This is a genomic window from Candidatus Thiosymbion oneisti (assembly GCF_004359955.1).
In the GTDB taxonomy this organism is placed as follows: Bacteria; Pseudomonadota; Gammaproteobacteria; order Chromatiales; family Chromatiaceae; genus Thiosymbion; species Thiosymbion oneisti.
In genome coordinates, this window is sequence record NZ_SMSC01000011.1 from 1 (window position 1) to 115,343 (window position 115,343).

The 115,343-nt window shown below is 59.0% G+C and carries 107 protein-coding genes and 2 pseudogenes (1 of these 109 running past the window's edge); 27 read left to right on the plus strand and 82 right to left on the minus strand.

The genetic code is table 11. The features are described 5' to 3' along the window. Window positions 1-771: 771 nt before the first annotated feature. A complete protein-coding gene (locus E1958_RS07605) occupies window positions 772-1,743 on the plus strand; it encodes a TAXI family TRAP transporter solute-binding subunit (RefSeq protein WP_207787900.1) in 972 nt (323 codons plus the stop codon). 436 nt (window positions 1,744-2,179) lie between these two features. After that, on the plus strand, window positions 2,180-4,210 hold the full coding sequence (locus E1958_RS07610; protein ID WP_133511359.1) for a TRAP transporter permease: 2,031 nt from the start codon (window positions 2,180-2,182) through the stop codon (window positions 4,208-4,210). 348 nt (window positions 4,211-4,558) lie between these two features. Here E1958_RS07610 and E1958_RS07615 read toward each other — a convergent pair whose 3' ends face one another. From E1958_RS07615 to E1958_RS07700, 18 genes and pseudogenes are all read right to left on the minus strand, one after another. Beyond that, window positions 4,559-4,948, minus strand: a complete 390-nt coding sequence (locus E1958_RS07615) for a retropepsin-like aspartic protease (protein ID WP_207787901.1) — start codon at window positions 4,946-4,948, stop codon at window positions 4,559-4,561. Continuing rightward, window positions 4,945-5,205, minus strand: a complete 261-nt coding sequence (locus tag E1958_RS07620) for a hypothetical protein (protein ID WP_133511361.1) — start codon at window positions 5,203-5,205, stop codon at window positions 4,945-4,947. Before E1958_RS07620 ends, E1958_RS07615 begins: the two co-directional genes overlap by 4 nt. Before the next feature lie 115 nt (window positions 5,206-5,320). Beyond that, a complete protein-coding gene (locus E1958_RS07625; RefSeq protein WP_341534754.1) occupies window positions 5,321-5,551 on the minus strand; it encodes a ribbon-helix-helix domain-containing protein in 231 nt (76 codons plus the stop codon). A gap of 5 nt (window positions 5,552-5,556) precedes the next feature. Continuing rightward, a complete protein-coding gene (locus tag E1958_RS07630) occupies window positions 5,557-6,138 on the minus strand; it encodes a Uma2 family endonuclease (protein ID WP_089727481.1) in 582 nt (193 codons plus the stop codon). A 145-nt stretch (window positions 6,139-6,283) separates the two neighbouring features. After that, window positions 6,284-6,454 carry an ATP-binding cassette domain-containing protein gene (locus E1958_RS21940; protein ID WP_369334490.1) on the minus strand — a complete coding sequence of 57 codons (171 nt, stop codon included), beginning with the start codon at window positions 6,452-6,454 and terminating at the stop codon, window positions 6,284-6,286. After that, window positions 6,378-6,851 (minus strand): ATP-binding cassette domain-containing protein, encoded by a 474-nt coding sequence (locus tag E1958_RS07640; protein WP_165742196.1) that lies wholly within the window; start codon window positions 6,849-6,851, stop codon window positions 6,378-6,380. The genes E1958_RS21940 and E1958_RS07640 overlap by 77 nt, the downstream gene beginning before the upstream one ends. A gap of 500 nt (window positions 6,852-7,351) precedes the next feature. Continuing rightward, entirely contained in the window at window positions 7,352-7,705 is a 354-nt protein-coding gene (gene frdD / locus E1958_RS07645) for a fumarate reductase subunit FrdD (RefSeq protein WP_133511363.1), read from the minus strand. 1 nt (window position 7,706) lies between these two features. Continuing rightward, window positions 7,707-8,093, minus strand: a complete 387-nt coding sequence (locus tag E1958_RS07650) for a succinate dehydrogenase/fumarate reductase transmembrane subunit (RefSeq protein ID WP_165742198.1) — start codon at window positions 8,091-8,093, stop codon at window positions 7,707-7,709. A 2-nt stretch (window positions 8,094-8,095) separates the two neighbouring features. Continuing rightward, complete coding sequence (locus E1958_RS07655; RefSeq protein WP_133511365.1) at window positions 8,096-8,839, minus strand: succinate dehydrogenase/fumarate reductase iron-sulfur subunit; 744 nt, start codon at window positions 8,837-8,839, stop codon at window positions 8,096-8,098. Beyond that, on the minus strand, window positions 8,836-10,596 hold the full coding sequence (frdA, locus tag E1958_RS07660; protein WP_133511366.1) for a fumarate reductase (quinol) flavoprotein subunit: 1,761 nt from the start codon (window positions 10,594-10,596) through the stop codon (window positions 8,836-8,838). Before frdA ends, E1958_RS07655 begins: the two co-directional genes overlap by 4 nt. A 731-nt stretch (window positions 10,597-11,327) precedes the next feature. Continuing rightward, on the minus strand, window positions 11,328-11,753 hold the full coding sequence (locus E1958_RS07665) for a type II toxin-antitoxin system VapC family toxin (RefSeq protein ID WP_133511367.1): 426 nt from the start codon (window positions 11,751-11,753) through the stop codon (window positions 11,328-11,330). Further along, window positions 11,750-11,956, minus strand: coding sequence for an AbrB/MazE/SpoVT family DNA-binding domain-containing protein (locus tag E1958_RS07670; protein WP_089726918.1), 207 nt, complete (start codon window positions 11,954-11,956; stop codon window positions 11,750-11,752). Before E1958_RS07670 ends, E1958_RS07665 begins: the two co-directional genes overlap by 4 nt. Before the next feature lie 101 nt (window positions 11,957-12,057). Further along, a pseudogene (locus E1958_RS07675) lies at window positions 12,058-12,273 on the minus strand (integrase core domain-containing protein); the annotation flags it as partial. Between the two features lie 364 nt (window positions 12,274-12,637). Beyond that, on the minus strand, window positions 12,638-13,744 hold the full coding sequence (locus E1958_RS07680) for a tetratricopeptide repeat protein (protein WP_133511368.1): 1,107 nt from the start codon (window positions 13,742-13,744) through the stop codon (window positions 12,638-12,640). A gap of 342 nt (window positions 13,745-14,086) precedes the next feature. Then, entirely contained in the window at window positions 14,087-17,107 is a 3,021-nt protein-coding gene (locus E1958_RS07685; RefSeq protein ID WP_133511369.1) for a caspase family protein, read from the minus strand. A gap of 950 nt (window positions 17,108-18,057) precedes the next feature. Continuing rightward, a complete protein-coding gene (locus E1958_RS07690) occupies window positions 18,058-18,591 on the minus strand; it encodes a GNAT family N-acetyltransferase (RefSeq protein ID WP_133511370.1) in 534 nt (177 codons plus the stop codon). Continuing rightward, a complete protein-coding gene (locus E1958_RS07695) occupies window positions 18,581-18,859 on the minus strand; it encodes a type II toxin-antitoxin system TacA family antitoxin (protein WP_133511371.1) in 279 nt (92 codons plus the stop codon). Before E1958_RS07695 ends, E1958_RS07690 begins: the two co-directional genes overlap by 11 nt. Window positions 18,860-18,940: 81 nt before the next feature. Then, window positions 18,941-20,113 carry an ATP-binding protein gene (locus tag E1958_RS07700; RefSeq protein WP_133511372.1) on the minus strand — a complete coding sequence of 391 codons (1,173 nt, stop codon included), beginning with the start codon at window positions 20,111-20,113 and terminating at the stop codon, window positions 18,941-18,943. A 512-nt stretch (window positions 20,114-20,625) separates the two neighbouring features. Between E1958_RS07700 and E1958_RS07705 the strand changes: the two genes are divergently transcribed. The 3 genes from E1958_RS07705 to E1958_RS07710 all read left to right on the plus strand — a co-directional run bounded on the left by E1958_RS07705 (window position 20,626) and on the right by E1958_RS07710 (window position 22,284). Then, window positions 20,626-21,237, plus strand: a complete 612-nt coding sequence (locus tag E1958_RS07705) for a 2OG-Fe(II) oxygenase family protein (RefSeq protein ID WP_133511373.1) — start codon at window positions 20,626-20,628, stop codon at window positions 21,235-21,237. Window positions 21,238-21,665: 428 nt separating this feature from the next. Then, a complete protein-coding gene (locus E1958_RS21630) occupies window positions 21,666-21,791 on the plus strand; it encodes a hypothetical protein (RefSeq protein WP_279381401.1) in 126 nt (41 codons plus the stop codon). Window positions 21,792-21,870: 79 nt separating this feature from the next. After that, the gene (locus tag E1958_RS07710) at window positions 21,871-22,284 is read left to right on the plus strand and encodes a DNA-binding transcriptional response regulator (RefSeq protein WP_133511374.1); all 414 of its coding nucleotides are present in this window, start codon (window positions 21,871-21,873) and stop codon (window positions 22,282-22,284) included. 13 nt (window positions 22,285-22,297) lie between these two features. Here the strand turns inward: E1958_RS07710 and mepA are convergent, their stop codons facing one another. The 6 genes from mepA to E1958_RS07740 form a co-directional block, all read right to left on the minus strand. Next, entirely contained in the window at window positions 22,298-23,104 is an 807-nt protein-coding gene (gene mepA / locus E1958_RS07715) for a penicillin-insensitive murein endopeptidase (protein ID WP_243725247.1), read from the minus strand. Window positions 23,105-23,421: 317 nt separating this feature from the next. After that, window positions 23,422-25,161 carry a PHA/PHB synthase family protein gene (locus E1958_RS07720; protein WP_133511375.1) on the minus strand — a complete coding sequence of 580 codons (1,740 nt, stop codon included), beginning with the start codon at window positions 25,159-25,161 and terminating at the stop codon, window positions 23,422-23,424. Between the two features lie 239 nt (window positions 25,162-25,400). Beyond that, window positions 25,401-26,009: a hypothetical protein gene (locus tag E1958_RS07725; protein ID WP_133511376.1), complete on the minus strand. Its 609-nt coding sequence runs from the start codon at window positions 26,007-26,009 to the stop codon at window positions 25,401-25,403. Between the two features lie 141 nt (window positions 26,010-26,150). Next, window positions 26,151-26,489 carry a septal ring lytic transglycosylase RlpA family protein gene (locus tag E1958_RS07730; protein ID WP_243448441.1) on the minus strand — a complete coding sequence of 113 codons (339 nt, stop codon included), beginning with the start codon at window positions 26,487-26,489 and terminating at the stop codon, window positions 26,151-26,153. Window positions 26,490-26,822: 333 nt separating this feature from the next. After that, entirely contained in the window at window positions 26,823-27,449 is a 627-nt protein-coding gene (locus tag E1958_RS07735) for a Crp/Fnr family transcriptional regulator (protein ID WP_133511378.1), read from the minus strand. 474 nt (window positions 27,450-27,923) lie between these two features. Beyond that, entirely contained in the window at window positions 27,924-29,699 is a 1,776-nt protein-coding gene (locus E1958_RS07740) for an FAD-dependent oxidoreductase (protein ID WP_133511379.1), read from the minus strand. Window positions 29,700-29,915: 216 nt separating this feature from the next. Between E1958_RS07740 and E1958_RS07745 the strand changes: the two genes are divergently transcribed. Next, a complete protein-coding gene (locus E1958_RS07745; RefSeq protein WP_133511380.1) occupies window positions 29,916-31,106 on the plus strand; it encodes a DNA methyltransferase in 1,191 nt (396 codons plus the stop codon). Here E1958_RS07745 and E1958_RS07750 read toward each other — a convergent pair. The 6 genes from E1958_RS07750 to E1958_RS07775 all read right to left on the minus strand — a co-directional run bounded on the left by E1958_RS07750 (window position 31,069) and on the right by E1958_RS07775 (window position 35,159). After that, entirely contained in the window at window positions 31,069-31,671 is a 603-nt protein-coding gene (locus E1958_RS07750) for a hypothetical protein (protein ID WP_089725227.1), read from the minus strand. The two genes, E1958_RS07745 and E1958_RS07750, sit on opposite strands and share 38 nt — an antisense overlap. Before the next feature lie 229 nt (window positions 31,672-31,900). Further along, window positions 31,901-33,073, minus strand: a complete 1,173-nt coding sequence (locus E1958_RS07755; RefSeq protein ID WP_133511381.1) for an NADH-quinone oxidoreductase subunit D — start codon at window positions 33,071-33,073, stop codon at window positions 31,901-31,903. Beyond that, the gene (locus E1958_RS07760; RefSeq protein WP_133511382.1) at window positions 33,070-33,606 is read right to left on the minus strand and encodes an NADH-quinone oxidoreductase subunit C; all 537 of its coding nucleotides are present in this window, start codon (window positions 33,604-33,606) and stop codon (window positions 33,070-33,072) included. Before E1958_RS07760 ends, E1958_RS07755 begins: the two co-directional genes overlap by 4 nt. An 8-nt stretch (window positions 33,607-33,614) precedes the next feature. Further along, window positions 33,615-34,247, minus strand: a complete 633-nt coding sequence (gene nuoB, locus E1958_RS07765) for an NADH-quinone oxidoreductase subunit NuoB (RefSeq protein WP_207787789.1) — start codon at window positions 34,245-34,247, stop codon at window positions 33,615-33,617. A gap of 346 nt (window positions 34,248-34,593) precedes the next feature. After that, the gene (locus tag E1958_RS21220) at window positions 34,594-34,959 is read right to left on the minus strand and encodes a type II toxin-antitoxin system HicA family toxin (protein ID WP_133511383.1); all 366 of its coding nucleotides are present in this window, start codon (window positions 34,957-34,959) and stop codon (window positions 34,594-34,596) included. After that, on the minus strand, window positions 34,956-35,159 hold the full coding sequence (locus E1958_RS07775) for a type II toxin-antitoxin system HicB family antitoxin (RefSeq protein WP_133511461.1): 204 nt from the start codon (window positions 35,157-35,159) through the stop codon (window positions 34,956-34,958). The genes E1958_RS21220 and E1958_RS07775 overlap by 4 nt, the downstream gene beginning before the upstream one ends. Between E1958_RS07775 and E1958_RS07780 the strand changes: the two are divergent. Beyond that, a pseudogene (locus E1958_RS07780) lies at window positions 35,158-35,373 on the plus strand (BrnT family toxin); the annotation flags it as partial. The gene E1958_RS07775 and the pseudogene E1958_RS07780 sit on opposite strands and share 2 nt — an antisense overlap. Next, window positions 35,345-35,617 carry a BrnA antitoxin family protein gene (locus E1958_RS07785; protein WP_133511384.1) on the plus strand — a complete coding sequence of 91 codons (273 nt, stop codon included), beginning with the start codon at window positions 35,345-35,347 and terminating at the stop codon, window positions 35,615-35,617. The pseudogene E1958_RS07780 and the gene E1958_RS07785, both read left to right, overlap by 29 nt. 138 nt (window positions 35,618-35,755) lie before the next feature. Here E1958_RS07785 and E1958_RS07790 read toward each other — a convergent pair whose 3' ends face one another. The 3 genes from E1958_RS07790 to E1958_RS07800 all read right to left on the minus strand — a co-directional run bounded on the left by E1958_RS07790 (window position 35,756) and on the right by E1958_RS07800 (window position 37,254). Beyond that, window positions 35,756-35,977 carry a DUF2442 domain-containing protein gene (locus E1958_RS07790; RefSeq protein ID WP_133511463.1) on the minus strand — a complete coding sequence of 74 codons (222 nt, stop codon included), beginning with the start codon at window positions 35,975-35,977 and terminating at the stop codon, window positions 35,756-35,758. A gap of 143 nt (window positions 35,978-36,120) precedes the next feature. Continuing rightward, window positions 36,121-36,855, minus strand: a complete 735-nt coding sequence (locus E1958_RS07795; RefSeq protein WP_133511385.1) for an IS1 family transposase — start codon at window positions 36,853-36,855, stop codon at window positions 36,121-36,123. A 123-nt stretch (window positions 36,856-36,978) separates the two neighbouring features. Next, window positions 36,979-37,254: an antitoxin gene (locus tag E1958_RS07800; RefSeq protein WP_133511386.1), complete on the minus strand. Its 276-nt coding sequence runs from the start codon at window positions 37,252-37,254 to the stop codon at window positions 36,979-36,981. Between the two features lie 336 nt (window positions 37,255-37,590). Here E1958_RS07800 and E1958_RS07805 point away from each other — a divergent pair, with 336 nt between their 5' ends. Continuing rightward, window positions 37,591-37,806, plus strand: coding sequence for a hypothetical protein (locus E1958_RS07805; protein ID WP_133511387.1), 216 nt, complete (start codon window positions 37,591-37,593; stop codon window positions 37,804-37,806). A 74-nt stretch (window positions 37,807-37,880) separates the two neighbouring features. Here the strand turns inward: E1958_RS07805 and E1958_RS07810 are convergent, their stop codons facing one another. The 21 genes from E1958_RS07810 to E1958_RS07915 form a co-directional block, all read right to left on the minus strand. After that, window positions 37,881-38,183 carry a hypothetical protein gene (locus E1958_RS07810; RefSeq protein ID WP_133511388.1) on the minus strand — a complete coding sequence of 101 codons (303 nt, stop codon included), beginning with the start codon at window positions 38,181-38,183 and terminating at the stop codon, window positions 37,881-37,883. Between the two features lie 854 nt (window positions 38,184-39,037). Next, window positions 39,038-39,313 carry an antitoxin gene (locus E1958_RS07820; RefSeq protein ID WP_133511390.1) on the minus strand — a complete coding sequence of 92 codons (276 nt, stop codon included), beginning with the start codon at window positions 39,311-39,313 and terminating at the stop codon, window positions 39,038-39,040. Next, window positions 39,310-39,675, minus strand: coding sequence for a hypothetical protein (locus E1958_RS21225; protein WP_243448542.1), 366 nt, complete (start codon window positions 39,673-39,675; stop codon window positions 39,310-39,312). The genes E1958_RS07820 and E1958_RS21225 overlap by 4 nt, the downstream gene beginning before the upstream one ends. 297 nt (window positions 39,676-39,972) lie before the next feature. Continuing rightward, window positions 39,973-40,146: a type II toxin-antitoxin system HicA family toxin gene (locus E1958_RS21945; protein WP_133511391.1), complete on the minus strand. Its 174-nt coding sequence runs from the start codon at window positions 40,144-40,146 to the stop codon at window positions 39,973-39,975. Beyond that, a complete protein-coding gene (locus E1958_RS07835; protein ID WP_133511392.1) occupies window positions 40,143-40,340 on the minus strand; it encodes a type II toxin-antitoxin system HicB family antitoxin in 198 nt (65 codons plus the stop codon). Before E1958_RS07835 ends, E1958_RS21945 begins: the two co-directional genes overlap by 4 nt. 3 nt (window positions 40,341-40,343) lie before the next feature. Continuing rightward, the gene (locus E1958_RS21950) at window positions 40,344-41,132 is read right to left on the minus strand and encodes a DUF2442 domain-containing protein (RefSeq protein ID WP_424945071.1); all 789 of its coding nucleotides are present in this window, start codon (window positions 41,130-41,132) and stop codon (window positions 40,344-40,346) included. A gap of 202 nt (window positions 41,133-41,334) precedes the next feature. Beyond that, a complete protein-coding gene (locus E1958_RS07845) occupies window positions 41,335-42,258 on the minus strand; it encodes a respiratory chain complex I subunit 1 family protein (RefSeq protein WP_089725210.1) in 924 nt (307 codons plus the stop codon). Window positions 42,259-42,556: 298 nt separating this feature from the next. Further along, a complete protein-coding gene (locus E1958_RS07850) occupies window positions 42,557-45,688 on the minus strand; it encodes a proton-conducting transporter transmembrane domain-containing protein (protein WP_133511393.1) in 3,132 nt (1,043 codons plus the stop codon). 5 nt (window positions 45,689-45,693) lie between these two features. Further along, entirely contained in the window at window positions 45,694-46,077 is a 384-nt protein-coding gene (locus tag E1958_RS07855; RefSeq protein ID WP_089725206.1) for a sodium:proton antiporter, read from the minus strand. 178 nt (window positions 46,078-46,255) lie between these two features. After that, entirely contained in the window at window positions 46,256-46,477 is a 222-nt protein-coding gene (locus E1958_RS07860; protein WP_133511394.1) for a hypothetical protein, read from the minus strand. Window positions 46,478-46,603: 126 nt separating this feature from the next. Continuing rightward, complete coding sequence (locus E1958_RS07865; RefSeq protein ID WP_133511395.1) at window positions 46,604-46,966, minus strand: hypothetical protein; 363 nt, start codon at window positions 46,964-46,966, stop codon at window positions 46,604-46,606. A gap of 163 nt (window positions 46,967-47,129) precedes the next feature. Further along, complete coding sequence (locus E1958_RS07870) at window positions 47,130-47,336, minus strand: hypothetical protein (RefSeq protein WP_133511396.1); 207 nt, start codon at window positions 47,334-47,336, stop codon at window positions 47,130-47,132. Continuing rightward, window positions 47,333-47,776 (minus strand): type II toxin-antitoxin system VapC family toxin, encoded by a 444-nt coding sequence (locus tag E1958_RS07875; protein ID WP_133511397.1) that lies wholly within the window; start codon window positions 47,774-47,776, stop codon window positions 47,333-47,335. The genes E1958_RS07870 and E1958_RS07875 overlap by 4 nt, the downstream gene beginning before the upstream one ends. Before the next feature lie 781 nt (window positions 47,777-48,557). After that, on the minus strand, window positions 48,558-48,962 hold the full coding sequence (locus tag E1958_RS07880) for a clan AA aspartic protease (RefSeq protein ID WP_133511398.1): 405 nt from the start codon (window positions 48,960-48,962) through the stop codon (window positions 48,558-48,560). 167 nt (window positions 48,963-49,129) lie between these two features. After that, complete coding sequence (locus tag E1958_RS07885) at window positions 49,130-49,816, minus strand: Na(+)/H(+) antiporter subunit B (RefSeq protein WP_133511399.1); 687 nt, start codon at window positions 49,814-49,816, stop codon at window positions 49,130-49,132. Next, a complete protein-coding gene (locus tag E1958_RS07890) occupies window positions 49,813-50,061 on the minus strand; it encodes a hydrogenase subunit MbhD domain-containing protein (RefSeq protein WP_176722312.1) in 249 nt (82 codons plus the stop codon). Before E1958_RS07890 ends, E1958_RS07885 begins: the two co-directional genes overlap by 4 nt. Then, the gene (mnhG, locus tag E1958_RS07895) at window positions 50,058-50,390 is read right to left on the minus strand and encodes a monovalent cation/H(+) antiporter subunit G (RefSeq protein WP_089725141.1); all 333 of its coding nucleotides are present in this window, start codon (window positions 50,388-50,390) and stop codon (window positions 50,058-50,060) included. The genes E1958_RS07890 and mnhG overlap by 4 nt, the downstream gene beginning before the upstream one ends. A gap of 3 nt (window positions 50,391-50,393) precedes the next feature. Then, window positions 50,394-50,654 (minus strand): MrpF/PhaF family protein, encoded by a 261-nt coding sequence (locus tag E1958_RS07900; RefSeq protein WP_133511400.1) that lies wholly within the window; start codon window positions 50,652-50,654, stop codon window positions 50,394-50,396. Window positions 50,655-50,661: 7 nt separating this feature from the next. Further along, complete coding sequence (locus E1958_RS07905; protein WP_133511401.1) at window positions 50,662-51,183, minus strand: Na+/H+ antiporter subunit E; 522 nt, start codon at window positions 51,181-51,183, stop codon at window positions 50,662-50,664. A 354-nt stretch (window positions 51,184-51,537) separates the two neighbouring features. Next, a complete protein-coding gene (pssA, locus tag E1958_RS07910) occupies window positions 51,538-52,326 on the minus strand; it encodes a CDP-diacylglycerol--serine O-phosphatidyltransferase (RefSeq protein WP_089725134.1) in 789 nt (262 codons plus the stop codon). A 272-nt stretch (window positions 52,327-52,598) separates the two neighbouring features. Beyond that, window positions 52,599-53,177, minus strand: coding sequence for a hypothetical protein (locus E1958_RS07915; RefSeq protein ID WP_133511402.1), 579 nt, complete (start codon window positions 53,175-53,177; stop codon window positions 52,599-52,601). A gap of 564 nt (window positions 53,178-53,741) precedes the next feature. Here E1958_RS07915 and E1958_RS07920 point away from each other — a divergent pair. Then, window positions 53,742-53,930, plus strand: coding sequence for a hypothetical protein (locus tag E1958_RS07920; protein ID WP_133511403.1), 189 nt, complete (start codon window positions 53,742-53,744; stop codon window positions 53,928-53,930). A gap of 654 nt (window positions 53,931-54,584) precedes the next feature. Here the strand turns inward: E1958_RS07920 and E1958_RS07925 are convergent. From E1958_RS07925 to E1958_RS07945, 5 genes are all read right to left on the minus strand, one after another. After that, a complete protein-coding gene (locus tag E1958_RS07925; protein ID WP_165741869.1) occupies window positions 54,585-57,647 on the minus strand; it encodes a caspase family protein in 3,063 nt (1,020 codons plus the stop codon). 758 nt (window positions 57,648-58,405) lie between these two features. After that, a complete protein-coding gene (locus E1958_RS07930) occupies window positions 58,406-59,041 on the minus strand; it encodes a YbhB/YbcL family Raf kinase inhibitor-like protein (protein ID WP_133511405.1) in 636 nt (211 codons plus the stop codon). A gap of 385 nt (window positions 59,042-59,426) precedes the next feature. Continuing rightward, entirely contained in the window at window positions 59,427-60,581 is a 1,155-nt protein-coding gene (locus E1958_RS07935; protein WP_133511406.1) for an iron-containing alcohol dehydrogenase, read from the minus strand. Window positions 60,582-60,591: 10 nt separating this feature from the next. Beyond that, on the minus strand, window positions 60,592-60,912 hold the full coding sequence (locus tag E1958_RS07940) for a putative quinol monooxygenase (RefSeq protein ID WP_089727503.1): 321 nt from the start codon (window positions 60,910-60,912) through the stop codon (window positions 60,592-60,594). A 396-nt stretch (window positions 60,913-61,308) separates the two neighbouring features. Next, window positions 61,309-62,463, minus strand: a complete 1,155-nt coding sequence (locus tag E1958_RS07945; protein ID WP_133511407.1) for a cation:proton antiporter domain-containing protein — start codon at window positions 62,461-62,463, stop codon at window positions 61,309-61,311. A gap of 289 nt (window positions 62,464-62,752) precedes the next feature. Between E1958_RS07945 and phaR the strand changes: the two genes are divergently transcribed. The 4 genes from phaR (at window position 62,753) to recJ (ending at window position 66,606) form a co-directional block, all read left to right on the plus strand. Continuing rightward, window positions 62,753-63,217, plus strand: a complete 465-nt coding sequence (gene phaR, locus E1958_RS07950; RefSeq protein ID WP_133511408.1) for a polyhydroxyalkanoate synthesis repressor PhaR — start codon at window positions 62,753-62,755, stop codon at window positions 63,215-63,217. Between the two features lie 256 nt (window positions 63,218-63,473). Beyond that, window positions 63,474-63,746, plus strand: coding sequence for a type II toxin-antitoxin system Phd/YefM family antitoxin (locus E1958_RS07955; RefSeq protein ID WP_089727498.1), 273 nt, complete (start codon window positions 63,474-63,476; stop codon window positions 63,744-63,746). Between the two features lie 363 nt (window positions 63,747-64,109). Then, window positions 64,110-64,688: a DUF2726 domain-containing protein gene (locus E1958_RS07965; protein ID WP_133511410.1), complete on the plus strand. Its 579-nt coding sequence runs from the start codon at window positions 64,110-64,112 to the stop codon at window positions 64,686-64,688. A gap of 175 nt (window positions 64,689-64,863) precedes the next feature. Then, a complete protein-coding gene (gene recJ / locus E1958_RS07970; protein ID WP_133511411.1) occupies window positions 64,864-66,606 on the plus strand; it encodes a single-stranded-DNA-specific exonuclease RecJ in 1,743 nt (580 codons plus the stop codon). Window positions 66,607-66,989: 383 nt separating this feature from the next. Here recJ and E1958_RS07975 read toward each other — a convergent pair whose 3' ends face one another. The 3 genes from E1958_RS07975 to E1958_RS07985 form a co-directional block, all read right to left on the minus strand. Then, window positions 66,990-68,078 (minus strand): TIGR03032 family protein, encoded by a 1,089-nt coding sequence (locus E1958_RS07975; protein WP_133511412.1) that lies wholly within the window; start codon window positions 68,076-68,078, stop codon window positions 66,990-66,992. 664 nt (window positions 68,079-68,742) lie between these two features. Continuing rightward, window positions 68,743-68,979 carry a hypothetical protein gene (locus E1958_RS07980; protein ID WP_133511413.1) on the minus strand — a complete coding sequence of 79 codons (237 nt, stop codon included), beginning with the start codon at window positions 68,977-68,979 and terminating at the stop codon, window positions 68,743-68,745. Between the two features lie 145 nt (window positions 68,980-69,124). After that, window positions 69,125-72,130 carry a right-handed parallel beta-helix repeat-containing protein gene (locus tag E1958_RS07985; RefSeq protein ID WP_133511414.1) on the minus strand — a complete coding sequence of 1,002 codons (3,006 nt, stop codon included), beginning with the start codon at window positions 72,128-72,130 and terminating at the stop codon, window positions 69,125-69,127. A gap of 763 nt (window positions 72,131-72,893) precedes the next feature. Between E1958_RS07985 and ppk1 the strand changes: the two genes are divergently transcribed. Then, a complete protein-coding gene (gene ppk1, locus E1958_RS07990; RefSeq protein ID WP_133511415.1) occupies window positions 72,894-75,131 on the plus strand; it encodes a polyphosphate kinase 1 in 2,238 nt (745 codons plus the stop codon). Between the two features lie 304 nt (window positions 75,132-75,435). On the opposite strand, the gene yoaA is transcribed toward ppk1, so the two are convergent. Then, on the minus strand, window positions 75,436-77,361 hold the full coding sequence (gene yoaA / locus E1958_RS07995; protein ID WP_207787893.1) for a DNA repair helicase YoaA: 1,926 nt from the start codon (window positions 77,359-77,361) through the stop codon (window positions 75,436-75,438). Here yoaA and E1958_RS08000 point away from each other — a divergent pair. Next, complete coding sequence (locus E1958_RS08000) at window positions 77,360-77,647, plus strand: hypothetical protein (RefSeq protein WP_133511416.1); 288 nt, start codon at window positions 77,360-77,362, stop codon at window positions 77,645-77,647. The two genes, yoaA and E1958_RS08000, sit on opposite strands and share 2 nt — an antisense overlap. Window positions 77,648-77,688: 41 nt before the next feature. On the opposite strand, the gene E1958_RS08005 is transcribed toward E1958_RS08000, so the two are convergent. Both E1958_RS08005 and mrcB read right to left on the minus strand, forming a co-directional pair. Next, window positions 77,689-78,402: a tetratricopeptide repeat protein gene (locus tag E1958_RS08005; protein ID WP_133511417.1), complete on the minus strand. Its 714-nt coding sequence runs from the start codon at window positions 78,400-78,402 to the stop codon at window positions 77,689-77,691. 794 nt (window positions 78,403-79,196) lie between these two features. Further along, entirely contained in the window at window positions 79,197-81,632 is a 2,436-nt protein-coding gene (gene mrcB / locus E1958_RS08010) for a penicillin-binding protein 1B (RefSeq protein ID WP_133511418.1), read from the minus strand. Between the two features lie 504 nt (window positions 81,633-82,136). On the opposite strand from mrcB, the gene E1958_RS08015 reads away from it, so the two are divergent. After that, window positions 82,137-82,718 (plus strand): hypothetical protein, encoded by a 582-nt coding sequence (locus E1958_RS08015; protein WP_133511419.1) that lies wholly within the window; start codon window positions 82,137-82,139, stop codon window positions 82,716-82,718. A 250-nt stretch (window positions 82,719-82,968) separates the two neighbouring features. On the opposite strand, the gene E1958_RS08020 is transcribed toward E1958_RS08015, so the two are convergent. Continuing rightward, entirely contained in the window at window positions 82,969-83,829 is an 861-nt protein-coding gene (locus E1958_RS08020; RefSeq protein ID WP_133511420.1) for a hypothetical protein, read from the minus strand. Window positions 83,830-84,242: 413 nt separating this feature from the next. On the opposite strand from E1958_RS08020, the gene glyA reads away from it, so the two are divergent. After that, window positions 84,243-85,502, plus strand: coding sequence for a serine hydroxymethyltransferase (gene glyA / locus E1958_RS08025; RefSeq protein WP_133511421.1), 1,260 nt, complete (start codon window positions 84,243-84,245; stop codon window positions 85,500-85,502). Between the two features lie 435 nt (window positions 85,503-85,937). On the opposite strand, the gene E1958_RS08030 is transcribed toward glyA, so the two are convergent. Further along, window positions 85,938-86,147, minus strand: coding sequence for a hypothetical protein (locus tag E1958_RS08030; RefSeq protein ID WP_133511422.1), 210 nt, complete (start codon window positions 86,145-86,147; stop codon window positions 85,938-85,940). A gap of 69 nt (window positions 86,148-86,216) precedes the next feature. Between E1958_RS08030 and nrdR the strand changes: the two genes are divergently transcribed. The 3 genes from nrdR (at window position 86,217) to E1958_RS08045 (ending at window position 89,627) form a co-directional block, all read left to right on the plus strand. Beyond that, on the plus strand, window positions 86,217-86,729 hold the full coding sequence (gene nrdR / locus E1958_RS08035) for a transcriptional regulator NrdR (protein ID WP_089729446.1): 513 nt from the start codon (window positions 86,217-86,219) through the stop codon (window positions 86,727-86,729). A 29-nt stretch (window positions 86,730-86,758) separates the two neighbouring features. Further along, window positions 86,759-87,868 (plus strand): bifunctional diaminohydroxyphosphoribosylaminopyrimidine deaminase/5-amino-6-(5-phosphoribosylamino)uracil reductase RibD, encoded by a 1,110-nt coding sequence (gene ribD / locus E1958_RS08040; protein ID WP_133511466.1) that lies wholly within the window; start codon window positions 86,759-86,761, stop codon window positions 87,866-87,868. 844 nt (window positions 87,869-88,712) lie between these two features. Continuing rightward, a complete protein-coding gene (locus E1958_RS08045; protein WP_133511423.1) occupies window positions 88,713-89,627 on the plus strand; it encodes a glycosyltransferase family 2 protein in 915 nt (304 codons plus the stop codon). A gap of 120 nt (window positions 89,628-89,747) precedes the next feature. Here the strand turns inward: E1958_RS08045 and E1958_RS08050 are convergent, their stop codons facing one another. Beyond that, window positions 89,748-90,023, minus strand: a complete 276-nt coding sequence (locus E1958_RS08050) for a hypothetical protein (RefSeq protein ID WP_133511424.1) — start codon at window positions 90,021-90,023, stop codon at window positions 89,748-89,750. A 174-nt stretch (window positions 90,024-90,197) separates the two neighbouring features. On the opposite strand from E1958_RS08050, the gene metG reads away from it, so the two are divergent. From metG to E1958_RS08070, 4 genes are all read left to right on the plus strand, one after another. Further along, window positions 90,198-92,270: a methionine--tRNA ligase gene (gene metG, locus E1958_RS08055; RefSeq protein WP_341534730.1), complete on the plus strand. Its 2,073-nt coding sequence runs from the start codon at window positions 90,198-90,200 to the stop codon at window positions 92,268-92,270. A 49-nt stretch (window positions 92,271-92,319) separates the two neighbouring features. Beyond that, complete coding sequence (locus E1958_RS08060) at window positions 92,320-92,547, plus strand: hypothetical protein (RefSeq protein ID WP_133511426.1); 228 nt, start codon at window positions 92,320-92,322, stop codon at window positions 92,545-92,547. Between the two features lie 494 nt (window positions 92,548-93,041). After that, window positions 93,042-94,022, plus strand: a complete 981-nt coding sequence (locus E1958_RS08065) for a hypothetical protein (protein ID WP_133511427.1) — start codon at window positions 93,042-93,044, stop codon at window positions 94,020-94,022. Then, window positions 94,019-96,466 carry a tetratricopeptide repeat protein gene (locus E1958_RS08070; protein ID WP_165741685.1) on the plus strand — a complete coding sequence of 816 codons (2,448 nt, stop codon included), beginning with the start codon at window positions 94,019-94,021 and terminating at the stop codon, window positions 96,464-96,466. The genes E1958_RS08065 and E1958_RS08070 overlap by 4 nt, the downstream gene beginning before the upstream one ends. A 346-nt stretch (window positions 96,467-96,812) precedes the next feature. Here E1958_RS08070 and E1958_RS08075 read toward each other — a convergent pair whose 3' ends face one another. Continuing rightward, window positions 96,813-97,955: a 2'-deoxycytidine 5'-triphosphate deaminase gene (locus tag E1958_RS08075; RefSeq protein ID WP_133511429.1), complete on the minus strand. Its 1,143-nt coding sequence runs from the start codon at window positions 97,953-97,955 to the stop codon at window positions 96,813-96,815. A gap of 294 nt (window positions 97,956-98,249) precedes the next feature. Here E1958_RS08075 and E1958_RS08080 point away from each other — a divergent pair, with 294 nt between their 5' ends. Then, a complete protein-coding gene (locus tag E1958_RS08080; protein WP_133511430.1) occupies window positions 98,250-98,471 on the plus strand; it encodes a hypothetical protein in 222 nt (73 codons plus the stop codon). A gap of 246 nt (window positions 98,472-98,717) precedes the next feature. Here E1958_RS08080 and E1958_RS08085 read toward each other — a convergent pair whose 3' ends face one another. From E1958_RS08085 to E1958_RS08125, 9 genes are all read right to left on the minus strand, one after another. Further along, complete coding sequence (locus E1958_RS08085) at window positions 98,718-99,434, minus strand: class I SAM-dependent methyltransferase (protein ID WP_133511431.1); 717 nt, start codon at window positions 99,432-99,434, stop codon at window positions 98,718-98,720. Between the two features lie 223 nt (window positions 99,435-99,657). Next, window positions 99,658-100,533 (minus strand): prepilin peptidase, encoded by an 876-nt coding sequence (locus E1958_RS08090; RefSeq protein ID WP_133511432.1) that lies wholly within the window; start codon window positions 100,531-100,533, stop codon window positions 99,658-99,660. Window positions 100,534-100,621: 88 nt separating this feature from the next. Beyond that, window positions 100,622-102,679, minus strand: coding sequence for a PhoX family protein (locus E1958_RS08095; protein ID WP_133511433.1), 2,058 nt, complete (start codon window positions 102,677-102,679; stop codon window positions 100,622-100,624). 626 nt (window positions 102,680-103,305) lie between these two features. Further along, a complete protein-coding gene (locus E1958_RS21955) occupies window positions 103,306-103,836 on the minus strand; it encodes a group II intron maturase-specific domain-containing protein (protein ID WP_133511434.1) in 531 nt (176 codons plus the stop codon). A 30-nt stretch (window positions 103,837-103,866) separates the two neighbouring features. Further along, a complete protein-coding gene (locus E1958_RS08105) occupies window positions 103,867-104,589 on the minus strand; it encodes a PaeR7I family type II restriction endonuclease (protein ID WP_133511435.1) in 723 nt (240 codons plus the stop codon). After that, window positions 104,586-105,569, minus strand: a complete 984-nt coding sequence (locus tag E1958_RS08110) for a DNA-methyltransferase (RefSeq protein ID WP_133511436.1) — start codon at window positions 105,567-105,569, stop codon at window positions 104,586-104,588. The genes E1958_RS08105 and E1958_RS08110 overlap by 4 nt, the downstream gene beginning before the upstream one ends. Before the next feature lie 254 nt (window positions 105,570-105,823). Continuing rightward, window positions 105,824-107,611: a BatD family protein gene (locus E1958_RS08115; protein ID WP_133511437.1), complete on the minus strand. Its 1,788-nt coding sequence runs from the start codon at window positions 107,609-107,611 to the stop codon at window positions 105,824-105,826. A 122-nt stretch (window positions 107,612-107,733) separates the two neighbouring features. Then, window positions 107,734-108,972 carry a type II secretion system F family protein gene (locus tag E1958_RS08120; protein ID WP_133511438.1) on the minus strand — a complete coding sequence of 413 codons (1,239 nt, stop codon included), beginning with the start codon at window positions 108,970-108,972 and terminating at the stop codon, window positions 107,734-107,736. Between the two features lie 346 nt (window positions 108,973-109,318). After that, entirely contained in the window at window positions 109,319-109,888 is a 570-nt protein-coding gene (locus E1958_RS08125; RefSeq protein ID WP_133511439.1) for a hypothetical protein, read from the minus strand. Between the two features lie 555 nt (window positions 109,889-110,443). Here E1958_RS08125 and E1958_RS21960 point away from each other — a divergent pair. Further along, window positions 110,444-110,623 (plus strand): type II toxin-antitoxin system PemK/MazF family toxin, encoded by a 180-nt coding sequence (locus E1958_RS21960; protein ID WP_207787647.1) that lies wholly within the window; start codon window positions 110,444-110,446, stop codon window positions 110,621-110,623. Between the two features lie 340 nt (window positions 110,624-110,963). On the opposite strand, the gene pilB is transcribed toward E1958_RS21960, so the two are convergent. The 4 genes from pilB to pheT form a co-directional block, all read right to left on the minus strand. After that, window positions 110,964-112,676, minus strand: coding sequence for a type IV-A pilus assembly ATPase PilB (gene pilB / locus E1958_RS08135; RefSeq protein ID WP_133511440.1), 1,713 nt, complete (start codon window positions 112,674-112,676; stop codon window positions 110,964-110,966). Between the two features lie 116 nt (window positions 112,677-112,792). Continuing rightward, window positions 112,793-113,152 (minus strand): MerR family transcriptional regulator, encoded by a 360-nt coding sequence (locus E1958_RS08140; protein ID WP_133511441.1) that lies wholly within the window; start codon window positions 113,150-113,152, stop codon window positions 112,793-112,795. Beyond that, a complete protein-coding gene (gene ihfA, locus E1958_RS08145; RefSeq protein ID WP_089725531.1) occupies window positions 113,133-113,432 on the minus strand; it encodes an integration host factor subunit alpha in 300 nt (99 codons plus the stop codon). Before ihfA ends, E1958_RS08140 begins: the two co-directional genes overlap by 20 nt. Window positions 113,433-113,436: 4 nt before the next feature. Further along, on the minus strand, window positions 113,437-115,343 hold the 3' portion of the coding sequence (gene pheT / locus E1958_RS08150; protein WP_133511442.1) for a phenylalanine--tRNA ligase subunit beta. 472 nt of this gene lie beyond the right edge of the window; the window shows 1,907 of its 2,379 coding nt (coding positions 473-2,379); its start codon lies beyond the right edge, outside the window — the gene reads right to left on this strand; the stop codon is at window positions 113,437-113,439.

The following is a 115,343-nucleotide window of genomic DNA, read 5'->3' on the forward strand; positions in this document are numbered from 1 at the left end:
TCTTTCCCTTAAACTGGTACTTACCTGAACCGGCCTCGCTCCCCACGCTTCGTTGCCTCCACGTGACAGGCCGCAGCTACATGGCTATCAGCAATTTACAGGGCAGTCACCTTTCAGACTGCTAGACTGACCAGGCTTCACCTGGCGCACCAGAGAGCACAGAGAAAGGCTCCGGCCAATTCTCTGCGTTCTCTGTGTTCTCTGTGGTTTAAACTTCACGGACTGGCAGTGACGCCACCGTTTTTGCGACACCCTCCGGAGAAGGCAGGTCGGAACGGCCTCTTGCCGGCAAATCCTGGCCGGCAGGATGCCGGCGTTCCCAGCGCTGCGGCGGGATGCGCCGCGCTTTCGCGCTCTTCCCACGTTCCGGAGACTGTGAAAGTATTCGTCTTTCCCGAAAACGGTGGGGTAAAACTACCCTATTTCACGCTAAATTCTGTCTCATGTGGGGCGATGAGAAATATTTTAGGTCAAAATAAGGACAATTGTGTTGTCCTATCCCTATAGCTCCGAAAATTCAGTAATACTTTCACAGTCTCTCCAGCGTGGGAACGCCGTCTTATCCGCTCCAGCGGACTCAGCTCCTCTGTGCTGACAGGCGTTGGCTGTCAGCCTAGCTAGGCCGCTTAGTCGACGCCGGAGCGTCAAGATCCCCCCTCCGTCGGGACCAGTTTGCTCCCACGCCGGAGCCTGGGGAGCCAGCCGAAATCGATACTTTAAATTTCTAGACCGTCTCTAAATCGCCAACATCACCCACCCCAGGAGCGCCGCATGAAGCCGAGCCCGAGAATGATCCTTACCGCAAGTGCCGTCCTGTTGGTCTGCATGCTCGCCGTCCCCGCTGTCGGCTTGGCCGCTGAACGGATCGTGTTCGGCGGCGGCCCTGCAGGCGGCACCTTCCAGATATTCGCAAGCGCCCTCCAGACTTATGGACCCGTCAAGGAATCCGCAGACTACCGGATCAAGGCCCAGTCCTCCGCCGGGTCGGTGGAGAATCTGCGCAAGGTCGACCAAGGCAAGATGCAGTTCGGCGTCATTCATGCCGGGCACCTGCATCTCGGGCGCGCAGGCAGATTGAAGAAGGATGGGAAAAAGTACGAAAAGGTGCTGGCGGTAGCTTACCTCTACGGATCGGTCGCCCAGCTGGTCGTGCGCAAGGACTCCGGAATAACCCGCGTGCAGGACTTGGAAGGAAAGAAGGTCGGCGTCGGCAACGCAGGCTCGGGCGCCTTCGCCAACTGCGAGCTCTTCTTCACCCACTTGGGTGTCTGGGACAAGATCGAGCGCAACGCCATGGGCTATAACGATGCTGCCAATGCCTTCGGTAACAAGCAGCTCGACGCCTTCTGGTTGTTTACCGGTTTTCCCTCGGGCGCCGTGATGATGGCCGCCCAGACCAATGCTATCGCCCTGGTCGATCTGGACCAGGACGCGGCCAAGAGCGGCTTCTACGAGCAGTATCCCAACTTCACCCGGGTCGAGATCCCGGCGGGAATCTACAAAGGCGTTGACAAGGCTGTTCCTTCCTTCCAGGACTCGGCCCTGTGGGTCGCCAATGCGAAGGTCCCGGATGAGATCGTTTACGATCTGTTGTCCAAGCTCTATACGGACGAGGGACTCGCCTATCTGGTCGGTCAGAAAAAGACCTTCAAGGAAATGAGTCTGGAGACCGGCATCAAGGGCATCGTCACCCCCCTGCATCCGGGTGCCGAGAAGTTCTGGAAGGAGCAGGGATTGCTCTGAATCCTGTCTATCCGCAGATTGCGCAGAGTGGCGCAGCTGCTTGAGATGCTTTCTCTCGTTCCCACGCAGCACGTGGGAACGCGGAAGCTCCGCGCCGCGGAGGAGGGTGTCGCAAAAGTCGTTTCGAACCACAAAGAACATGGAGAAAGGCATCGGCCGATTCTCTGCATTCTCTGTGTTCTCTGTGGTTTAAACTTCACGAACTGGCAGTGACGCCACCGTTTTTGCGATACCCTCCGGAGAAGGCGGGTCGGAACAGCCTCTTGCCGGCAAATCCTGGCCGGCAGGATGCCGGCGTTCCCAGCGCTGCGGCGGGATGCGCCGCGCTTTCCCACCCGACTTGAGTCCGCAACCATTACGATACCCTCTCGCCGGGAAAGGGACTTTTGTGACACCCTCCTGAGGGTAACGGCCTGACCCGCTCGGGAGACGATCCTTGTTCGAGCAGCTTACCCGCATAGAACAGCGCCTGTTCGACCTACTGGCGCTTGGCCTGGTCCTTTTCTACGCCTACTCGGCGGTCTTTGAGCCGGCGCCGACCCAGTTCCACCGCGGTATCTATGTCCTGGTTACCTACGTCCTGGTCTGCATGATCTACCGGACACCGGGGCGGTTTGGCCGGGTCGTCGATTATCTGTTGATCGTCGCCTCCATCGTCTGTATCGGCTACTGGATCGCAAACTTCGAGGCCATCAACTATCGTGCCGGCGCGGAGACGGCGCTCGACAAGGCCATCGCCATGCTAGGGGTGCTGATCGGGGTCGAGCTCGCGCGCCGGGTCGTCGGCAACATCTTCGTCGTCATCGGCGCCGTCATGCTCCTCTACGGCGTCTACGGGGCCTACGCCCCGGAGCTGATCTCCCATGCCGGCGACACCTTCCCCGAGCTGTGCACCAGCATCTTCTACAAGAGCGACGGCGTGTTCGGGATCATGGCCAATGTGCTGGCGACCTACATTATTCTGTTCGTGATCTTCGGGGCCTTTCTCGAAGCGAGCGGCGCCCAACGCTTTTTCATCGACTTTCCGCTGGCGGCGGTGGGCCACCGGATCGGGGGACCGGCCAAGGTGTCTGTCATCGCCAGCGGGCTGTTCGGTTCCATCTCGGGTAGTGCCATCGCCAACACCGTATCCACCGGTGCCTTCACCATCCCCATGATGAAGCAGGCGGGCTTTCGTCCCCATGTGGCGGGCGGAATCGAGCCGGCCGCCTCTATCGGCGGCATGTTCATGCCCCCCATCATGGGGGCGGGGGGCTTCATCATGGCGGAGTTCACCGGTGTCCCCTACGCCCAGATCATGCTAGTGGCCGTCTTTCCGGCGCTCATGTACTTCTTCAGCGTCTATGTGATGGTCCATTACGAGGCCAAGCGATTCGGCATCCGCGGTGAGAAATCCGAGCGAGATGCCACGGAAATCTTCACGCAGGAGTGGATCTACATCACGCCCCTGGCGGTCATCACCGTCTTCATGCTCAGCGGTTACTCGCCCGGCTATTCCGCCGTTCTGGGGCTCGCTACCTGCATCCTGGTCAGCCATAAGCTGAGAGAGACCAAGCTCGATCCGTCCCTGGCCTATAGCATGCTCTTCGTGCTCGCCGTCGGTTGGTTGGTGGCCGGCCTGAGCTGGGCGCTGGGGCCCGCAGTCGCTGCGGCCTTCAAGGCCGCGCTCGGGGCGCCCGCACAATGGCTTTCCGCCGCCTTATCCCCGCTGCTCAGCGCCGGGGCGGTAGCCGAGCTGCAAGCGGCACTCACAGGGAATCTGCCGCTCATCTACGGCCTGATCCTCGCCGCCGTTCTGCTCTACCGGCGACACGCTCGAGGGGCGGACATCAGGTCGGAAATGCGAAGATTCGTGATCGCCTCGCGCCACGGCACCCTGTCCAGCCTCAAGATCGGCGCCACGGTGGGTGTGATCGGCATCATCATCGGCGTGCTCACCTACAGCGGCCTGGTGCTCACCTTCGCCGACATCGTCATCGAGCTGGCCGACGGCAGGCTGTGGCTGACCATCCTGCTGGTGGCCCTGGCCTCCCTAATCTTAGGGATGGGGGTACCCGTAACCGCGGCCTACCTGATCACGGCCGTGGTCGCGGTGCCGGCACTGACCGAGCTGGGCGTCCATCCCCTCGCGGCCCACATGATCGTCTATTGGTTGTCCCAGGACTCGAACATCACACCGCCTGTCTGCATCGCGGCCTTCGCAGGTGCCACCATCGCCAAGGCCAACATGTGGAAGACCGCCTTCACCGCGTTCAAATTCGCCAAATTTCTCTACCTCGGCCCGTTCCTCTTCGGGTACGTACCGGCCTTCTCCCTGAACGGCAGCACCCTGGACATCGTCATTGCCTTTGCGCTGATCATCACCGGCACCTGGGCCTACTCCTGGCTACTCAGCGGTATCTGGCTGACCTGGTTCGATCGGAAGGGTAGTGGTTCGATAACCGTCGGCTACCGCAAGGACAACTGATCCGTCCTATGGTAATGTCGGTATCTCAGGTCCCGGATAATTACGTGGAATTTGTAACTATTCAGGACCCCCTCATTCGTATAAAAAACAAAGAGTTATGATTTTTTGGGTGTGATAATAGCCGGAAAATACAGCATTTTTGTGCCTTTCTGAGCGATGAAAAACTGGTCCCGAAAACAGCCAAACCTATTCAAAAAATGTGTCTACAATTTGGCGGAACTTAACACGTAGACAAGTGCGGGGACGCCTGCCTGTGCCAGCACGGCAGACGGGCGGGCGCAGGCAACGAACCGCATCTCTTGGATAGCACCGTACTCAACATCCCTACCTCTCGTTGGGCACGGGCTGCTATCCTGTTACGCCGCAGGAAACCTCGAACTTGCGCAGATCAATGATCAGTCCGATCTGCTGCATGAAATCCATTCCCAGGATACCCTCGATCCGAAAGCCATAGCTCATGGCACCGACCTCGACAGGAACGTCGTGCACACGGCAGTCTCCCAACGCAACCCAGGGCAAGCGTTTGCAGTAGACAAACTCACTGCCGCCCACGCCAACGATGCGATGGATCGGGTCCTCGGGTTCCAGCTTGATTCCAAGTGTGCCGAGGCGATCCGCCGATAGCACGGTGCTCGCCGAGCCGGTATCGAGAAGGACCGGTTTGAGCATCAGTGAAGAGTGCTCCCAACCGATTTCAATGGTGACGAACGGTAGTCCGCCATCAAGCCGTAGCTTCACGCGCCGATTCGGAACCCGAGCCATCGGCGCTCTTCGACTTCTATCTCCTCGCGTGAGGTGTGCAACACATACAGCTCTCTGTCCGGACACTGCCGGTGCATCCGTGTGTAGTCGCGCATCGCCACTACGGAGTCCTTATAGGTATCGAGCACGACCAGGTCGTCGAGAATGCGCTGATCCGCCTCGGTGTGCGCCTGGGCGGCTTCGACCAGAAGCCATCGATTGGGATGATTCAGACGGACTTCCTGCCATTTCATGATCCGTGGACAATCCCGCTGATCGCTTTTTGTTCAGAACCTTCCGCCAGGTAATAGTCGACGATCTCTTCGACGTCTTGAACCGCTCGGTCACGGGGAATGACGAGCTTTGTGATCACCCTTGGGCGCCTTGGCGAGCCCGGCTACGTAAAGCATCGAAATAGGCCTTGTCGGCCGGAACTGCGGGGTCGGAGCCGGCGCCATCGAGGAGCAAGGTGCGCAGCCGTTGTCGATCCTGATCCCGGCGGATGAGCTCGCGCACATATTCGCTGCCGGTGGCGAAACCTCGCTCGGCAACCTGTTCGTCTACATGGGCCTTGAGTGCGTCGGGGAGGGAAATGTTCATCGTGCTCATACGAGAACCGGTCGCAACGGTGCCCAAAGACCCTTCAAATCAAGGCTCATAGCCTCGAACGGTGGTACGGCAACCTGATCAGCATCGGCAAAGCGGCCGATCTCGATCCAGGCACCGGCATCGAGTCGGTAGGCCTCCAGCGTGCGTTTAACCGGATCGATCAGCCATGCATACTGCACTTTGTAGTGGGCATACAGCGGCATCTTGACCTCGCGATCCCTGCTCGCTGTGGATGGAGACAAGATCTCGCAGATCCAGTCGGGAACCACCTCGAAGCGTTGATCTTCCGGCAGATAGGGCATCCGCTTACGTCGCCAGCCGGCCAGATCCGGCACAGTCACCTCCACATCCCGCACGAAGTGGACCTCCGGCTCGACAAAGATCCACCAACCTCCCGGACCATCAATGCCATCGTCATAGCTACGTCCGATTGAGCGATCAACACGAGAGGCGACGCGGCCATGTGGACCGGATGGGCGCGGTTGAGTATGTAGCTGCCCATTCAGGATCTCCCCGGTCAGACCTGCGGGCAGAGCTTCCAGGGACTCATAGAGAGCGGGTTGAAGGGCTGGTTGCATTCGTTTCTCTCCTGCCCTGGTAGTGGTTAAATTTAAATGCGACCTAATGCTTTGAACTCCACCGTTTTGCCATCCCTGGCCCTGGATTCCGGCAGTCCCTGCCGGAATGACGAGGGAGGGGTTGGCAGACTTCAGCATTTAGAATTTATCCACTACCCTTTGCCATATTCTCATTCATGCTTGAAAAGCACTCATCAATAATAACGATGCCAGGCTTGATAACCAATGCGCGAGCAAGATTAACTAACTGCCGCTGCCCTCCAGATAATATTGACAAGGGTTTTTCTGCGAAGTCGCCCAATCCCCACTTTTCCAAATAGACATTTTTTTCTTCGATTGAGAAGCGGTCGCGTTTCGTCCAACTTAGAGGAAAAAATATTGTCTGATGCTGTATGCTCTTCTAGAAAGAAAGGCAATTGGCTAGCGAACCCTATAGTTGTAGGCATTATATTGCGTTGTATTTCACGATCTGTGTAACTCGTGTTATTAAATGAATGTTTAGCAGAGAACCGGAACCCTGGCTCAATACTCCAATCATTAATAAACCTTGGGAACAGACTTTTAAATATCGTTGTTTTTCCCATGCCAGATTCACCGACCAATGCAACAGCACATGACTCATTGCCAATCGAAAAAGAAATATCCTCAATATGCAAAGTATGTTCACGGTTTAAAACAACCAACTCTTGCAATTGAAATATAAATTGATTCACTTTCCCATCCAAACGTGTTTGGTCGTATCAAAGGCTAACATTGAGTAGCAGGAAATGTTCCGTATTTAACACGGAAAGTTTCCGTATATCCACATTTCCGCCCTCTCTCGATTCTTTTCAGGTGTAGGATGCGGTGAGCGCGGTTGGTCGTTCAGGATGGCACTACCGGCGGGCGCGAACCGCATCAATGGTGTGGTAAGCACCTGTCTGCGTGCAGGGACCTGTCTGCTGACAGGCAAGCAGTGAACCGCATCGATGAGAGCGTGGGGAACAAGAACCACGAAAGGGCACGAATTCACATGAATGAGGGTTCGTGTCTTTTCGTGCCTTTCGTGGTTTTCCGATTTCCGTACAAAAAACTCACGCCTCGTAACCATTCAGCCCCCCTCTGGATTCCGGTTTGATTCGGACATAACCCCTTGATTTCTCGTTTTCGGGATCAGGATCGTAGAGGGGGGCTGAACGGTTACCACGCCTCGTGGTCTTAAGGCGAAGCCTCGCTAGATCTGCAGCAGGTAATAGGCAGTCAGAAGGGTACCCACCAAGGCGATGCCGTATCCCACGACCGCCACCAGGCCATCTGCCCGCAGTCCCAGGCCATGCAGACCCACGCGCAGCCGGTGAGCCGCGTGCCACAAGGCCAGGCTGACCGTACCGAATGCCGCCAGCTTACCGAACCAGTTCGCCAGCAGTCCTTGCATCTGTTCGAACTTCATGATCTCCGGTACGCCATCCGGCGGACTTCCGTGGGCGGCGATGAGGGTAATCAACGCCAGCACGGGAAACACAAAAGCGGTCAGGGTGCCGCCAGCGGCGAACAGGCTCCAAAACAGGGCCTTATTGACTTTAGCCATCTTAAAACACCCCCGCGAAATACAGGACGACCAGAGAGAATAGGACCCAGATGACGTAATGCGCCCCGGCGATCACGCCGCCGGGTACGAACTCTTCTCCTTTTTGGATCGGCATGGCTTTAGGTGTCACCTTGAACCAGGCGATGGCGTGATAAAAGATGACGATGGTGGTTACCCACAGGAGCACCAGCATCCCAGGGCTCGTCAAGCACTCGAGAAAGAACTGGTAGTACGCCTTGTCACCGCTCGCTACGGCACCGATTCCCCATAACAGGAGCAGTGCATAGAGGCCGATGAAGACGCTGGTCAGCTCATTGATCATATGGATCGTGTAGTTGCGATCCTTGAGGTACCAGGTGGTTTTGGAAACGGGTCTCACATAGGCCATGATCATTTATCCCCCATACCGATGAGCTCCTTGTACCACTGGACGGTGGTGGCGATCTTGAGCTGCTGGAGCGCACTTGCCGGATCCACGTGTTTGGGACAGGCGATGGAACAGGTGTCGGTAAAGGAGCAATCCCACACCCCTTCCGGCTTGGAGAGCTCCTTGTGGCGCTCGGCGAGCCCCTGATCACGGGAGTCCGTATTGTATCTGTGGGCCAGGGCCAGGGCCGCGGGACCCATGAACTCCGGGGTCAGCGCATACTCGGGACAGGCCGCATAGCAGCACAGGCAATTGATGCAGAGGGTGAACTGCTTGAACTTCTTGAGCTCGGCCGGCGACTGCTTGTATTCACCCGCTTCGATGGGCTGCTCTTCCTTGCGGATAATGTAGGGCTTGACCCGCTTGAGCTTCTCCATGAAGTCGTCCTGGACGACGACCAGATCCCGTTCGATCGGGAAGTTCGCCAGCGGCTCGATGCGGACCTTCTTATTCGCGTAATCCTTTACGGATACCTTGCAGGCGAGTTTGGGTTGACCATCGATCATCATGCCGCAGCTCCCGCACACGGCCATGTGACAGGACCACCGGTAGCTGAGCGTGGTGTCTACCTCGTCCTTGACGTGATTGATGGCATCCAGAACCATCCACTCTTCCTGGCACGCCACCTGATAGGTCTGAAAGTGCGGCTCCTGATCCTGCTCAGGATCGTAGCGGAGTATCTCGAGTTCCAGCTGTACCGCGCTCATTTGGCCCCTCCCGAATAATCCCGAACGCCCGGCTTGGATTTGGTGATGACCACATCGTGATAATCGATACGGGGTGCTTCATCACCCTGGTAATAGGCCAGCGTGTGTTTCAGGTACTGCTCGTCGTCCCGTGCCTCGTAATCCAACCGCTGATGCGAGCCGCGGGATTCCTTGCGGGCCAAGGCGCCTTCCGCTACTGTCTGGGCCAATGCGAGCATGTTTTCCAGCTCCAGGGCCTGGAACAGATCGGTGTTGAAGACATTGCTCTTGTCATGCAGCTCGATACCCGCGTAGCGTTTGCGCAGATCGGCGATGGTGTTGCAGGTCTTCTGCAGGGTTTCCTCGGTACGATAGATACCCGCACCTTCTTCCAAGGATTTCGTCATCTCGGAGCGCAGCCCGGCGATGGATTCGGCACCGCCGCTTCTTTGGACGAGCTCCCTCACCTTGGTCTGTACCTTGTCCGCCTGCTCCTGGAGCTCCGATTCGTTCGCTTCGGAGTTCCGGTTGCGGGCAAATTCGACTGCGTTCGTTGCCGCCCGTTTTCCGAACACCAGGAGCTCGGTGAGCGAGTTGGAGCCCAACCGATTGGCGCCGTTGAGGCTGGCGCAGGCGCATTCACCGACGGCGAACAGCCCGGGGACCGGGGTCTCGGCGTCGATGTTGGTGTGGATCCCACCCATCATATAGTGCACCACCGGACGGATAGGCACCGGCTCTTTTACCGGATCGACGCCGGCGTAGGTGATGGAGAGATCGCGCACCAGGGGCAACCGCTCGTCGATATGCTTCTCGCCCAGATGCGTCATATCCAGGTGGGTGCTGTCGCCCCAGGGGGTGGGTATGGTGTTACCTTTCTGCTGCTCATGCCAGAACGCCTGACTCAAGCGGTCGCGCGGCCCCAGCTCCATGGTCTTCAGCACCGGCTCGCCCAGCGGCGTCTCCGGTCCCATCCCATAGTCCTGCAGATAACGGTAGCCGTCTTTGTTGCGCAGCACGCCGCCTTCGCCCCGACACCCCTCGGTGAGCAGGATACCCGTCGCCAGCAGGCCGGTGGGATGGTACTGGACAAACTCCATATCCTTGGTCGGTACGCCGGCGCGATAGGCCATGGCCGTTCCATCCCCGGTCTTAATCGCCCCGTTGGTGCTGAAGGGGAACATCCGGCCGGCCCCGCCCGAACATAGAACCACCGCCTTGGCCTGGAACCGGAACAGGCGGCCGCTCTTCATCTCCATAGCGACGACGCCCTGGCAGCGGCCATCTGCCATTAGCAGATCGATCGAGAAGAACTCGTCAAAGCGCTCGATGCTCGGATACTTGAGCGAGGTCTGAAACAGGGTGTGGAGGATATGGAAGCCGCTCTTGTCGGCCGCGAACCAGGTCCGCTTGATCTTCATGCCGCCGAAGGGCCGTACCCCAACGGACCCGTTCGGCTCCCGACTCCAGGGACAGCCCCAGTGCTCGAGTTGCAACAGCTCTTTGGGGGCCTCGTTGACGAAGTACTCGACCACGTCCTGGTCGGTCAACCAGTCGCCGCCGCCCACGGTATCGTTGAAATGCAGGTCGAGGCTGTCGTCCGACTTGATGACCCCGGCCGCCCCGCCTTCAGCCGCACAAGTGTGGCTGCGCATGGGGTACACCTTCGAGATCAAGGCCACCTTGAGATCCGGGTTGCTCTCGGCGACGGCGATGGCCGTGCGGAGACCGGCCCCTCCCGCCCCCACGATTGCAATGTCTGTCTTTATCAGCTCCACACGCTTCCCCCTCTTTTTTTACAGTTCTTAGTGCGTGCGACCATCATACTGCTGCGAAGGGCACGCAGTGATGCCATGGATACTGCGGCACGGGGTGGTATGTTACACGCCTGCCTATCAAACGAAAATATCGAAACGTCGGATAACGGTGAAGGACTCGGTATGTATACTGCCACACGGCACAATCTACGCATTTCACTCCCTCTCCCTTCGAGGGTGCCGCAAAAACGGTGGCGTCAGCTGCCAGTCTGTGAAGTTTAAACCACAGAGAACGCAGAGAATCGGCCGCTTCCTTTCTCCGTGTTCTCTGCGTTCTCTGTGGTTCGAAATGACTTTTGCGACACCCTCCCTTCGGGAGGGAGCCTGCTCCGAGCGCAGCGAGGGGGCTTGGGGTGAGGGGGAAATTTAAAAGCTCGGATTGTACCGTGTGGCGGTATACCTGACGCCGGGCAAAGAGCTGAGATTGACGGTGATCCACTCCGTTGGCTGGCCGCCCGGGTGGAGCACCACCCCGAACACCTGCGGCTCTCTGCTCTCTGATCGGGGCTCGGGAAGAAGACCCACACGGAACCATCGTCCGCGGCATCGACCACCACTCCTGCGCCGAGCTCGGGATGTACGACCCGCCGGCCAGGTCGATAATGGACCGTCGTCGTCGAATGCCACCCGGCAGCGGGTCGAGCCCGTGCATCGCATCCCTGTCTATCGCATCAAGTAACACCCGATTGATCCTACTCCTTACTTCCGGTGACGTAGCATCGCCTCGGTTCGTTGTTATGTGTGTTTTTTCTGGAAAAGTATTTAACGCCTTCCAGTGACTCAAAATCCGCATCCTGTGTCCAGATCAAAGCATTATATGTTTTTGCAGTTGCGTAAATTATGCTATCCGCTAACGGCAGCTTATATTCTATTCCATAGTGAGCTGAATTGACGGCCAATGTACTATCTAATGGTACAATCTTGCCTTGTTCCATATGAGCTATACACTCCAACGCCATATCTTCACCGCGTTGGCGTAGGATACACTTGAAAACCTCGGTGATAGTAATGCTTGGAACTATTAGTTTATGGATGTCTTCAATGGGGTGTGAAAACACTGCCGCATTATCATCACCCGCAAAATAGGACAACCACCCGGAGGAATCAACGACATTCATATGCGATCATCATCTCGCTGCACTTCGGTGTCAATTCCCTTCAGAAGGCCCCTCATTTTCTCCATTGGCTTGATAGGAATCATCTCTATACGGTTACGATAGGTTAGCATTTGCATTTTCTGCCCGGACACTATTCCCATTGAGTCCCTGATATTTTTTGGGATAACTACTTGAAATTTAGGGGAAACTGTCACTGCTCTCATGTTCACTCCTAATCGATGCATGATTGATATTACACTAGCGGCATCGATGCATCATGTCAAACACACGGGCACCTTGAAAAAAGCTGGCTGGGTTAACTATATGCCTTTTGGGGAATATGTTGATTGTAGACTTGAACGTAGCGTTGGAGGGTATCGGCCAGGTGCTCGGCAGAGTCGAAACGGGTGGTAGCCAAGACGTCAGTGATGCGGCCGTTGAAGTGTTCGATCATGCCATTGGTTTGGGGCGTTCTGGGCTTGATCAGGCGATGTTCGATGCAGTTGGCGGTGCAAACGAGATCGAACGGGTGGGCACCAGTCCACGGATGGAGACAAATCCGTGTCGATCCGTGGTTCGAGATAGCCAGGATTAGGCTGTCTAAAAACTAACCTATTGATTTTCTACTGGCATTGATTTTCGGCTGGCTCCCCAGGCTCCAGCGTGGGAGCAGACCTGGTCCCGACGGAGGAGGGATCTGACGCTCCAGCGTCGATTAAGCGCCCCGGTAGGCTAACAACCAACGCCTATCCGCACAGAGGAGCTGAGTCCGCTGGAGCGGACAAGCCGGCGTTCCCACCTGTCTGCGTGCAGGGACGCACAGGCAGGCGCTGGAGCGTGGGAACGAGCGTGAAATTTACAGATTTTGTGCCTTAAAATCAGTATCTTAATTTTTAGACATCCTCTCAGGGCACCGGCGGACCGAGCAGATTCCGGTAAGCGGCGATCCGATCCCTCCACTCCGGTCGCGCCCTCTCCAGGCGACTTAGATCCTGCTCGATGGTCGCCCATACCCGGCCGTCCGGATCGGCGAGGGCCCGGGCCTCATCGACGGCGCGCCGGGCCCCCGCCCGATCCCCGGTCAACCAGCGGGTGAGGGCCACCGCCAGCAGGGCATACCGGCGCTTGGTATCCGAGGCATCCATGGTCAAGGGTCCTTGGGGGTGAGCAAAGACCCACTGGGCGGCATTGTCCCCCTCCTGGAATACACCGGGTTGCGAAAGGTGCCGATACAACTGCCCGTGGTAGGAACGGGCCAGATCCAGCCGCCCCGCAAGACGGGCGGCATTGCCCCCATCCAGGCGTGCCAGGAGCAGACGGGGCGCGACCGCCAGCAGATCTTCGTAGCGCGCAAGGGCGGCTTGGTAGTCGCCCTGATCCAGGAGCACACCGGCCAGATTGGTAATATATTGTCGCTGGTCGGGGGCCAGCTTGACAGCCCGCTCATAGTGTTCCCGCGCCGCCGCTAAGTCTCCTGCGTCATGTTCCAATACCCCGAGTGCGAACCAGGCCTGGGCCACCTCAGGATCGAGCTCCAGGGCGCGTTCGTAGTGGGATCGCGCCCGTTTGGTGGCTCCCCTGGCCGCGGCCAACCGACCCAGCATGACCTGGAGCTGGGCATCGTCCGGGTGATTCCCGGCCATGGCCCGCAGCGCCGTTCCTGCGGCCTCGGCGTCGAAATCCGGGCCCATAGCGGCGAATATCCGGGCCTTGTCCCGTCCGAAATTTGCGGCGGCATTGTCCGAGTCCCGCTCCAGGGCGGCCTCGTAGGCAGCTAGGGCAAGCCCGTAGCGGCCGGTGCCCAGATAGGCATCCCCCTGACTCAGGAGAGTGGTGATCGGACCATTGGACGGCCGCCACCAATCGGACTGCCACAACCAATAGCCCAGAGCACCGAACAGCAAGAGCACTGCCCCGACAATTGTTGTACCAATTTTATTGCCGATCCCCTCGGCAATTCCTGAAACGATCTTTGCCAAAGCCTGGCGAATCCAGGGTGACCATTTACGCATAATCCGATTCTCCCGAATTCTCTGGCTCTCACGCTCCGGTCAAGTTGCTGGGTTTCGTTCCTCAACCCAGCCTACGGGCTAGGATCCCTTGAGTGACCGGCAGCTTTACAAATGAGTCAAGTTTGTGCATTGCACGAAAAACTCACACTTCGTCAGGTTTCATTAACATTCTTTTTGCCGCAAATAAACGCCAATGAACGCAAATCGAATCGATTCCGAATTTGCGTTTTTTGCGTTCATTTGCGGCTAAAAATTGGTGTCCATTCGCGGTTCTTATCCACGGCGACTCACGCCTCGTCGGTCTGAGGCAAAACCTCGCTAGAAATGATGAACCGGACTCGCTCATGGCTCGGAACCGCGCCGCCGCAGGCCGATGGGGAAGGACTGGCCCCGGAGGTCGCGCATGGGGTGCTGCTCGTAGCGCCAGACCCGGTGGCTGACGCGCGGGACCTCTTCCTCCAGATAATCCGCCAGCTCGCTGATCTCGATGGTACGGTTGTCGTTGCCGAGTCGGTCGGCCCGGCCCCGCAGTCCCTCTAGCAGCACATGGGTAAAGACCCCGTGCCCGTCCAACCCCTCCAGGGCGAACTTCCGCTCCGTGGTGCTGGCCAGCATGGCGCGGCCGGTCTTGTCCATCAGGCGGTCGATAGCGGCCCGGTGCTCCAGGGCCGCACCGCCGCGGTAGAGGGCAGCCAGGCGTAGGCCATCCCCGAGCAAGGCGCCGGCGTGGCAGGAATCGATCACGATCAGGCTCTTGCGGGCTTGGACCTGGGCCAGCAGGTCACGCAGCCGGTCCTCGTGCAGGCTGCCCGCCCGCAGGGCCTTGCGGTTGGTATACCGGAGGTCCCAGGGGATAAAGTGGTAACGCCCGTCCTGGACCAGGCCGTGACCGGCCAGAAAGAGCACGAACACATCCTCGGGTCCGGCCTTTGCGGCCACGGCCCCAAAGGCCTGGGTGATGCCGGTCAGGGTTGCCTGTTGGTTCACCAGGGGCCGGACATCCACCGCTCGGAAGAGCCCGCGGCCCGCCGCCTTCAGGGCAGCCGCGAAGGCCGCTGCGTCATCGTCCCCATACTCCAGGGACAGGGCCTGGTCCTGGTAGGGCCCGATACCTACCGCCAGGCCATGGAGAGCGGGTTGGCGGCGGGCCGCGCCGGTAGCTTGGACCTCCCACACCAGCCAGGGGGAGGCCAGACGGCCCGAGCGGTCGAAGGCCCTCGCCTCGACCCGGTGCCGGCCCGGCTCCAGGGTAAAGGGCCGGGACTCCTCCCGACGGTTGGGCAGGCCCAGTCCGAAGCGGCCCCGCTCATCGCCTTGGCCGATCAGGACCCCATCGACCCGATACTGGATACGGCCGACACCGCTGCCCCGGTCTTGCAGCCGGAAGCGGGCCGTAAAATCAGGCCCCGCCACCCGGACTCGGGCCGGACCCAGGCGCTCCAGGCGTGGTGCCTGGGCCCCCGCGAGCAGCTGTTCCAAGTCCCCGCTCTCCTTCAGGGCCGCCTGAGCGAGCTGAGGATACCCAGGGTCCAGGGCCTGGGCCACCAGATCCGGGCGGCGAAAGAGCTCCCCGATCTGGCCGGCATTCAGCAGCTCCCCGGCCCGGTCGGCGCCCCGGTTACGGTGCCAGCCCACGAGCCGCTCGCCGCCCCCGGCGCTGTGGAAGAAGCCCTCCGGGGTCCAGAGCACCCAGGGGACGGTCGCCGCCTTCCCGCCGCGCTTCCGGGCCCCAATCGCCGCGCCATCCAGGAACAGGGCCAGCCGTTCCCGGCCCCGGTTCGCTACCTCGAACCAGCGCAGGCTGCCGTCGCCAAAGGCCGCCACCGCCCAGCGCCCGTCGCCACTGAGCTTGACCATCATGGCCTCCGAAGGGGCCGGGACCTGCCAGATCAGATTGCCGTTGCCTTTGTAGAGACGCAGAGACCAACTCGTACCCAGCAGAAAACGCCCACCGCCCTTGGCGATATCCAGGCTCCGACTCGTCTCGAACGGTTCCAGTATCAGGGGGTTGCCATTGAGCTTGGGCTCGGTCTTGTTGTACCAATCGGTGATGGACAGGCCGGATGCCCGGATACGGGGGGGCGCCAGCCGGCGTTGGGGCCGGTCAGGGTCCAGCTCCAGCCGGCGCTGGGCCAGATCTAAACGTAGGACATGCGTCTCCCATTTCTGGTTGGTCCCCAAGACGTCGAAATCGACCTCGGCCAGGGTACCGTCGTCTGACAGGCGCAGGACATGACCCCGGCGGCGAAAATCCGCAATGGTCGGTCCCTGTCCCCGAATCCCTTTGCCCGCGGCATCCAGCAGGCCCCAGGCCGGGTCCCCGGCGCCGAAGACCAGCCGGCCACCGGCCAGGGAAACCAAATCCATGACGGTATTCTTGGCAATAGGGCGTATCCGGGCCGATCCACGGCCCGCCTTCGACCAGCTCACCAAGGAAGGGTTATGGTGGTCTCGGTAACGCCCGGCGGCGAAGAGGGTGCGGCCATTCCGGGACCAGGCGACTGTTGACAGACTGCCCTTGTCCATGTCCGAGGTATCCGGGCTATAGCGCAGGGATAGGTCCGTGCCGGAGAGGACATTTACCGCCGTGCTGTCGTCGAAACCCACGGCGATCCGGTTGCCGTCCGGCGTAAACGCCACGCCAAAGGGCTGCTCCCTGCCCGGGGCCTTTTTCCTGGCAATGAGTCGCAGCTGGGGATCATAGAGCCGGATGAATCCGTCATCACAGCTGGTGACCAAGCGCCCCCGGCCATCGAAATCGACCCAGTAGCTGGCTGCGCCATAATCCGGATCCCGCCCAATCTCGACCCAGCTATCGGTGCGATAGACCCGGATGCCTTCGCCTCCTCCCAAGGCCGCCGCCAGCCGGGTGCCATCCGGGGAGAAATCGAGATGGTGAATCACATTGGGCAGACCGCTGATGCGTCGTACCAAGGCCCCGGTCGCCCGGTCGAAGAGGTAGATGTTGTGAGACCCGGTACCGGCCTTAGTCCAACCACCGACGGCCACCAGCCCACCGTCCGGCGACAGCGCCGCCGCGTAGAGCTTGCCTTCGTCGCCTTGCCCGATGGGTGGGCGCAGGACCCGCTGGAGCGCGCCGCTCTTCAGGTCCCAGATCCGGGCGGTCTTGTCGTGGGAGGCGGTCACCAGCCAGCGCCCCGCTGCGTCTACGCCGATGCGAGTGATGGGCGCCGTGTGCTGCCCGGCCTCAATGCGCGGGAAGAGCGCAGTGTGCGACATTGCCCCAATGCGGGAAAAGGGCCGAGTGGGCGGATCGGTGGTCGGGGTGTGGGCGGTACAAGCGGCAAGCAAGGTAACGGCCAGGAGCAGCAAGGCGGGTGGGAAAAAACGGTCGCGGGACATGGGCAGCGGCCTTCGGGATTCGGATCTTGGCCCTATCTTAACCCGGTTGGTCGGATTAGAAACTGTCTAAGAACTAACTCTAGTAATGCCTGGTTGGCTCCCTCGCCCCCTGGGGGGAGAGGGGGGATCAATGGCTTTCTCTCGTTCCCACGCGCCGCGTGGGAACGCGGAAGCTCCGCGCCGCGGAGTGTCTCGGAGCAGACCGCTGGGATGTTGCGGCCATCTAGCCTGTGAAAACCATTGGTTAGTACAGATAACAACCGGAAAGAGAACCACGGATGAACACGGATCGACACGGATGGAGACCAATCCGTGTCGATCCGTGGTTCGAGATAGCGAGGATCACGCTCGTTCCCACGCTCCAGCGTGAGAACGGCATCTTGTCCGCTCCAGCGGACGCAACTCCTCGGTGCTGATCGGCGTTGGCGGTTAGCCGACCGCGGCGCTTAATCGACGCTGGAGCGTCAGATCCCTCCTCCGTCGGGACCAGGTCTGCTCCCACGCTGGAGCGTGGGAGCCAGCCGATAATCAATGGGTTAGCCCGTAGAATGGGCAAAGCAAGCGTCCATCAAGCGGGCTCTAAGGGATCAGACATGCCGCGGCGGTTTCCGCACCGCGGCGGCGGGTTAGGATGCACCCAGCGCAGCGTGCCCATCGATCCTTCTGTTGGGCACGGCGCGCTATGGACCCTGGGCTCGAGCGCCGGCTCGGCAGCGCGCCTTGGCCCAACCGACCCGATTCGCTTCCATGCCCAGCGATTGTTTCTGCTGTGTTTATCTTTCGGTTGCCCTGCGGCAGATCGGCCGTTCCCTACAAAAATTAAGGTGAAATGAGATGCTAGTACGGATGCGCCTAAAGACCGGAAATCCCAATCGCGCTCGTTCCCACGCGCCGACGGAAGCTGGCAGCTGAGTTGCTGGGTTTCGTTCCTCAACCCAGCCTACGGACTCCTATGGATGGGCAGGCCGGTGAGATATGTGGGCTGAACGCTCGGCGAACAGGCGTAAGGGCATGAACAAGGTATTGCTCTCTTCCTGTAAGACGGCAAAACCATGGTGACGGTAAAAGGCGATGGCTTGTTCATCTTTAGCATCGACCACGAGTGCAAAAACGGCAATCTCTGCGCTCAAGACGCGCGCTGCTGCATTTGCCAGCAAAGCCCCACCGAGCCCCTGCCCCTGGTATGCGGTATCCACCGCAAGGCGGCCAACACGCGCGGCGGGAACGGACGGATAACGGGGCAAGCGCCGAACCGTTTCGTCCGGCAGATCACTCAATAGGATCTGGCAGGCGGACAGCGTATAGAAACCGGCGATGCGCGTGCCTTCCTGCTCGCGTGCAATAAAACAGGTTGTCAACCGCCGCCGGATGTCTTGCGAGACCTGCGAGCGAAAATAGCGGTCAAGCGGCTCGCTACCACAAGAAAAATCCTTGCGGTCATGGCGTTCCAGCCGTTCGATGATGAAGGGAAAATTATCCGACAAGCGGACCTACCAATTCTTCATGGTGACGGATCGCCCGCTCCATGGCAGGAGTAAGGGGCGAAGACTCACATAGGGCCGCCGCAAACTGCTCCTGATCGGCTTGCGACAACCGGATCATATCGGCTTGCTCAATCGTCTCCACGGCGGCATGCCGGGCCGCGGACACGACAAAATCAGACAGGCTGCGGCCTTGGATTGCAGCGGCACGTTTTAGCAGGGCGTGAATATCCGGCGTAAGGCGGGCCTCCAGTCTGGCATTTTTACTCATCGCGGTTCACCTTCAAGAACAACATCCTCTTTATCCCCAATAGTACGTCGAGATACCGTACACTACAAGAAAAAAGGTGCCTCACGCCTCCAGAAGGTCGGCGGCGAAGGGGTTCTCCGGTCCGATGGTCTCGACGCTCACGCCGTAGGCGTCCCGAAAGGCCCGGTTTCTGGTGCGACGCCCCGACCACTTGATCTCGAAGGCGCGCAGGCGATCCTCCTGCTTTACGACCAGATCGACTTCCGACCGGGTGCGGGAGCGCCAGAAAAAGAGCTCCGCCGGCGCGCCGAGCAGGGCATTGCGTTTGGCGATTTCCGCAATCGTCCAGTTCTCCCAGAGGGGACCGATGTCTGGCCGCAATGCCTCGGTGGCAAAGGCATTGAGGAGGGCGTTGCGGATCCCGGTGTCCCAGAAGAATATCTTGCGGCCCTTGGCGATCTCCTTGCGCGGGTTGGTGCTGAACGAGGGCAGCCGGAAGATGACGAAGGTCTGTTCCAGCAGGTCCAGGTAGCGCTCTACTGTGGGCCGTGCCATCCCCAGCTGGGTTGCCAGTTCGTTCACCGATACCTCGGAGCCGACCTGGTGGGCCAGCAGCAAGAGCAGGCGCCTGATGAGATCCGGCGTCTTGATCAGACCGGTTTGCAGGACATCTTTCCAGAGATAGTCGGCACTGAGCTCGCGCAGCAAGCGCACCGGATCAGGGGTCAGGACCACCTCGGGATAGGCGCCGAAGGCCAAGCGTTGTTGCAACGAGGCCCGCAGCTGCGGGGCAAAATGTCGGAGCAGCTGATCGCGCGGTATCTGGGAGGTTGCCCACGCCTGCGCCGCGAGGGTTTCGGAGAACAGCAAGGGGGGCAGGATCAGCTTGCGGTTGCGGCCGGTGAGACTCTCCGCCGCCTGGTCGCGCAGGTTTAGCGAAGAGGAACCGAGCAGCAGGATCTTTACCGGCAGGTGGGCATCGTGCCAACCCTTGATGATCCGAGACGCCTCGGGCAGGCGCTGGGCCTCGTCGATGACCAAAACCCGCGGGTTGCCGAGGGAGCCTAGGGCATCAAAGGGCGGCAAGGCAGCCGCGGTTTGGAAGCGTGCCTTGTCCACTTCCACGTCGAAATTGAGAAAGGTCGCACCCCGCTTCCGCACCACATGCTGGACCAGTGTTGTCTTACCGACCTGGCGGGCGCCGAGGATGATCCCGACCTTGTCGCCGGAGATGATCTCCCGGAGGGCCGTTTCCGCCGATCTTTTGAGATACATAATATGCAATTTAACCGGTCATATTGCACAGTATACTGATCAGAATCTGCCAATATTTTGGATACAACAATATATACAGTTTAACCGGTGATATTGCACACTACAACTTCCTGGGGACGGTATATGGAATAATATACCGGTGGTCCAACCCCCACGAAGAAAACGACGCATCCCGCGAATCCACACGGATCGATTCGCGGTGACTCGCGGGATTCGTCGTTTTTTGAGGGCGCCCCAGTCCTGGGAGGCTAAAATGAAGACTGCGGATAAGCGCGGGGGCGGTGGGCAGTGGCTCAGTTTGAAAAATTTATGCTTGGCCGCTCACTTTCCGGCCCATTTAACGCCACGACGCAATGGCGCCAAGACGCAAAGTTTCTTTGTTCTTTCTTTGCGTCTTGGCGTCCTTGCGTCATTGCGTTTTTTCGCAATTTCCGTTTTTTCGCGAACTGAGCCACTATCGGGCGGTGCGTTACCTGGACAATAAATAGGCAAGTCAATAGGATATCCAAGCCATGAGTATGCCGATCGAATGCGGGATCAGGCCCCTTACGAATATCCGGGAAGTCAAGGCCGGTAGCTTTATCTTCGAGCGACCGCTGGCCTTGTCGCCCGCCTTCTGTGACGAAGTAATCGAGCGCTTCGAGGCCCATCCCGAGCACCAGCACGCGGGCCGCATCGGTCAGCTCCGGATCGAGGACTCAGGAGTGAAATCAACCACGGATCTGGTGGTGAGCAACAAGGAGAACTGGAAGGATGTGGACCAGATGTTCTTCCGTTCGCTGGCGGTGGCTATGAGGGAGTTTCGGGAGACCTTTCCCTACTTCAAGGGGCCGTTCAAGGATGTCGGCTACCAGATACAGCGTTACCGGGCCGGCGATTTTTACCATTGGCACATCGACGGGGGTAGTCACGAATTCAGTCAACGGCAACTGGTTGCGCTCTGGTACCTCAACGATGTTGCAGGACCGGGCGGCGAGACCCGGTTCCTGTATCAGGACGTCAGCATCCGGCCCCGACGCGGCAAGTTGGTTTTGTTCCCCCCTTTCTGGACCCACGAGCACCAGGCGGTGGGGCTGAAGGAGGGGGTCAAGTACATCGCCACCACCTGGGTGGTATTTGCCTGAAGCCTGTGCTTCCCTGGGGTACCGCTGAGGGCTACCGAATAAGGTAGTGGTTAATATTTAAATGATTTGTCGGCTGGCTCCCCAGGCTCCAGCGTGGGAGCAGACCTGGTCCCGACGGAGGAGGGATCTGACGCTCCAGCGTCGATTAAGCGCCTCGGTAGGCTAAGAAGCTGTCTAAAAACTAACCTATTGATTTTAAGCTGGTAGGCTGGGTCGAGGGACGAGACCCAACAAATCAGGCTGGCCCATAAAAGCTGGGTTTCGTTCCTCAACCCAGCCTACCGCCTACGCTGGCCTACGACCCTTTGTTTAGACAGCCTCTAACAGCCAACGCCTATTAGCACAGAGGAGCTGAGTCCGCTGGAGCGGACACGACGGCGTTCCCACGCTGGAGCGTGGGAACGAGCGCAAGAGGTAAGGCGCAGACTGTGCGTCGTCTGTTGAGCCGGCTTGGAGTCGCGGAGGTTTCCGAGTTGCTCGGTATCCCGGTGGAAGACGTGGAACGCATGGCAGCAGCGGGGGACGACGATGAGTTGGCACGAGACCGACATTGATGCGGGTTCCGGTGAACCGCACCTACCTTTGTCCTGACCTGTGCTCCTGATGCACAGCCTGTTGAGGGGATGATCCAAAATGGAGAGCGCATCGCCTTGCCTCTTGGCCATCATGGAGCTCGGGGGCTACCCGAATTTGGCCCCGCTTTACAAGCGGCTCGGCTTCCGGACCGAAATTGTCAATTCTCAACGCAAGGCCCAGTCCTTCCTCAAGCAGCGGCTCCCCGACGTCATCGTCGCCGAATACAATTTCCAGTCGGATTTCCGGGACCGCACCAGCAATCTGGAGACGCTGATGGCCCGCCTGCAGCGCCATCCCGGCGTCAAGGTCATCGTCTTCTTTCAGGACGAGTATCGGCACAAGCTGGACAATCTGCTGTCCCGCTTCCCGGTCTTTGCGGCGATTCCCTTTCCGGTGGAGCCAGCACAGGTAGAAGCCGCCTTGCGGCGAGCACTTGAGGGGCCGGACAAGCCGAGCCAAGGTGACCTTTGAGATCCCGGTCTGCTCAGGGTTTGGAAAGCAGCACCTTGCAGGCGGTTGGTATGGGCGGTCTGGTTTTTTTCTTCTTCTTCGGCTGCTTCGACGGTGTTCTCGCCTCCTCGCTGAACCACCAGGCGAGTGACTGATCGCAGCCGTCTCCGGCAGGGAAGGGGGGTTGTTGCTTGCAGCGGGGACTGCCTTTGGGGCACCTGAGCCTGACGTGAAAGTGGGCGTCGTGCCCCCACCAGGGCCGTAGCTTGCGCAGCCAGCTGCGGTCGCCCCGCTCGGATCGGCACAGGGCGCGTTTTATGGCCGGGTTGACGAAGATACGGTCCACCCGCGGGTGATCGGCGCTTGCCTTGAGCAGAAACCGCTGATACTCATCCCAGTCCCCGCTGAGATCGAATCCCCCGGGCGTGACCATGCTGCCGGGATGGCGTCCCTCCGGGTACCGATCGTTCGCACTCCGGGCCGAGCCGGCAAGGCGGAACCAGATATCCACGTCCATGCCGTTTTGATGGCTACGGTGCATGGACGACATAAGCCCCCCGCGTGGTTGCGAAAGGTCGCCCACCATCATCAGCTCATGGGTGCGCTTGTTCAGCGCCCGGCCCAGGTCCTGCACCAGGCGGACCGTATCCGGATGACCATAATAGCGATTGCGGTGACGTCGGATGCTGACGAAGCCGGTACCTGTGGCCGGCAACGGCCGTGCCCCTGTGAGGCAGCCGTTCGCGGGGCTCCCGATGGCGGCGGTAGGTCCCGGCGTTGTCGTAGCGACCTCTGCCCAGGGGGACGCCTGCGCCATGGATACGACGACTAGCCAGACCACCAGACCGACTCCAAGGCCGATTAGCCGAGCGGAATACCTGGCATTTATATTCTGGTTTTTTCGGTGGGGGTACGACACGCTGCGCCCTTCGCGATAAAGTGTTTTAAATCGACAGATGGTAGTGGTAAATTCATAAGTGTTAAAGTAGAGCGGTTCATCTTTTTGATCCCCTCTCCCCAACCCTCTCCCGGCGGGAGAGAGGGCATAGCGGCCAGTGCTGTTGGTCATGTTAAAACTTAGATATTAACCACTACCCGACAGATAACTCAAATATAGTGCCGGAGAGCGGCACCTCATTCAGCGAGTGCGTATAAAGCTTACTCCTGTAGCACATAGGTTCCAGGCGCATCGGCCAGGACCCTATATCCATGCTCGGAGCTGCCGATGGTCGGCGACGGTATCCGGTCAGAGGACCTCTGGCGCAACCAGGCCTCCCACGCCGGCCACCAGGACCCCTCTTGGCTGGGCACGGTTTCAAGCCAGGTATCCGGATCCACATAACGGTCGTCGGCCTTGCTGGTCGCAATGCGGTAGTCACGGGCTTTGGGACCGGGAGGGTTCACGATACCCACGTTATGGCCCCCACTGGTGAGAACGAACGTGAGCTCTTCGGTATCCGTCTGCAGACGCAACTTATAGACCGATCGCCAGGGGGCAACATGGTCCGCGGTGGCCGCGACGACAAAGATGGGAATCTGGATATCGCTGATGGCGATGGGACGATCCCCGACCCGATACCGCCCCTCCCACAGGTCGTTATTCAGAAACAATCTGCGTAGCAGCTGGGAATGTTGACGGTAAGGCATACGGGTACCATCGATGTTCCATGCCATCAGATCGAATATCGGTTGCCGTTTGCCGAGCAGGTATTCCCGTACCATCTTGGACCAGATGAGATCGTGGGAACGCAATAGCTGGAAGCTGCCCGCGACCTGCCGCGGATCCAGGTATCCCTGTTCCCACATGAGGTCCTCCAGATAAGAGACCTCGCTGGGATCGATAAAGACCGCAAGCTCTCCGGGATCGCTGAAGTCCGTCAAGGTCGTCAGCAGCGTTAGGCTGGCCAAACGGCGGTCTTGATCCCGACCCATGGCCGCGGCGGCAATGGTGAGGATAATACCCCCCAAGCAGTAACCGACGGCGTGTATCCTGGTGTTCGGAACGATGCCGTTGATTACCTTCAGGGCGTCCATGATCCCTAAGTTACGGTAGTCTTCCATATCGAGATTACGATCGTCCTGGCCCGGATTCACCCAGGAAATCATGAACACCGTATGACCATGGTCCACCAGGTACTTCACCATGGAATTTTCGGGCGACAGGTCCATGATGTAATACTTCATCATCCATGCGGACAACATCAACACCGGCTCCTCATACACCTTCTCGGTGGTCGGCGCGTATTGGATGAGCTCCATCAGGTGGTTGCGAAACACAACCTTGCCGGGGGTTACCGCCAGATTCTTTCCGACCTGGAACTCCTCGGCACCGACCGGTTTTCTCCCATTCAGTGCCCGTTCCTGATCCTCCACGAAATTCATCCAACCCTGCAAGAGGTTTTTCCCGCCTTCCTTTACGGTAGTCTCCAAGACCTCCGGATTAGTGAAGACGAAATTCGAAGGCGAAAACACGTCGAGCAGCTGGCGCGTTAAGAAACACATCGTCTGCTCGTGACGTCGCGAAACGCCACGGATGTCGGTCACGGTATTGTAGAAGAGCTGTTGGTTCAGAAGAAAAGATTGGTGGATCAAATTGAAAGGCCAACGTTGCCATGCCTCATTGCGAAATCGGCGGTCCTGAGGCAATGGCTCGATGATCGGAGGCGTCTTTGGATCGAACACCGACTGTGCCGCGTAAATAGCGAGCTTGGAGGTCTTGCGCCGTACCTTCTCGAGCAGCTCCGCCTGCTTACCGGGTGAAATCATCAGGTGCGCAAACCAGTCCAGATAGGTAACCATCAGCGAGACGGGCGAAAGGCCGAAGGTGGCCTTGCCCAGCTGGGCGTGGAGCAAGCGATCCACTGCATGAGTACCGGCAACAGCGGGAGATTGCTTCATGAGCGGGCTTCTCGGTGGTAGGAAAACAGGCGGTTCACTCGGAAATATTCGGAAGTGAAAAAATTATCCATATGATGCGTCTCAGTATCCCTTTCAGCATATCCTATTTCAAGGTAAGTTCGCGGGTCGTGTTGAAAGCAGCGAGGTACCGGTGCCTACCGGGAGGGACGCAACCCGCAGCAAGCGGTGCGCCGGGTCCACGAGCGGTTGAACACCGGCGACCCGAATGCCGACAGCCCCTAAGATGTATCACCCAGCAAATGTGCGACTTCAGCGGCTTTGGCTCCCCGCTCCGGCCGCTCGTTGACCGCATCCAGCGGCGGATTGCGCTGGACCCGGACCGGTAGTACCACCAGCTCGAAGGCCGTATCTCCGGCAACGAAGGCGAACACCGGATGGGTGCAACGTAGGCCGCCCCCGTAGCGAAAGACCTTCTCGCTCTCTTGCCAGGGGATGCCCCGATCGAGCAGCCTGAACACCACATCTTCCGGATTGTCCGTGAATAGGTGCAGGCGCACGCCTTGAGTAGGGTCCCCGCTTCCGGCAAGCACGGGGCCCACGAGCCTGGGCGCAAAGTCGGCAAAGGCATCCATGGCCGCCAGGGCCTGCCGGCGCAGGCTTGTGAGCTCGCTCTCCCGTCTCGTGCCTTGAAACAGGCGCTGTTGTTGCAACAATGCCTCTTGGATCTCCCCGTTCCTGGGCCACAACCGCCGGTCGCCGATACCGGCCCGCTCGGCCGCTTTACGCCGCGCACGGTCAAACCCCCGTATCCCTTGATTGACCATGATACGAGCGGCCTCATAGGCCAACCTTTGGCGATGTGCGTGCGATCGCTTGCGCCCACTCATCCGATGCCCCGGAAGACGTTCGTCATCACCGCGTGACGCCGTAGGATACCACCTGCAAAACCACCTACGTCGGCACCTGGCCGGTTTCATCGATGCTAGGTTAGAGGTGGAGCGCTTCGAGTTGCTTAGAGCTATCGAATCTCAACGCCGCTTGCGCGGGAGGCTGAGCACTTCGACCTTCACCTTCGCCAAGCCGTGCTTGATGATGCCCAGGTCCTGCGCGGCCTTACGCGATAGATCGATGATGCGTCCCTTTACGAAGGGTCCCCGGTCGTTGATCCTGACGACGATACTCCGGCCGTCGCTCAGCTTGGTGACCCGGACCTTGGCACTCAGGGGCAGGGATTTGTGGGCCGCGGAGCGAGTCCATTGGTTGAAGATTTCGCCGCTTGCGGTCATCCGACCATGGAATCTGCTGCCATAGTAGGATGCAATACCTCGTTGGGTGTAGCCGGATTTGACGGCCGCGGAGGCCCACATCGGGACGGAAATCAAAATCGAAAGTACGGCCAGAAGTACGGTGGTTGTGGGGATAAGGCGTCGGTTCAACATGACGGTACTGCCCTCTAAAGTTTGAGTCAGGATTTGATCCCCTCTCCCGGAGGGAGAGGGGGTGCTAGCTTGTGGCGTGCCCAACCCACTGCTAGTGGCGATGTTTCCATTTAAACCTTAACCACTACCCCATAAAGAACCAAAATCTGCGTAATCTGCGGATTGATACGCTTTGCGCCTTAGCGGTTCGAACGCTTCCGCGGTCTCATTGAAGCGGATGAGTCGTTGGTGGGCACAGCCCACTACGGGGATTGAGAATGCTCAATACCGCCCCTGCTGATGATGGATGTAGTTGCTCATCTCCACGAACTGCATGTTCATCCGCTGGGTGATCTTATGCACCTCACGGGCAATCGCACGCATCAGCTTATAGACGGTTTGGGGATGTTCTTCCAACAGGCCCTCGAGGTCGTTCCGATTGATCTGGAGGATTTCCGAGGTATCGTCGGCCTGCAGGGTGGCACTGTGTTCCGAGTCGTCGAGAAAGCCCATTTCACCGGCCATCTCTCCCTCCCGGATACAGGCCAGGGTGACCTGGCTCCCGCCGCCGGTACTCCGGTTCACCCGCAGGCGTCCCTCGATCAGGACATAGAGGGAGTCGTCCTTTTTCCCCTGCTCGATCAGGATATCGCCCTTTTGTAACCGCATTACGGTGACGATTTCCGCCAGCCGATTACATTCCGCATCCGAGAGGTCGTTCAGGAAGGGTATCCGGCAGAAATGCTCCATGTGCTTCTTGGTCTGCCGTATCCTTTCCCTGCCCATCGCATCGAACCGGGTCCCGGGCTCGGATGTCGTTGCCGTCGGTTCCAGCGGCACTTCGCCTTTAAGCTCCTTTTCCAGATCCGCCATGGCCTTGGCCTTGATGTCTTCAAGCTGACTGCTCATCGATTTCTCCGCATTGTCTCCACTACCGCAACCTAGTACATAGTTTCAGCCTGTTTTGCCGGTACAACGCCGACAAGTGCACTAGGTTTCGCCATCTTACTGATCCCTGAAAGGGCGTGTTGACGTTTAAAAGGAGTAAACCCTGCCCTCCGGGCTTGTCTCTTAATGGTACAGGATTCACAGGATTTCCAGGATTAACAGGAGTTATAATTGATTATTCAGGAAAACAATCCACTGCTGGCTCCCACGCTCCAGCGTGGGAGCAAACTTGTCCCGACGGAGGAGGGATCTTGGCGCTCCAGCGTCGACAAGCGACCAGGTAGCTGGCCCATGTCGGCCCAGAGGGGCATGGTCCGCTGGAGCGGACAAGACGAGGTTCCCACGCTGGAGCGTGGGAACGAGCGCGGGAATCTTGTCCGATTAACGGTTGGCACTACGATGATGTCAACAGCCCCTAGTACCTGATAATCCGATTCAGCCGGATAGGAACCGATCGATTCCCATCGCGGCCTGATGACCATCCGCGATGGCGCTGATGGCATCCGCTGTATTGTTGGCGATATCGCCGCCGACGAAGAGCTTGGGGATACCGGTCTGGCGGTGCTGGTTGCAGACCACTTTACCCCGCTTGATTTCGATCCGGTCGGCGTAGTCCTGGGACAGGAATTCATAATCCCCCCCCTGGCCGATGGCCGAGATAATGGAGTCGTAGGTCTCGGTATGCATGCGGTCTTCCATCAGCACCGGCCGGGGGCGGCCGCCTTTCTCATCGGGTACCATCTCGGCCTCTCCCCACTGGATGGTGACCTGGTTCGGGGTGGGCGCATCCGTTACCTGTACCGGGATGGCCTGGGTCACAAAGCGTATCTGCTCTGTCTGGGCCTCGTGGATCTCTTCGGGATCGGCGGGCATGTCCTCGATCCGGCGGCGATAGAGTAGGGTGACCTCGGCGCCGAGCCGGCACGAGACCCGTGCTGCGTCCATGGCCACGTTGCCGCCGCCGATCACAGCGACCTGGGTCCCGACGCCCGGATCCCGGTCGTGAGTGACATCCTCCAGTACCTGGAGACCGGACAGGACCCGCGGGTGGTTTTCCCCTTCCACCCCTAATCCGTAGGGCTCGGTCAGGCCGGTGGAGAAGAAGACGGCATCATATGCTTCCATCAGCTCGGAGAATTCTGCCTCACGGCCAATCCGAGTATTGTAATGGATGGTTACACCCAGGGAGAGGATATAGTCGATGTCCTTGTCGAGCTGATCGTAGGGCAGGCGATAGCTAGGTACCCCATAGCGCAGCATGCCGCCGGCCTGTGGGTGGGCCTCGTACAGGGTGACTGCATAGCCCAGCTTGACGAGGTAGTAGGCAGCGCTCAATCCGCCGGGGCCAGTGCCGATGATGGCGACCTTGCGACCGTTCGTCGGGGTTTCGTCCCGGAGGATGCCGGCGTATTCCGCCTCGGGTATCTGGTCGCAGATGTACCGCTTGAGCCAGCGGATCGCCACCGGATCGCCCATATGTCCCACCGAACACACGTCTTCGCAGCGGTGGGTGCAGATACGCCCGCAGGTGGCGGGCATGGGGTTGGTGCGGTAGAGCAGGCGCAGGCCGGTCTCGAAGTCGCCGTCGCGTACCGCCTTGATGTACTCGGGGATATCCATGTGCGCCGGGCAGGTGGCGACGCAGATGCCGCAGTCTACGCAACGGTCGGCCTCCTTGCGTGCCTGCTCCGCGGAATAGCCCTTCACGACCTCGATGAAGGATTGCCGGCTCTGTTCCGGGTCGAGCATCTCCATGTCCGAGCGTTCAAGCCGCAACAGGTGATACTCCGGGTCCCTGCGGTAGCCGAGTTCCTGGTGGTCCCAGGGGTTGTCACCCGTCCCTGGGATGAACCGATACACATCGGGGTCACTGCTGACCCAGATGTATTCGTTGGTCATGCGCAGCGAGCCGGTGGTACAGATATCGACGCACAGGGCGCACCAGCAGCAGCGGCCATTGTCGACCATGGGCCGCAGGCCGCTGTCTCCGGGCTTGGGTCTTATGCCCGGTACCGGCACCATATCGATGGCCTCGTTCTGGCAAATGGTCTCGCAGGTACCGCAGCCGATGCATAGATCCAGGTCGTTGGTGTGGAACCCCCGGTAGTTGGCCGCACCGGGGCGTTCCTCGATCGGTTTTGCCGTGGTATAGGGCTTTTCGAACGCCCGCTTCCAGACATAGAAAGGGGCCATGAGGTCTTTGAGCGGCATAAGGATTAATCTCTCGTATTCGGTTGGTACCCGAAAACCGCGGTCTTCGGATACCGCTTTCAACCAGTATGAATGCTCTCAACGACCGATAACGTTTGCATTAACCGGCTGCCGAAGGAGCGCCAGCGACCGAGGCAGAGCCCGAGTTAAGCGCCTTGTTCGGCTAATTTTGTACTTGCCGTTGACAAATGACGTCTGGACGTCCAGCATACGCTCATGGTACAACAATCTACAAGAAATTCCCCCGGGCATGTTCGAGATGCCATTGTTCAGATTCTTTCTCTGACGTCTAAGCCTTTGACTGTTAAAGAAATTGAGGGCAGGATAGCTCAGATTGTCGGACCAACTCCATCGTCCTCTGTCAGATCCTACTTGAGGCTTAACACGCCTGAGATCTTTGTTCGAGAGGAGCGAGGCGTTTATCGTCTCCGAACCCATTGCACGGAAACCACGCAAGGAGTTCAACGCGCTATCACCTCTGTTCAGCAATGGCAATACCCTTTTTTTTCCGGGAAAGCTACTCTTGTACACGCTGACTGTTTTGACTGGTTGGATCAGCAGGAGCAACACAGCATTCATGCCGTGGTAACGGACCCCCCGTACGGCCTTCACGAATACACCCCTGAACAGCAAAGTAAGTTGCGCGCTGGAAAAGGTGGCGTTTGGCGAATTCCGCCGTCTTTTGATGGCAACACACGTTCCCCTCTGCCTCGGTTCACCACCTTGACACAAGGACAGCTCGAGCAACTTAGATCATTTTTCTTTGTATGGGCCAAATTGTTGCTCCCTAAATTAGTTCCCGGCGCTCATGTAATAGTAGCATCCAACCCCCTTGTATCTTATATAGTATCATCGGCATTAGCAGATGCCGGTTTGGAACGACGGGGAGAAATAGTTCGCCTCACTATGACGATGAGGGGAGGCGACCGTCCAAAAGCTGCACATGAAGAATTTAGTGAAATAAGCGTTATGCCTCGTTCTATGTGGGAACCGTGGATCGTATGTAGAAAACCACTTGATGGTCGAGTTCAGGATAATCTCAGAAAATGGAAAACAGGCGGATTTCGCCGCCCCATAAAAGATAAGCCATTTGGAGATGTGATTGCTTCTGCGCCCACCAGAAAGAGCGAAAAGTCTCTTGCTCCTCATCCAAATTTGAAACCTCAAGCATTTATGCGACAAATCGTTCATGCGTCTTTACCCCTTGGTGAAGGCGTCGTTCTCGACCCATTTGTTGGCGCTGGCTCAACCCTAGCTGCCGCTGAGGCGGTTGGCTATAAAAGCATCGGGATAGAAAAAGACATTGATTTCTTCAAACTAGCTTGCACATCCATTCCGAAACTTACGGCGTTCAAGACTAACGGTAACTCTAAAGCCTGTATATCCAGCTATCCCGAAGCTTCTTGATGCCATCCTTGTGTAACGTAGCTGTTCTCGTTCCGAGCTCACCTCTTGGGTTTTTTCGGAAATCATCGATAGTAACTTTTCCGAGATACACCTCGGTGAATGTCATTGGCGATCTATTAATAGCGGGCTCCGAGTCCGTATCAATTTTGTAAACGAAAACACACATCCATTGTTCCCGTGCTCCATGTGTATCGACAGCACCCCCTGCTTTTCTCGTCGTCTTTATTTCAACGCCTTCTTCTCCGGCCTTGACGGAATTGTCAGCATAAACGCCTTGCACTATTAGATCGGGATGCCCATTGAAATAGCCGTTTTCTGTTAATACACGGGAATGCTTGGCAAGACTTGCCGTCAGCATATCAGAAAGCAATCCTGACATAATTGCAGGACGCAGCATATCATCTAAGCGCTGCAACCCTTTCGCAGTGAGATGAGAGTTCACATCATAGAAGAAATCGTATACATCCTGCATCGCCATTTGAAAATCCTGCATGCGCAGTTCATATGGCGGCTTTGCATTTTTATTGAATTTTGATGTTTCTACCGCGTTTCGAGTAAGCGCCATATTCAGTTCTTTTCGTTAGTCTGATTTTAGAACTCATCAACCCCCACTTTTTTGCCGAACATCGAGTTCGCAGGATCATCAGAGGAGGTTTATCCGCAAATCAACGCAAATAGATCAAAAACCACCGATAATGGCGGGCCAATTTCAACCATTTGCGTTCATTTGCGGCAAAAAATAATTCTCATGTTATCGGTACTTCGGTACCTGTCAGGTACCGGTGTACAAGCTGCTACCGCTCGATCTCGGGTGGATAGGTGTGCAGTGAAACCATCAGCCCTGCGATGTCGGCGATATCGGTGCCGATCGCCATCTTCTCCATCACCGGAAAGGCGTGGGTATAGCTGGGGCCGCGGATGCAGATCCGGCGCGGGTAGAGCGAACCGTCGGAGACGATGTAGTAGCCCTTTTCGCCGCGGGTACACTCGGCCTTGACATAGGTCTCACCGGGCGGGATCTTCCAATGCAGGACATTCGGCAGGGGTTCGTGGAAGGGGCCGTCCCGCGGCATGCGTTCCAGGATCTGGCGGATCAGGTCGATGCACTGGTGCATCTCCCGGTATCTCACCAGCGTCCGTTCATAGACATCCGAAGCGGTGCCCGTGATTATCTCGAAATCCAGTCGGTCGTAGACGAGATAGGGGTAATCCTTGCGCACATCCCGCTTGATCCCGCAGGCCCGCTGATTGGGACCCGTGATGCCGTAGCGGTCGATCATCTCCCGGTCGATGATGCCTAAGCCGACGGTCCTGGCCTTGAACACGCTGTTATGAAGCAGGATCAGCTTGATTTCTTTGAGGAGCTTCTCGACCCGCTTCAAAACGGCCTCCAGCCGTTCCTCGAAGCCATCGGGGAGTCCGGACCGCACCCCTCCGGGGAGCATGTACATATGGTAGATGCGCCCGCCGGTCATCTCCTCGAACAGATCCAGCAGATAGTCCCGGTGGGTCACTGTCCATTGGCCGATGGTGCCGTTGCCGAACGCCCCCGCCTGGCCGCCCAGCCAGGCGAGAAAGCTGGCCAGGCGCATCATCTCCAGGTTCAGGGTGCGGATCCACTGGGCCCGTTCCGGCGGCTCGATCCCCGCCAGCTCCTCCAGCCCCGCGGCATACAGATATTCGTTGAACGCCGGCTCGGGCACCGCGATCCGGCACACCACCGGAAAGTTCTGGATCCAGGTCCGGCGTTCCATGAGCTTCTCGAAGCCCCGGTGCAGATAGCCCACATGGGTCTTACACTCCACCACCTCGTCGCCGCATAGGGTGAGCTCCAGGGACATGTTGCCGGTGATGCCGGGGTGCTGGGGGCCATGCCAGAGCTTGACGTATTTCTCGGAGTCCAGGTCGACAACGGGTTTGCCGTCCACCAGCTCCGGGTACCTGGAACGGTCGGGCGCGGACATCATTTCTCCCCCTCGTCCGGGTAGAGCTGGGCTTGCATATGGGCGCGCGGATCGGTCTTTTCCCGGCCTACGCGCGGGAAGAAGGTCTTCTCGGCGTAGGCTCGGGTATCGAACTCCCGGCGCATGGGTGGAATCTCGTCCCAGCCCTCCAGGAGAAAGTCCTCATCGACGCCCGGGCTGCCGGGGAAATCGATCCCGAACATCTCCTTGAGCTCCCGTTGATAGAGCGCGGCCTGCTCCCAGAGCGGATGGATCGAGGTCATCACCGGCTCCGCTCGGGACAGATCCACATACACCCCCAGGGTGTCCTTGGTCGCATAGTTATGCAGCATATAGATAAGCCGGAAGATGCCATCTTCGATGTAATCCACCGCGGTAAAAAACACCAGATGGGAGAATCCCTCGTGATCCCGCAGATGGCGGATCAACATCTCCGCATAGTCCTTCGGGATATGCAGGAAGGCGAGATCGGTCCGCCGTTGCTTGAAATCGGTCACGGCGAACAGGGCCTCGAGGCGTTCAAAGAGCTGCTTCATAACGGCGATTACCAATTGTAATCCGGCATGTTCCAATCCTTGATGATCTTCTTCTGGTTCGCCTTGTACCAATCGAAATTCTCCGCATACTTGTTGGCGCCTTCGCACTTACCGGCCTTGATCAGCTCCTTGAGCTTGACAAAGCCGGCCAACAGGGCCTCGGGCCGCGGCATACAGCCGGAGATATAGAGATCCACCGGGATATAGTAATCGATGCGGTTGATGGTGTTATAGCTGTCCCAGTACATACCCCCGTTCACGGTGCAGCTCCCCAGGGCCACCACGAACTTCGGGTTCTGCATCTGCTCGTAGCTGACGACGATGCGCTTGAGGGTCTTCACCGAGGCATAGCCCCCGATGATAAACACACAAGACTGGCGCGGGGTAGGGGAGGTCATGACCCCGAAGCGATAGGCATCATAACGGGCCGTCATCAGGGGCCGCAGCTCGACCGCCCCGCAGCCGGTCCCGAACGCCTGCACCGACAGCGAATTGGCCCGCGCCCAATTGCGGATCTTCTCCATCGCCTCGAACTGGGGCGCCACCGGAACCGGCCGCGTCTTGCAGTAGTACTCGGTGTCCGGATAGGTCAAGCCGTTGTTAGGCAATTCTTGGTCATTCATGGAATCTTTGTTCTTCATACTTAACCAACCTGGATATCCAAAGGACGGATGATGAATTTCAATCTTTACTCCGTATTCCCGAGAGCTCGTAGCCTGCGTAGGCCGTATTTTTTCTCACACAAAGCCACGAAGCCACGAAGCCACGAAGCCACGAAGCCACGAAGCCACGAAGCCACGAAGCCACGAAGCCACGAAGACACGAAGACACGAAGAATGACGCGATATTTCCATCGAGCACCCGCTAGACACCCGCTTTCGTCTCAGGTCTGGCCCGCCGTAGGATGTGGTGAGTAACACGAACCGCATCGATACGGTTCGCTACGCTCACCACATTCTACGCGAATTGTCCGAGTACATTCCCTTGTTAGGCATACATGAGTCTACCTTTTGGTTCGGGAATCGCTCGTCCAATATCTTTCGCTGTATCTATCCATTCTTGAATGATTACCTGTGCATTAGAGACTGCTTCTTGATATGTCTTACCATCTGCCATGCATCCCGGAAGCTCCGGTACTTCCGCCACAAAGGAATTATCTTCCTTACTCCAGTATGTGATTATTAGGTGCCGTTGTAATCCAACCTTCAACGGGTTATTACCGTGAACCGGAACAGAAACACGAACCTTATTACCTGGTTTGGCAAAAATATAATGACTTCCAGTTACTCGTTTTAGTTCCCAGTTATTGTCTTCAAGAAGCCGGCAAAATCTCTTCCCGCTGACAACTTTCAAACGGCTATCTCCATTATAGTATCCTTATCCGATAAACTGATATCCTGGAAATCTACCGACAGACACCCCTCAACAGCATCATAAATATTGAGCAACAACTCATCGAAGGAGTCACCTTGAGTTACGCATCCAGGTATGGATGGCACTTCGGCCCAATAGCCGCCTTCCTGCGCGTCATGTATTACCACTTTCAGTTTCATATTCTTCAACGAACCCTTACTCTTGCTACCGGACCCGAAGCATAGTCAACGAGAACCACGTTACCATGCCCTTGGCACGACCGGTGCGGGTAGATTGCTTCACATCACCTTTACCTTGCGTGCCTCTGGAACTCTGATCCGCGTGATTTCGGCCCGTGACATGCACCGCAAGGAGAAAACCCATTATGAGCAAGCCCAAACTAGTACCACTTGAATTCGACACTGAAGCCGAAGAGCGGTCCTTCTGGGAGATCCATGATTCCAGTGATTATGTAGACTGGAAGCAGGCCACGCCGGTTTCATTCCCCAATCTGAAGCCCTCGACCAAAACCATTTCATTGCGTCTCCCGGAAACACTACTGGAACGTATAAAGATCGAGGCCAATAAGCAGGACATGCCCTACCAATCCCTGATTAAGGCCTGGCTCTTCGAAGATGTTGTAAGACACCGGACTTGATTTCATCTGGCTCCCATACGTTTTGAATCCGCAGATTTCGCAGATTAACGCAGATTAACGCAGATTGCACAGTCGAAGAATACAGGTATCTGCGAAAATCTGCGTAATCTGCGGATAAAAGATGCGGATTTTCAATTCTCAGTTGGACCTCCGATTCAGCCACTTTCTAAAAGAGGCCTGGCTTTCACCGGATGATTTACCGGCCAACAGACCTTCTACGCTGATATCCTCATCGATGTCTTCCCAGTGAATTCCCTGCCCATTTCCAATCAATCTCCGGTTTATCCTTTCTTCCGCCGTGGCATGAACAAGACGAGGAAACCATTCGACCGGAACGGAGATTGTTCTGCCATCCGTCAGATCGACACCCTAGGGTATCGTCAGTAACTGAAACATTTTCGGCACTCGGTGCATCAATTTGAACTGCCAAAACCGATTCGTTGGGGTTCGCAAGCTCACCCCAATCTACGGGGGTGGTGGCTAATTGTTAAATGATGGCATAGTCAACTGGCTGGCAAGAGATCCGTATTATAGCGGTGCAGGAAGAGCTTTAAACAGAGCTCATGCATAATGATGCATTTGGAGAAAGAGAGCGTTTTACGCACGAAGCGTGCTAAATGCTGCCGTAAGGTATTATTCCAGCGCTCAACATGAGCCGTCTCCCCTGTTTCTTTGCCGACAGGGTGATGCTGCTCATCCGGAATAACGGCTTGATACGCTTCCCAATAGTCGGTGAAAACCAGGGCTTTTTTATAAGCAGATGGTATGCGATCCCAGAGGATTCGGCAGGTGTCTTTACTACGGTCACCACAAGCATAAGCAATGACTTCTCGGGTCTCTCTGCTCAATGCGATCCAGACCCATACTTTGTTGCCCTTGATGAAGACAAAGGACCAAAGCTCATCCAGTTCCAACACTGGCGTCTGCGCTGGATCAACGGGTGCCAGCGTTGTTTCAAGGGGCGGAAGTTGCTCCGCTTTTTCTTTTAACCAAGCACGCAATGTTTGGCGACAGATCCCATGACTCCTTTCGATCCCACGCATGCTTGATCGTTCTTGATAAGCTTTTATAATGAGGTCTTTCGCTTCCTCTGTATAACACACTTGGGGTTCAAGCACACCATAGGCCCCACAGGTTTTACAATGATATTGCTGATTACCGCACGCATTCCTACCATTTTTGACCAGTTCTTTACTGTGACATTTGTGGCAGGTATGTACTTTCGTTTCAACAATCATAACTGAAAACTCCTTGGTTAAATTTACAAATCGATCACTATACTATATCATTTAATAATTAGCCACTACCTCTACGGGTTGTAGGAAACGGCCAGCCTTTCCGGCGTCGGCTGAAACGCCGTGTTAGCTACCCTTTTCATGTAACTGGCCTTCAACATACTTGTGAAGGATGCTTGCAATTAACACTTGGTAAGGAATCCCTTCAGCAAGGGCTTTGCTCTGTAGACCACGAAGATCCTTCGAGGCGAGCCGAATATTGATCCGGGTATTCTCCGTGAACATAGCTTCCGCGTATTCCCGATGCCGTTTCCGGATATCCGCCGCATCCTTAGAACGTTTTACATTCCCCGACTCGAACGCCTCCAGAATTTCGCGTTCTTCTCGATCCAGCTTGTTCATCTATTGCCGTCTCGGGTCGAGTTATGCCGCATTTCACTTAAAATATGCAGTGCGTAGGTTAGGGTGAGGTACGAACCCCAACATTCTCGTCCCGGTAACCGATTCGTTGGGGTTCACAAGCCCACCCTAACCTATGGACTTCTTTCTCCTTCTTCTTTCGCCTGGACAATCCCGTAGTAGAATTTCTCGTCAGGCGCTATTTCGGCACAGTATCCAAGGGGATCAACAAACAAATCGCTGACTGACAACACACCCTTTTGGACGATGATGCCACGGGCCATATGCGAGCACTTAATCGGACGGAGATAAATAGTCAATCCGTGAGTAGTCATCGGGATGAGCGAGAGGACCGGCAACGAGAACCACAGATCCCCGTCTATCGTAACGATGGACTGCAGGTTCCGTTTCCACTCCACGCCGGAGAAACCGACATGGTGCCGGCAGCCCTACCGCAAGAACCGTACCATCGTGCTCGATCAGGCACGCCGCATCCCGCTCAATGAGTCTGAGCGCAGTTCCATCGATCATAAGGCTATCCATTTCCGCGTGTAACGAGCTGGCGGAAATAAGAGCAAGCGCGATAATACTTACAGAAAAACGCAAGACCTCCTGTAACGAATTAGGTGTCAGACAGACAAGTATTTTATCGACCATATCAAAACCGCTGACGCTGCAAGAATCAGGGATACTATTTTTCCTGCAACTTTATTATCCTTGATGAAAAGTATCAGTTCGATCAGGCCGATAATAATTAAAATCAATAATGAAAATACCTTCCTGTTGCCAGAAGGATCATCTGCCATGATCGAAGGATCCATTTCTTGCATCCAACTATATCTATTAGGCGGCAAAATAAATAAAACAAGCAATCCACAGACAGAAAATAAACGCGCAATAATCTTCATTGCCGCACTCATTTCTTCAATCACTTTTCATCGAATGAGCCTAGCAAATCGGTACCAAAATCTCACAATAAAATCCCCATATCTCGTATTCCTTTTTATTTGGTCGAGGGATAATTCCATACCTCGGTTATATCTCGCTCCGACTATCCGTACATTGTCCATTTTCAGATATGGCGGGTTTTCCTGCAATCCGTCATGGTCAATTATCTTTCGTAAATGAAGAGCTACAACTTCAATATTAAAAACATCCTTTTGTAGACAAGTTGCCAAATTGCGTAGTTGTGTTGACGACATATTATTGGGATCGAGACCCATGGTACGCGCAGCAGTACGAATTTGTATGCTAACAGGTCCGAAGGATGTTTTAGCAGGAGGATCTGTGACTGTAAGATTCCTGTCGATCCAGTTGGGACCACTCCAGTCGAACACTCTCACTTCAAATGCGACTCGATCAATAAAAGTGGGATCACCAGCCACCTCGATCCAGCATACGCCCGCAAGCAACTCGGGCGGAAATCTATGCCGTGCGGCCAACAATTTAATCCGAGTTTTATTATGCCTAACCCAGGCATCTTTGAACTTTTGAATGTAAGAAATACCTCCACCAAATCGTTTAGGTATAAGTTTCCATGTAAACAAGTCTATGAGACTCCATGTCGGAGAATTATTTGTCCGATCACAAGTATAAGAGGACATGTGCCCACCCGATATTACGAATCCCAACATTTAGGTTCGGGATAATTTAGCGCGTAGGCTGGGGTGAGGTACGAACCCCAACATTCTCGTCCCGGTAACAATTCGTCGGGGTTCGCAAGTTCACCCCAATCTACGGGTTGTAGGAAACGACCAGCCTTTCCGGCGTCGGCTGAAACGCCGTGTTAGCTACCCTTTTCATGTAACTGGCCTTCAACATACTTGTGAAGGATGCTTGCAATTAACACTTGGTAAGGAATCCCTTCAGCAAGGGCTTTGCTCTGTAGACCACGAAGATCCTTCGAGGCGAGCCGGATATTGATCCGGGCATCCTCCGTGAACATAGCTTCCGCGTATTCCCGATGCCGTCTCCGGATATCTGCCGCATCCTTGGAACCTTTTACATTCCCCGACTCGAACGCCTCCAGAATTTCGCGTTCTTCTCGATCCAGCTTGTTCATCTATTGCCGCCTCGGTAGGTCTTGGTAGCTTTCCGACTTGGAATAATTGTTTTCAGGAAGACTTCATCTTCCGACTCGACAAACGGGACGAGATATACATATTCCTTGATGGCAACCGCGTGAATTTGCTGACCGGAATAACGTTCCTGATTAGGATGATCGATTGTGTCGAGGATATCGCCGGACATGATGTGGAACACTACATCTTCGAAAGACACCCCCTTTGAGCTTTCAGAAGCGCGTTCTTCTCCAGACTCCACGAGATCGGCTTCATGAGCCGAGTTATGCCGCATTTCATTTAAAATCATGCGGATCATGCGGATCATGCGGATCATGCGGATCATGCGACGTTTGATCTGCATAGCGATTGGTTCGTATTCGATGTGCCGCTAAGAATCCGCTTTTTCAATTTCCCGAATTTACCCATATGGCATCCCAATATCTGGCTCCCACGCTCCAGCGTGGGAGTGGTGAACTCTGACGCTCCAGTGTCATGAAACCTTGTCCCGAGCAGAGTGAGGGATCTCGGCCGCTGGAGCGGCCTAACTGCATTCCCACGCTGGAGCGTGGGAACGAGCCAAACGAACCCCAACATTCACGTCCCGACAACCGATTCGTTGGGATTCGCAAGCTCACCCCAACCTACAGGCTTGATACGGTTAACTCAATTCTTTAATGATATATTTGGCAAGATACTCCTTGATTTCACGATGTCGTGGTATTGGTTGCGAAACTTTTGTTTCCGGATTCTGATACCAATCATGCTTTCCACCATGGCGTATGAAAACACATCCCATTTTCTCCAGTCTTGAAATCAACTCCCGTCTTTTCATGCCACGACCAACGCTGCATGATGTCTCACAGCCGGAATATGGCCCTCGGTAAGGTCCTTATAAATATCGATTAAATTCTCTTTCAATTCATCCATGGTTTCTCCTTGCGTCACATAATCAGGATATTCATCGAGATATCCCAGCCACATTTCTTCATCTTGCCAATATGTATAATCCAAAGATGTGTTACTCATCAATCATCTCCGGTTTAGCCACCTCTTAAAAGAAGTCTGACTTTCACCAGACGATTTACCGGCCAACAGACCTTCTACGCTGATATCTTCATCGATGCCTTCCCAGTGAATTCCCTGACCATTTCCAGTCAATTTCCACTTCATCCTTTCCTCCGCCGTGGCATGAACAAGACGAGGGAACCATTCGACCGGAACGGAAATTGTTCTGCCATCCGTCAGGTCGACACTCAAGATGTCATCAGTAACTGAAACGGTTTCGACAGTTGGTGCATCAATCCTTCTCTTTTTTAATTTCTTTTCAAAGGACGCGAGGCTTTTCTTTCTCCTTTTGCTATATACAGCCACAGGTAATATAAGAAGAAGACTTAGAAAAAACCATGCCCAAAATGGAAGGTCATCCGCGCCGGATAATTTAACACCAAGAGCTGCGGCAACGAGAACTATAGCCGATGCCAATGGAGCAGCCCAGTAACTGTGCCAGTCTCTCCAGTCTTCGACTACCTCTTCCCACAGCTGCTCCTCATCCGGTGCAGCAGGACTGGTTTTAATGAATCTGCCTGCCCTCTTGACTGAAAAGTCCTCACCTAGGATATATAAATCTAAGACGAAGGAAATCAAGGGAACAAGATATAACAGAGGTGTCGCCCCAAGCTTGCCGTGGATAGATATAGTACCTACACCTAATAAAGCTACTACGAATGCAAGCTTAGCTTTTACAAATGTTTCCCTTCGTTTCTGACTATCGGCAATTTCACTGCGTAGATGTTGTAGAAAATCTGCATTTGTTCTCACAATTATTCCTATTACCGATAGTGGAAAGTGCGTAGGTTGGGGTGAGGTACGAACCCCAACCTACGGGCTTTTGCTTCAATTTAATTATCAATAATTAATTCTACTTTGTCACATTCCGGGGTAATCCACCGATTTATAAGGGGTCTGTGAAAACAACGAGATCCAGTAAAGTCGGCAAGTTAGTGAATGTGACAAAGTAGAATCATGCACCATACCAATAATCCGCCAACACCACCGCAGCAATTCCGATCAATGTCGGCCAGCGCAGGAAGAAGCGGATCGACTGATCGATACGGTATCTCGGAAATGCGGCCCCGACGAAGATGGGCACCATGTAGATGGCCCAGGTCTTGATCATGAGCTCGATCAGGTTGGTTGCGCCGCCGAAGAAGAGGTCCATGAACAAGACCAGCTTGGCGGCGGCGAAGACGGCCCGATTGAGCTGCATCAGGCTGATGAAATCGCTCTGGAATTCGGTCCTGGGTCCGATGGGGATCTCCTGGGGGGAGCCGACCACGTCGAAGGGCGAATAGCCAGTGGAGCCGAGGAGCGACAGCATGGCCGCGGTGACCGCCAGCGGGTTGGTAAACAGGGTCCAGTTGGCGACGCCGCCCTGCTGGGCCTCTACCATGTCGTAGACGGAGAGGGTGTCGTATTGGATCGCCAGGGCGATGACCGCCAGGGCGAAGGGCACCTCGAAGGCGGCGAATTGGGCCAGCCCGCGGCCGATGCCGATGGCGCTGTAGGGGTGTCCGCCTTCGCTGGCGCCGAGGGCCATCCCCAGGGCGCCGAACAGGATGAAATAGATGACGAGGATGATGTCGCCGGCGAAATGGAAGTTGCCGAAGACCTCGCTGCCGTACAGCATGGGGATGAAGAGCAGGGTGCCGATACCACCGACGAGGCGAAATACTGGCCCCAGGTAGAACATGATGCCATGGCTGACGGCGGTGCGTTTGGCCGCATTCTTGGCGATGTCGATGAACCCCTGCCAGACCGGGATGCCGATCCGTCCCTGGACCCGGGCCAGGGTGCGGGCGATGATCCCGCTGAGCAGGATGCCGTAGACGGCGGCTACCGTAACGGAGACGACGGCGTAGCCGCCCTTGACCAACCATTCGGACATATTGCTAGCCCTCAGATCTTACCGGCCTGCACATCTCTAGTACAGCAGTGCCGAAGTGCCGATAACATCGGTTCGATTCTTTCATGGGGAATTTTTTTTGCCGCAAATAAACGCGAATGAACGCAAATCAGTCGCAATCGGTTCGCCATTACCGACGGTTCTTCACCTCATTGCATTGATTTGCGTCCATTTGCGTTCATTTGCGGCTAATTTTTCCGTGAAGCGCTCGCCCGCTCAATGTTATCGATAGTTGAAAGCATCTGTACTAGGAAATTGCCGTCCTGGTGAGATGTGAGGGCTATCCCCCTCCCATCAGAAAGGCCAGGGCGACCAGATAGAGGACGATGAACTGGGCATAGGTCTGGGCATGACCCGTGTAGACACTGCGTAGAGCGGCCGCCAGGGAATGGGTCCACTCGGCCAGGGCGTTCCAGAAACGGGTAGCCCGTGGTCGCACCAGCCAGCCCAGGCTCTTTTCGATGTAGGGATAGAAGTTGTAGGCGAAGTGCGTAGTCTCGGGCCGCTCGGGGTGCTCCGCCGCATAGACGATATTGAACTGCTTGACCCGCTGGACTCGGGTCCGCGAGAGCAGCATCCAGATCAAGGGTATCAGGAACACGGCCCCGACGATCATCATGATCAGGAAGCCGTTCCAATGACCGGTGGCGGTGGTGACCTGGTTGCCGGCCCAGTCCAAATTGGTCGCGTAATGAGGCTCGACCGCGCTCGAAATGGGCTGCACCAGATATTGCGGGAACAGGGAAAAGACCAGAATCGCCCCGGCCAATACTAGCTGCGGCAGCAGCAGCCACCAGGGGGCCTCTTTAACATCCTTATGCTTCAGCTTGGGCTGGCCGAGAAAGACCGAGTGCAGCAGCCGGAACATGTACAGACAGGCCAGGGCGCTGGAGAAGAAGGCCAGGCCCGCCTGCAGGTACCAATGCTTTTCGATCAGGCCGTTGTACAGCAGCCACTTACCGCCGAAGCCGGTCAGGGGGGGTACGCCGGACATGGCGATGATGGCGATCAGGGCACAAAAGAAGGTAATCGGCATGCGGCCGATCATCCCGCCCATGCGATACATGGCGCGGGTGCCGGTGCGGTAGATTACGCCCGCGACGGCAAGAAACAGCAGGCCCTTGTAGAGGAAGTGATTGGCGGAGAGATAGATGGCCGTCACCCAGCCCAAGTGGCTCATCATGGCAACACCGGCGACGATATAGCCCACCTGCCCCATGCTCGAATAGGCCAAGAGGCGCTTGGCGTCCTCCTGGAGCACGGCCATCAGGGCGCCGAACAGTGCCGTGAGCAGGCCCAGCCAGCACACCAGATAGGCGATGTCCAGGCCGCCCAGCGCTTGGTCACCCAACTGGATTGCGGCCACCAGGAACCCGAAGATCCCCGCCTTGCTGACGATCGAGGAGATGATAGCCGTGAAATCGTCTTCCGCCTCCGTATAGGCGCCGGGTAGCCAGACGTGGAAGCCGAGGCCGCCGGTCTTGATGACAAAGCCCAAGGCCAGCAGGGCGAAGATAGCAGGTCCGAGTGCGCCCGCCTGTTGCAGGCCCGCGAGCAGCGCCGAGCCGGAGGCGCCGTAGCCCAAGGCGAGGCCGGCCAGGATCAGATAGGCCGACCCCAGGGAGAAGAGCACGTAGCGGAAGGCCGGCCGGGCGGATTCTCTTCCCAAGGTGATGAGTAGGTAGGAGCTCAGGGTCATGAGCTCCCAGGCATAGAAGAATCCCAGGCTGGTTTGGGTCCGGAGCAAGAGCCCCAAGGCCATCAGCATGGCCGTGACCAGGGGATAGAAGCCGGGCCGCGCGCCTCCGCGGTAGAGGGTGGCAAAGACCAGCAGCAGACCACCGGGCAGAAAGATCAGCCCGAACAACCAGGCGAGCCCGGAGAGCTGAGGCAGTGTCCAAAAGGTGAAGGCGCCCAGGATCGCCAAGGCCAGCAGCCCTACGAGCCGGCCGATCAGGCGGTTGGGCAGACGATCGAGCAGGAACAGCAGACCGCCCGCGACGACCGGCAGGAAGGTGACCAGGGCCGGCTCTCCTATCCAGTCCGTCCAGTACCAACCGCTGGCGTACAGCAGGAGTGCAAAGCCAGCCGGCGGGGTCAGACCGGCCCAACTAAAGGAAGCCCGCGCGCGCTGCCGGGCATCGAGCGTGGCGCCGAGCCAGCGCAGCAGATAGACCGCCTCCAGCAGCGAGCCGAGCAGAATGACCGCCATCCAGCCGTACATGCCGTCGGCGGCGAGCTGCATGACCAGCTCCCATTTGGCCCAGAAGCCCGGGAAGGGCGGCAGACCCACCAGGGCGAAGATCAGGGTGCCGAACAGGAACAGCAGCCAAGGCCGCCCGGCCAATGCCGTCCATTCCCACCACTTCTCCTTACCCAGGATTCCCGCCAGCCAGAAGAGCCCCGCCTTGGCCAGAAAATGATTGATGAACAGGCCACCGACCACCAGGGGCACCAGTTCTTCGCGACCGCTCTGGAGTAGATAGGCGATGGCGGCCACCAAGAGGCCCAATTGAGCGATGGAGGAATAGCCCAGCAGGCGCTGCGCGTTGCGCTGCTTGAGCCCGATCAGGTTCGAGCACAGAAAGGTCACCAGCCCGACGGAGACGATCACGGACAGCTGATCGACCGGCAGCAGGGGCAGCAACTTGTATAGGGCCGCCAAGGCGCCGGTGGCGACCCCCGCCGAGAGGAGGGCGCCGATGCCGCCGGGCGCCGCCTCATAGACATCCAGGCCCCAGCCGTTGGCCGGGAATGGCTTGAGCTCGATGATGACCGCCGCGATCAGGAAGACCAGGGCCGAGATCCCCAGGGGATTATCCAGCAGCGACCGGGCGGCGATCATACCGTCGATATTCAGGGTGCCGGCCAAGTGATAGACCAGGATGGTCCCGATCAGAAAGAAGGAAGACGCCAAGCCACCCGCCATGACGTACTTGAAGCCGGCGGTCAGGGTCTTGCGGTCCCGTTCCAGCCCGATCAGCGCATAGGTCGCGATGGCGGTGATCTCGATGAACACGAACAGGTTGAACAGATCCCGGGTCATGACCATACCGTTGATGCCCATGATAATCATCAGGAACAGGATCAGGGCCTGCACATGCTCCCGGAGCCGCTGTAACAGATACCAACCGCCGAGGACGCCCACCAGATTGACCGCCAGGGAGAGAAAGGCCTCGTGCAGACCGAACCGCAGATTGATGGAGAACGGCGGCTTAAGGCCTGCGGTCAGGATCTCGACGCTGGGTGCGCCGCCCGCCAGGGCGATGAATCCCAGACCGGAGATGACCGTGATGCCCGCCAGCGTAGCCAGAAATACAAAGGCCCCCAGGTCGCGGTGCAGCCGGTGGAAGAGCGCGAGCAGAAAGGCACTGCCCAGGGACAGGATATAGATATAGAGGGGATCGACCATGGGGTTCAGCCCTTCAGCTCGCTGCAGTCGTCGATGGACAGGGAGCGGTTCTTCTTATAGATCTGGATGGCGTAGGAGAGCATCAGCGCGGTAATCCCCAGCCCGATCACGATCGCCGTCAGCACCAGGGCGGAAGGAATCGGATCCACCAGGGTCGAAGCGGCCTGAGAACGGTCGACGGCGGCATCGATGATGGGGGCCGTGCGACCGTTCAGATAACCGATGGCGACCATCACCATATGGATCCCCGTATCGGTGAGGGAAAAGCCGATGATGATCTGAATGATATTCCTCCGGGTCATCATGCCCCAGAGGCCGATCAATACCACCATAAAGCCGGAGGCCAGCACGATGGTGGGGAGGGATATGCCGTCGGGGGTTAGGGACATGCCGTTACCTATATACCTGCAAAAGGGTACTGTCATCTGGCTCCCACGCTCCGGCGTGGGAGCAAATCCCGACGCTCCAGCGTCACAATATACTGGCCGCTGGAGCGGCCTAGCTGCGTTCCCACGCTGGAGCATGGGAACGAGCACAAAAACTGAGAATGTATGTCATTTCCGGCTATCAATCCCAGGCAGAGGGTACACGGATCGGAACGGACCGCTCTGAAGCGTAGAGGTAGTCTTCACCGTCCTCATCAATGACCCTAATGTCTCCATCTGCCGCAGCATCTTCATCCGGAATGACTTTATATATCTTGTGGCGTTCCAGGGATGCGGGGTAGTCGCAGTTATCAATGCACACAACATACCCGGTTGGTTTGTCAAAATGCTCGTTCGTGGTCATTCCAGGTAACGCTTTCGTTTCATCTCTCGTTTGCCAACTCCGTGAGTCTCGTACCAATGAAGCCCAGCCCTTCGGATTCGGCCGGTTCTCAAGCGAATAAGGGCGTATCCCTTACGATACCCAAGGTCACAAATAATCTACAAAATCTTTAACTCCAATTTTGTTAAATTCTGCTTCTAATAGAATCTCACATATTTTACTTTTCTCGATTTTCACAAAAATAACATGCCTGCTTTGATCTTCTGATCTTATATATTCCATTCCTTTCCATCCTGTTGTGAATTTCGAGCATGCATTGCAAATGAAATCTGTTCTGATCCATGTGTTGTTATATTCATCTTCAATTTCCTCAAGAACATCTCCTACTCGATAAGAACTGATTCCCCTAGCTTTTTGATGTTGCCATTTTATTTGTATCTCGGTGTCTTTGCTTATCCCTCCCTTACTCGGGCACTTAAGATCAGCAAATATTGAATTAAATAAGCCCATTATTGCTTTATCCGTATTTGTCTTTTTGCTGATATCTCCAAATCACCATTCCGGTGATACAAATAGCTCGTAGCTCGTAGGCTGGGGTGAGCTTGCGAACCCCAACAGATCGTTATATCGAGCCAAAGATGTTGGGGTTCGTTCCTCACCTCAACCTACGGGCTTAGCCTTTTGTTAGGTTTTGAATTTCTCCGTAAATTTCCTCTAAACTTGGGTTGCCAAGCCATTTTTCTCTGTCATTGGTATAATCTCCCCATCCAGTTTCACCTTGTTGTAGGAAACGAATCATGCCAACAGCACCTAAGTGCGTTGTCAATGCCTCGATTCCGAGTTTTCGTATTTCATTAAGTGTTACGGCTTGAGTATTCATTGCACTACCTTTTGTAACCAAGTAAGTGGATTATCAATATTTATCTTGAGACTATGCTGGCTTGTTTCTGCTTTTTTTAATAACCTATCATCAGTGGATAGCAATACATCCGCGGCTGCTTTTTCTGCACACGCAAGATGCAAGGCATCATAAGTTTTAAACCCCATTATTTGTATTTCCGCTGATCTCGCAAGAATGAGCCGATTTACTGGAACATGTGAAGTCGAACGTGAGTTAAGGGATTTTAGTCTTTCTCTTCTTTCATCATTTGGAGTTTTATGTATTTCATAAAGAACAGCATCACTGCTTATCCATTGCCAATCATTTTCCTCGATATGTTTTAGTATCATAAGGATGGCCTCCGATTCAAGGCGAATCCTATCCTGAGTTTGATCATCAAAAGGCCGGTTCAAACAACAAACATCAAAATATATCTTCATGTATGATAAATCCGTCTGCATATTTTATTCTTGCTTTTCTCTTGCTTCTAACGCCTGGGCTCAGGTGCACGTAGCGAAACGGAGCATCCCTTGGAGCCTATTGTTATGTGCTTACTTGGTTTTGACTTTGATGTACGCATAATCTGAATTTGATGCGCTTTTAAATACCGAAACACTCCTCATGCCCTGAATTGGTTCCCACCTTAAAGCTCGTAGGCTGGGGTGAGCTTGCGAACCCCAACAGATCGTTATATCGAGCCAGAGATGTTGGGGTTCGTTCCTCACCCCAATGCCATTAAGTTAGCTGCTGGCTTGTTGTGGTAGGTCGGGTTAGGCGCACCTTCCGAGGCTGACAGGTGTCAGCGAGTCCGAACGCGCCCTAGCCCGACAACGCAGTCTATCGAACCCGCGGATGACGCCGCTGTATGCAGCCGGCTTCAATTGGATCCGCATCTTCTACGGAGCAAGCAGGTGCGCACCACCGAATGTCGGGCTAGGGCGCGTTCGAAGGTGTTTGCATCTCCCACCATCGAAAGGCGCGCCTAACCCGACCTACAAGACTTAACTTAATGGCATTGCACCCCAACCCACGGGCTAACAGGATATGTCTGAACCGCTTCGCGTTCATTCGCGGCAAAAAATAATTCCCAATGGAAGCTCAGCATCCCCATCCTCGCAGGCCGGAAGAAGCTGGGGTTCGTTCCTCACCCCAGTCTACGACACTGTACCAGTCGCCAGCTACGGACTATCGAAATCATGGAAGGAATTTTTCAAGGTCTTCTCAACATAACGGCAAAAGTGGTTTTTCGGGAGAACGTGGATTTGGAACCAATTTTTTCTGCACTGGGGATATATGCCAATCCATCTCTTCGAGAGGAACCGCGCCCAACAGCGGTTCAGCACCATGAGGGAGCTCGATTACACGGACATGGCAGGTACGGCCCTCGACTTCGATTTCGACAATTCCGAATACTCGGTATTCATGCTCCCCTCCATCAGCAGTGTAAACCCGGACCCTATCCAACTCTTCCAGTTTAAGTCGGCTTATGATCTCTATCGGAAGGGCCAACTCCGTTGCCCCGGAATCTACCAATGCGTTGCATATGACATCCTCTCCCTTTTCATCATCCGCAAGGAATCGGTTCTGCCAGTTTTTCAGTTTCACTTGTACACTGAATACCCCCATAGTTTTTCCCGTCTATGAATGTTACCCGAACCCTCTGCTGCGTTAGCCAATAGTACAGGATTAACAGGATTTTCAGGATTCACAGGATGTTAGAATTGATTATTCAGAAAACAATCCTGTTAATCTTGTCCTATTAGCGGTCGGCACGACGATTATGTCAACCGATCCTAATCCTTCATCCGTTCTAGCACCGCGCTCAGCTCGGTGCCGACCTTCAAACCGATGAAGATATAGATGATCGGCATGGCGCCGGCGCTGAGCAGCTCGCCGAAGCTGCCGAGATCGAGAAACCGGTTATCGAGAAAACCACCCGCGAGTATCAGGCCCAGGACCCCCACCACCACATAACCGAAACCGGAGAAGGACTCCAACAGGCGCACGATGCCATGATTCAAGCGGGTATCGGGATCGGCCAGCAGCAGGAGCATGATCCCGGAGGCCAGCACCGCCCCGCCCTGGAAGCCGCCGCCCGGCGTCAGATGGCCGTTGATAAAGACATAGATACCGAGCACGAAGATCAGCGGCAGGAGAAAATGAACGGCGGTCTGTACCAGTTCACTGGAGGCCCGGCGGTTTGGACCTTCCTCGGTCTCACCGACCCGCCGGCGCAGCAGCAGCCCGACCCCTGCCGCGGAGATGAAGAGCACCGCCACCTCGCCCAGGGTATCCAGGCCACGGTAGGTGACCAGCACCGCGGTCACGATATTGGCGGCCCCCAGCTCATCGGGACCCGCTGTCACATAATGCTCGGAGATGGGATTCAACCCGGTGCGGGGGGCATAATTCACCACCATGTGCAGGAAAACGGACCCCAACAGCAACAGGGAGAGCAGTATGGTGACCCGCTTGATCATTTCTCCGGCGGCTCCGTGGTCCGGCGAATGCTGTAGAGAAAGATAATGGTCGTGAGCCCGCTGCCGATGGCGGCCTCGGTCATAGCCACGTCAGGCGCGGCCAGGGCGACATAGGTAATGGCGGCGAACAAGCTGGCCATACCGGCGCTGATAGCCGCGCTGAGGGTGTTCCCCAGGTGGACGGCCAGCAGGGCGCTGACGATGATTCCGGCGCAGAGCGCCGTGCCGATCACGAGCAGGATCATGAGGTCTCCTGTTCCCCCAGCTTGTCGACTACGGTGCGATCGCTCAAAGGGACCCGGATGGCATGGGCCGCACGGGCCAGGGCATGAGCGGAGATGGGGGAAGTCAACATGACAAAGAAGGCGAGGACCAACAGTTTGCCCAGCCAACCGGGATGGGCGAGCCCGATCCCGATCAGGGCCAAGGTGGTCCCCAGGGTCGAGGCCTTGGTACCGGCCTGTAACCGATTGTAGCTGTCGGGCATGCGCAGCACGCCCAATCCACCCAGCAGCAGGAATACCGAACCGGCCAGGGTCATCAGGGCGCCGAGCATCTCTAAGAAGGCATACATGGATCAGAATCCCTTTTCGCTGTAACGGGCCACGGCCAGTACCCCCAGGAAGCTGAGCAGACCATAGACGATGGCCACATCCACATAGATGAAGCGCCCCCCGAAGTGGGCCAAGAGTACGATGATGCTGATGGCGGTGATGGTCAGCACATCGATGGCGATGATGCGATCGATCGGGGTAGGTCCCCTCACCAATCGGATAATACTGAAGAGACTCCCCAACAGGGTGAAGATTACCGCCAATGTCATCAGGGTATCGACCATCGTGAGTTCACCCTTGGCTCAACTGTATGAGATAGTGCTCGAAGCGTGCGGAGATCTCGCGCGTCGCACTCTCCACGTCTTTCCCCGTGACATCGATCCAGTGAATGAACAGGGAATCCTCGATCATATCCACTGTGAGGGTACCCGGGGTCAAGGTAATCGAATTGGCCAGGATCAACCGATAGGTGGGATGCTGCAAGCGGGTCTTTATTTCGACGATCCCCGGATTGATCCGCACCTCCGGCGCGATCACCCGCCGGGCTACATCCAGATTCGATTTGACCAGCTCGCGGGTGAAGAGCCACAAATACCCAAGCACCAGCAACGGCGTCTGTGGGGTGAATCTGGTCCCGGCGAACAGAAAGCCGTGGGCCGGGAAGATAAACACCAACAGGGTAGCGACGATGGCCCCCGCCAGCACGACCTGCCACGACAAGGAGGCATTGAGCAACACCCAGACCAACATCATGGATAGCCAGAATGCGACCAGATGTTTCTTTTCTCGGCGATCGGGGGCTGCGATATTCATCTTGGCGGTAGCTTCGGCCTGTGGGCGAGACGATGTTCCGGAATGGAATCCGGCAGTTACCGACCAACAGACGATCTTGAATCTTTCTAAGGCGATCTGTCAGGAGCTTGGAAAAACCCCATCCTTGGAATTTTTCAACACTCAGGTTGGTTGCCGGCGACCGATACTAGTCGGAAAACCGCATCAAAGTTTATAACCTACATCATTGATTCGGATTTATCTTCCCATGTCGGCCCGCTTATCTCAACTCCCTGCGACGAGTGGGGGATAGAGGGTGAAATCCAGATGCGGATCGACGAGATGGTCTCCTCCCGCTTCCTGAGGTGCCCGCTGCTTCTACCCGTCAACCCCCATTCAGGAGCCATCCTCGTCCTGCGACGGCACCCGTTGGGTACTCCGCTCCCGCCTGCGGTTGACCTTGCGTTGGCGCCGACGTACCAGCGTAATGACCGGGCCGGAGACCGCGTAACTCACAAAACCGGCAAGCAGGACCACCGGCGGATGCAGTAACACCACCGCATAGCCGAGCATCACCACGACCGCGAAGATAAAGGGGACCCGTCCGCGTAGATCGATCTCCTTGAAGCTGTGAAACCGGAAATTACTCACCATGAGCAGACCGGCGCAGGTGGTGATGAGGGCGACCAGCCAGCTCACCTCCGACCCATCGATGCCGTGATCCGCTCCGACCCAAATCCCGGCAGCGATGAGCGCCGCCCCCGAGGGACTCGGCAACCCTTGAAAGTAACGCCTGTCCGCACTACCGAGCTGGGTATTGTAGCGGGCAAGGCGCAGGGCAGCGGCGGTGGTATAGACAAAAGCGGCCAGCCAGCCGACCTTGCCGAGCCCGCTTAAGGCCCATTCGTAGGCCACCAGGGCCGGGGCGACGCCGAAGGCCACCATATCGGAGAGGCTGTCGTACTCCGCCCCGAAATCGCTTTGGGTATTGGTCAGGCGGGCGACCCGCCCATCGAGCCCGTCCAGCACCATGCTGGCGAAGATCGCCAGCGCGGCGGCCTCGAAACGCCCCTGCATGGCCACGAGCACCGCATAAAAACCCGAGAACAGGGCCGCGGTCGTGAACAGATTGGGCAGGAGATAGATGCCGCGTCGGATGCCGGGTCTGGGTTTCTGCTCGTCCATTGCGGGGGCGGTATGGCAGAGAGCTTGCTGGGGGAGCTCAGTATATCAAGTTGTCGGCCCTCGGTTGCTGGTCGCCGGTAGGATGTGGTGAGCGCGGTAGGTCTTACAGGATGGCACCACCAGGAGGCGCGAACCGCATCGATGGACGCCCGCAGCGAACCGTATCTTTAAACGGCGATGCACCGCTGATGCCTCGTACCTGTCTCCATCATTGTCGAGTTACGGCAGCACAAACATGGATCGAGCACCAGCATGGACCGATTGGGGTACGCCTAATTCGACCCACCGAGCTCGTGGAACGGCTTCCACTTAAGGGCTTCGAGCTGGTCCAGGATCTCCTGGCGCCGGGTGTCGCGGATTTCCCAGTATTTGTCCCAGATAGCGCCCGCCGCGTCTTTGATGGCCGCAATGAGCTCCGCCGGTAATCTGATGTAATCCTTTACGGATCGGGTATCGGATGTACCGCGCGCGTCGAGAATGGCATCGACATGGCGGGTGAAGGCCAAGCGTCGCTCCACGGCGCGCTCAAGTACGGCCTGGAATTGCTCGGACCCGTCGAAGGGCCTGCGCCGGATGATGTCATGGCTCATCCGGGCGATCAGGCCGTCGAACTCCGCTTTGGCCGAGGCGTAGAGGCGAATGCCCTCTGCATAGCTGTCGGCGTCCTGCCGACCAAAGTCCTTGAGCATAGTCACATAGCCCTCGGCCAGGGATTGCTCCCGCGCCAGCACGCCGAAGGCCTTGCTCGCCTCCAGATCGGTCTCCGCCCCACTGCGCCAGGGTACACTCATGAAGACGATCAGCACCAAGACAGTTGACACCGAGTAGGTGGTAGGTCGATGGCGGTTCATGTTCAATATTCTGGTAGTGGTTGAGTCTTAAGAGGCTGTCTAAAAATTAAGATACTGATTTTAGAGCATAAAATCTGAAAATTTCGCGCTCGTTCCCACGCGCCGCGTGGGAACGCGGAAGCTCCGCGCCGCGGAGTGTCTCGGGAACTCGTAGCCACTGCTGCATGGGCCTGATGTGCTTGATTTTCATGAGGATTCAGCTCAATTGAGAACGCCCCCTAAGAGACTGTCTAAAAAAGGACCATAGACCATAGGCTGGGTTGCGGCCAGGAACGGCCAAAACCCAGCAACAACCAAAGCTGGGGTTCGTTCCTCACCCCAGCCTACCGATTTATACTGCCAAACGGAACAATCTGAGTTTTTGAATTTCCCCCTCACCCCTGCTTCTCTCCCTCAAGAGGGTGTCGCAAAAACCCCGCTCCCGGTCTCTGGTTCCCACGTAGCGCCTGGGAACGAGAAAACTCAGCCTGACTGATGACCATTTGGAGCGGCAACTCGGCATTCAGGTTTTACCCGATAGCCGGAAGGGCCAACGAAATATCGGTAGTCCCGGGAGCCGACAAGATGTCGGCGATCCCAGGGGCCGACAAGATGTCGGCGGTCCCAGGGGCTGACAGGATGCCGGCGGTCCCGGGCCGGCTGGGACCGCCGTCTTTCAGACGGCTTACGGACCCCATGACCAGCTGTCGGCAACGCTCGGAGCAGACGCCCTCTGGGCCGCACCGGATAACGCCGGACAGCCGCCAGGTTTGATTCCCGTGTATACCACCGGCCTGATGCTCTCCGCGGCGCGGAGCTTCCAGGTTCCCACGTAGCGCCTGGGAACGAGAAAACACATCCCGCCGGCCAGTCGCCAGCTACCAGCCGACAACTGGTAGCTGGTCGCCCTACCGGCGGGTTGCGCGGCCCCGACGCATCGGGGCAACCGCAGCCGCGCGCGGGGCCGCTTACCCGCCCTACGTGCTTAAGTTAAGCGTCACCGACGCCGTTTGTGATTGCTTGAGCGCTGTTTTTCGTTCGCCCTCTCCCCAACCCCTCTCCCGGCGGGAGCGGGGCGAAGCTCGTAGGTTGGGCAAAGCCGGTAGGATGTGGTGAGCGCCTGCCTACCGCCCCAGGGATGGGGCAGGTAGGCAGCGAACCGCATCTTTGGACGGCGGCGTGCCCAACAAATCATTTAAATATTAACCACCACCCCCAACCTTTCTCCCCCAGGGAGCGGGGCTTTGAGGCTTGACTTAATAGCATTGCCTTGAATAGTACAGGATTTATGGGATTTCATAGGATTCACAGGATGCCTTCGTTAAATAAAAGAATCCTGTAAATCCCGGGTAATCCTGTAAATCCTGTCCATTAAACGCCCTCCCCGGCAACGCCGAATGACTTAAGAATTGCGCCCATTCGCAATCTTCATTTCCGAATCCGCACGATCTTCAGGTCTTCGACCGCTTCGGGCTTGGTGGTGACCGGCTTCTGGGCGCCCTGGGTGAGTGATTTCACCCGGTTGGAGACATAGACCTCCAACTCGGCTACGGAGACGTGGAGGTCCTCGATGAAATCGGCTTTGCCCTCGCGGATGCCCTCCAGGAGGGCCTCGGTGAAGGCGCCGTTGCCCCACTTGTCGTCTTCCTGGGAGAGCTGCTTGCCCGTGGAGGAGGAGAATACAATCACCCCGGTCTCCGCATCGGCCAGCTCGTTGGCAAAGCGATCCACATCGGCCTGGGAGTCGGCCCGTCCACCGAGTACCCGCCCGGAGAAGCAGGTATCGAGGAATAGGATCGTCTTGCCCGCGACAGCGCCGAGGAAGTCCTTGAAGTCGGTATCCTTCAGGGTAGTGCGTCTGAGCCGGCCCTGGTCCGTGTCGTGGGGCAGAAAGCGATAGTGGCCCTGGGGTCCCGTGATCCCATGCCCGGCCAGATACAGGATCGCCACATCGCGGCTGGTGGTCTGGCGTTCGAGCCAGTCCAGGCCATCGAGCACCGCCTCCCGGGTCGCCTTCCGGTCGTCCAGCAACTTCGTCTTGACGTCCCGATAGAGCCCGCGTTTCTTCTGATGCTCGATGGCCTGACGGAAATCCTGGGCGTCCTTACTGGCGAACTTGAGATTGAGCGTGTCTTCCTGGTAGTCGCTCACACCGACCGCCAGCACATAGAGAGTTGGCTTATACCAGTCTTTGCTGCCCGTCCAGTTGATGGCGAAGCTGGCGGGCTCACTGGTGCCGTGCCGGTTGCGCGCAATGATGGAGACGGTTGCCTCGCTTGGAGGGATCTCCAGGCTGAGCTGGCCGATGACCTGTTGGCGCTGATCACGGTAATTCTGATCGTGCGTCAGTATCCGGGCCGGACGTCCATCGAGGCGGGCCTCGATCCTTTCAATGGGTCCGGTCTCCGACCGGGCCTCGTAGGTAAGCGTCAGCTTGGTCTCGGTGATGGGGCTGCCGGCGGCGGGCGCCAGGATGGACACAACGGGCGGGCGAAGCCTGAGGACATCGCGGGTGACCGTCTTTTGCCCCCGGGCGGCATCGGCCTGCCGCAGGGCCTGGTCCACATCCAGGGTCTCCAGCACCCTGGCGATCACATCCGGACGGTAGAATTGTTGGCGGAAACGGGAGGCGCCGTAGAAATCGGCGGCCTGGTCCCGACCCCGGTTGACATGCCAGCCCACCAGATCCTCACCGCCGGCGGAGGCCAGATAGAAGCCCGCGGGCGTCCAGGCCACCCAGCGCTTGCCGTCCTGGTGCGGGAAGAGGGCCAGTAGCTCCGCGCCGTCCCGCAGCCGGTACCAGCGGATGGTGCCGTCGCCGAAGGCGGCTACCGCCAGCTGGCCGTTGCCTGTGATATTGACCCCCCAGGCCACACCGGGTACGGGAATCCGCCGCAGCTGCTTGCCGGTGCGGTCGAAGAGCCGGAGCCACCACTCAGTGCCCAGCAGGAAACGTTTCCCGTCCGGTGCAATGGCCAGGCTGCGTGACCGCTCGTAGTCCTGGAGCTTCAATCGCTTGCCATTCAGCTTCGGGTGATACCTATTCTTCCAGTCGCTGATGTCCAGGCCCGGTGTCTTAGTGCGCGGTGGCTTAAGCCCGAGTGCGGCGGCCTCCACTGCCTGCGCGAGCCCCGGGTCGACCTTGCCGTCCACGACGAGGCCCTGGGTACGCTGGAATGCCCGGATGGCGGCACGGGTACGGGCACCCATGACGCCATCGGCGGGGCCGGGGTCGAAGCCGAGTCCGGCCAGCCCCCGCTGTAGATCAGCCAGATCCATTGGCCGGTCGTCCAACAGGAGCAGACGGCGCTCACTCAAGGAGAACCGGGCCGGACGTTTGCCCCCTGGTTCATAGCCGAACTGGACATTGCTGCCGTCGTGGGCGACCAGGAAATTATTGAGATCGCCTCGAAAATCTGCAATCTCGGGCGGCTTAAAGATCTTCTGTTGGCCTGTGGCATCCAGCAGGCCCCAGGCGGGATCTGCGGCGCCGAAGACCAGTCCGCCGTCGCTCAGAATCCGGAGATCCATGAGCGTACTCTCAGCGGCCGGCAACTGCGTGACAGCGCCCCGACCGGCCTGGTCCCAGCGGAGGATAGGGTTGCTACCGGCCTGTTGGTACCGGCCGCCGGCGTAGAGTTGAAGCCCATCCTGGGACCAGACGACGCTGTTCAGACTGCCGTTATTGGCCTGCGAGGTATCGGGGCGGTAGAGGAGTGTCAGGTCGCTGGCCGAGAGGACATTGACCGCCGTGGAGTCGGTAAAGCCCACAGCGATGCGCTCGCCGTCCGGTGAGAAGCGGGCGAAGAAAGGTCGCTCGCCGCCGGGAGCCTTTTGCTTGGCGATGAGCCGAAAGCGCTTGTCGTACAGACGCAGATAGCCGTCATACGAAGTCGTCACCAGCCGGCTCCGGCCGTCGAAGTGGGCGGAGTAACTGGAATCCCCATAGTCGCGGTCCTGGAAGTGCTGCGCCCAGTCCTGGGTGCTATAGATCCGGACGCCGTTCTTACCGCCCAGGCTGGCGGCCAGATAGCGACCGTCCGGGGACCAATCGAGATGATGGACGACATTTGGCAGGCCCGTGAGCCGGTGTTGGAGCCGGCCGCTCTGGCGGTCGAACAGATAGATGGAGGTAGTAGTTCCATCCCATACTCCGGTCCAGCCCCCCGCGGCAATAGTCTGTCCGTCCGGAGCAATGGCGACGGCATAGACCTTGCCTTCGTCGCCCGTATCGATGGGCAGGCGCAAGGTACGCAGCAGCTCCCCAGCCGGCAACGACCAGATGCGTACCGTCTTATCACGGGAGCCGGTGACCAGGAAGCGCTCGGCCCGATCCACGGCGATGCGCTTTATGACCGCCGTGTGCATGCCGGTCTCGATACGGGGGAAAGGTATCCGCGGGATCTCGGCCGCGGCCAGGGGAAAGACCAGGGCCAGCAGCCAGAACAGGGCAGCGGCCCCCAGCGATCCAGCCAGCCACTTGCGTATCATTTTACCTCGGGATCGATGCGATAGGTTCATCTGGCTCCCAAGCTCCGGCGCAATGCCGTTAAGGGCGACCAGCTACCAGTCGCCGGCTGGTAGCTGGCGACCGGTAGCTGGTCGCCCTACCGGCGGGTTGCGCGGCCCCGAGGCATCGGGGCGACCGCAGCCGCGCGAGGGGCCGCTTACCCGCCCTACGTGCTTGGCCGCCGGAGCGGCCCGCTTGCGTTCCCACGCTGGAGCCTGGGAACGAGAGAGAGACGAATTTAGCCGCAAATCAATGCAAATGGATACAAATCAACGCAACCCGGTCAAGGACTGTCGGTGATCACGAGCCGATTGCGACCGATTCATCTGGCTTCATCTGGCTCCCACGCTCCAGCGTGGGAGCCAGATGAACAATCCGATTCACGCGGATTCGCGTGAATCGTAGTTTCTCCTATTCGTTGTTGCAGTTACCGAGCCGTCCGTGCCGGGTTTCGTTCCTCAACCCAGCCTACGGGCTCCAGCGTGGGAGCAAGCTTTGTCCCGACGGAGGAGGGATCTAATGCTCCAGCGTCATAAAGTTTTGGCCGCCGGAGCGGCCCGCCTGCGTTCCCACGCTGGAGCGTGGGAACGAGAGGCCATCCTGTTAATCCTGGAAATCCTGTTAATCCTGTACCATTAGGAGGCAAGCCCGGAGATTAGGGCTCACCCCTTATTTAAATGTCAACACGCCCTAAGACAGGCCCGAATCGGTCGGTATCACCGGGCGCCGGAACCCGCGCCTAATCTGATCGGGCGACCTTGGGATTGACGCTGTAGGTCCCGACGATGCTCACCTGATCCAGTATATGGCCCCGGATGGCGGCGAGTGTTTGGTCGCGGTCGAAGCGTCCTGCCACGGGGCAGCGCAGGAGATCCAGGGCATAGAGGGTGAAGTGATAGTGATGGACGATGGCGTCGTTCCAGGGCGGGCAGGGGCCGTCGTAGCCGTAATAGTCGCCGGCCATCTCCTCATCGCCGGCGAACCAGTCGGTGTAGCTGTTGATGCCATGCCGGATACCGTCGGGTCCTTCCGGTCCCGGCTTGCCGCGGGCGGTCACCTGGGAGCAGAACTCGCCGGCGGCAATGCCGTTGCGGTCCGGCTTCAGATCCACCAGCACCCAGTGGGTGAAATCCACCCGCGGCAGCTCCGCCGGTACCTGGCGTCCTTCCTGATTCACGTCGTCGCCGCGGCTGGGCACGTCCGGGTCGTGACAGATAAGCACCAGGGATCGGGTGCCGGGGGGGAGCTCGGACCAGGCCAGGTGCGGATTGCGATTTGCCCCCAGGCGGACATGGGCCTCCGGGTCGGGCACACAGAAGGCGAACTCGGCCGGGATGGGTTGGCCGTCGGTGATGGAGTCGGAGCTGAGCTGCATGGCGTTTTTCCTATATCAGTTATCAGTAGGGTGGGCTGTGCCCACCAATAGCTCACCCGCCTGTGATGAGGCCGTAGGTCGGGTAAGGCCAGGAATGGCCGCAACCCGACACGGTGGCCACCCGGTGTCGGGTGACGGCGCGCCGATCACCACGGCCAATGCAACTTCACGGCAGGTGCGCCTTACCCGACCTACACGGGCTCCTGGGGTTGTTGTTATACCTGATCACGGATGAATCATTGTCTTAAGATCAAGGCATTAAACCGCAAAGGCGCAAAATCCTTTTATCCGCAGATTACGCAGATTCTCGCAGATTATTTCATTTTTAATCTGTGGAAATCTGCGCAATCTGCGGATTAAAAAGCTTTGTACGCGCTTGCCCCGATTACAACGCCTGGGTCAATAGGGCCGTCAGCTCCGCTTCCGTCAGGCTGATCGGATTGCCTTGCATGCTGCTGGCGCGCCTGGCTTCGTCCACGATGGGGGCCACATGGCTTCGGGTTATGCCGTAATCGGCCAGGCCGGGTACGGCCAGCTCGTCACCGAGGGCCTGGATCCAGGCGACGCCGGCGGTGACCTCGGCGGCGGCATCGCCGGTGAGGATGGCCGCGACCTCTCGGTAGCGGGCCAGGGCCGGCGCGTCGGGGGCACGTTCCTGGAGGGCGCGCACATTGGCCTCCATCACATAGGGCAATAGGCGCGCACAGACGGCGCCGTGGGGTGCCTCGAACATACCGCCGATGGGAGCGGCAAAGCCATGGACCGCCCCCAGCTTGGCATTGGCCAGGGCCAGACCGCCGCACAGGCTGGTCAGGGCCATATCTCGGCGCGCCCCGACATCCGAACCCGTATGGAAGGCGCGCCGCAGGGAGCGTGCCGCCCGCCGCATCCCCTCGCGACAGAAGCCGTCGGTCAAGGGCGTAGCCAGATGGGAGACAAAGGGCTCTAGGCATTGGGTCAGGGCGTCCAGGCCGGTGCTGGCGGTGACCGCCGGTGGCATAGAATAGGTCAGTACCGGATCGACGAGGGCGATCGCGGGCAACATGGAGCGATGGCGCAGGCTTACCTTGACCCCTTGCTCGGGCGCCGCGAGCACGGCGTTGCGGGTGACTTCGGCGCCGGTGCCCGCGGTGGTGGGGATGGCGATGAGGGGCGCGGCCGGGTTGGCCAGGGGCCGACCGCGGCCGATGACTTCCAGGTAATCGAAGGGATCGCCGGGGTTGGCGAGCAGGGCGGCGATGGCCTTGGCCGCATCGATGGCGCTGCCGCCCCCCATGCCGATGACCAGATCGGCCTCGAAACCGCGGGCCTGCTCGGTACCTTCCAGGACCGACGCAACCGTGGGTTCGCCGCCGACGGAGCAGGTACCGACCGCTAGCTGCCGGTCCGCGAGCCGGGTCAAGAGGGGCTCGATCCGCGCCGGGGTGCTGCCGCCTACTACCAGTACCCGGCTGCCCAGCTCGGTCGCATAGGTGCCTACCTGGTCCAGGATGCCGGCACCGAACAGGATGCGGCCGGCGGTTGCGAACTCGAATGTCATGGCGATGTCCTCAGGTCCGTACCAGGTCCCAGCCCTGCTCGTCCGGGAAGCTATTCGCGTACTTCACAGCACGGCGCGGCGCGGCCATCATGGGGGCGACGGTGTCGCGCCAGGTCGCATAGTGGGCCGTCTCCTTGTGGCGTGCCGGGTCGGCGGCGGTGCGGTAGACCTCGACCAGCACGAAGCGCGTGGGGTCGTCCTGCTGTTGAATCACATCGAAGCGCGCCACCCCCGGCTCCTGCACACTGTGGCGTGCGTTCTCTATGGAGGCGGCCTTGAATGCCTCGATAGAGTCGGGCTTCACATGGACCAGGACATGAACGACAAGCATGGAGATACTCCTTGTAATATTTTGAGTTAAGAATGTACGACTGCGAAGCGGGTAACGGCGGATCCGCGATTGTAACGATATCCTTTTCTATCCGCAGATTACGCAGATTCTCGCAGATTATTTCATTTTTAAGCTGTGGAAATCTGCGTAATCTGCGGATTAAAAATTAGGCTCTTTATGGATTCCGGACTGTTCACGCTCATGGAAGGTACTACCGGACGTTTTGGAGTGCGGCGGCACCCTGATCAGGTCAGCAAACGAGAGGAAAAAACTACGAATCCGCGAATCCTCGCGGATCGATGCGCGCTGATTCGCGCGATTCGTCGTTTTCTCTACCTCATGATAAGCGGCCGGCAGCTTGCTCAAAATTATATGCACTTGCATGAGCGCTCGAGCTCAATCCCGCCGGAGATCGTCGGAGACCGCGATCGGGGTGGGGAAGCGCTTTACCACCAGGTAGGAGGAGACCACGAAGGTGAGGATGGTGGCCAGTTGGATCGTATAGGACACCCGGGCCCCGATGACGGATAGCTGCAGTGCCAGGGTGCCGATGAGCATGGAGAACTCGCTCATCTGCCCCAGGCGGTAGCCGATCTCCGTGGAACGCTGCACCGGATCCCCGATGCGGGTCAAGAGCCAATGGAAGATGATAGGCTTGAGCGCCAAGGTGGCGCCGGGGAGCAGGACGTCGGTGAGCATGCCGAGCTCGAACTGGACCCCGATGCTGAAGAAGAAGAGCACCAGGAAGAAATCCCGTAGCGGCCGCAGGTTGGCAGCGATATAGACGGCAATGGGGCTGGATGCCAGGGCTACGCCGGCGATGAAGGCCCCGATCTCGTGGGACAGACCCACGACGCCTCCCAGCTCGGCCATACCCATGCACCAGCCGATGGCGACCAGAAAGACATACTCCCGGATGGTATCGAAGCGCTTGATCAGGGGAATCAGCAGGAAGCGGGCGCACAGAGCGGCGAACAGTGCCAACGTCGGCAGCATCAGCAGCATCAGGGCGACGTCGGTCCAGGGTGCGTCGCCGGTAGCCGCTCCCCGCAGCAGTAACAGCATGGCGATGGCGATCAGGTCCTGCAGTAAGAGGATGCTGATGATGATCTCCCCCATCCGCTGGTGGTGCAGCACGGTGGTCGGCAGCAGCTTGAGCCCGATGATGGTGCTGGAGAAGCCCATGGTGCCTCCGAGCACGAGGGACTCCAGCGGCGAGAAGCCGACGGCCAGCCCCACACCTAAGCCGGCGATGGCCAGGATGAACGCGCTGCCCAGGGTCACCAGGGTGGTGCGACGCACGCTCTGCATCAGCTCCTTGGGGTTGAGGTCCAGACCGAGCAGGAACAACAAGAACATGATCCCGATGTGGGCGATATCCGAGGCGATCGCGGTATCTTCCATCAGGTCGATCCCGGAGGGACCGAACAGGACGCCCAGCGCGATATAGGCCAGCAGCAGCGATTGGCGGGCGGCCAATGCCAGGGTGGCAAGCACCGCGGCGCCGGTGAACACGAGAAAGATGGTATCGACGATGGGGTCCTGGGACATGGTGCGGTCCGAACCTCGAATCGGAGCGGGCGGTTACTTCCCAGCTTAGCAGTTTGGCGGTTACCTTGGGTCAACCACCGCCTCCCGGCTTGGGTTATACTGAACCCTCTCTGATGACCTTGGATTTTTCCAGCCGGCCGTGGGGGGCGGAGATACCCCCGGAAGCGCATGCACACGCCGGCGCTCGGGAGCCGCGGTCTGCCTGTCTGTGTGCGGGCACGCCCAGGCGAGTGCCGGGTTGTGCAATCCTTGCCAGGTCCCCTGGTGTTGCCGCTTCGACTACTGCCCTATGTCCGACGAGCGTATCATCAAGAAGTACCCGAACCGCCGGCTCTATGACACCGAGGTGAGCAAGTACATCACGGTGGCCGATGTGCGTACTTTGGTCATGAAGGGTGCTAAGTTCCGGGTGATGGATACCACCAACGAGGAAGACCTCACCCGTTCTATCCTGCTCCAGATCATGCTGGAGGAGGAGAGCGCAGGTCAGCCTCTGTTTACGGCCAATATGTTGGCTCAGATCATCCGTTTCTACGGGGGGACCCTGCACGGCCTGTTCGCCCGCTACCTGGAGCAGTCTCTGAACGTTTTCGCCAAGCAGCAGCATCAGGTCCGCGAGACCTTGGCGCAGGACCCGCTGGAGACCGTCGCTCGCATGACGCAGCGCAGCGTGGAGATGTGGGCCGATTTCCAGAAGGAGTTCCTGCGCGCCGCCGGGTTGCAGACCGACAACAAATCCGACCGGCCGGAGTAGATCGGCTACCGGGCCTCACCAAGGCACGTAGTCGCGGATTCGGTCCCTCTTTTGACCGCGGGCTACGGAATTTTTCCATACAGTGAGAAATCCTTCGATTTCCTGAGCGTCTTAAATACAAAGATCCGTGAAGTCAACTTCCGAAGGCAAGCTGAAGAAACGTTGGAGTCTATTGAAAGTAGTCAAGAAGGATTAGAAACGCAAAAAGGCTGCTATATTACCGACTATCCTATCCTACGATGCGAGGTAATGAACCATGGATACCGTCAGTATCAATGAGTTCCGCGGCAGCTTTCGCGAACACGTCGATAAAGTGATCTCTGAACATGAGCCCCTGAAAGTCACAGGCCACAAGGGCGCCGACTTCATGGTCATCGGCGCCGAGGACTGGGAACGCGAACAGGAAACGCTCTATGTGTTAGGAAACCGGTCGTTGATGGAACAGATTACCCGCTCTGCACAGACCCACGCCGCCTCCGAGGGGTACCGACCGACGCCGGAACAGATCGGTGAGATCGATCGTCTTTGAGGGAGACACCTGGGAACGCTATGAAGCCTTGCGCGCGAAGGATAGACAACTGCATCGGAACCTGTGCCGTATCCTGAAGGAGATGCAACGCACTGACCCCGCTCAGGGCATTGGAAGGCCCGCGTAGGTCGGGTCAGGCCAGGGATGGCCGCAACCCGACGAGACGGTTGCACCCGACGACCGCTACCCCACACGGCGTGGTTCACCGTCTTGCGTCGGGTGACGGCGCGCTGATCATCGCAGCCGACACGGCCACAACGGTAAACGCCGGGCCTACTCCCGCCTGTTTCACCAATCAAGCGACTCTAACTAATTGGTTTTTCAAGCATACCGTTGACAGAAATCACATTTTTCAAGGTGCCCATGATTAGAGCCGTACTGATTATAAGCGTATCGTTTTTTCTTTCTGGATGTGGAGAAGGTTATCCTCCGCAAAGCAATGGAAGGGTGGTGCAACCGTACACACCTCCACCTACTCCAAAAGAAAGATACCAACAACATGTGGCTATTGCTAGGTCAGCGCGTTATAGAAAAAAACGTTTATTGAATAAAGGAGAAGAGCGGTTATTCCGGGCACTGGTAAAGGCATCAAAAGCTAATGATTATCGAGTATTTTCTCAGGTGAGTCTCGGAGAAATACTTAATGCTGATGGCGACGCCTTTTCCGTCATCAATTCTAAACGAGTTGATTTTTGCCTGACTGATAAAAACTTTTATCCCATAGCAATGATTGAATATTATGGGTCCGGTCATGACGATGAAACATCAAAGGAACGAGATGAGGTTAAGAAAAAGGCGGCTGAAAATGCAGGCATTACTTACCATGTGGTTTATGAGCGAAATATATCTATTATGGATCAGCATATAAGGGAAAAGTTACTTCCAAAATTGGCGCTAACAAGAAATTCCAACCGACACCCTTCGTCGGCGGCTGAATTGTAGCGTTAGGCTGAAAAGGAAATGACGGGATTAAAGCCCGCGTAGCAACCCGACGAGACGGCTGCACCCGACGACCGCTACCCCACACGGCATGGTCCGCCGTCTTGCGTCGGGTGACGGCGCGCCGATCATCGCAGCTGACACGGCCACAACGGGCGCGCCTTACCCGACCTACTGAATGTCAACGAACCCTAGACCCTCTCCCGCGGTCCCTATCGTCATCAAGCGACGCCCGGAGTCGCCGGCGGGGGGAGGGCCGTTCGCCGACCTCCATCCCTTGCTGAGTCGCCTCTACCGGGCGCGTGGCGTCTGTTCCGATAGCGATTGCGACCTGTCGTTGGGTGCGCTTCACCCCTTCGAGTCCTTCCTGGATATCGAGCCGGCGGCGGATCTGCTTGCCGGCTGTATCCGGGCGGGGGGCTCCATCCTGGTCGCCGGCGATTATGACGCCGATGGGGCCACGGGCAGCGCCCTGGCGGTACGTGGCCTGCGTTTGCTGGGCGCGTCCGGCGTTGCTTACCTGGTGCCGAGCCGGTTCACGTCGGGTTACGGTTTAGGCCCGGCGGTTGTGGACACGGCGGCCTCGTTGGGCGCGGATCTGATCGTTACCGTGGACAACGGCATTTCCAGTCTGGCCGGGGTCCGACGCGCCCATGAGCTGGACATCCCCGTCATCATTACCGATCATCACCTCCCCGGCGGCGAGCTGCCGAGGGCCGCGGCAATCGTCAATCCGAATCGGCCAGGGGACGCCTTCCCCAGCAAGTCCATCGCCGGCGTCGGGGTCGTCTTTTATCTGCTCGCCGCCGTGCGGGCCCGGTTGCGGGGGCTCGATTGGTTCAGGTCCGGGCATCCTGCGCCCAATCTGGCGCAACTGCTGGATCTGGTCGCCCTGGGCACGGTGGCGGATGTGGTGGAGCTGGACCGGAATAACCGCATCCTGGTGGAGCAGGGTCTGCGGCGGATCCGCGCCGGGCGCTGTAGCCCCGGGGTGACGGCCTTGCTGAGGGTGGCGGGGTGTGACCCTGGGACGGTGACGGCCAGGGACTTGGGTTTCGCGGCAGGACCGCGGCTCAATGCCGCCGGGCGCCTGACCGAGATGTCCCTGGGGGTCGAGTGTTTGCTGACGGATGATCCGGACCGTGCCATGGCCATGGCCCGGGAGCTAGACACCCTCAATCGGCGCCGGCGGGAGATCGAGGGCGAGATGCGGGATCGGGCGGAAGAGGTACTCCGGGATCTGGTCCCGGATGCTGCCGGCCTGCCGCCTGCCCTGTGCCTGTTCGACGCGGATTGGCACCAAGGGGTGATCGGCATCCTGGCGGCCCGCATACGCGAGCGCTACCAGCGTCCGGTGATTGCCTTCGCCGCGGCCGAAGACGGCATCTTGAAGGGGTCCGCTCGCTCTATCGAGGGTCTGCACATCCGCGATCTGATCGCTGCCGCGGATCGGTGCCGACCAGGGCTGATCGAACGCTTCGGTGGTCATGCCATGGCCGCGGGACTGAGCTTGCGGATCGGGGCCTTGGATGCCTTTCGAGAAGCGATAGTCGCGGAGGCGCACCGGGAACTCGGCGATGCCCCGCCCGTGCGGGAACTCATCTCCGACGGTGAGCTGCCGGCCCGGGATCTGGGTCTGGATACCGCGGAGTGCCTGCGTAGCGCCGGTCCCTGGGGCAAAGGGTTTCCCGAGCCCTTGTTCGACGGTCGGTTCGAGGTCTTGGAGCGGCGGATCGTGGGCGAACGACACCTGAAGCTGCGGCTGCGCCCGCCGGGTGGTGATGGGATCGACGCCATCGGCTTCGGCCTGGGGGCGCTGCCGGTAAGCGTCGGCCACCAGGTCCGCCTGGCCTATCGCCTCGCCGTCAACCACTATCGCGGCGTCAGCACTCCGCAGCTGATCGTGGAACACCTGGAATAACGACAGTAAGCGAAGCCTTTACCCTTGCGCCTTTGCGCTTCAGACCGTCCCGCGGCCCGAAACGCAGCCTTAGAGACTGTCTAAGAGGCTGTCTAACCTCCCGGCGGCGAGGGAGCTTTGTGCCTGTAGAAACAATGAAGCTAGCCTTAGGTCCGCTAGGCGGACCGCCTTCTCTCGTTCCCACGCGCCGCGTGGGAACGCGGAAGCTCCGCGCCGCGGAGTGTCTCGGAAACTCGTAGCCGCTGCTGCATGGGCCTGATGTGCTTGATTTTCATGAGGATTCAGCTCAATTGAGAACGCCCCCTAAGGTCCGCTGGGCGGACCGCCTGCGTGTCGCGACCATTTCACAGATGAGAACCAGCAGTCGGACCACACCCCATAGGCTACCCGACCTGGGCCTCGGCCAGAGCCACCGGCGGCAACGCGAAGGTCGATTGGATCAGGTCATTGTCCAGACCCACCAGCTCGGGAAACCGCGCCGGGATCGTCTCCACCGCGAAGATCTCCTGGACCGCCTCCTCGAAGCGCAGCAGACCGACGGTCTGGCCGGTCTCGATGTGCACCAGCCACACCCCGCAGGCGCGGCGGTCCGTTGCGTCGGTAATGGGGATATCGGTAAAGGCATTGGTCTCCCGCAGCTGCGACAGGCCCACAAAGGCGATGGGGCCGGCGAAGCTCAGGCCACGAGTAAAGCCCGGCAGTCGCGCGACCTCGGTCTTGGCGCCCGTGGCCGGGTCCAGGGTCACCAGGGCGCCGCGACCCGATTCCAGGAGCCACAGGGTATCGCGGTACCAGCGTGGGGAGTGGGGCATAGAGAGGCCGCGGGCGATAATCGTGTCCGCCTCCAGGTCGATCAGGATGCCCCCATCCCGCTTGTTGGCACGCCAGCCCTGGGGCGTATCGGTGGCACCCAAGGCAGTCGCGTAGCGCGGTTTACCGGCCACCAGGCCCAGGCCATTGAGGTGGCAGCGGTCCTCGGGGGCATAGCCGGAGACGAAGGCCGGGCGCCACACGGGCACGAAGCTGTGCTCGTGGTCCATCACGCACAGGCAGGAGAAGGCGGTGTTGACGAAGTAGGCGCGCCCGTCGGTGCCCAGGCCCAGCTCGTGGATATCGATAGCGCCGGTGACATGGGTGTTGCGCCACACATAGGCGGCGTCGTGGCGGTCCGGCGGGTCGAGCCGGGGGCACAAGGCCGGCATGTTACGGAACTCGTCGATGGCGCATTGAGTGCCGAGCAGCAGGCGCCCCTGATCCACTGCCAGCCCCATGGGTCGGGAGAAGCCGAAAAAGTGGGTATTCAAGCCCCCGTCCGGCTCGGCCCGAGCGATCACCAGCCGGCCCGCCTGATAGGTAGAGATCGCCAGCGCGATACCCAGCCGGCGCAGGATATCCGGCAGGTTGGTGGAATGCACCGAGCGTAACGGCGAGGCCGCGGCGGGTCCGGCGGTGGGCGGGTCCGGTTGATTCATGGCAGCCTCCGGGAGTCGGTTGCCGGGCCGATGCCGGCGGTTTCCCACCGCGGACATGAGGGGAAACACGCCCAGCCCGTAGGATGCGGTGAGCGCGGCAGATCATTCAGGATAGCATCACGGGAGGGCGCGAACCGCATCGATGGTGCGGTGAGCAGTTGTCAGTTGTCAGGGGGCAGAGGCGGCCCCCGTAGGGTGGGACAGGCCAGGGACGGCCGCATCCCGCCGGGATGCCTACGGACGGGGATCATAATGGTGCGGTGAGCGCGGCAAGTCTTACAGGATGGCATCATGAGGGGGCGCGAACCGCATCAATGGACGCTTAGCCCGGCGGCGAACCGCATCTTTGGACGCTGGACATGTCCAACTGGTTTTCTCGCCGCGGCGCGGAGCTTCCGCATGAGACTCCGAGTCTATCCGCTGAGACTCCAAGTCCATCCGGTGAGGCTCCGAGTCTATCCGGTGAGGCTCGGAGTCCATCCGGTGAGACTCCGAGTCTATCCGTTGAGACTCCGAGTCTATCCGTTGAGGCTCCGAGTCTATCCGATGAGACTCCGAGTCTATCCGGTGAGGCTCCGAGTCTATCCGTTGAGACTCCGAGTCTATCCGTTGAGACTCCGAGTCTCATCGTTGAGACTTGGAGCCTCGACCGCCATGCCATTCCTCATTGCTCCTGGTGATCAGGCTGCTTCTTTCCATGCGCTTTTTTGAAGCGTTCACCCAATTGCTCGGCTACGGGCTTCAGACCCGGCATGGTCTTGGTGGCGGCCTTGACGTAGTCGTAAATCTGAGTCGCTTCCCGCATGGCCTCGCCGCCCACCGCGAGGCGCGTGTCGTCTATCTCGGAGGCGACCGATTCGGCCAGCGTACCCAGCTCGGTGAGGATAGTGAAGAGGTCCACATCTTTGGATTCGGATCGGCCACAACCAAAGCGCCGTCGCCGCGGTGCGTGGGGAACAGGGCGCCGCTGATCCCTGACAGCTGGGTTGTCAACGCGGTCACTGGGCCTCCATCCGGGGCACCGCTTAAGCCGGCGCACTCCAAAATCAGAACTGCTCGCAGGCCGCCAGCTTGGCGTCCAGGGTGTCGATGTCGTTGTTTTGAGTGCCGAGCAGGATGTCCAGGGCGATCCGGGACAGGCCATACTCGGTGGCGCCTTGGTCGTCGCCGGCATGGGCATCACGCCATTCTGTCCGGTAGGCTTCCAGCAGCTCGAGATAGAACGCCAGCCCGCCGGGCTCGGCCGTCCGATTGAACATGTTCTGATACAGGTTGTGGATCAGCTCGGCGTCACTCAGCCCGCTGAAACGCTCGGTGTATTCCTGAGAAGTGCCGAAGGCGGCGATGATGGGACTCAGATCGGTACCGCCGCCTTCCGCCTCCAGGCGCTCGCACCAGTAGCGAAAACCGCCGCACTCGGCGCAGCGCCCGTAGTAGCCGCGATAGGCGCGATGGATCCACAGCTTGGCCGAATCGCTGCATGTGATGGCGGTGGCGCGGCAACTGCCGCCGGTGGTGGTGTCGCCGGTGCTGGTGGTACCAGTCGTCGTACCAGTGGTGGTCGTGCCGGTGGTACCAGTCGTCGTCGTACCAGTCGTACCAGTGGTGGTCGTGCCGGTGCCGGTCGTGGTCGTGCCGCCGCCGGTGGTTGTCTGTTGCTTGAAGGTGGCGGTCAGGCTCTGGGCCGCCGTCAGGGTGAGGCTGCATTGGCTTGCCGTACCACAGCTCGCATCCGACCAGCCGCCGAAGGTGCTGCCTGAACTCGCCGCAGCGGTCAGGGACACCGCGGTCCCATGGTCGAGGGTGGTGATGCAGGTACCGGAGGCCGTGCCCACCGTGAGCGCGCAGTCGAGTCCGTTGCCGCTAATCGTACCCGTTCCGGTGCCGCCGCCCGTTACCGCCAACCCATACTGGGATTTCTCGAACACGGCGGTCAGGGTCTTGGCTTCCCTCAGGGTGAAGGCACACGGATTGGCCGTACCCTGACAGGTCGCATCCGTCCAACCACTGAAGCGACTCCCCGCGGTCGCCGCGGCGGTCAGGGACACCGCGGTCTCCTCGTCGGGGGTCGCGGTGCAGGTACCGGAGGTGGCGCCGGCGGTGAGCGTACAGTCGAGTCCGTTTCCGCTCACCGTTCCGTTGCCGCTACCGCCGCTCGTCACTGTCACCAGGGGAGACTGGAACTCGACGGCGCCCATATCGACACCGCTTCCGGACTGGCGTGGATAGCCCCGTTGGGCGGTAGCCAAGTCATTGGGATTGCTGCCGGCGTCGAAGGCCGGGCTGCCGGTCCGCAGGGCATGGGTTTGGACGCAGGCGGCGCTCCCCGGTGCACCGGCCTTGGTGACACAGCCGTTGTCGGCAAGTGCCGCCAGCAGGGGATCCGACCCGACAATGTTGCCATTGGCCCCATTGGTCAGGCCGCAGGCCTTGCCGGTCGCCTGGATCAGATTGTTGCTGCCGATGGCGGTGGCCGTTCCGTTCTTCGCCTCACAGTCGTTGGGGGTGCCCCCCACGGTGTTGCCGGCCAGGATACTGCCGGTCAGATCGAATGTAACGCTGTTGAACTCGCAATAAACGCCACCGCCCTTGGAGCTTGCCGTATTGCCCGAGACGGTGCTGTTGAGGAGCGTCACAGCGTCATCGCTATAAATCCCGCCGCCCCTGTTGGTTGCCGTATTGCCCGAGACAGTGCTGTTGATGAGTATCACAGACACATCGCCATAAACCCCACCGCCGTCGGTGCCTGTATTACCCGAGACGGTGCTGTCGCGGAGCGTCACAGCGTCATCGCAATAAATCCCGCCGCCTATGCCGCCTGCCGTATTGTCCGAGACGGTGCTGTTGATGAGCATCACAATTCCATCGCCAAAAACTCCACCGCCCCTGCCGCCTGCCGTATTGTCCGAGACGGTGCTGTTGGTGAGCGTGACCGTGCCGGGTTTGCTATAAACCCCGCCGGCCCAGTCGCCTGCCTTATTGCCCGAGACGGTGCTGTTGGTGAGCGTTACACCGCCCTTGCTCTGAACCCCGCCGCCCCTGTCGGCTGCCGTATTGCCCGAGACGGTGCTGTTGGTGAGCATCACAACTCCATCGCCATAAACCCCGCCGCTGTCGGCGCTTTGGCCGCCTGCCGTATTGTCCGAGACGGTGCTGTTGGTAAGTATTACAGTACCATCGCCACAAACCCCGCCGCCCTTGCCGTAATCACCGCTGGTCTCATTGCCCGAGACGGTGCTGTCGCGGAGCGTCACAGCGCCATCGCCATAAACCCCGCCGCCCCTGCCGTAATTACCGCTGGTCTCATTGCCCGAGACGGTGCTGTTGGTGAGCGTCACAGCGCCGCTGCCATAAACCCCGCCGCCCTTGCCGTAATCACCGCTTGTCTCATTGCCCGAGACGGTGCTGTTGGCGAGCGTCACAGCGCCGCTGCCATAAACCCCGCCACCGTAGGCGTAGTTGCCGCTTGTCTCATTACCCGAGACGGTGCTGTTGGTGAGCGTCAGCGTTCCCAGGGCGCAGATCGCCCCACCCCGGCCCGCGGTCTTGCTGCAATCATCCTCACTCCCCTCCGCCGTGGTCTTGGCGTTTTGGAGGGTCAGGTTCTCCAGGGTCAGCGCAGCGGTGTTGCTGGTTACCCCGAAGATACGGCCGGTGCGGTTGGCTTTATCGCCGTCGATAATCTGACCGGCCGCAGGTCCGGTGATGGTCAGGGTCTCCGTAATGTCGAGCTGGTCCCCGGTGAGGGTGATGGTGCCCAAGCCGTCGGCAAAGGTGATCTCATCGGCCCCCGCCGCGGCATTGGCATCCAGTACCGCCTGGCGCAGACTGCCGGCACCATTGTCGGCATTGGTGGTGACATTGAAGGTTGCGGCTTCCAGCCCGCCGGTCCCCAGGGCCAGGGCCACCGCCAGGGCCAGGGGAGCACGGCGGGGAGGGGTTTGGACGCAGGCAGCGTCGGAACGTCGCGGCACCCGGCGGGGGCGTGCTCGGCGGGCTGCAGGGGATAGATCATGGAGATGCTGATTCGGGGTGGTAAGCGCAGCGGTCATGACAGGTCTCCCGGAGGGAATATGAAAAACGGCACGCAGGAGATCGATCTTAATCCCTAAGTAACTGGTCCGCAACGCCTTTGGCCGATTCGCCGGGGCGCGTATTTCCCATGCTCAAACCGCGTGGCTCGTTCCCACGCTCCAGCGTGGGAATGCCGTTGTGGCCGCTCCAGCGGCCAAGGTTTCATGACGCCAGAGCGTCTGGATTTGCTCCCACGCTGGAGCGTGGGAGCCAGAGGTGGGTGTCGTAAAAGCCCCTCTCCCGGTCTCTGGTTCCCACGCAGCGCATGGGAACGAGAAAATGTCGGCGATCCCAGAGGCCGACAGAATGTCGGCGGTCCCAGGGGCCGACAAAGTGTCGTCGGTGCCGGGGACGCTGGGACCGCCGTCTTTCAGACGGCTTACGCACCCAATGACCAGCTGTCGGCAACGGTCAGAGCAGACGCCTTCCGGGCCGCACCGGATAATGCCGGACCGCCGGCAGGTTCGGTTCCCGTGTATACGCAATGGTGGACACCAGCCTGATGCTCTGTGCGGCGTGGAGCTTCCGCGTTCCCACGCAGCGCGTGGGAACGAGAGAATCCTCGCTATCTCGAACCACGGATAGACACAGATAAACACGGATTGGTCTCCATCCGTGTCGATCCGTGTTCATCCGTGGTTCTCTTTCCGGTTTACGGGGTGGTAAAACATCGCCAGGCAGGGCTTGTTAAACTGGCGGTCACTGTTCCACCGACCGACCCGATCAGCCGAAGGTCCTGCCATGCACAAGCTCCAAGCCGTTCCCGTTCCTGACACCAATCCCGAGAGGGAGGAAACCCTACCTGATCGGGCACCTCCAGAGGTCCCCAAGATCGACCTCAAAGATCCGGCGCTCTATCTCAACCGGGAGCTGACCTGGCTCGAATTCAATCGCCGGGTGTTGCACGAAGCGGCCGATCCCCGCACCCCCCTGCTGGAGCGGGTCAAGTTCCTGGCCATCGTCAGTAACAACCTGGACGAGTTCTTTATGAAGCGGATCGGCGGGCTCAAGCAGCAGATCGCTGCCGGGGTGCGCAAGACCTCGGTGGATGGGCGCACCCCCGGCCGGCAGGTCAGGGAGTGTCATGCCGTGTGCCGGGAGCTGCACGCGGAGCAGAAGCGGATCTTCGATGAGCTCTTGTCTCTGCTCGAGACCCACGAGATCCGGATCGTCAAGGTCGCGGATCTGCCGGAGGCCACCCGGAAACAACTGCGCGAGCATTTCAGCACCGAGATCTTCCCGATCCTCACGCCTTTGGCCATGGACCCGGCACATCCCTTTCCCTTCATCTCCAATCTGGCGCTCAATCTGCTGGTGACCCTGCACTTCCCCGGCGCCGGCGAGACCCATATGGCGCGGGTGAAGGTGCCGGTAGCCAAGGATATCTCTAAGCGTCTGATACCGATCAACAGCGGCCATAGCTTCGTGACTCTGAATGACCTCATGGTCAACAACCTGGACATGCTGTTCCCGGGCATGGAGATCGAGTCCTGCGAGCTGTTCCGGGTCACCCGCAACGCCATGGTGGAGCCGTCCGAAGAGGTGGCGAGCGACCTGTTGGAGATGATCGAGACGGAGCTGCGCGAGCGCCACTTCGCACCCATCGTGCGGCTGGAAGTGGAGCGGGGCATGGCCCCGGTCCGGCGCGGTATGCTGGCCGCGGAGCTGGGGCTGGACGAGACCGAGGATGTGTTCGAGACCGAAGGCATGATGGCCATGTGCGACCTCTTCGAGCTGGCCGCCTTGGATCTTCCCGAGCTGCACGACGAGCCGCATCACCCGGTCGAGCATCCGCTGCTCGCCCAGGACCGCCGCAGCATCTTCCACATCATCCGTGAGAACGGGCCCCTGTTGCTCCAACATCCTTATCAGCCCTTTGCGACCACGGTCGAGCGTTTCATCGAGACCGCAGCGGAGGACCCCAAGGTCCTGGCTATCAAGATGACCCTTTACCGGACCTCGGCCGAGGGCAAGATCCTCGACTCCCTGATTCGGGCCTCGCGCAACGGCAAGCAGGTCGCGGTGCTGGTGGAGCTCAAGGCCCGCTTCGACGAGGCCGCCAACATCCGCTGGGCGCGCCGGCTGGAGGCCGAGGGCATCCATGTCAACTATGGCGTACTGGGCTTCAAGACCCACTGCAAGCTCATCTTCGTGGTCCGCCGGGACTATGCGCGGCTACGCCGCTACTACCACGTGGGCACCGGTAATTACCACTCGGGCACCTCGAAGCTCTACACGGACTTAGGGATCCTGGGCTGCGACGAGGACCTGGGGCAGGACATCACCGAGCTCTTCAACTACATCACGGGCTACTCGCCGCCGCCCAGGTACCGCAAGGCCCTGGTCGCACCCTACCAGATGAAGCACGCCATCCTGGAGAAGATCCGGCGTGAGATTCATCACCAGGAGGCAGGACGCGATGGGTCGATCCAGATCAAGATGAATGCCCTGGAGGATAAGGACATCACCCGCGCCCTCTACGAGGCCAGCCGCGTGGGGGTGACGGTCGATCTCATCGTGCGCGATACCTGCCGTTTCCGTCCCGGGCTCCCGGGTCTCTCCGAGAAGGCTCGGGTGGTGGGTATCGTCGGACGCTTCCTGGAACATGCCCGCATCCTCTATTTCCGCAACGGTGGGGACGAGGAGTATTACATCGGCTCCGCGGACATGATGAAGCGCAACCTGGAGAGCCGGGTGGAGGTCCATGCACCGGTGGAGGATCCTGAAATGCGCCAGGAGCTGCGGCTGATCCTGGACGCGCAGCTGGCCGACCAACGCTCCGCCTGGGACATGCAGTCCGACGGTACCTATAGCCAGCGCCGGCCGACCGACGATACCGCCAAGGGCGTCCAGGAGACCCTCATCGGCGTGGCCAAGCGGCGCCTGGCGGCGGCCTCGAGACACCAGGAGAAGAAGATCCGCTCTCGCCTGCTCGGTCACTTCCAGCGCCGACTGCGCAGCAATAAGGAGCAGGGGTAGGGTCCCAATCCCCGCTCTATCGAACCACGGATAGACACGGATGAACACGGATTCGTCTCCATCTGTGTCGATCCGTGTTCATCCGTGGCTTACCTTGATGATGATCGTTATCCCTTCAGCCCATAGATTCTCTCCGCGGCGCGGAGCTTCCGCGTTCCCACGCGGCGCGTGGGAACGCGAGATTAAGCCGGCGTCCCCACGCTGGAGCGTGGGAGCGCGCGGGATTCCGATCGTGAGCTATGCGGTAGACAGCAGCATCTACGAAATCGTGATCCTGGAAGCACAAGAATTCGTCGTTTTTTGCTCAGACCTCCGCCGCGAAGAAGGCCTGCACATCTCCCAGGTCCCGAGAGCGGCGCATGGGGGGGAGGCTGGCGAGGAAGGCATGGCCGTAGGAGCGACTCAGTAAGCGGGGATCGCAAACCACCAGCACGCCGCGATCCCGAACATCCCGGATGAGGCGCCCCGCCCCTTGCTTGAGGGCGATGACCGCCTGGGGCAGCTGAAGGTCCCGAAAGGGATTGCCGCCGCGGCGCCGCAGGGCGTCGATGCGGGCGGCGAGGACCGGGTCTCCGGGCGAGGCGAAGGGCAGCTTGTCGATGATGACGCAGGACAGGGCCTCCCCGCGCACGTCGACGCCTTCCCAGAAGCTCGCGGTCCCCAGCAGTACGGCGTTGCCCAAGCGCCGGAAGCGCTCCAGCAGTTCGGCACGGGGGGCGCTGCCCTGCACCAGCAGCGGATAGGGGATGCGCGCTTCCAGCCCGGGCGCGGCCTCACGCAGGGCGCGGTGACTGGTAAAGAGCAGAAAGGCACGACCGCAGCTGTATGCGAGGATCTGTGCCGCCAGCTCCACGACCGCGGTGCCATAGGTCCCGGTGGCGGGGTCCGGCAGCCCTTTGGGTACGAACCACAGGGCTTGGCGGCCATAGTCGAAGGGGCTTTCCCAGCGTTCCGTGCGGGCATCGCCGATGCCGAGCTGGCGGGCGAAGTGATCGAAGCGCTCGCCTACGGCCAGGGTGGCGGAGGTGAAGATCCAGGTCGCCCGGTAGCGTTCCCGCTGGGACTGGAAGATGTCCGCTACCTGCAAGGGCGTTTGGTGGAGCCGAAAACCCTTGCCCTGGGTCTCGTACCAACGGATGTCTTCCGAGTCGTCGCCTTCCGCCAGGAGGGTAAGACGCCGGCCGAACTCGGCGCTGCGGGCCAGACAGCTGTCGAGTCCCTTGCCGCGCCCCTGCAGGGCCTCGAGGACGGCGTGCAGGTCGCCCATGCGGGTGCGCAGGGTATCCAGCGCCTGGAGCGAGCCCGGATCCGCCGCCAGCTCGCTCCAGGGTCCTCGCCGTGCCTCCTCGCCCAGGCTCAGGCGCAGGTCGAGGACCCCGCGGCGCAGATCGTCGGTGCGGTCGAGGAGCGCGGGGATATCACCTGCCTCGCGTCGGTACTCGAGCTCCAGGTCCCTGGTCAGATCCAGCAATTGGCGACCGCTGACCGCCAGGCCGAAGAAGTTGCTTGCCGCGTCCGGCAGCTGATGGGCCTCATCGATGATGAAGCAGTCCGCGCCGGGGAGGATCTCACCGCATCCCTCGTCCCGCAGTGAGAGGTCGGCACACAACAGATGGTGGTTGATGACCACCAAATCTGCCCCTTGGGCCCGGCGCCGGGCCTCTACCAGGTGGCAATGGCCCCAGTCCGGACAGCTCTGGCCCAGGCAGTTGTCGCTGCTGGAGGTCACCACCGGCCACACGGGGGCATCCTCGGGCAGATCGAACTCGGCCACGTCGCCGCTGCGGGTCACCGCGGCCCAATCGCGTACCTTGAGCAGCTGTCGGCGCAGCGCTACGAACCGCCGCCGGTGGTCCTGCAGGGCCACATCCAGTCGGTAGCGACACAGGTAGTTTCCCCGCCCCTTGAGCATGGCGATGCGCACGGGGACCTTCAGTACCTCGCGGACCAGGGGCAGGTCGCGGTGGAAGAGCTGGTCCTGCAGATTGCGGGTCCCGGTGGAGGCCAGGACCTTGCGCCCTGAGAGCAGGGCCGGGACCAGGTAGGCGAAGGTCTTGCCGGTGCCGGTGCCGGCCTCGCAGATGAGGGTCTCGCCGGCCTCCAGCGCGGCGGCTACCGCCTCCGCCATGGCCTGTTGCTGGGGACGGTGGCGATAGCCCGACAGGCGCTCGGAGAGCAATCCCGCGGGGCCGAGGATGTCTCGGATCTGGTCCAGGTGGCCGCCGGCCATGTCTTTAGAAGGAGAAAACGACGAAGCGCGCGAATCAATCCGCGAGGATTCGCGTGATGCGTGGTTTTTCTTGGCGGTCGGGTTAAAGCACGCCTGGATCGACTCGACCCCGGAACGCGCGCCTGACTCGACCGACCTGGCTTTCCATTTGAACCGCTTAAGACGCTGGGGAGGCAGAGAAAACGATCACCAGCAGGTTTCTGCGATCGGAGCGCAGCAGGCAAGCCGTACTACCCGCCGTTCAGTCACATACCTCGTCGAAAACGCGCTGCGTCTCTGCGGTTAATGCATCCGCGGCCCAGTCGGCAAAGAACCTTATTGATACCTTTAGCCGCCGCGGGCATTGCGCTGGGCCTCCATGGCTCTGGCCGTATCGCTGTCGGCCCGCTGGGCAGCGGCGATGATGTTCCGGTTGTCGCGCGTGAGGGCGCTCTGCTTTCCCCCGGCCAGGACATTCGAGCGTGAGGCCAGATTGCGTGCCTGGGCGTAGCGTCCCTGCTCCATGCGTACCCGCGCCAAGCGGTTCCAGACATAGGGCTCCAGGGGCTGGAGGCCCAGGGCGCGCTCCAGGTTCGCCGCGGCGCTCACGTAATTCCTCACCCGGCGCTGCCGCTCGGCCTGCTTGACCAGCTTACTCACCGCCGGCGACAGGCTCGGAGTCGGCGGCGGCGGTGGGGGGGCAGCAGCTATGGCCCGCGGGGCGGGCGTCGCGCCTTTGGACGGAACCTTTGCCGGCTGCGCCGGGGTTTCCTGTTCAGGCGTGGACTTGACCGCCGGCTCGGACCCGGGACCGGCCTTTGCCTGACGCGATTCCTGTGCCGGAACGGCGCTCTGCGGAGTGGGGGCGTCCGGTGCGGAGGCGGGCGGTCGATAGGGGTAGACCTCGGCTACCTCCTGCTTGGGGGGCTTAGGCTTCGGATGTGGAGGCTTGGGCGCCGACCGACCGGCGGTTATGATGGGGGCCGGCGGGCCGACCCGTTGCGGGGGGGCACAAGCGGCAAGGCCGGCCGCCAACAGAATGATCAGGATTATTCTATTCACTTGGTCACCATTTAAATCGTGCATGCGCTCACTGGATCCACTCCCGCTCCCGCCTCTCGAGGGTGTCGCAAAAACGGTGGCGTCAGCTGCCTGTCCGTGAAGTTTAAACCACAGAGAACACAGAGAACACAGAGAATCGGCCCGTGCCAGGGCGAGCGCGTATAAATCCTCCCGAAAACATGATCTTGTAGGTTGGGCAAGGGCCGTAAGATGTGGTGAGCGCAGCGAACCCCATCTTTGGACGGTGCGCCGTGCCCAACGAAATGTTGCTGTTGGGCACGCCGGATCGTCCCTGATCCGGCTTTGCCCAACCTACGAGCCGGCAGGATGCCGGCGCTCCCGGCTTTGCCCAATCGACACGGCTGGTAGTAACTTGTTAATCAAAAAGAAATTTATACGCGCCCGCCCTGTGGCCCGTGCCCTTCTCTGTGTTCTCTGTGGTTCGAAAGGTCTTTTGCGACACCCTCCCACCGGGAGAGAGCCTGCGCCGAGCGCAGCGAGGGGGCTTGGGGAGAGGGGGTCGAAGGGTGAGTACTGCTTGCGACATCCTCACCTCTCGCGGGTCTTGCCGAGGCGACTGATAGTATTTCGGTTTCGCTAACGACGACACGGCCTCCCGGCACATGGCCTGGATCGTGGGATACAGGGCCGCGGTCCCCCCGGCCGGCAGATCGGCTTCAGCGCAGGCCGAGGCGCCGGCTTGGCAATTACCGGGGGCGGCGGGCCGCCCCGTTGCGGGGGGGCACAGGCGGCAAGGCCGACCGCCAACAGAACGATCAGGAAACATCTGTCCATCAATCACCATGCATATACTCGTCGAATGCACCTTCGGTTTTCGTCTTCTCCTCATTCTTCTCAACGCGAGGGGCAGGGCGAGGGACAGGGGCAGGTGGGGGTCGCCTGTCTGCCGTCCTGGGGACAACGGCAGCGGACGCTAGGCCACACCCGGACTTCACTGTCGGCACACCCCGCACGGAAAAGGGCACGCTTACCCCCCGTCTGCAACGCACGTCTGCCAGCAGGCCGGTTACGGGATCGACCCGAACTTCGGTCACGCCTTCCGGCCGGAATTCGGGTAGTGGCCGGTTCTCGATGGAGGTCATGATATCACCCCAGATTCGCAACGCCCCACTGGCCCCGGTCAGCTTGGTGGGTCCATTGTCGTCCCGTCCTACCCAGACCACCAGGACCTTGTCGCCGCTGAAGCCGGCGAACCAGCTGTCGCGCTGACCATTGGTCGTACCCGTTTTGCCGGCCACCGTCAACCCTGCGGGGAGGCGTTTTCTCAGCGCCCTCGCCGTCCCCTGCCGGACTACCTGCTGCATGGCCCAGGTTGTGAGGTACACGGCGGCGGCGTCTGCCACCGGCTCGACGGCCAACGGATAGCGGCTCAGCGGTTGGCCGGCGGCATCCAATACCTCGCGGATGGCACGCAGGGGGGCATAGAAGCCGCCCGCGGCCAAGGTCTGGTAGATCTGGCTGACCTCCAGCGGGGTCAGGGATACGGAACCCAGCAGCAATGCCGGCACTGGGTCCACAGGCCGGCGCACGCCCAGGGTGTCCAGGGCCGCCACCACCTTGTCGAGACCCAGCTCCAGTCCGAGATTGACCGTCGCCAGGTTATAGGACTTGGCCAACGCCTGGTAGAGGGGCACCCGCCCGTGGGTCTTGCGGTCGTAGTTCCGGGGCTCCCAGCGCTTGCCGTCCCGGGTGCGCAGGCTTACCGGGCGGTCCGAAAGCAGGCTGACCAGGCTATAGCGTTCCGGTTCCGACAGGGCCGTGAGATAGACCACTGGCTTGATGAGCGAGCCGATGGGTCGGACTGCATCGAGGGCGCGGTTGAAACCCGCATAACCGGGATCGCGCCCGCCCACCAGGGCCAGGACCTCCCCCTGCGCGGCGGAGGTGACAACGGCGGCGGACTCCAAGGTCCCGGCCTTGAATCCACGCCCACGCTCCAACTTCGGCACCCGCTCGCGCACGGCCGCTTCAGCGACCGCCTGGACCAGGAGATCCAGGGTGGTGAAAATGCGCAGCCCCTCGGAGCGTAGATCCTGCTCCCGATAATCCCGCTGCAGTTGGTGCCGCACCAATTGGAGGTACGCGGGGTAGGCCCCCGCCGGCCGACCGCCCTTGTCGCTGACCCCCAACGGCGCCCGTTTGGCCGCCGCCGCCTTCTCGGCACTGATGACTTTCTGCTCCCGGAGCATGTCGATGACCAAGTTGCGTCGCGCCAGGGTCCGCTCCGGATAGCGCCGCGGGTGGTAGAAGGAAGGTCCCTTGATGAGGGCTACCAGCAGGGCCGTCTCGGCGATTCCCAGTTCGTCCAGGGAGCGGTTAAAGTAGAAATGACTCGCCAGGCCGAAGCCATGGATGGCCCGCTGGCCGTCCTGGCCGAGAAAGATCTCGTTGACATAGGCCTCCAGGATCTCATCCTTGCCGTAATGCAGGTCGAGGAGAACGGCCATCACGGCCTCGTTGAGCTTGCGCGTCAGGGTGCGCTCGTCGGTCAAGTAGAAGTTCTTGACCAACTGTTGGGTCAGAGTGCTGCCGCCCTCGACCACCCCGCCGGCCCGCAGATTGCGCCACATGGCGCGGGCGATGGCCCGAGGATTCACTCCCCAGTGCCGGTAGAAGTCCCGATCCTCTACCGCCAGCAAGGCGGCGACCATGAGCGGGGGTAGATCCGTGCCCCGGATCAGGACCCGGTCCTCGTTATGAGTAGGGTAAATGCTCGCGATTAGCACCGCGTCGAGGCGCACCAAGGCCGGATCGACGCCGCCAGCGGTGTCTTTGAGCCAGGCCACCTGGCCGTCCTTGATCCGGATGTCCAGGATGCGTTCGGGCTCGGGACCGTCCCAGAAACGGAAGGGCCGGGTATGCACCAGGAAGCGGTCCCCCCGGCGGGAGTAGGACCCCAGATAGTTCGGGGTCTTCACCCGACGATACCGCAGACGCTCCAGCTCACTGGTCAGTGCCTCCACACTCAGCGGTCGGCCCACATAGAGCTCAAGCGGCCGGGCGAACACCCGTGCGGGCAGCGCCCAGCGCTTGCCCTCGAACTTGGCACGGAGGGTGCCGTCCAGGTGAATGGCGTGGAGCACACCGGCGAGACCGGCAGCAAGGGTTAGCAGCAAGACCCAGCGACCCACCGAGAGCAGCAAACGCCAACCCCCGATCCCACGCCCGCCGCGCCGCACCCGGCCATCGGTTTGGTTGCGGTCGGCCATGACTCAGTGACAACCCCGAACCCGAACAATGCGACGCCGGGGCAGGTGGGATAGGGCAGAAGCGCCTTGCATGAAAATGAAGGATAGGCTCTCGACCTTGACGTACCCGCTATGGTCCCATCTACAAAGGGCGCGAACAAGGGCCTACTTGAGGCGAGTGCGTGCACCCGGGCGAGCGGACGATGGCCGATAGTGGCGTTTGTTCACGGCCCTTGCCACTCTTGGGCAGCGGAGGTCTGACCGAGCATGGGCTCGATCGCTCGAGAAGTAGTCTGCCAAGGGCGCCTCGGGCCGGTTGCCCACCGGGAAGAAATGCCGGCCGTCGGTAGAACGCCCGCGGGTAGGGAGTGCCGGAATGCAGTGCCATAGATGGCAACCACAACAGGGCTCTGAACCATTAATTACCCAAGGCCATGTTTCAGCAGAGGCTATTATTCGGTAGCCCTGTTGCTACGCCCCCCGTCCTGGCCGCTTTGGAGATAACGGATATAAAATCAACCGGCCATGGATCTACGACTGAATCCCTTCTATAAGAAATCGCTCCTGCTCGCCATCGTGCTCGGGCCGATTGTCTGGTTGGTGTTTACCGAGGACGGACAGCGCCGGACGGATTTGGCGATGCTGTATCTGTTCGGCAAGGACGAGCTCAATTTAGCCATCGAGAAATTGCATTCGGGCATGACGGAGGCGCAGTTCCGGGGGCTGTTTCCGGATTTGGAGCTGACCTGTGACGAGGGTGCCAATCCCTTCGGCGATCGGCTCTGTAGCGCCGAGCTCGGTGCCTTCAGCGCCATACCCGCACGTGCCTTCACCCTGTTTCTGCAGGGCGCTAGGCTGAGGGCGGCCAAGCTCAATTATCGCCGCGCCTACCACGAGACCCTACGGCGACAGCTCACCCGGCGTTTGGGGAAGCCGACTCGGCGTTTGCTGCCGGGTCCCGTCGACATCCAGGGGCCCCTCACCTGGGCAGTGGACGACGGTCTCTTGCTGTTGTCCCATCAGGAGCCGAAATCGGATCAGGAAGCGGCGCTGATCTGGTTATCCGAAGCGGCCGTGCAGCAACGTCTCCGAGCCGCCGATAAGTAACCCCGATGCTTACCGAAACCTACAGAGGCATAAAGCGGGGGGCGGCCAAGTGGCACGCTCCTGCCGCCGCTTTGGATTTGGCGAGGTATCCGTTCCCAGCAAAGGTATTGCGGCCAGGGGAAAGCGCCGTCGCCACGGCGCGGGTGGAACCTAAGGGCCGGATTCCCGGCAAACGCCGCTGGTATCCCCCGTGGCTGAGGTTCGATGCGGCCACGCCGCTTTGCCGGCGCACTCCGCACCCGAACCTTCGCTACGGGCTGAGCGGAGGGTTGTCGGTTCCTCCAGTTGCTGTATCCACGATCGGCACAGCTATTACAGCGATAGCGATAATAGGAATGAACCAACCCGCCGACAACCCTACCCCCCACCCGGGCAACCACGACCACCAGCTAGTGGTGGTGGCGACACCAGGTGCGGCGACAGTGGGCGCGGTATATAGATGACCAGGGCCAGTAATAGCATGCCTAGCCTGTACGCCGCCGCGGTGGGCTCTTGCAAGTGTGAGGTCGGGCACGGGATTCTGCGAAGCGACACTATGGGACCTGAAGGTGTCCTTCAATGTGCAACAGGTGCTGACATCACCGACAGTCAAGATCTCGTCATCTTCCAAGGTATGTTCGCAGCCATCATCGAATCTGATGATGGCCTTGTGCCCCTTCGGAACCGCCACCTGGTCGCCCCTCCGCAGCCTCTCACCTATCCGTCCTGTTTTGATCCGCGATCTCCGACTGATCTTAGCATCATCATCGCCGTCGATCCGCTCCAGGGTGGCACGTTTCGCACAAGGGCTGACGTCGGTGATGGTCAGGACCTCGTCATCTTTCAAGGTATAGTTACATTTATCTTTATCGTCGAACTTGATGGTGGCTTTGCTTCCTTCCATGGCCATCACGCGGGCACCTCTCTCCAGCTTTCTGCCTACCTTCCCTCTGATATAGCCTGCCCCCTGATTGACCAGGATCTTACCGACGGCTCGCGCCAGCTTGGCACTTACCGAGTTTAATGCGCACTGCGACGGGGTGGCATAGGGCTCCCCGGCACTCGCAGTACCTACCGTCATGCCAAGCAAGGCACCTAAGATACCTTTACCCAGGATCTTCAGCCTGTTCATAGTTTCCCCCGGAAAATCTCTATCAAGGGCCATCAAGGGATAGAAAACTCAGTCGTGTAGGATCAAGTATAAGAAGTAATCTAGTACTCCGCAAGAATAAATATCGTCGGATATGAGGCCAGTCGCAATTTACGGGGATCTAGCCTAAAGCCGGAACCTCAACCGGAACCTCTAAGAGACTGTCTAAAAAGGGACCGTAGGCCGTAGGCTGGGTTGCGGCCAGGATACGCCCATTTAACGCCAGGACGCAATGGCGCCAAGACGCAAAGATTCTTTGTTCTTTCTTGGCGTCCTTGCGTCATTGCGTTTTTTCGCAATTTCCGTTTTTTCGCGAACTGAGCCACTACCGAAAATCGGGGTCCATTGCGTGGAAAGCAGCTAAACTATACCAATTTGGCGGTGAGGAAGGTTCGATGTTTGACAAGACCACACAGATTGCCGGTTATGACGACGAGCTGTGGCGGGTGATCCGGGACGAGGAGCGGCGGCAGGAAGAGCACGTCGAGCTGATCGCATCCGAGAACTATGCCAGCCCCAGGGTCTTACAGGCCCAGGGTACGGTGCTCACCAACAAGTACGCCGAGGGCTATCCCGGCAGGCGTTATTACGGTGGCTGCGAACATGTGGACGTCGCCGAGCGGTTGGCCGTGGACCGTGCCAAGGCCCTGTTCGGCGCGGACTATGCCAATGTTCAGCCCCATTCCGGCTCCCAGGCCAATGCGGCGGTCTACATGGCCCTGTGCCAACCCGGAGACACCATCCTCGGCATGAGCCTGGCCCATGGCGGGCACCTCACCCACGGGGCCAAGCCCAACTTCTCGGGCCAGCTCTATGATGCGGTCCAGTACGGGCTGGATCCGGCCACCGAGGAGATCGACTATCAGGCGGTGGAGCGGCTGGCGCGGGAGCACCGCCCGCGCATGATCGTGGCCGGCTTCTCGGCCTATTCCCGGGTGGTCGACTGGGGGCGCTTTCGCGCCATCGCCGATGGGATCGGCGCCTTTCTGTGCGTGGATATGGCCCATGTGGCGGGCCTGGTGGCCGTGGGTCTGTACCCGAGCCCGGTGCGGATCGCGGACGTCACCACGACGACCACCCATAAGACCCTGCGTGGTCCCCGCGGTGGTCTGATCCTGGCCAAGTCGAATCCGGAGGTTGAGAAGCGGCTCAGTTCCCTGGTCTTTCCCGGTACCCAGGGTGGCCCTCTGATGCATGTGATCGCCGCCAAGGCCGTGGCCTTCAAGGAGGCACTGGAGCCCCAATTCAAGACCTATCAGCAGCAGGTGTTGCACAACGCCCGGACCATGGCGGAGGTCTTTATCTCCCGGGGTTACAATGTGGTATCCGGCGGCACCAGTGACCACCTGTTTCTGGTCAGCTTTATCGAGCAGGGGCTCACCGGCAAGGACGTGGAGGCCTGGCTCGGGGCGGCCAATATCACGGTGAACAAGAACGCGGTGCCCAATGATCCCCAGTCCCCGTTCGTCACCAGCGGCATCCGGGTCGGGACCCCTGCCGTGACCACCCGCGGCTTCGGGACCGGGGAGGTGCGGGAGCTGGCGGGCTGGATGTGCGATATCATCGACGCCGGGGGCGAGCAGGCCGTGGTCGACCAGGTCAAGACGAAGGCGCTGGCGCTATGCGCACGGTTTCCCGTGTACACGGGCCTGTAGGATGTAGTGAGTCTGCGGGCTAGGTGACAGCCGCTAATTAGGACAGGATTAACAGGATGAGCAGGATTGACAGGATTTTTTAAGGTATTGTTTCCATAATAAAATAGGCTCTTTATGGATTCCAGACTGCTTTGGAGTGCGCCGGCAAAGCGGCGCGGTCGAATCGAACCTCAGCAATTGGGGATACCCGTGGTGTTTACCGGGAACCTGGACGCCGGGTTACGCACGCGCCGCGGCGACGGCGCTTTCCCCTGACCGTTGTGCCTCTGCGGGATGGTGCGTTACCGAATCCAAAGCGGCGGGTCGGTACGCTAGGCCCGCCCCGGGGCTGGGTCGGGTACCGCGGATTCCGGTCGGTATCGGGGTAAGGTTGCCGCCTGCCTGGCGGCAGACAGGCCGCACTCCAAAACATCCGGTCGTGCCCTTCCATGATCGTCAGCAGTCCGGAATCCATAAAGAGCCATAAAATAATCCTGTTAATCCTGTTAATCCTGTTAATCCTGTTAATCCTGTTAATCCTGAAAATCCTGTCAATCCTGTACCATTGGCGGCTACCTCTGAATCGACACAGTGAGTGCGATGGGTTCTACAGGATGACACTACCGCAAGGCACGAACGCATCTTCTGAATGATGAATGCGCTCATCACTCATCACTCATCACTCATCACTCATCACTCATCACTCATCATTCATCATTCATCTATCGAATCGCCATGCGTTGCCCCTTCTGTGGAGCCCAGGACACCAAGGTTACCGACTCCCGGTTGGCGGGGGAGGGCGATCAGGTGCGCCGTCGTCGCCGGTGCGTCCGGTGCAAGGAGCGCTTCACCACCTACGAGCGTGCCGAGCTCGACCTCCCGCGCGTGGAAAAGCGTGACGGTTCCCGGGTCCCATTCGACGCGGGCAAGCTGCGCTCAGGCATCATGCGGGCCTTGGAGAAGCGCCCGGTCGGCACCGAGGAGATCGAGGCGGCCCTGGCCCGCATCAACCGGCGCTTGGTTACCGGCGGGGAAGGGGAGGTCTCGTCGCGCACGATCGGCGAGTTGGTCATGGACGAGCTGCGGGCGCTGGACCAGGTGGCCTATGTGCGGTTTGCCTCCGTCTACCGCAAATTCGAGGACGTGGCCGCCTTCCGCGAGGAGATCGAACGCCTGGAGCGCCAGCTCACGCCCGAGGCCAAGCGCCACCAGATGGACCTGTTGGCCGATCTGGAAAAGAAGCCTTGAGCGGAGATGCCGCTGACGACCTTGCCTGCATGGCGCGGGCGATGCGGCTCGCGCGCCTGGGGCTCTTTACCACCGATCCGAATCCCCGAGTGGGCTGTGTCCTGGTCCGCGCCGGTGAGGTCGTGGGCGAGGGCTACCACCGCCGTGCCGGTGAGCCCCATGCCGAGCGCAACGCGCTCACGGCCGCAGTCGGGCAGGCCAGGGGTGCAACCGCCTATGTCACCCTGGAGCCCTGCTGCCGTCAGGGCAAGACCCCGCCCTGCACCGAGGGCCTGTTGACGGCCGGGGTGCGGCGCGTGGTGGCCGCTATGGTCGATCCGAATCCGCTGGTGGCGGGTCGGGGACTGGAGACCCTGAAGGCCGCCGGCGTCGCCGTCCAGGTCGGTGTCCTGGCGGCCGAGGCGCGGGCCCTCAATCCCGGCTTTATCAAGCGTATGAGCCAGGGGTTGCCCTATGTGCGCTGTAAGCTGGCCGCCAGCCTGGACGGGCGCACCGCCATGGCCAGTGGGGAAAGCAAGTGGATCACGTCCGAGCCGGCGCGGCGGGACGTGCAACGGCTGCGCGCGCGCAGCTCGGCGATCCTTACCGGAATCGGTACCCTGTTGGCGGACGACCCCGCCCTGGATCTGCGCCTCGGCGCGGAGGAGCTGCCGGGGATGCGGCCCGGCGAGCAGATACGCCAACCCTTGCGGGTCCTGATCGACAGTCGCCTCCGCACCCCCGCCAACGCGCGCATGCTCGGCCTGCCGGGTACGACCTTGATCGCCTGTCCGGAGGGTCAGGCGCCGTCCGATGTCATGCGGCTGGAAGCGGCGGGGGCCCAAGTTTATGTGTGTGCCGGGCGTGGGGGGCGGGTGGACCTGGCGTCCCTGCTGCGCGACCTCGCCCGCCGAGAGATCAACGAGGTGCTGGTGGAGGCGGGGCCGACCCTGGCCGGGGCGTTCCTGGAAGCGGGGCTGGTGGATGAGCTCGTCCTCTATCTGGCGCCTCATATCATGGGTGACGCCGCCCGTGGGCTCTTCCGACTACCGGGCCTTGAACGGATGCGGGATCGTATCGAGCTCACGATTCGGGATCTGCGCATGGTCGGGCCGGATCTGCGTATCACGGCCGTTCCCGTGGAGGCCGCGCGGGGGTAATGTGGGTGCAGGTTGCGTTAAGACGCCGGCACTGGCGCCACCGCCTGTAGGATGGGCAAAGCGAGCGCCCCTCAAGATGGTTTTAAGGTTCAGTCATTCTATAGAGGTTTCCGAGCTGCGACTGCTTAATAGGATGCACAAAGCGAAGCGTGCCCATCAATGACGGGTACCTCCCGACAGGCAGGCGGCGTGCTGCCTCATTCGTGTGCATTCGTGGTTCCTGTTGCCGGTTCTTGTGCGCATCTGTACCGGGGCGTGTTGACATTCAGAAGGTCCGCACAGCGGACTCTACCCTGACCACTCGATCAGCCGTAGGGTCCGCTGTGCGGACCGCTTGCGCATTGCGGCTACCTAACAGATGAAAAACAAACGGTTAGGTTAAATGCCAACAAGACCTAGTACGTAGTTTCGCTCGATATTGCTAGTCCCCGTACTGGAGCGTGTGAACCAAGCGTGTGAGCCAGCAGGTACTATGAACTTGCAACATCGGTCGAAACTAGGTATTAGGGGGCGTTCTCACTTAACAGATTTTCTCTCATTCCCACGCGCCGCGTGGGAACGCGGAAGCTCCGCGCCGCGGAGTGTCTCGGAAATTCGTAGCCGCTGCTGCATGGGCCTGATGTGCTTGATTTTCATGAGGATTCAGCTCAATTGAGAACGCCCCCTAGTGTTTAGTTTCATCAAAATTTTCCCGTCATCTCGGCCGAAGGGAGAGCCCGTAGGTCGGGTCAGGCCAGGGCGACGGAGGTGGCTGGCATATGGCGGATGGCGCAAGCTTATCCGCCCTACGCGGGCTCCCACGCTGGAGCGTGGGAGCCAGAGAGATAGGTTCCCGAACTCGAGAATGAAGAAGATCGGTAACGGATCCCCGATGCTCGGCGTCATCATCGTCAACTACAATGCCGGCGATCTGCTTGCGGATTGCGTCCAGGCGGTGCTCGCCTCACCGATCGATTTGGAGGTATTCGTCAGTGACAACGGGTCTCGGGACGGGAGCCTGACTCGCCTTCGGAGGCACCAAGGGGGGGACCCGCGGCTGACCATCCTGAAGCACGGCTCCAATCTGGGTTTCGCGCGGGGCAATAACCTTGCCCTGGCCCACACGCGTGCGCCCTACCTGCTGATCCTGAATCCGGATTGCATCGTCGGTCCCGATTCCCTCGGGCAGCTGCTCGATTTCATGGACGCGACCCCGGATGCCGGAATGGCCGGCTGTATGATTCGTAATCCGGACGGAAGCGAGCAGCGGTCTGCCCGTCGTCGGATCCCGACGCCTCGGATCGGACTGACGCGTTTCCTCTACCTGGGGCGGTTTTTCCCGCAGCTTACTCGGAATGAGCGCCTGGACCTGATCGATGATCCTGTGCCTGAAGGGCCGGTCCCGGTAGAGGCGGTCTCCGGCGCCTTGATGCTGGTCCGCAGGTCGGCGCTCGAGGAGGTCGGCCCGCTCGACGAAGGCTATTTCCTGCACTGCGAAGATCTGGACTGGTTCATGCGTTTCCGGCGCGCGGGTTGGAAGCTCTATTTGGTGCCGAACGTGGCAGTGGTTCACCATCAGGGTAGCTGCAGCACCGGCCGGCCGATCGCGGTGGAATGGCACAAACACAAGGGCATGGTGCGCTTCTTCCGCAAATTCCAGTTGCGTGACTATCCGCTTCCCTTCGGCGTGCTCGTCGTGATCGGCATTTGGGCGCATTTCGGCCTGTTTCTTGCGGTTTATGGCCTGCGCCGTCTGGCAGGGCAGGGGCGAAAACGGTGATCTCTTCCGGGGGCGGTTGAGCTTTAACATAGACTATTTTGTTTCAGGTGGTTAGATAACCCAACTCGAATTTCCCAACGCCTGGAATCAGCCGTTCGCTAAATGGGGGCCTTGAAAAATTCAGTTTTTCAGCGCGCTTGATGAATAGTTGATGAAATACTGACGCACTGATGCCGAAAAGAGGACGTAAACGTGGGCCATTCCAGGATTGGGTTGGATCGGCACCGGAACGATCGCCGCGTCGATAATCTGCCCCTGCCTGGCCTCAAAGCCCTCAGCGGCCAGCAAGTCGTCGAAGCGATTGAACACCCGCTCCAGCAGTTCCAACGCCTTGAGGTGCTCACGAAAGCGCCACACCGGGGTGGCATCCGCAACTTCGTCCTCGATTAAGAGCACCTTTACAAGAATTTCATTATTTTTCCTGGAATCCTCAGTGTATCTGCCCCGTTTCTCATGCCGACCAGGCAAGTATTCATACGCAAAGATCTTCTGTCTGGGTACCCTTGGCGGGTGCCCATCATCAACTCATTTTTGACTTGGCATCCATTCTAATGGGAGCCTTATGGATCCATCCATCGGACCTGCCCCGCTATGAAAAACAAGCGAGACATCCTGGTTACCAGCGCCCTGCCCTACGCCAACGGTCCCATCCACGTCGGTCACCTGGTGGAATACGTTCAGACGGACATCTGGGTCCGCTTCCAGAAGATGCGCGGGCATCGCTGCTATTACGTCTGTGCCGACGACGCCCACGGCACGCCCATCATGCTGCGTGCCCGCCAGGACCGCATCGAGCCCGAGGAGCTAATCGCGCGGGTGGCGGAGGAACACAGGGCGGACTTCGCGGACTTCCGCATCGGCTTCGACAACTATCATTCGACCCACTCGCCGGAGAACCGTCACTACGCCTGCCTGGTCTATGAGCGCAACCGGGACCAGGGCCATATCGCCAGCCGCACCATCACCCAGGCCTACGACCCGGTGGAGGGGATATTTCTGCCGGACCGCTTCATCACGGGCGAGTGCCCCAAGTGCGGGACCCCCGAGCAGTATGGGGACAACTGTGAGGCCTGCGGCGCCAGCTACTCCCCGTCCGAGCTCAAGAACCCCCGCTCTGCCGTCTCCGGTGCCCAGCCGGAGGAGCGCGCGTCCGAACACTACTTCTTCCGGCTCGGGGATTTCGAGGCCCAACTCAAGCAGTGGACCCGCAGCGGCAGCCTGCAGAAGGAGGTCGCCAACAAGCTCGACGAGTGGTTCAAAGCGGGCCTCAAGGAATGGGACATCTCGCGCGACGCCCCCTACTTTGGATTCGAGATCCCGGACCACCCGGGCAAATTTTTCTATGTGTGGCTGGACGCCCCCATCGGCTACATGGCCAGCTTCCAAAACCTGTGCGATCGGACGGATGGCCTCGCCTTCGACGACTTCTGGGGCCTCGCTGCGGACGCCGAGATCTACCACTTTATCGGCAAGGACATCATCTACTTCCATGCCCTGTTCTGGCCGGCCATGCTGCACGGTGCGGGGTTCCGCACGCCGACGGCGATCTTCGCCCACGGCTTCCTCACGGTGGATGGGCAGAAGATGTCCAAATCCCGTGGCACCTTCATCAAGGCCCGCACCTACCTGGACCACCTGAATCCGGAGTACCTGCGCTACTACTTCGCCGCCAAGCTGGGTCCCGGCGTCGAGGACATCGACCTCAACCTGGAGGACTTCGCCCTGCGGGTCAACGCGGACCTGGTAGGCAAGGTGGTGAACATCGCCAGCCGCTGCGCCGGGTTTATCAGTAAGCGCTACGATGGTCGGCTATCGCCACGTCCCGCCGAGCCGGCGCTATTCGCCGAGTTCGTGCGCGCCGGCGCCTCCATCGCCGAGGCCTACGAAGGCCGGGAGTTCAGCCGTGCCGCGCGGGAGATCATGGTCCTGGCCGACCGCGCCAATCGGTATATCGACGAGCGGGCCCCCTGGGTAGTGGCCAAAGCGGCGGACCGCATGCAGGAGCTGCAAGACATCTGCTCCGTGGGGCTGAACCTGTTTCGGGTCCTGATCGGCTACTTAGCTCCCATTCTGCCCGGCACCACAGAGGCCGCGGAGGATTTCCTGCGCATACCGCCCCTGACCTGGGATGTGCTCTCCGAGCCGCTGGTAGACCACGAGATCAGCAAGTTCAAACCCCTGATGACCAGGGTCGAGCCCAAGCAGATCCGGGCCATGGTGGAGGCATCCAAAGCGGATCTTGCCGGTGCGGACACCGATGAGACCCACGCCCGCACGCCGCGCACCGAAGGGTATCTGGCCCGGGCCCCGATTGCGGATACCATCGAGTTCGACGATTTTGCCAAGATCGACCTGCGAGTCGCACGCATCGCCGCTGCGGACCATGTGGAGGGGGCCGACAAGCTGTTGCGACTCGTCCTCGATCTGGGCGGCGAGACCCGGACCATCTTGGCCGGCATCCGTGCCGCCTACGACCCCGCCGACCTGGTAGGCCGGCACACGGTCATGGTCGCTAACCTGGCCCCGCGCAAGATGCGCTTCGGAGTATCCGAAGGCATGGTCCTGGCCGCGGGACCCGGCGGCAAGGACCTCTTCATCCTGAGCCCGGACCAAGGCGCGGAACCGGGGATGAAGATCAAATAACCGGCGTTTCCCCAGTCAGCAAGGCATCCGAAGCAGCGGATCAGTCCACATGAATCAATCCGAATCGATCCCTGACCCGGCCACGCAACTCGCCGAGGCCCGCGCCCGGCGAGATAGGCTGGTGCAATCCCTACTCGCCATGAATGGGGGCAATCCCAATCTCTACGCCGCGATGGGCCGCAACGAAGGCTACGACAGCCTGCTCTGCGCCCTGCGTGGAGAACAGGCGGCCATAGAAACGCTGAGTCGGATTCAAGACTTGGATGCGAAGAAATGACGGGTTGTCGGACGCGTAGGGAGTGAGTCAGGACGAGCGCGTATAAATTGCTTACTCGACTAGTACATCGTTTCAACAAAAATAGCATGTTAAAACCACTCCCTGTCATTTCGAGCGAAGCGAGAAATCCTTGTCCCGACGAAGGAGGAATCTTGTGACTTTGTGGTTGCCTCATCGCTAAAGATCCCTCGCTACGCTCGGGACAAGGATCTCTCCCTTCGGTCGAGATGACAGAGACCAGTTTTACTATAAAATTATTGTGAAACAGGGTATTAGTGGAAGGGAGAATACTGTGACCCCGCGCCTCAAAGAGCTGGAAGACCTACTCTCAGGCTCCCACGCTCCAGCGTGGGAGCAGGTCCAGACGCTCTAGCGTCATGAAACCTTGGCCGCTGGAGCGGCCACACTTGCGTTCCCACGCTGGAGCGTGGGAACGAGCAGACTACCCACTACCCACTACCGATTTCTTATCGACTGATGGAAGCGAGCATGCCGTGACCCCACGCTTTAAGGAACTGGAAGACCTGCTCAAAGACGGCTGTGCGAGCGGCGATCTCACACGCGCGGCCTATTGCGGCAATTACCTGTTCGAGGAGCGGGTTCTTCACCGACGACAAACAAACTACGAGGAGGCGTTGCAGGGCCAGACGTCCGATTTCGATGCCTGGGACCTTTGGCACCGCGACCGGTATCTCCCGCGGGCAATCCACCGCGAGGTGCCGGAAACCTTCACCACTCTCAACGCCTCTGCCGCCCACTCGGGCGATCTCCAGGAGGACCAACGGCTGGTCAGGATCGAGAACCTCAAGTACGCCCTGCACGAGACGGGCCTGACCATCGCCGAGTTGCAGGAGATCCTGGCGGTAGCGACCAACAAGGCGCCGGCCGGCAAGTATGACGCAATCGATGCCCAGGCCGCCTTGGAAGACATCTGCGCTTCACTGAACCGCAATCCCCATTCAATCCGCCCACGCTTCGCGGGCTTCTTCCAAGATGTGGAAGACACAATCGACAAGCCGGATTGGGCCAACCAGGCCCGCGACCGCTTCGGGCTGGCGCACTTCGACCCCAAACCGGGCGAGACCATGCCCGTCGCGCTCATGAGCTATCCGGTGCGGGACCTACTCCAAGCCGCCCGCAAACAGACCGAGGCCGTGCATCCTGTGTGCGTGCCCACCGTGCTGGACCATGAATTCACGGCCTGTTTCCTGCCCGCCCCACGTCAGTTGCCCTATGGACGTACCCTGCAATTAATGGGCGACCCGGAGTGTGAGCATAAGATCGCGGAGGTCCTGCACCTGCGTTTCGCATACCGACCCGAGCACATCCATAAGGTCGGGGTGGTCACCGAGCCGGTGACGGCCCTGCGCAATCCGGGGCTCGATTCCCTGCGCGCGGACCATCTCTTTTGCCTAAAATACGAGAGTGGCCGGGACGATTTCGGCCAATTACCCACCGAATGGACCGATCCATGAATATGCCCTTGGCAACCGACCATACCCCCGCGTGGTTAGCGCGCTTTCGGGTAGAGCCCAAGGCCGCCCTCGACGCGATGCTGCGCGGCCTGGCCCGGGTCCCACCCTATGAGCGGGCGGCACCGCCGGACATCCTGGACCGCCTGTTCGGGGGCCTGCCGGCGGACGACCCGGATCTGTGCCTGCTCGACGAGACCCTGCGCGACTGGCTTGCTGCCCGCCGCATGGACATGGACCCGGAACGGCATGCGGAATACGGCCTGTCACGTTTCGTCACCGAGACCATGGGCGCCTTGTCCACCATCTGGCTACTGGATCTGCCCCGCAGTGGTGCCTGGATTCAGGACAACTTCCTGGAGCTGACCCGCCGGGTCGGGCCCCTGCGCTTGTCCGAGGCCTGGGACCTGCCGCGGGCCCTGACCCAGGCCGCCGCCCTCACCCAGACCGACCAGCGCCTACGTTTTTACTGGCTGCGCCTGTGCAAGGACGCCGCACGCCCCTCCTTGCGGGATATGATCGACCCGGCCCTGAGTGGCCTGAGCAATCTACCGGACGCCAAGGGGCATGGCGCCAGCCCCGAGCTCATCGCGGGTCTGGCCCGCTTCGGTGCGGGATTGGCATCGACACCGCGGGACCAGCGGGACTTCCTGCGCCGCTGGCGGGCGCTCAAGGCCCGCTTTCCGCGCACCGGCAAGACCTGGCGCGGGCTGTGGCAGGCGCCACTGACCAATCGGCAATATCGGGACCAGCCCTTCATTGACTGGCTGAAAGAATCGGAGCCGGCGCTGCGCGGTAAATGGACGGGAAAGCCTCCTGCTCCGCCGACGAAGCAACAACTCGATGGTCTTTTCCAACGATTAAGGCGGGGCGAGCGAGCGACCCTGTTACCGGAGATCCAGCGCGTGCTGGACGGATACGAACACCATGCCGAGGCCACCGGCGATGATTATTTCTTCGTCCGCTCCGCCTGCAACCTAGGCAAGGCGGTGCTGCCTTGGGCGCCGGGCTATGCCCTCGCCTGGGCGCGCGATGCCCTCCGCTGGTCCCCGAACGACAGCCACGCTTGGGATCTGCGCGGCAGCGCCCTGAATCGCCTCGGCCACCCCGACATCGCCCAGGCCGTCTACTGGGAGGCGGTTCGCCGCCTACCGGACAACGCCGTGGTCCGCAACCAGCTCGCTCGGCTCCTGGTGGACCAGGGACGGGAATCGGAAGCAGAGAATCTGTTCCGGGAGGCCCATACGCGCGATCCAGATGATGCAGTCGCCCCCAACGAGCTGGCCCGCCTGTTGGCCCACACCGGTCGCGAAGCCGAGGCGGAAGTCCTGTTCCGGGAAACCTATGCGCGCGATCCAGGTGATGCGGTCGCCCGCGTCGAGCTGGCCCGGCTGCTGGCCCGCACCGGCCGCCAAGGCGAGGCGGAGGCACTGCTGCGCCGGACTTTCCAAGACCTCCCGGATGATCCGATCGCTCCCTACCTCCTGGCCCAATATCTGATCGCCTGGGGCCGCCCGGAGGAGGCCGCCGCGGTGCACACCCACTACGTACAGACCTTCGGTGAGGACGAACGGAGCACCGTCCTCCGGCGTCTGCTGGATGCCGGCGCCGAGAGTGTCGCCGAGGTACGGCAACAGCTAGCCGACCACGACCCATATGCGGAACCCGATATGGAGTCCGTCGCATCGGATGCCAAGGCTACCGAATGCCAGGCAGTACGGGAAGCGGGAGACTGGGGTGCCCTGCCTCCGGAGCCCGGTATGTACCCTGTCAGGTCGGACGCCGAGATCGCCGAGTACGAGGCGGTACGGGAGAAGGAAGCACACGATGCCCTGTACCCGGAGCCCGGTACGCAATCCGTCGAGTCGGATGCTGAGACCACCAACCGCGCGGCGGCGCTGGAGGGGGAAAAGCGCGGCGCCCCGTTCCTGCGCCGCGCCGCCGGTGCCGGCCGGGCCGATCTCTTGTTTCGCATCCGGGATGCCGCAACCGCTGAACAGACCCTCGCCGAGCTACTCGCGGACGATCCGGGGGATCTCTATCCCCAGGTGGTGTGGGCCCTGCATGTGCCTGGACGCCGCACCGCGCTCGCCGGGCACTACCGTGAGGCCCTCGGCGCCCTGGCCCCTCACCTGGCGGCGGCGGGGCCGGAGACGCCTACCTCCCACTGGGAACACCTGTACGAGGCATTTCCGGAACGCCGGAGGCTGATCGACTTTACCCGCCTGATGCGCTCCGGCTACGAGGAAGCGGTAGCCACACGGCTGGGGGACTGGATCGCCGGCGAGGAAGATGACGCCGACGCCTTTCTTCGGGCCTGCCTCAAGAAGACCGTCGCGGAGGATGGGTGCATCGACCCTGCCGCGCCGGGGCTCGAGGATCTTCTCAACGCCGGCATCCTCGCTGCGGTGGACCTGGGCGACGGCATCCTCGGCCAAGCCGCTTGACGACGCCCCTGCCTTTATACCGCCTCTACCGACGGTTGATGCCTCTGTGGAGCCGCAGAGGTGTTGAGAGGCTGTCTAGAAATTAATACACTGATTTTATTGGTTTTCAGTTGGAAAACTGTAAATTTCGGTCGTTTCGTACCAAACCATCGATTCTCCTTAGGTTCCTTAAGCCCCTTATTTTTTGCCGCAAATAGACGCAAATTTAAGCAGTGATCTTCATTTGCGTTCATTCGCGTTCATTTGCGGCTGAATCCTTCGGCAAGCAGTTAAGACCAAGGTATCTTGATTTTTTAGACAGTCTCTAAGGCTATGCAGGCCGGTGAGATATGCGGGTTAATGGTACTCATGGACCTCGAACAAAATGTTTACTCAGTGTGAGCCCTTGATTGTAATATGACGATCCAAGCTCCCTGCCGTATAGGCGGTCCGGTACCTGCATCATTCTTTCGTATATCATCCTCGCTACAATTTGTCCATGTTGCAGAGAAAAGGGTACGTAGTGGGCCTTTACTTCGAGAACGGCGCGCACTCCTTGGATGTTACCATCACCGAACCCGGGATCGAAAAAACCGGCGTAATGAGCCCTGAACTCCCCAATAACCGGATCGAAGGCAATCATCTCGGCGGCGTAATCGGGTGGAATCCTGACCAACTCTTTGGAGGCAAGTATGTAGAAGTGATTTGGCTCGATTATGATTCGGCCGTCCATGGGCCTTGCTATTGATTTCCAGAATTTCTCGGTCTCGTAGTGGTTCGTCTTACTAATATCGATCACAGCGGAAGTACTTCTCGCAATGTATCCGACAGGTCCCGAATCATTGCCTAACTCAAGGTCTATTGAAAGCGTAAGCCCCTTATCGACGTTCGCGTCAATGACGGTACCGTCATTGGCATAGACCAGTCCTTGGCTTTTATGGAGGTCGCGAATACTCCTGTCCGACGGAGATGGGGAACCGACAACAAATCGTAACTGATTCAGCGTGGCTCCATGATGAACGCGGACCGAAAAGGATCGCGGAGAAATCTCTGCATACAAGGGCCCTATGTAGGCTTCCGGGACGCGATCAAACTCCACGCCATAATCCGTAATCAGCCTCGTGAAGATATCCAATCGCCCGGTACTGCTTTTCGGATTGGCTTTTCCCGATACTTTCTTAGGAAGCCTCATCCGTTCCATAAGCGGTACTATATAGACGTGGTTACGCTCGAATATTTGCGGAGACGAAAGGTCGAGCGGGACGACGTCGTCTCCTTGCCGCTCCAGGCAAGCGAGGACAGTGGATTTCGGGCCCGGCAAGAAACCAGCCCTGACGCGGTACGCCTGTGTCCCCAACCTGAGATCCAAACTCGATGGCTGGAGTTGGGCCGGTTCGATTGGCTGGTCCGATAATATGTACCGGTCAATGGCATCTTTAATCTGTTGTACCGGCATCACACCGGTAGTCGCCACCCTATCTGAAAAGAGTGTCAGGTTGGGGTTTGCCATATTGCTCCTACTGGTTCTTAGAGGCTGTCTAAAAAGACAGCCTCATGAGTTGTGGTCTTTCAGGGATGTACGACACCCAAAGCCCCTCGCCCCCTTGGGAGGGTATCGCAAAAGTCCTTTCGAACCACAGAGAACACAGAGAAAGGCACAGGCCAATTCTCTGTGTTCTCTGTGGTTAAACTTCACGGACTGATAGCTAACGCCACCGTTTTTGCGACACTCTCCTTGGGGGAAGGTGTCGTAAAAGCCCCGCTCCCGGTCTCTGGTTCCCACGCAGCGCATGGGAACGAGAAAATGTCGGCGATCCCAGGGGCCGACAACATGTCGGCGGTCCCAGGGGCCGACAAAGTCGGCGGTTGCGGGGACGCTGGGACCGCCGTCTTTCAGACGGCTTACGCACCCCATGACCAGCTGTCGGCAACGGTCAGAGCAGACGCCTTGTGGGCCGCACCGGATAACGCCGGACCGCCGGCAGGTTCGGTTCCCGTGTATACGCAATGGTGGACACCAGCCTGATGCTCTGTGCGGCGCGGAGCTTCCGCGTTCCCACGCGGCGCGTGGGAACGAGAACGAACACAGAGAAAGGTACAGGCCAATTCTCTGTGTCCTCTGTGGTTAAACTTCACGGACTGATAGCTAACGCCACCGTTTTTGCGGCACTCTCCTTGGGGGAGAGGGGTTGGAGAGAGGGTGATCTAAACAATCCCGCACTCGATCTCGATCGTTTGTAGTAACCCAGCCTACGATGTTGGGGTTCGTCCCTCACCTTAACCTACTGTGCTTTCTTGAGACATACAAAGAATACAAATCATACTTATCTTTAAAGGGTTTTTTTATATTGATGAATCCATTTTTACTCATATTTTCCATGTGAAAATCTTCATTTTCAGGCATGTCATAATTATTTATATGATTTATAATAATATCCATTTCATTACCATTAATCTGCTTCCAATTTTTGCGTAAGATACGGTATGTTCTTGTTTTATATTCAACTTGAGACTCTCCTATATTCGATTCGATATCATAAAATATGAAGACGCCAAGATCGGATAGAAGATTGGATACAAGAGAAAAGAACTTTTCCTTTTTTTCTCTATTCAAGTGATGCAATGAATATCCAGAAATTACCACATCGAAACCACCCGTCAATTTCTCAAGCTCAACGAAAAAATCACCATTGATATGCCTTGCATCCCCCTTGCAACTGCTCAAGTTTTTTTCAGAAAATCGAATCGCATCTTTAGCCGTATCTATTCCCAAATATTGAAAATTCAGGGCCTTATCGATACTGGATACCAATACATGAGAATCGCCACACCCTAAATCAAGTACGGATATATCCTTCAAATCATAAATCTCTTGCCTGACGATATCGATTATTTCTGCATGAAACATATAATTATATTTTATGACTTTTCGATATATGTTCCATTGTTCGAAGTAAGCCACATCCCCGGTGTTTTCTTTACCCTCCATATTCAAAACCTCCAATTATGAATTCGAATGTCTACGGACAACTTACCATCGGCAAAGGAAACGGGAAATCACGATATTCCGTTTCCGCACCGCAAAAGCCTACGGATGGGCTTTTGCGACATTCTCTTCGGGAGAGGGCGGGGGTGAGGGGGAAATTCAAAAGCTCGGATTGTGCCGTGTGACAGTATCTCTCGGAAGTCCTTCCGCTATCGAAGCCACGAGTTTACGCCAATCCCACCCATTGGAGGTAGGCGCGATTGATTGCATCTCCCCACATGAGGCCGATCCAGCCCGCAGCCGCTAGATAAGGACCGAAGGGGATGGGTATCCGAGGGTCCCGCCTCCGCACCAGGATCAAGGTAGTGCCCACCAAGGCCCCGACGCACGCGGAGAGCAGGATGATCTGGGGCAGGTACTGCCAACCCAACCAGGCCCCGAGCATGGCGAGCAGCTTGAAATCGCCGAATCCCATGCCCTCTTTGCCCGTCAGCAGGCGGAACAGGTGGAAGAAGCTCCACAGGCTGAGATACCCCAAAACGACCCCGAGAATAGCGGAACGGCTATCGGTAAACCAACCGCCGAGGCTCAACAGAAGGCCCAACCATAGGGTGGGCAAGGTGATGACATCAGGCAGCAATCGGGTATCCAGGTCGATGACCGCCAATACAATCAGGCACCAGGTCAGGACCAGGGCGGCAGCGCCCTCCCAGCCGATACCGAAGCGCCAGACCACCAGGACGGACAGCAGCGCCGTGCCAGCCTCTACCAGGGGACAACGCAGGCCGATCGCCCCACCACAGGATGAACAACGTCCGTGTAGGACCAGATAGCTCAAGAGCGGGATGTTCTCCAGCGCCCGTATCCGGTGGCCACAATGGCGACAGCGGGAAGGGGGATACACAAGCGATAGGCGTGGTCCTTGTGGCGCCGCTGCTTCCTTTCCGGTCAAGGCCGCGCACTCCTGACGCCAGTCATACTCCAGCATCTTGGGCAGACGGTAGATGACGACATTCAGAAAGCTGCCGACAACCAGCGAGAACAGGGCGACTAGCCCATAGAGAAGGCCTGAGTTGTGCTCAAGCAGCGTGATCCAATCCATCGGTTATCCGTAGCGACCTGCAAACATCCCGCTGTTCCGGCCTGGATCGATTGACACTATCAGGGACCTGGTACTAACAACATTCCCATCAGTTTCCAATCACGCCTCCGTCGTCTTTGGTGATTACCACCACCGAGGGGCGCGGCGGCATCTCGGGGTTGAAATCCGGCCAGCGGGTGGCCGGGTCCTCGAAAGTGGAAGCGCGCGCAAAGCCGGGAAAGTCCTTGGTGCCGTCGGTTGCGGGGTGCTGGACCGCGACGAAGAGCGTTCGGCTATCAGGGGTGAAGCGGGGGCCGCACAGCTCCGCACCCACGGGGACACGGAAGAACATCTTGCCGGTGCCGCGGCCCTCGCCGTCCGTTGCGAGCGCCCAGATGCCGTCCGCGGTGCCCGATGCCTTCTTCCAGTTGTGACCCTGATCGGTGGTGACCCAGAGCCGGCCCTGGTGATCGACGGCGCAATTGTCGGGGCAGGAGAACCAACCGTTCTCGCTGGTGGCCGGGTTCCACATGGCGGCGACGCCCTCGACAGCCGGGTTTCCGGCCTTGATCAGGATGTCCCACCGGAAGCTGTCGGCGCTATGGTCGCCGTTGGCGGGGGTAAGCTCCAGGATATGCCCCCAGATGTTATTCGCCCGTGGGTTCGCCGGATCTGCCTGATCCGGATTGCGTTTGGAATTTCTGGTGAGCATTACATAGACGCGGTTGGTGTGGGAGTTAGGCTCCACGTCCTCGGGACGGTCCATGGGCGTAGCGCCGAGCACGCTGGCTGCACGCCGGGTCTCGATCAGCACATCCGCCTGGCTATGGAAGCCGTTTTCCGGGGTCAACCCCTTTGCACCGAAGGTCAGGGGCAGCCAGGTGAGGGTCCCGTCACGGTGGAACTTGGCGACAAATAGGGTACCCTCGTCCAGCAGATCCCGGTTCGCGGCGCGGTTGTCGGGATCGACCCGACCGGCGGAGACGAACTTATAAAGGTACTCGAAGCGCTGATCGTCCCCGGAATAAAGCACCAGGCGTCCATCGCCGTTGACGATGTTCTCGGCACCTTCATGCTTGAACCGGCCTAGTGCCGTGCGCTTGACTGGCGTAGACGCCGGATCCAGCGGATCCACTTCTACGATCCAACCGAAGCGGTTGGCCTCGTTCGGCTCGGCGTTGACATCGAAACGCTTGTGGAACTTCCCCCAGGCATAGTTTCTCTTCGGTACCCCGTAGCGGGCGTAGTTGGTCTTCTCGGGATGTTTCCCGACGCATTTGCTATCGGCACTAGACTTGCCGCCGTCATTGTCGACGGGGGTTTGTAGCAGGTGGTTTTCCAGATCCCCCAGGAAATAGCCGTGAAAGTTCTCCTCGGCCATCAGGTAGGTGCCCCAGGGGGTGATGCCACCGGCACAGTTGTTGATGGTGCCGATCACCTTTTTGCCCGTGGGGTCGGCGGAGGTCCGCAGGCGCGGGTGGCCCGCGGCAGGCCCGGAAACGGCCATCGGTGTGTTCAGGGCCGTGATGCGGCGCGCATATTTGCTGTCCGGGACTACCTGCCACTTGCCCTCCTGTTTCCTGGTCTCGATGATGGAACTGCCGTGACAGGCCATCTCGATATCGACGATCTCCCTGGTGACGCAACTGCCCTCTTTGCCCAGACCGGGAAACATCACTTCCTTGTTCGTATACTCGTGGTTGATACAGAGTAGGCCGTGTTCCGAGTTGTCGGAGCCCAAGGGTAAGGGGATGTAGCCGACGAAGTCGTTGTTGTAGCCGAATTGCTTGCGCTGGGCCTCGGCGCTCTGCCCGTTGGGATCGAACGGGGGAGCGTCAGGTAAAACCGGGTCCCCCCAGCGTATCAGTATGTCCGCGCCGTAGCCGGGGGCCACGTGGTGGGTCTCGTCCACCCCGTGCTCGATCTCGGAAAAGCCAAAGCGCGCGGCGGCAGGGTTGCCCTGCTCGCCACTGCCGGCCAACAGCGCCAGAGGACTTGCGGCAAGGGCGCTCATTGCCGTTACCCCCAAGGCGCCTTTGAGGACCGCCCTGCGATTGTAACGGGCATTGATGAGGTCACCGAGGGTTGCCTCGTCGGAGCTGTTCGTTGGTATGTCCTCCGAAGCGTCGTAGGCCTCGGAGCGGCAGGAGAACCGATCATCGATCATCGTTGGACTCTCTCGTGGGCTGCTGATTCTCGGGGATGGAGGATATAGGATGCGATGAGCGTAGCGAACCGCATCTCACAACCTGGGTACCCGCAAGGGGTGCCCCTACGAAAAATCTTTACGTCCTTCGCGCCTTTGTGGCTCGAATGATTCCGCTACTGCCGGGAGCTGGCAACTGGTAGCCGGTAGCAATTTCACACCACCGCAGCCAGCTTGAATAGATGACGACATTCAGAAAGCTGCCGACCGCGAGCGAGAACAGGACGACAAACCCAAAGAGAAGGCTCGGATTGTGCCTGAGCAACCTGATCCAATCCATCGGGTATCTGTAGCGATCTGCAAACATCCCGGTTTTCGGCCTGGACTGATCGACACTATCCGGGATCTCATACCCACATTCGCGAGATTCGGGTCTTCACGGAGAAGTTCGACTACCACATGGTCAAACGCTAACGCAGATACAGGCCCATCCACCAGCAGTACCCTAGCCCGCATATTTCACCGGGGTGGCTGAGAGGCTGTCTAAAAAAGGCTGTAGGCCAGAGTCAAGAGTGGGCTGGGTTGAGGTACGAAACCCAGCGTTTATGGGCCAGCCTGGTTTGCTGGGTCTCGTCCCTCGACCCAGCCTACCGATTTAAAATCAATGGATTAGTTTTTAGACAGCCTCTCAGGTGTCGCACCAAGCGGTGCTGGAGAAACCAGTTCATGGCTCGAAAGGCGGGACGACTCTGGCCGTTGCCGAAGTAATTCGCCCATCCTCGGACCTGACCATTGACCGGCCTAATCAGCTTGGGGATCAGAATCAGACTCCGTTCCGAGTTGATTATCCCCCGCCGCTTGCCGCGCGCTCGGGCACACGCCGCCGCAAGCACCTCGGGCCGCATGATTCGGTCATACCAGGTGTAAAACCGAAGGCTCTTTATGGATTCCAGACTGGTCGAAGAGGACGACAGTCGGTAGCACGATGACCGATGACGGAACAGGTAGCCTTTTCTCAACAATAACAGCAAGTTATACGCCGCCCCTCTGGCTTGCTGAGAAGGCAAATTTGCGCAAAATATCCTAACCAGTCTGGAATCCATAAAGAGCCAAACCGAAATCGCCGCTCCGGCTTTGCTTGTCAATCGGTTACCCGACTGACAATGACAGACAGGCATAGCCCCCCACCCTCTTAATTACACGGTTTTTCATTCATGCATCTTTACAAATGCCATTGTATGCGCACTCAAAGATGTTACAAACTTCTTGAAGTTGATTTCCCTGTTCGGTTCGGAATATTTACCCCTCACTCCCCCATCCCTGTCAGACAACAGCAAACAGGTCGCATCATATAATCGTTCACGCACTAAACGCTCACAGAATAGTTCATACCGTTTTACATAGGATGCTTTTTTGAATTCTTTAAACACTTTAAAATGGGGTTCCGATACCTGTACTGAGCTTTGAGACTTACAAGTATCTTCCAATAGTATCAACCAGCCTAGCCACGGTTTTTGTGAAGGCTTGAAGGCACCTTCACGGTACGCTGTCAAAACATCGATAGCGCTCCCTAATGCTTCTTCAACACGGTTGTTGAAGTTGTTACCGAATGAAGGGCCAACATGGGATTTGAATTCAACAGTAGCCAGCAGTTCTCCATCGACAACAGCGATCAAGTCCCAATCCTTTGTTGGCCTGAAATAACCCGGCAATACTGTTTTCTTAGTGAATATTGTATAGTCCGGCAACCCGGCACGTTCAAGGATGGTTGCCAGTAATTCAATAAAACCATCAAGTTGTGCACCGCCGGTTACAGCACTCCGACCACCCGCGTCTTTAACTCCAGTAGTCGAACCTTGTTTTTTGCCCTGTTCAAGTCGTGTCCTCCAGAAATGCTCTATTGCTTTTGACAGTTGGTCAGAATAATTCATGCTGTTTCTTTACTTGTTGTCGTATTGATTTCCGCACATGAGAAGAGTGATCTCGTCGCTCTGTGGATCCGCTTCTCGGCAGACTCGAAATACTGTGGATCAAGTTCTACCCCGATACTGTTTCTTCCCCACTTCGCAGCAGCTACTACTGTTGTACCCGTGCCCATAAATGGGTCTAATACAATATCTCCTACAAAGCTGAACATTCTAATCAAACGCTCCGCTAATTCTTCCGGGTATGGCGCTGGATGGTTTCTGGTCAATGCACCTGTGATACCAAACCATATGGACTGAAACCATTGTTTATGATTTTCATCGGAAATTACGGATAATACACGGGTTGCAACCGATGGTTTCCGGTAACCTCCATGTTTACGTTCCATCAGAATATATTCAATATCGTTCTTGATAACTCCATTCGGCTCATAGGGTTTGCCAAGAAATCCGGTACCATTGCCATTTGCTTCATATTGTGCGTTCGCAATCTTATACCAGATGATGGGAGCCAGGTTGTCATAGCCAATATTACGGCAGTGTTCTTGAATAGAGGCATGAAGTGGAATAACCGTATGCCTCCCTTTATTTTTTCTTCTGGATAGGCACACATCACCAACAACACATACGACCCTGCCGCCGGGAACCAGCACTCTGTAACAATGCGCCCATACCTTATCCAGTTCTTTTAGGAAGCGTTCATAGTTTTCTATACTCCCTAGTTGATCTTCATGATCTCGATACTTTTTGAGTGTCCAATACGGGGGCGAAGTTACCACAAGATGCACTGATTCATCAGGGATAAATGATAGCCCGCGTGAATCCGCTTGGAATAGATCATGGTGTGTGGGTATTTGTTGAATTGCAAATTCAATTTTATTTAACAGGCTTTCATCCTTAGCTATGCGGGGAATATCCGTCTGGGGATTTTCCAGATCGGTCAATTCATCAGGCAGAAAGCCCGAATGGTCTTGTTTGGTGGTCATAACATACTTGTGGGTATCCTGCAGAATTAGGTAGTGGTTAAAATTTAAATGGAAACATCGCCACTAGCAGTGGGTTGGGCACGCCACAAGCTGCACTCCCTCTCTCCCCGGGAGAGAGCCCGCGCCGAGCGCAGCGAGGGGGCCGGGGAGAGGGGATCAAATCAAGCAATGGGGCATAATGAACCACTCTACGCTAACCATTTAAAAATTTACCACTACCCCTGTATTTTCTTTAAGGTAGCCTCGATGTGCGCTCAGCCGGTCTGGGGATTGAGCGCGGGCAGGCGGGCTCGGGTCAGATGGAGCCCCCTGCCGCTCGAGCTGATAAGGCCGCGCCGGCGTCCTATCTGATTGTGGAACTGCTTTTTCCAGCGCGTGAAGTCGATATCCTGGTTACCGTAGAGGGCCCCGTCGAGCTGCTGCATGAGGCGCCCGAGCTGTTGCGGATCGGCACCGGGGCGCAACGCCAGGATCTTGCCGGTAATGCCCGGCAGCGGGGTCCGGGTATCGAACTGCAAGTGCCGGCGGGTCAGGTCCTGAAAGCGCTCGGCCCAGGCCGCGGGTTCATCTTCCTGGTTGGCCGCGTGGACGCAACGGAGGAACCGGGTGGACGGCGGCAAGGAGTTGCTCAATCGCGATTGGATGCGTCCGAACAGCGGTGTGGGGTCCATGCGCTTGGTCAGCTCCGCGGTGTTGGTCGCTACGGTCGTCACCAGCCTGGTCAGACCAGTGCCGAGGCGTTCACGCAGTGCCGGGCCTCCACCTGTCCCGACGGATACCCTGGGAGCACGCCTCTGGTACCAGACGCCCCCCCAGTAGCCGAGCAGGAGAAAGACGATTCCCGCCAGTGGTAGCCAGAACCAGCTTAAGCCCCCGCCCCCGGTGGTCGCGGCCGAAGGGGATAGGCCAAAGCGGCCGGTCTCACCGTCCACCTGGAGGGTATGGATGGGTAGCCCGGCGTATTCCTTGGTGCCGGTGGTGACATTCCACCAGGGGAGACGGATCTCCGGCAGCTGTAACCTGCCGCCGGCACGGGGTACCAGGGTGAAATACTCCGTCCGTCGGCCTTCAAGGCGACGCCCATCCTGAGACAGGTGGCCTTCGTTCAGGGTCTGTTCCCGATAGACCCGGAAATCCGGGGAACGCAACAGGGACTCCAGGCTGGACAGCTGGTCACCGGTGGCCCCGACCGCGGTGAGCTCCAGGGTCAGGGTAACCGGCTTGCCCTGCTCCACCTCCTGATCGCCGTCGAGCGTAGCCTTCAGGGTCAGGTCCTGCAGCGGGAGCCAGGGACGTACCGATGCCATCGCCGGGCGTACCTGCAAGCGTGTGGTCTCCACGCTGGTGGCCTCGAAACGCCGATTGCCGGTCGGTCCGTATCCGAGGCCGTTTCCGTATAAGGTACCGGTAACCCGCAGGGGTGGGACCTCGATGGTTCCCGCACGCAACGGCGTGAGGATATAGACGAACTCGTTGACGATCTCCCGGCTACCCTGTGCACCCGTGCGCGAGTATGCCTTGGGGTCTCCGATCTTCTGCAGCAGCACGTCGTTGCTGTTCGGCAACTCCGGGGTGGCGGTGGCCAGGTTGCGATCGCTGACCACCCGCAGCTTGAGCAGGACGTTTTCCTGCACGTAAGGCTGATGGTCGCTCAGCTCCAGCTCTACCACCAGTGGCTCGGCCCGTCGCGCCGCCGGTTGGCCATAAGGCGCCTGGTACTGTCCCGGCCAACCGTACTGGTAGCCTGGTCTTTGCCCCGGCATCTGATGCGGCGGCGTCCCCGGTGGTTGGTTCGACGGCTGTCCCGGCATCCAGCGCGACGGTGCCCCTGGTGGTTGCCCGGGTGGTTGATAACCCGGCGGGATGCCGCGGGCGTTGCTCGAATCCTGGGGTCGGTACTGCCAGGATTCAGGCCCCTGCGGTGGCCGCTGATCACGACCGGACGCACCCGGAAAGGGGGCGGTGAAGGTGAAGGCCTGCACCTCGACCGTTGCTGCGAGCAGGATCAGGATCAAGAGGTAGAGAGTGTTAAGCTGGCGCATGTGGAACTACGAATCACGCGAATTACGCGAATGTTTTTTTGTGCCTGATGGGTGGGTACCGAATCTGCAACTTCCTCGAATGTTATTTCAGATTTCGTTCTGGCGGTAAAGAATAAAAATTGTCACACGACCGCGGCCAGCTTGAATACCGGGAGATACATGGCGATCACCAGCCCGCCCACCAGGGTGCCGATGACGATCATGATCATGGGCTCTAGCAAGCTGCTGAGGCCGTCCACCGCATTATCGACCGCTTCCTCGTAGAAATCCGCTACCTTGGCCAGCATGTCTTCCAGGACGCCGGACTCCTCACCGACGGCGGTCATCTGGACGACCAGATGGGGAAAGAGGTTGCGTCGGTGCATGGAGCGCTGCAACGCCTGGCCGGTGGCCACTTCTTCGCGCATTTGCATCACCGCTCGGGAGTAGACGAGGTTGCCGGTCGCCCCGGCGACCGATTCCAGGGCTTCTACCAGCGGCACGCCGGCGGCAAAGGTGGTCGACAGGGTGCGGGCGAAGCGGGCGACGGCTGCCTGGTGCATGACAGGTCCCACGAGGGGGAGCTTGAGACCGAGGCGATGGAGGATTTCCCGGAACCCGGACCAGCGTCTCCAGAAGGTCTTGATGGAAAAGTAGAGTACCGCCGGCGCCAGTAAGAGGCCCCACCACCATTGGTGCATGAGGTCCGAAATCGCAATCACCAGGCGCGTGAACGCGGGCAAGTCCGCTCCGAAGCTTGTGAACAAGGCCTCGAACTGGGGAATCACGAACAGCATGATGGCGGCCGTAACGAGGATTGCCACCAGGATGACGGCTATGGGATAGACCAGGGCCTTTTTGATCTTGCCCTTGAGCGACTCGGTCTTTTCCTTATAAGTGGCGATTTTGTCCAGGAGCAGGTCGAGCACACCGGCCTGCTCGCCTGCTGCCACCAGATTGCAGACGAGCTCATCGAAATGGAGGGGGTGCTTGCGTAGTGCCTCTGTGAGGGAGGTGCCGCTTTCGATGTCGGCCTTGACCGCCAGCACCAGGTCCCGCATGCGCGGGTTGTCGTGACCGTGGCCGATGATGTCGAAGGCCTGTACCAGCGGGACGCCGGCGGACATCATAGTCGCCAGTTGGCGGCTGAAGACGGCGATGTCGGCGCTCCGGATTTTGTTCCCGATGCCGCCGAACCAGGGGGGCGGCTTCTTCCTGATCTTGAGGAGACTGACGCCCTGGCGGCGCAGTTCCGCCCGCACTAAGGCGAGCGTTGCCGCCTGGATCTGACCCTTGACGCGTGTGCCGCCGCGATCCAGACCCTCCCAGATAAAAACGGATGGCCCGGTGGCCTTCGGTTTCCGCGTCTTGGTCAGTGCCATCAGCGCCTAGTCTAGCAGTACCGAGGTGCCGATAACATGGGGATCATTTTTTTCCGCGAATGAACGCGAATCAACGCAAAGCGGTCGCAATCGGTTCGCCATCAGCGAGGGTTCCTGGTCCATTCAGTCAGTAGGTAGCCAGGTAGATTGAGATACGTCATACCCGAAATCGGGATCGGAATCGCAATTCCGATTTCGATCCCGATCCCGATCCCGATCCCGATTTCGACCTACCAGGCTTTCCAACAGTTGGTTGGGTAGGATATCTCAAATCAGCCGACCGTAAAAGCAGAGCGAAGCGGCGCTTTTGTGGGTTGGCTGAATGTGATTATTATGCGCAACTTCTTTAGCAACTTAGAATTTTCACAATAGAGGTAATAAACAGGGCTAACCAAAATACTCCACTACCCGCATATAAGAGATCTAACCCCATACTGTGACTAACAAATTTAGAAATTGATTGAGACAAAGGCTTCTTTGACCAGCCAAATCTCGGTCTATCCGGTTCCATACGCCTAGCTAAAGTTTCACTCAAGTGATCGTGGTTTGGCGGTTCCTTATATTGCCTACTGAAGAACCCATCAAACCACTCATCATCTATTAGATTCCAGTAATTATGCTCAATATCAATTCCTCTGTGAGCAACATTTGTGAACAACGCACGACTCCTTAACTCAAGTATCCAGAGGCTTAGTGTTAACCAACATGCCAATCCGGACCCTCCCGCCCTAGTAATCCATGAAACATCCTTCGCTAATATAGCACCAGCCAAAAATCCAATTGCGGCAACATACAACCCAGCTATAGTAAAACGGCTGTTAACGAGTGATCCATGATAACCAACAACAGCGATGTATTCTTGGCGAATATTCTCGGGATCATAGTTATTTCCTGATTCTTTCTTTTTATCAGTCACTTCATTTCCTTGTTCGCATAACGGCTTGGTTCAGGCGCCCAATGCCGCGTGGCACTGAGCTTGAAAATTACCGAGGAGCTAGACCGCGGCATTGGGTCGCTTGCAGCCAAATGTTGGGCGAATGATCTGTGAAAAACGATCCATCAATTGAACCTGGCCCCTTTCCTATTGCTACGCTTCCGTAGTATAATATTATAGAGATTATAGGACAAAGTGTATTGTCAGCAGCATAAAGTTGTCGACCGACGAGATTTGCCTTTCCTATGCATGCAGCGGTGCCCTGCGTGGCGACTGCCGTAAGCAGAGGGGAGGCTTCTGAGGTGATAGAGCCCATTGATGGACATCTTGGCAGAACAATTGGACACCAAATTACGCCACTGGCAACCTGAGACAGCGCAACAGGTGCGGCAGTCGCGTGGTGTAGAGCAAGAAGCCTTGGATATGCTTGATGAACCCGCAATCCGGTGACGTGTGACTTGCCGATCTGGGGTTAGCGGCAAAAACTCGCCCGGTCGTCATCGTATCGCGCACTGACCCGGAGACCCGCCACGTGCATTGGTACTCTATGTGCCGTTGACGACCCAAAATAGGCAGAGTCGATACGAAGTTACGCTGCCAAGGATCAGATCTCTCGACCGTGATTCGGTAGCAAATGTGCAGGGACTCGGTTCACTGCCAAGAGTACGACTTGAGCGCCGACTCGGGAAGCTCCCGGATGATGTAGGGCCAAGATAAAGCGTGCTCTTGCATTTGCGCTCGATTTGGGGTTGGAAGCCTAAGAGGCTGTCTAAAAATTAAGATACTGATTTTAGGACATAAAATCTGTAAATTTCGCACTCGTTCCCACGCTCCAGCGTGGGAACGCTGTCTTGTCCGCTCCGGCGGACTTAGCTCCTCTGTGCTGATAGGCGTTGTCGGTTAGCCTACCGAGACGCTTAATCGACGTTGGAGCGTCGGGATCTGCTCCCACGCTGGAGCGTGGGGAGCCAGCCGAAAATCAATGTGTTGGTTTTTAGACAGCCTCTAACAGTTTAGTGTAGGGTCCGTTACGCGGACCTTCTAATGTCAACACACCCTAGTCCCTGATCACCCGGTTGATCTCTTCGAGGCTGGTGATTCCCGATTTGACCTTGCTTAGACCCGATTCGCGCAGGTCCATCACACCTTCGAGCCGGGCCTGCTCCGCGAGCTCCAGCGCATTGCCGCCTCCCAGAATCAGGCGCCCGATTGCCTCGGAAATCGGTATGGCCTGAAAGATGCCGACGCGCCCCCGGTATCCGTTGGTGCAGTGCTCACAGCCGACCGCGCGGTAGATCGTCAACTCCGCCTCGATTTCATGACTACCGAGGCCCGCTTCCAACAAGGCGTCGCGTGGAAGCCGCTCGGGCTCCTTGCAATGGGGGCAAAGTCGCCGTGCCAGGCGCTGGGCCATGATCAAGTGAACCGAGGAGGCGATGTTGTAGAGAGGGATGCCCATATTCGCCAGACGGGTCAGGGATTGGGGTGCATCATTGGTGTGCAGGGTGGAGAGCACCAGGTGTCCCGTCTGGGCGGCCTTGACCGCGATCTGTGCCGTCTCCAGGTCACGAATCTCGCCGACCATGACGATATCCGGGTCTTGACGCAGAAAGGCCCGCAGCGCTGCCGCAAAGGTGAGCCCTGTCTTTACATTCATGTTGACCTGGTTGATTCCGGGCACCCGGATTTCTACCGGGTCCTCAACCGTCGAGATGTTGACCTCCGATCGGTTGAGGATATCCAAGGCGCTGTATAGGGAAACCGTCTTTCCCGAGCCCGTGGGTCCGGTCACCAGAATCATGCCGTAGGGTTTTTGAATGGCGGATAAGAATACGGATTTCTGCTCCGGCTCGAAGCCGAGGTGATCGATGCCGACCAGGTCCGCCGATGCGTCCAGGATTCTCAGGACGACCTTCTCCCCGTGCAGGGTCGGCAGGGTGTTGACGCGGAAATCGATCTCCCGATCGCGGCCGATCTTGAGCTTGATGCGTCCGTCCTGAGGCACCCGGCGCTCGGCTATATTCATGCGCGACATCACCTTGAGTCGCGCCACCAGGCGCGCGGCGATATTCACCGGAGGATTGGAAACTTCCCGCAACAGACCGTCCTGTCGGAAGCGGATGCGGCAATGCTTCTCGTAGGATTCGAAGTGGATATCCGAGGCCCCGTTGCTGATGGCGTCCATAAGGACCTTATTGATATAGCGGACAATGGGGGCATCGTCGACGTTCAGCTCCGAGTCGTACCCTTGCGCCTCTCCCTCGGAGGTGGTGTCCAAGCTGTCCAGGTCGGTATCCAGGATATCCGACATGGCCCGGTCGCGGGCTGCAATCGCCTGCTCGAGCGCGGCGGCAAGCTTTGCCTCCTCGACCAGGACCATGTTCGTGGCCAAGCCCGTGGCGAACCCGATCTCCTCCAAGGCGCGGTGGTTCGTAGGGTCCGAGATGCCGAGAGAGAGCCGATTGCCGCGCTGGAAGATGGGCAAGGCGCGGTGCTTGCTCACCAGCTTCTCATCGACCAGGTCCAGGGGGAGATCGGCAAGATCGACGGCATCCAGATCCAACAGGGGTACCCCGAACTCATCGGCGGCAGCAAGGGCGACTTGTCCGCTGTCCAGATGTGCCTCTGCGACCACATACTGGACAAACGATTGGCGGCGCTCGAGTGCCTCCCGGTGCGCGTTCCGTGCCTGCTGTTCCGAGAGCAGCCGGTCGCGCACCAGACGCCATGCAAAACTGGAGGGCTTGAGTGCCGTTTGATTGGTCGCCATGAATGGCTTGCCTACTCGGCACGAGAGACGGGGTAGATGCGTTGAAGATTCCCGCACAACCGGTAGGCGACGGGTAGCCACGCCGCCACCGCTGCCTCCGGTTCGCCGCCTTCGGTTCAGCGCTTGAGGATTTGCAGGATCTCTTCGAGCTCCAGTCGCAACTGGTGGATGATCTGGTGGCTTTGCGAGGCGTCCTGGTGAGCGGTCTTACCCGATAGTTGCTGACGGGCACCGCCGATGGTAAATCCCTGCTCGTAGAGCAGACTCCGGATCTGGCGTACCATGAGTACGTCGTGATGTTGGTAGTAGCGGCGGTTGCCCCGTCGCTTCACCGGTTTGAGCTGGGGAAACTCTTGCTCCCAGTAGCGTAGAACGTGCGGCTTGACCCCGCACAGCTTGCTCACCTCACCGATGGTGAAGTAACGCTTGCCTGGTATGGGCGACAGCTCGTTGCTGCTATTGTTCGTTTCCAGCATAGGCTTCCACCCGTAATTTTAGCTTCTGTCCCGGACGAAAAGTGACTACACGCCGGGCGGAGATAGGGATCTCCTCACCTGTTTTGGGGTTTCTTCCGGGACGCCGCCGCTTCTCCCTGAGATCAAAATTTCCGAACCCGGACAGCTTTACCTGCTCACCCTTTTCAAGGGCAGCGCGGATATGTTCGAAGAACCTCTCGACGATGTCCTTGGCCTCTCGTTTGTTCAGGCCCAGCTGGGTGAAGAGGTGCTCTGCCATGTTGGCCTTGGTCAGTGCCATCGTGTCAATCTCTCAGTTTCGCCCCGAGTTCGCTTTTGATTTGCGCCAACACGCGGGAAATCGTCGCATCGACTTCCCGATCCGTTAGTGTCCGGGAAGATGCCTGCAAAATCAATCCAAAGGCAAGACTTTTTTTTCCGGAATCTGTTTCCGGGCCCTGATAGAGGTCGAACAGGACAAGGTCCTGAAGCAGATCGGAGGCGGCACTCGCCGCACACTCGCGCACTTGGTCGTAGGTTACCTCTGCGGCGACGACGATCGCTAGGTCGCGCCGGATGGCCGGGAACCTGGACGGCGGCTCGAATGCCGGCGGCGGGCCCGTCTGCAGCTCGGCGAGTGCGACCTCGAACAGGAAGGCATTGCCCTTGATGTCGAGCTCCGCTGCCAAGGCCGGGTGCAGCATACCGAGCATACCGATCTTGCGGCCGTCGTGCTCGATGCAGGCGGTCTGGCCCGGATGCAGGGCCGGGTGCGCGGCGGGTAAAAAGCGGAATCGCTCCGGATTACCGGTCAAGCCGAGCACGGCCTCCAGATCCGCCTTGGCGCCGTAAAAATCGACGGGGCGGACCCGCATGCCCCATTGCACGGGGGCCGAGAAACCGACGACCAGACCGGCGAGCTGCGCATTCTGCTCCAACTTGTCTCCGGTACGGAGGAAGCACAGGCCACTCTCGAAGATGCGCACGCGCTCCTGCCGACGGGCCTGGTTTTGGCGTGCCGTCTGCACCAGTCCCGGCCAAAGACTGGTACGCATGACGGACATATCCAGAGAGAGCGGATTGGACAAGGTCAGGGTCTCGGGGCGCGGATCGATGCGATGCTGCAACTCCGGGCTCACGAAGCTGTAGGTAATCACTTCGTGATAACCCCGGGCCACCAAGGCCAGTCTGGCGCGGTCCAGATCGAATGCCGTCTCGGGGAGTGCCCTGATGGTAGCCGCCGCGCCGGCATGGGTCACAGGGATCTGCTCGTAACCCTGGATGCGGCCAATCTCGGCGATCAGATCCACCTCGAGCTCTAGGTCGAAGCGACTGCTGGGCGGAACCAGATCCCAGCCGTCGGAGGCCGGTGTGATCCGCATACCCAGCCGGGTGAAGATGTCCTCGACGGCCGCATCCGCCGGCTTCGTCCCGAGTACTTTGCCGATCCGCTCGCGGCGTAGGCGCAGCCTGTTCCGCCGGGGCGAATGTTCCTCCGCGTTCAGGCCCGCGACCGGCCCTGGCCTGCCGCCCACGATGTCCAGCAGCAGTGCTGTTGCCCGCTCCACGGCCCGCGCCTGAAGCTCCGGGTCGACCCCACGCTCGAACCGGTGGGAGGAGTCGGTATGCAGCCCGTAGCTGCGAGCCCTTCCGCTGATAGCCCGGGGGGCGAAGAAGGCACTCTCGAGCAGGATGTGGCGGGTACGGGTTGTTACCCCCGTCTCGGCTCCGCCCATGATGCCCGCCAGGGCGACGGGCCGGTTGCGATCGGCGATCACCAGGGTATCGTCCCGCAGCGCGAGCTCCTCGCCGTTGAGCAGGAGCAGGCGTTCGCCGGCCATCGCCATGCGCACGCGGATCGCTCCGTCCAGCCGGTCGAGGTCGAAGCCGTGCAGCGGTTGACCGAGCTCCAGGAGTACATAGTTGGTAACGTCCACCACGGGGCCGATGCTGCGCAGACCGCTGCGGCGCAGGCGTTCCTGCATCCACAGCGGGGTCACGGCGTCGGGGTCGATGTCGCGGACGACCCGACAGACATAGCTGGGACAGGCCTCGGGGGCCTCCAGACGGACCGGAAAGCAGTCGTCGTTGCGGGGAGATACGGGCTCGATGAGGGGTCCCTGGACAGGGCTGCGATTGATGGCCCCCACCTCCCGGGACACGCCGGCGAGGCTCAGGCAATCGGCCCGGTCGGGGGTCAGATCGAGCGCGA

Bases quoted from the DNA above. Each gene is read 5' to 3' on its own strand.
- E1958_RS07605 (WP_207787900.1), top strand. From the start codon at position 772: ATGAAGCCGAGCCCGAGAATGATCCTTACCGCAAGTGCCGTCCTGTTG.
- E1958_RS07620 (WP_133511361.1), bottom strand. From the start codon at position 5,205: ATGAAATGGCAGGAAGTCCGTCTGAATCATCCCAATCGATGGCTTCTG.
- E1958_RS07625 (WP_341534754.1), bottom strand. From the start codon at position 5,551: ATGAACATTTCCCTCCCCGACGCACTCAAGGCCCATGTAGACGAACAG.
- E1958_RS07630 (WP_089727481.1), bottom strand. From the start codon at position 6,138: ATGCAACCAGCCCTTCAACCCGCTCTCTATGAGTCCCTGGAAGCTCTG.
- frdD (WP_133511363.1), bottom strand. From the start codon at position 7,705: ATGGCTAAAGTCAATAAGGCCCTGTTTTGGAGCCTGTTCGCCGCTGGC.
- E1958_RS07650 (WP_165742198.1), bottom strand. From the start codon at position 8,093: ATGGCCTATGTGAGACCCGTTTCCAAAACCACCTGGTACCTCAAGGAT.
- E1958_RS07655 (WP_133511365.1), bottom strand. From the start codon at position 8,839: ATGAGCGCGGTACAGCTGGAACTCGAGATACTCCGCTACGATCCTGAG.
- E1958_RS07665 (WP_133511367.1), bottom strand. From the start codon at position 11,753: ATGAATGTCGTTGATTCCTCCGGGTGGTTGTCCTATTTTGCGGGTGAT.
- E1958_RS07670 (WP_089726918.1), bottom strand. From the start codon at position 11,956: ATGAGAGCAGTGACAGTTTCCCCTAAATTTCAAGTAGTTATCCCAAAA.
- E1958_RS07680 (WP_133511368.1), bottom strand. From the start codon at position 13,744: ATGCGTAAATGGTCACCCTGGATTCGCCAGGCTTTGGCAAAGATCGTT.
- E1958_RS07685 (WP_133511369.1), bottom strand. From the start codon at position 17,107: ATGTCCCGCGACCGTTTTTTCCCACCCGCCTTGCTGCTCCTGGCCGTT.
- E1958_RS07695 (WP_133511371.1), bottom strand. From the start codon at position 18,859: ATGAGTAAAAATGCCAGACTGGAGGCCCGCCTTACGCCGGATATTCAC.
- E1958_RS07700 (WP_133511372.1), bottom strand. From the start codon at position 20,113: ATGTATCTCAAAAGATCGGCGGAAACGGCCCTCCGGGAGATCATCTCC.
- E1958_RS07705 (WP_133511373.1), top strand. From the start codon at position 20,626: ATGAGTATGCCGATCGAATGCGGGATCAGGCCCCTTACGAATATCCGG.
- E1958_RS07710 (WP_133511374.1), top strand. From the start codon at position 21,871: ATGGAGAGCGCATCGCCTTGCCTCTTGGCCATCATGGAGCTCGGGGGC.
- E1958_RS07720 (WP_133511375.1), bottom strand. From the start codon at position 25,161: ATGAAGCAATCTCCCGCTGTTGCCGGTACTCATGCAGTGGATCGCTTG.
- E1958_RS07725 (WP_133511376.1), bottom strand. From the start codon at position 26,009: ATGAGTGGGCGCAAGCGATCGCACGCACATCGCCAAAGGTTGGCCTAT.
- E1958_RS07730 (WP_243448441.1), bottom strand. From the start codon at position 26,489: ATGTGGGCCTCCGCGGCCGTCAAATCCGGCTACACCCAACGAGGTATT.
- E1958_RS07735 (WP_133511378.1), bottom strand. From the start codon at position 27,449: ATGAGCAGTCAGCTTGAAGACATCAAGGCCAAGGCCATGGCGGATCTG.
- E1958_RS07740 (WP_133511379.1), bottom strand. From the start codon at position 29,699: ATGCCGCTCAAAGACCTCATGGCCCCTTTCTATGTCTGGAAGCGGGCG.
- E1958_RS07745 (WP_133511380.1), top strand. From the start codon at position 29,916: ATGGTACAACAATCTACAAGAAATTCCCCCGGGCATGTTCGAGATGCC.
- E1958_RS07750 (WP_089725227.1), bottom strand. From the start codon at position 31,671: ATGGCGCTTACTCGAAACGCGGTAGAAACATCAAAATTCAATAAAAAT.
- E1958_RS07755 (WP_133511381.1), bottom strand. From the start codon at position 33,073: ATGATGTCCGCGCCCGACCGTTCCAGGTACCCGGAGCTGGTGGACGGC.
- E1958_RS07760 (WP_133511382.1), bottom strand. From the start codon at position 33,606: ATGAAGCAGCTCTTTGAACGCCTCGAGGCCCTGTTCGCCGTGACCGAT.
- nuoB (WP_207787789.1), bottom strand. From the start codon at position 34,247: ATGAAGAACAAAGATTCCATGAATGACCAAGAATTGCCTAACAACGGC.
- E1958_RS07775 (WP_133511461.1), bottom strand. From the start codon at position 35,159: ATGAAACTGAAAGTGGTAATACATGACGCGCAGGAAGGCGGCTATTGG.
- E1958_RS07785 (WP_133511384.1), top strand. From the start codon at position 35,345: ATGAGCAAGCCCAAACTAGTACCACTTGAATTCGACACTGAAGCCGAA.
- E1958_RS07795 (WP_133511385.1), bottom strand. From the start codon at position 36,855: ATGATTGTTGAAACGAAAGTACATACCTGCCACAAATGTCACAGTAAA.
- E1958_RS07800 (WP_133511386.1), bottom strand. From the start codon at position 37,254: ATGAACAAGCTGGATCGAGAAGAACGCGAAATTCTGGAGGCGTTCGAG.
- E1958_RS07805 (WP_133511387.1), top strand. From the start codon at position 37,591: ATGAGCGAGAGGACCGGCAACGAGAACCACAGATCCCCGTCTATCGTA.
- E1958_RS07820 (WP_133511390.1), bottom strand. From the start codon at position 39,313: ATGAACAAGCTGGATCGAGAAGAACGCGAAATTCTGGAGGCGTTCGAG.
- E1958_RS21225 (WP_243448542.1), bottom strand. From the start codon at position 39,675: ATGCAGATCAAACGTCGCATGATCCGCATGATCCGCATGATCCGCATG.
- E1958_RS21945 (WP_133511391.1), bottom strand. From the start codon at position 40,146: ATGAAAAGACGGGAGTTGATTTCAAGACTGGAGAAAATGGGATGTGTT.
- E1958_RS07835 (WP_133511392.1), bottom strand. From the start codon at position 40,340: ATGAGTAACACATCTTTGGATTATACATATTGGCAAGATGAAGAAATG.
- E1958_RS07845 (WP_089725210.1), bottom strand. From the start codon at position 42,258: ATGTCCGAATGGTTGGTCAAGGGCGGCTACGCCGTCGTCTCCGTTACG.
- E1958_RS07850 (WP_133511393.1), bottom strand. From the start codon at position 45,688: ATGGTCGATCCCCTCTATATCTATATCCTGTCCCTGGGCAGTGCCTTT.
- E1958_RS07855 (WP_089725206.1), bottom strand. From the start codon at position 46,077: ATGTCCCTAACCCCCGACGGCATATCCCTCCCCACCATCGTGCTGGCC.
- E1958_RS07860 (WP_133511394.1), bottom strand. From the start codon at position 46,477: ATGACCACGAACGAGCATTTTGACAAACCAACCGGGTATGTTGTGTGC.
- E1958_RS07865 (WP_133511395.1), bottom strand. From the start codon at position 46,966: ATGGGCTTATTTAATTCAATATTTGCTGATCTTAAGTGCCCGAGTAAG.
- E1958_RS07870 (WP_133511396.1), bottom strand. From the start codon at position 47,336: ATGAATACTCAAGCCGTAACACTTAATGAAATACGAAAACTCGGAATC.
- E1958_RS07875 (WP_133511397.1), bottom strand. From the start codon at position 47,776: ATGAAGATATATTTTGATGTTTGTTGTTTGAACCGGCCTTTTGATGAT.
- E1958_RS07880 (WP_133511398.1), bottom strand. From the start codon at position 48,962: ATGGGGGTATTCAGTGTACAAGTGAAACTGAAAAACTGGCAGAACCGA.
- E1958_RS07885 (WP_133511399.1), bottom strand. From the start codon at position 49,816: ATGATCAAGCGGGTCACCATACTGCTCTCCCTGTTGCTGTTGGGGTCC.
- E1958_RS07890 (WP_176722312.1), bottom strand. From the start codon at position 50,061: ATGATCCTGCTCGTGATCGGCACGGCGCTCTGCGCCGGAATCATCGTC.
- mnhG (WP_089725141.1), bottom strand. From the start codon at position 50,390: ATGTATGCCTTCTTAGAGATGCTCGGCGCCCTGATGACCCTGGCCGGT.
- E1958_RS07900 (WP_133511400.1), bottom strand. From the start codon at position 50,654: ATGGTCGATACCCTGATGACATTGGCGGTAATCTTCACCCTGTTGGGG.
- E1958_RS07905 (WP_133511401.1), bottom strand. From the start codon at position 51,183: ATGAATATCGCAGCCCCCGATCGCCGAGAAAAGAAACATCTGGTCGCA.
- pssA (WP_089725134.1), bottom strand. From the start codon at position 52,326: ATGGACGAGCAGAAACCCAGACCCGGCATCCGACGCGGCATCTATCTC.
- E1958_RS07915 (WP_133511402.1), bottom strand. From the start codon at position 53,177: ATGAACCGCCATCGACCTACCACCTACTCGGTGTCAACTGTCTTGGTG.
- E1958_RS07920 (WP_133511403.1), top strand. From the start codon at position 53,742: ATGTCGGCGATCCCAGGGGCCGACAAGATGTCGGCGGTCCCAGGGGCT.
- E1958_RS07925 (WP_165741869.1), bottom strand. From the start codon at position 57,647: ATGATACGCAAGTGGCTGGCTGGATCGCTGGGGGCCGCTGCCCTGTTC.
- E1958_RS07930 (WP_133511405.1), bottom strand. From the start codon at position 59,041: ATGCAGCTCAGCTCCGACTCCATCACCGACGGCCAACCCATCCCGGCC.
- E1958_RS07935 (WP_133511406.1), bottom strand. From the start codon at position 60,581: ATGACATTCGAGTTCGCAACCGCCGGCCGCATCCTGTTCGGTGCCGGC.
- E1958_RS07940 (WP_089727503.1), bottom strand. From the start codon at position 60,912: ATGCTTGTCGTTCATGTCCTGGTCCATGTGAAGCCCGACTCTATCGAG.
- E1958_RS07945 (WP_133511407.1), bottom strand. From the start codon at position 62,463: ATGTCCCAGGACCCCATCGTCGATACCATCTTTCTCGTGTTCACCGGC.
- phaR (WP_133511408.1), top strand. From the start codon at position 62,753: ATGTCCGACGAGCGTATCATCAAGAAGTACCCGAACCGCCGGCTCTAT.
- E1958_RS07955 (WP_089727498.1), top strand. From the start codon at position 63,474: ATGGATACCGTCAGTATCAATGAGTTCCGCGGCAGCTTTCGCGAACAC.
- E1958_RS07965 (WP_133511410.1), top strand. From the start codon at position 64,110: ATGATTAGAGCCGTACTGATTATAAGCGTATCGTTTTTTCTTTCTGGA.
- recJ (WP_133511411.1), top strand. From the start codon at position 64,864: ATGTCAACGAACCCTAGACCCTCTCCCGCGGTCCCTATCGTCATCAAG.
- E1958_RS07975 (WP_133511412.1), bottom strand. From the start codon at position 68,078: ATGAATCAACCGGACCCGCCCACCGCCGGACCCGCCGCGGCCTCGCCG.
- E1958_RS07985 (WP_133511414.1), bottom strand. From the start codon at position 72,130: ATGACCGCTGCGCTTACCACCCCGAATCAGCATCTCCATGATCTATCC.
- ppk1 (WP_133511415.1), top strand. From the start codon at position 72,894: ATGCACAAGCTCCAAGCCGTTCCCGTTCCTGACACCAATCCCGAGAGG.
- E1958_RS08000 (WP_133511416.1), top strand. From the start codon at position 77,360: ATGTCTTTAGAAGGAGAAAACGACGAAGCGCGCGAATCAATCCGCGAG.
- yoaA (WP_207787893.1), bottom strand. From the start codon at position 77,361: ATGGCCGGCGGCCACCTGGACCAGATCCGAGACATCCTCGGCCCCGCG.
- mrcB (WP_133511418.1), bottom strand. From the start codon at position 81,632: ATGGCCGACCGCAACCAAACCGATGGCCGGGTGCGGCGCGGCGGGCGT.
- E1958_RS08015 (WP_133511419.1), top strand. From the start codon at position 82,137: ATGGATCTACGACTGAATCCCTTCTATAAGAAATCGCTCCTGCTCGCC.
- E1958_RS08020 (WP_133511420.1), bottom strand. From the start codon at position 83,829: ATGAACAGGCTGAAGATCCTGGGTAAAGGTATCTTAGGTGCCTTGCTT.
- glyA (WP_133511421.1), top strand. From the start codon at position 84,243: ATGTTTGACAAGACCACACAGATTGCCGGTTATGACGACGAGCTGTGG.
- E1958_RS08030 (WP_133511422.1), bottom strand. From the start codon at position 86,147: ATGAGCGCATTCATCATTCAGAAGATGCGTTCGTGCCTTGCGGTAGTG.
- nrdR (WP_089729446.1), top strand. From the start codon at position 86,217: ATGCGTTGCCCCTTCTGTGGAGCCCAGGACACCAAGGTTACCGACTCC.
- ribD (WP_133511466.1), top strand. From the start codon at position 86,759: ATGGCGCGGGCGATGCGGCTCGCGCGCCTGGGGCTCTTTACCACCGAT.
- E1958_RS08045 (WP_133511423.1), top strand. From the start codon at position 88,713: ATGAAGAAGATCGGTAACGGATCCCCGATGCTCGGCGTCATCATCGTC.
- E1958_RS08060 (WP_133511426.1), top strand. From the start codon at position 92,320: ATGAATCAATCCGAATCGATCCCTGACCCGGCCACGCAACTCGCCGAG.
- E1958_RS08070 (WP_165741685.1), top strand. From the start codon at position 94,019: ATGAATATGCCCTTGGCAACCGACCATACCCCCGCGTGGTTAGCGCGC.
- E1958_RS08075 (WP_133511429.1), bottom strand. From the start codon at position 97,955: ATGGCAAACCCCAACCTGACACTCTTTTCAGATAGGGTGGCGACTACC.
- E1958_RS08080 (WP_133511430.1), top strand. From the start codon at position 98,250: ATGTCGGCGATCCCAGGGGCCGACAACATGTCGGCGGTCCCAGGGGCC.
- E1958_RS08085 (WP_133511431.1), bottom strand. From the start codon at position 99,434: ATGGAGGGTAAAGAAAACACCGGGGATGTGGCTTACTTCGAACAATGG.
- E1958_RS08090 (WP_133511432.1), bottom strand. From the start codon at position 100,533: ATGGATTGGATCACGCTGCTTGAGCACAACTCAGGCCTTCTCTATGGG.
- E1958_RS08095 (WP_133511433.1), bottom strand. From the start codon at position 102,679: ATGATCGATGATCGGTTCTCCTGCCGCTCCGAGGCCTACGACGCTTCG.
- E1958_RS21955 (WP_133511434.1), bottom strand. From the start codon at position 103,836: ATGCCTGTCTGTCATTGTCAGTCGGGTAACCGATTGACAAGCAAAGCC.
- E1958_RS08105 (WP_133511435.1), bottom strand. From the start codon at position 104,589: ATGAATTATTCTGACCAACTGTCAAAAGCAATAGAGCATTTCTGGAGG.
- E1958_RS08110 (WP_133511436.1), bottom strand. From the start codon at position 105,569: ATGACCACCAAACAAGACCATTCGGGCTTTCTGCCTGATGAATTGACC.
- E1958_RS08115 (WP_133511437.1), bottom strand. From the start codon at position 107,611: ATGCGCCAGCTTAACACTCTCTACCTCTTGATCCTGATCCTGCTCGCA.
- E1958_RS08120 (WP_133511438.1), bottom strand. From the start codon at position 108,972: ATGGCACTGACCAAGACGCGGAAACCGAAGGCCACCGGGCCATCCGTT.
- pilB (WP_133511440.1), bottom strand. From the start codon at position 112,676: ATGGCGACCAATCAAACGGCACTCAAGCCCTCCAGTTTTGCATGGCGT.
- E1958_RS08140 (WP_133511441.1), bottom strand. From the start codon at position 113,152: ATGCTGGAAACGAACAATAGCAGCAACGAGCTGTCGCCCATACCAGGC.
- ihfA (WP_089725531.1), bottom strand. From the start codon at position 113,432: ATGGCACTGACCAAGGCCAACATGGCAGAGCACCTCTTCACCCAGCTG.